The 113,072-nt window shown below is 67.9% G+C and carries 109 protein-coding genes and 4 tRNA genes (2 of these 113 only partly in view); 63 read left to right on the top strand and 50 right to left on the bottom strand.

Annotation, left to right across the window (positions count from 1 at the left end; genetic code table 11):
- The 8 genes from EAH86_RS09980 to EAH86_RS10015 form a co-directional block, all read left to right on the top strand.
- Window positions 1-199 carry the 3' portion of a DUF6049 family protein gene (locus tag EAH86_RS09980; RefSeq protein ID WP_140739931.1) on the top strand. It extends 1,859 nt beyond the left edge of the window, so only the last 199 of its 2,058 coding nucleotides appear in the window; its start codon lies beyond the left edge, outside the window; the stop codon is at window positions 197-199.
- The gene (gene murJ / locus EAH86_RS09985) at window positions 196-1,833 is read left to right on the top strand and encodes a murein biosynthesis integral membrane protein MurJ (RefSeq protein WP_140739934.1); all 1,638 of its coding nucleotides are present in this window, start codon (window positions 196-198) and stop codon (window positions 1,831-1,833) included. Before EAH86_RS09980 ends, murJ begins: the two co-directional genes overlap by 4 nt.
- 76 nt (window positions 1,834-1,909) lie before the next feature.
- Window positions 1,910-4,027: a hypothetical protein gene (locus EAH86_RS09990; protein WP_140739937.1), complete on the top strand. Its 2,118-nt coding sequence runs from the start codon at window positions 1,910-1,912 to the stop codon at window positions 4,025-4,027.
- A gap of 29 nt (window positions 4,028-4,056) precedes the next feature.
- Window positions 4,057-4,605 (top strand): RNA polymerase sigma factor SigM, encoded by a 549-nt coding sequence (gene sigM, locus EAH86_RS09995; RefSeq protein ID WP_140739940.1) that lies wholly within the window; start codon window positions 4,057-4,059, stop codon window positions 4,603-4,605.
- Between the two features lie 85 nt (window positions 4,606-4,690).
- On the top strand, window positions 4,691-5,473 hold the full coding sequence (locus tag EAH86_RS10000; protein WP_140739944.1) for a hypothetical protein: 783 nt from the start codon (window positions 4,691-4,693) through the stop codon (window positions 5,471-5,473).
- Window positions 5,474-5,643: 170 nt separating this feature from the next.
- A complete protein-coding gene (gene trxB, locus EAH86_RS10005; protein WP_140739947.1) occupies window positions 5,644-6,663 on the top strand; it encodes a thioredoxin-disulfide reductase in 1,020 nt (339 codons plus the stop codon).
- Window positions 6,664-6,760: 97 nt separating this feature from the next.
- Window positions 6,761-7,087: a thioredoxin gene (gene trxA, locus EAH86_RS10010; RefSeq protein ID WP_140739950.1), complete on the top strand. Its 327-nt coding sequence runs from the start codon at window positions 6,761-6,763 to the stop codon at window positions 7,085-7,087.
- A 281-nt stretch (window positions 7,088-7,368) separates the two neighbouring features.
- Window positions 7,369-8,577 (top strand): N-acetylmuramoyl-L-alanine amidase, encoded by a 1,209-nt coding sequence (locus tag EAH86_RS10015; protein ID WP_241668308.1) that lies wholly within the window; start codon window positions 7,369-7,371, stop codon window positions 8,575-8,577.
- A gap of 152 nt (window positions 8,578-8,729) precedes the next feature.
- On the opposite strand, the gene EAH86_RS10020 is transcribed toward EAH86_RS10015, so the two are convergent.
- The 8 genes from EAH86_RS10020 to rpmH all read right to left on the bottom strand — a co-directional run bounded on the left by EAH86_RS10020 (window position 8,730) and on the right by rpmH (window position 14,874).
- Window positions 8,730-9,905: a ParB/RepB/Spo0J family partition protein gene (locus EAH86_RS10020; RefSeq protein WP_140739953.1), complete on the bottom strand. Its 1,176-nt coding sequence runs from the start codon at window positions 9,903-9,905 to the stop codon at window positions 8,730-8,732.
- A gap of 11 nt (window positions 9,906-9,916) precedes the next feature.
- The gene (locus tag EAH86_RS10025) at window positions 9,917-11,197 is read right to left on the bottom strand and encodes a ParA family protein (protein ID WP_277752329.1); all 1,281 of its coding nucleotides are present in this window, start codon (window positions 11,195-11,197) and stop codon (window positions 9,917-9,919) included.
- A 197-nt stretch (window positions 11,198-11,394) separates the two neighbouring features.
- Entirely contained in the window at window positions 11,395-12,171 is a 777-nt protein-coding gene (gene rsmG, locus EAH86_RS10030; RefSeq protein WP_140739956.1) for a 16S rRNA (guanine(527)-N(7))-methyltransferase RsmG, read from the bottom strand.
- A gap of 40 nt (window positions 12,172-12,211) precedes the next feature.
- A complete protein-coding gene (locus EAH86_RS10035) occupies window positions 12,212-12,916 on the bottom strand; it encodes a protein jag (protein ID WP_170212791.1) in 705 nt (234 codons plus the stop codon).
- A gap of 11 nt (window positions 12,917-12,927) precedes the next feature.
- Complete coding sequence (gene yidC, locus EAH86_RS10040) at window positions 12,928-13,950, bottom strand: membrane protein insertase YidC (RefSeq protein WP_140739959.1); 1,023 nt, start codon at window positions 13,948-13,950, stop codon at window positions 12,928-12,930.
- 102 nt (window positions 13,951-14,052) lie between these two features.
- On the bottom strand, window positions 14,053-14,361 hold the full coding sequence (yidD, locus tag EAH86_RS10045) for a membrane protein insertion efficiency factor YidD (protein WP_140739962.1): 309 nt from the start codon (window positions 14,359-14,361) through the stop codon (window positions 14,053-14,055).
- On the bottom strand, window positions 14,358-14,798 hold the full coding sequence (gene rnpA / locus EAH86_RS10050; protein ID WP_338325241.1) for a ribonuclease P protein component: 441 nt from the start codon (window positions 14,796-14,798) through the stop codon (window positions 14,358-14,360). The genes yidD and rnpA overlap by 4 nt, the downstream gene beginning before the upstream one ends.
- Entirely contained in the window at window positions 14,737-14,874 is a 138-nt protein-coding gene (gene rpmH, locus EAH86_RS10055; RefSeq protein WP_140739978.1) for a 50S ribosomal protein L34, read from the bottom strand. The genes rnpA and rpmH overlap by 62 nt, the downstream gene beginning before the upstream one ends.
- Window positions 14,875-15,362: 488 nt before the next feature.
- On the opposite strand from rpmH, the gene dnaA reads away from it, so the two are divergent.
- The 7 genes from dnaA to EAH86_RS10090 all read left to right on the top strand — a co-directional run bounded on the left by dnaA (window position 15,363) and on the right by EAH86_RS10090 (window position 23,245).
- Window positions 15,363-16,835: a chromosomal replication initiator protein DnaA gene (dnaA, locus tag EAH86_RS10060; protein ID WP_140739981.1), complete on the top strand. Its 1,473-nt coding sequence runs from the start codon at window positions 15,363-15,365 to the stop codon at window positions 16,833-16,835.
- 659 nt (window positions 16,836-17,494) lie between these two features.
- On the top strand, window positions 17,495-18,628 hold the full coding sequence (gene dnaN / locus EAH86_RS10065; protein ID WP_140739984.1) for a DNA polymerase III subunit beta: 1,134 nt from the start codon (window positions 17,495-17,497) through the stop codon (window positions 18,626-18,628).
- 97 nt (window positions 18,629-18,725) lie between these two features.
- A complete protein-coding gene (gene gnd, locus EAH86_RS10070) occupies window positions 18,726-19,808 on the top strand; it encodes a phosphogluconate dehydrogenase (NAD(+)-dependent, decarboxylating) (RefSeq protein WP_140739987.1) in 1,083 nt (360 codons plus the stop codon).
- A 6-nt stretch (window positions 19,809-19,814) separates the two neighbouring features.
- Window positions 19,815-21,017 (top strand): DNA replication/repair protein RecF, encoded by a 1,203-nt coding sequence (gene recF, locus EAH86_RS10075; RefSeq protein WP_140739991.1) that lies wholly within the window; start codon window positions 19,815-19,817, stop codon window positions 21,015-21,017.
- Entirely contained in the window at window positions 21,010-21,624 is a 615-nt protein-coding gene (locus EAH86_RS10080; RefSeq protein ID WP_241668309.1) for a DUF721 domain-containing protein, read from the top strand. Before recF ends, EAH86_RS10080 begins: the two co-directional genes overlap by 8 nt.
- 33 nt (window positions 21,625-21,657) lie before the next feature.
- Window positions 21,658-22,110 carry an acyl-CoA thioesterase gene (locus EAH86_RS10085; RefSeq protein WP_140739994.1) on the top strand — a complete coding sequence of 151 codons (453 nt, stop codon included), beginning with the start codon at window positions 21,658-21,660 and terminating at the stop codon, window positions 22,108-22,110.
- Window positions 22,111-22,123: 13 nt separating this feature from the next.
- Entirely contained in the window at window positions 22,124-23,245 is a 1,122-nt protein-coding gene (locus tag EAH86_RS10090; protein WP_140739997.1) for a zinc-binding dehydrogenase, read from the top strand.
- Between the two features lie 29 nt (window positions 23,246-23,274).
- Here the strand turns inward: EAH86_RS10090 and EAH86_RS10095 are convergent, their stop codons facing one another.
- Window positions 23,275-23,931, bottom strand: coding sequence for a Crp/Fnr family transcriptional regulator (locus tag EAH86_RS10095; RefSeq protein WP_140740000.1), 657 nt, complete (start codon window positions 23,929-23,931; stop codon window positions 23,275-23,277).
- 162 nt (window positions 23,932-24,093) lie between these two features.
- Here EAH86_RS10095 and EAH86_RS10100 point away from each other — a divergent pair, with 162 nt between their 5' ends.
- A complete protein-coding gene (locus tag EAH86_RS10100; protein WP_140740003.1) occupies window positions 24,094-24,294 on the top strand; it encodes a hypothetical protein in 201 nt (66 codons plus the stop codon).
- Window positions 24,295-24,321: 27 nt separating this feature from the next.
- Here EAH86_RS10100 and EAH86_RS10105 read toward each other — a convergent pair whose 3' ends face one another.
- The 4 genes from EAH86_RS10105 to EAH86_RS10120 are packed head-to-tail and all read right to left on the bottom strand — an operon-like array spanning window position 24,322 to window position 29,529.
- Entirely contained in the window at window positions 24,322-25,884 is a 1,563-nt protein-coding gene (locus EAH86_RS10105; RefSeq protein WP_140740006.1) for a peptide ligase PGM1-related protein, read from the bottom strand.
- A complete protein-coding gene (locus tag EAH86_RS10110) occupies window positions 25,884-27,014 on the bottom strand; it encodes a response regulator (protein WP_140740009.1) in 1,131 nt (376 codons plus the stop codon). The genes EAH86_RS10105 and EAH86_RS10110 overlap by 1 nt, the downstream gene beginning before the upstream one ends.
- Window positions 27,011-27,394 (bottom strand): response regulator, encoded by a 384-nt coding sequence (locus tag EAH86_RS10115; RefSeq protein WP_140740012.1) that lies wholly within the window; start codon window positions 27,392-27,394, stop codon window positions 27,011-27,013. Before EAH86_RS10115 ends, EAH86_RS10110 begins: the two co-directional genes overlap by 4 nt.
- Window positions 27,391-29,529 carry a response regulator gene (locus EAH86_RS10120; RefSeq protein ID WP_140740015.1) on the bottom strand — a complete coding sequence of 713 codons (2,139 nt, stop codon included), beginning with the start codon at window positions 29,527-29,529 and terminating at the stop codon, window positions 27,391-27,393. The genes EAH86_RS10115 and EAH86_RS10120 overlap by 4 nt, the downstream gene beginning before the upstream one ends.
- Before the next feature lie 186 nt (window positions 29,530-29,715).
- Between EAH86_RS10120 and EAH86_RS10125 the strand changes: the two genes are divergently transcribed.
- From EAH86_RS10125 to EAH86_RS10150, 7 genes are all read left to right on the top strand, one after another.
- Window positions 29,716-31,206 (top strand): protealysin inhibitor emfourin, encoded by a 1,491-nt coding sequence (locus EAH86_RS10125; protein WP_140740018.1) that lies wholly within the window; start codon window positions 29,716-29,718, stop codon window positions 31,204-31,206.
- A gap of 281 nt (window positions 31,207-31,487) precedes the next feature.
- Window positions 31,488-33,656, top strand: coding sequence for a DNA topoisomerase (ATP-hydrolyzing) subunit B (gene gyrB, locus EAH86_RS10130; protein WP_140740021.1), 2,169 nt, complete (start codon window positions 31,488-31,490; stop codon window positions 33,654-33,656).
- Between the two features lie 122 nt (window positions 33,657-33,778).
- Window positions 33,779-36,430 (top strand): DNA gyrase subunit A, encoded by a 2,652-nt coding sequence (gene gyrA, locus EAH86_RS10135; RefSeq protein ID WP_140740024.1) that lies wholly within the window; start codon window positions 33,779-33,781, stop codon window positions 36,428-36,430.
- A complete protein-coding gene (locus EAH86_RS10140) occupies window positions 36,427-36,942 on the top strand; it encodes a DUF3566 domain-containing protein (RefSeq protein WP_241668310.1) in 516 nt (171 codons plus the stop codon). Before gyrA ends, EAH86_RS10140 begins: the two co-directional genes overlap by 4 nt.
- A gap of 152 nt (window positions 36,943-37,094) precedes the next feature.
- A tRNA-Ile gene (locus EAH86_RS10145) sits at window positions 37,095-37,171 on the top strand.
- A 43-nt stretch (window positions 37,172-37,214) separates the two neighbouring features.
- Window positions 37,215-37,334 carry a DLW-39 family protein gene (locus EAH86_RS20810; protein ID WP_241668311.1) on the top strand — a complete coding sequence of 40 codons (120 nt, stop codon included), beginning with the start codon at window positions 37,215-37,217 and terminating at the stop codon, window positions 37,332-37,334.
- A 49-nt stretch (window positions 37,335-37,383) separates the two neighbouring features.
- Window positions 37,384-37,459 (top strand) — tRNA-Ala (locus EAH86_RS10150).
- Between the two features lie 139 nt (window positions 37,460-37,598).
- Here the strand turns inward: EAH86_RS10150 and EAH86_RS10155 are convergent.
- Window positions 37,599-37,895 carry a nitroreductase family deazaflavin-dependent oxidoreductase gene (locus EAH86_RS10155; RefSeq protein WP_140740027.1) on the bottom strand — a complete coding sequence of 99 codons (297 nt, stop codon included), beginning with the start codon at window positions 37,893-37,895 and terminating at the stop codon, window positions 37,599-37,601.
- A 257-nt stretch (window positions 37,896-38,152) separates the two neighbouring features.
- Here EAH86_RS10155 and EAH86_RS10160 point away from each other — a divergent pair, with 257 nt between their 5' ends.
- Window positions 38,153-38,572 carry a hypothetical protein gene (locus EAH86_RS10160; RefSeq protein ID WP_140740030.1) on the top strand — a complete coding sequence of 140 codons (420 nt, stop codon included), beginning with the start codon at window positions 38,153-38,155 and terminating at the stop codon, window positions 38,570-38,572.
- A gap of 18 nt (window positions 38,573-38,590) precedes the next feature.
- On the opposite strand, the gene EAH86_RS10165 is transcribed toward EAH86_RS10160, so the two are convergent.
- Window positions 38,591-39,127 carry a TetR/AcrR family transcriptional regulator gene (locus EAH86_RS10165; protein WP_140740032.1) on the bottom strand — a complete coding sequence of 179 codons (537 nt, stop codon included), beginning with the start codon at window positions 39,125-39,127 and terminating at the stop codon, window positions 38,591-38,593.
- Window positions 39,128-39,322: 195 nt separating this feature from the next.
- On the opposite strand from EAH86_RS10165, the gene EAH86_RS10175 reads away from it, so the two are divergent.
- Window positions 39,323-39,772, top strand: coding sequence for a 4-oxalocrotonate tautomerase (locus EAH86_RS10175; protein WP_140740035.1), 450 nt, complete (start codon window positions 39,323-39,325; stop codon window positions 39,770-39,772).
- On the opposite strand, the gene EAH86_RS10180 is transcribed toward EAH86_RS10175, so the two are convergent.
- The 5 genes from EAH86_RS10180 to selD all read right to left on the bottom strand — a co-directional run bounded on the left by EAH86_RS10180 (window position 39,769) and on the right by selD (window position 42,575).
- Window positions 39,769-40,314 carry a hypothetical protein gene (locus EAH86_RS10180; RefSeq protein ID WP_140740037.1) on the bottom strand — a complete coding sequence of 182 codons (546 nt, stop codon included), beginning with the start codon at window positions 40,312-40,314 and terminating at the stop codon, window positions 39,769-39,771. The two genes, EAH86_RS10175 and EAH86_RS10180, sit on opposite strands and share 4 nt — an antisense overlap.
- Window positions 40,315-40,417: 103 nt before the next feature.
- Window positions 40,418-40,600, bottom strand: a complete 183-nt coding sequence (locus EAH86_RS10185) for a YegP family protein (protein ID WP_140740040.1) — start codon at window positions 40,598-40,600, stop codon at window positions 40,418-40,420.
- A 90-nt stretch (window positions 40,601-40,690) separates the two neighbouring features.
- Window positions 40,691-41,125, bottom strand: coding sequence for an SRPBCC family protein (locus EAH86_RS10190; protein WP_277752330.1), 435 nt, complete (start codon window positions 41,123-41,125; stop codon window positions 40,691-40,693).
- A 74-nt stretch (window positions 41,126-41,199) separates the two neighbouring features.
- Window positions 41,200-41,520, bottom strand: a complete 321-nt coding sequence (locus EAH86_RS10195; protein WP_140740046.1) for a hypothetical protein — start codon at window positions 41,518-41,520, stop codon at window positions 41,200-41,202.
- Window positions 41,521-41,576: 56 nt separating this feature from the next.
- Window positions 41,577-42,575, bottom strand: a complete 999-nt coding sequence (selD, locus tag EAH86_RS10200; protein ID WP_140740049.1) for a selenide, water dikinase SelD — start codon at window positions 42,573-42,575, stop codon at window positions 41,577-41,579.
- Window positions 42,576-42,599: 24 nt separating this feature from the next.
- Here selD and EAH86_RS10205 point away from each other — a divergent pair.
- The 3 genes from EAH86_RS10205 (at window position 42,600) to EAH86_RS10215 (ending at window position 45,556) form a co-directional block, all read left to right on the top strand.
- Window positions 42,600-42,695 (top strand) — tRNA-Sec (locus tag EAH86_RS10205).
- A gap of 15 nt (window positions 42,696-42,710) precedes the next feature.
- Window positions 42,711-44,006: an L-seryl-tRNA(Sec) selenium transferase gene (selA, locus tag EAH86_RS10210; protein ID WP_140740052.1), complete on the top strand. Its 1,296-nt coding sequence runs from the start codon at window positions 42,711-42,713 to the stop codon at window positions 44,004-44,006.
- A 14-nt stretch (window positions 44,007-44,020) separates the two neighbouring features.
- On the top strand, window positions 44,021-45,556 hold the full coding sequence (locus tag EAH86_RS10215; protein WP_140740055.1) for a selenocysteine-specific translation elongation factor: 1,536 nt from the start codon (window positions 44,021-44,023) through the stop codon (window positions 45,554-45,556).
- Here EAH86_RS10215 and EAH86_RS10220 read toward each other — a convergent pair.
- The 6 genes from EAH86_RS10220 to EAH86_RS10245 all read right to left on the bottom strand — a co-directional run bounded on the left by EAH86_RS10220 (window position 45,546) and on the right by EAH86_RS10245 (window position 50,719).
- Window positions 45,546-47,099, bottom strand: a complete 1,554-nt coding sequence (locus EAH86_RS10220; protein ID WP_140740057.1) for an LGFP repeat-containing protein — start codon at window positions 47,097-47,099, stop codon at window positions 45,546-45,548. The two genes, EAH86_RS10215 and EAH86_RS10220, sit on opposite strands and share 11 nt — an antisense overlap.
- On the bottom strand, window positions 47,096-47,635 hold the full coding sequence (locus tag EAH86_RS10225; RefSeq protein ID WP_140740060.1) for a hypothetical protein: 540 nt from the start codon (window positions 47,633-47,635) through the stop codon (window positions 47,096-47,098). Before EAH86_RS10225 ends, EAH86_RS10220 begins: the two co-directional genes overlap by 4 nt.
- Before the next feature lie 5 nt (window positions 47,636-47,640).
- Entirely contained in the window at window positions 47,641-48,237 is a 597-nt protein-coding gene (locus tag EAH86_RS10230; RefSeq protein ID WP_140740063.1) for a sulfite exporter TauE/SafE family protein, read from the bottom strand.
- A 91-nt stretch (window positions 48,238-48,328) separates the two neighbouring features.
- A complete protein-coding gene (locus tag EAH86_RS10235) occupies window positions 48,329-49,189 on the bottom strand; it encodes a hypothetical protein (protein ID WP_140740066.1) in 861 nt (286 codons plus the stop codon).
- Window positions 49,190-49,193: 4 nt separating this feature from the next.
- Complete coding sequence (locus EAH86_RS10240) at window positions 49,194-49,748, bottom strand: MauE/DoxX family redox-associated membrane protein (RefSeq protein ID WP_140740069.1); 555 nt, start codon at window positions 49,746-49,748, stop codon at window positions 49,194-49,196.
- Window positions 49,749-49,897: 149 nt separating this feature from the next.
- Entirely contained in the window at window positions 49,898-50,719 is an 822-nt protein-coding gene (locus tag EAH86_RS10245) for a hypothetical protein (protein WP_140740072.1), read from the bottom strand.
- 186 nt (window positions 50,720-50,905) lie between these two features.
- Here EAH86_RS10245 and EAH86_RS10250 point away from each other — a divergent pair, with 186 nt between their 5' ends.
- Both EAH86_RS10250 and EAH86_RS10255 read left to right on the top strand, forming a co-directional pair.
- Window positions 50,906-51,424, top strand: coding sequence for a peptidylprolyl isomerase (locus tag EAH86_RS10250; protein ID WP_140740075.1), 519 nt, complete (start codon window positions 50,906-50,908; stop codon window positions 51,422-51,424).
- A gap of 39 nt (window positions 51,425-51,463) precedes the next feature.
- The gene (locus EAH86_RS10255; RefSeq protein ID WP_140740078.1) at window positions 51,464-52,351 is read left to right on the top strand and encodes a rhomboid family intramembrane serine protease; all 888 of its coding nucleotides are present in this window, start codon (window positions 51,464-51,466) and stop codon (window positions 52,349-52,351) included.
- A gap of 104 nt (window positions 52,352-52,455) precedes the next feature.
- On the opposite strand, the gene EAH86_RS10260 is transcribed toward EAH86_RS10255, so the two are convergent.
- Entirely contained in the window at window positions 52,456-52,704 is a 249-nt protein-coding gene (locus tag EAH86_RS10260) for a cell division protein CrgA (protein WP_140740081.1), read from the bottom strand.
- Between the two features lie 64 nt (window positions 52,705-52,768).
- Here EAH86_RS10260 and EAH86_RS10265 point away from each other — a divergent pair, with 64 nt between their 5' ends.
- Genes EAH86_RS10265 through EAH86_RS10280 form a run of 4 tightly spaced genes read left to right on the top strand, consistent with a single transcriptional unit; the run spans window position 52,769 to window position 55,084 of the window.
- Complete coding sequence (locus EAH86_RS10265) at window positions 52,769-53,521, top strand: DUF881 domain-containing protein (RefSeq protein ID WP_140740084.1); 753 nt, start codon at window positions 52,769-52,771, stop codon at window positions 53,519-53,521.
- Window positions 53,518-54,207: a class E sortase gene (locus tag EAH86_RS10270; RefSeq protein WP_140740087.1), complete on the top strand. Its 690-nt coding sequence runs from the start codon at window positions 53,518-53,520 to the stop codon at window positions 54,205-54,207. The genes EAH86_RS10265 and EAH86_RS10270 overlap by 4 nt, the downstream gene beginning before the upstream one ends.
- Window positions 54,208-54,210: 3 nt before the next feature.
- Complete coding sequence (locus EAH86_RS10275; protein WP_338325242.1) at window positions 54,211-54,414, top strand: hypothetical protein; 204 nt, start codon at window positions 54,211-54,213, stop codon at window positions 54,412-54,414.
- 13 nt (window positions 54,415-54,427) lie between these two features.
- Window positions 54,428-55,084 carry an aminodeoxychorismate/anthranilate synthase component II gene (locus EAH86_RS10280; protein WP_140740091.1) on the top strand — a complete coding sequence of 219 codons (657 nt, stop codon included), beginning with the start codon at window positions 54,428-54,430 and terminating at the stop codon, window positions 55,082-55,084.
- A 26-nt stretch (window positions 55,085-55,110) separates the two neighbouring features.
- On the opposite strand, the gene pknB is transcribed toward EAH86_RS10280, so the two are convergent.
- From pknB to EAH86_RS20220, 7 genes are read right to left on the bottom strand one after another with little or no spacing between them, the layout of a single operon-like run.
- Window positions 55,111-56,955: a Stk1 family PASTA domain-containing Ser/Thr kinase gene (pknB, locus tag EAH86_RS10285; protein ID WP_140740094.1), complete on the bottom strand. Its 1,845-nt coding sequence runs from the start codon at window positions 56,953-56,955 to the stop codon at window positions 55,111-55,113.
- On the bottom strand, window positions 56,952-58,217 hold the full coding sequence (locus EAH86_RS10290) for a serine/threonine-protein kinase (RefSeq protein ID WP_241668312.1): 1,266 nt from the start codon (window positions 58,215-58,217) through the stop codon (window positions 56,952-56,954). Before EAH86_RS10290 ends, pknB begins: the two co-directional genes overlap by 4 nt.
- Complete coding sequence (locus EAH86_RS10295; RefSeq protein ID WP_140740097.1) at window positions 58,214-59,671, bottom strand: peptidoglycan D,D-transpeptidase FtsI family protein; 1,458 nt, start codon at window positions 59,669-59,671, stop codon at window positions 58,214-58,216. The genes EAH86_RS10290 and EAH86_RS10295 overlap by 4 nt, the downstream gene beginning before the upstream one ends.
- Window positions 59,668-61,044, bottom strand: coding sequence for an FtsW/RodA/SpoVE family cell cycle protein (locus EAH86_RS10300; RefSeq protein ID WP_140740100.1), 1,377 nt, complete (start codon window positions 61,042-61,044; stop codon window positions 59,668-59,670). Before EAH86_RS10300 ends, EAH86_RS10295 begins: the two co-directional genes overlap by 4 nt.
- Window positions 61,041-62,387 (bottom strand): PP2C family protein-serine/threonine phosphatase, encoded by a 1,347-nt coding sequence (locus EAH86_RS10305; RefSeq protein ID WP_140740103.1) that lies wholly within the window; start codon window positions 62,385-62,387, stop codon window positions 61,041-61,043. The genes EAH86_RS10300 and EAH86_RS10305 overlap by 4 nt, the downstream gene beginning before the upstream one ends.
- Before the next feature lie 12 nt (window positions 62,388-62,399).
- On the bottom strand, window positions 62,400-62,903 hold the full coding sequence (locus EAH86_RS10310) for an FHA domain-containing protein FhaB/FipA (protein WP_140740106.1): 504 nt from the start codon (window positions 62,901-62,903) through the stop codon (window positions 62,400-62,402).
- Between the two features lie 9 nt (window positions 62,904-62,912).
- A complete protein-coding gene (locus tag EAH86_RS20220) occupies window positions 62,913-63,818 on the bottom strand; it encodes an FhaA domain-containing protein (RefSeq protein ID WP_161988624.1) in 906 nt (301 codons plus the stop codon).
- Between the two features lie 219 nt (window positions 63,819-64,037).
- Here EAH86_RS20220 and EAH86_RS10325 point away from each other — a divergent pair.
- A tRNA-Leu gene (locus tag EAH86_RS10325) sits at window positions 64,038-64,120 on the top strand.
- 208 nt (window positions 64,121-64,328) lie between these two features.
- Window positions 64,329-64,568: a helix-turn-helix domain-containing protein gene (locus EAH86_RS10330; protein ID WP_241668330.1), complete on the top strand. Its 240-nt coding sequence runs from the start codon at window positions 64,329-64,331 to the stop codon at window positions 64,566-64,568.
- Between the two features lie 248 nt (window positions 64,569-64,816).
- Here EAH86_RS10330 and EAH86_RS10335 read toward each other — a convergent pair whose 3' ends face one another.
- Window positions 64,817-65,104 carry a hypothetical protein gene (locus EAH86_RS10335; RefSeq protein WP_140740111.1) on the bottom strand — a complete coding sequence of 96 codons (288 nt, stop codon included), beginning with the start codon at window positions 65,102-65,104 and terminating at the stop codon, window positions 64,817-64,819.
- Between the two features lie 263 nt (window positions 65,105-65,367).
- A complete protein-coding gene (locus tag EAH86_RS10340; RefSeq protein ID WP_140740114.1) occupies window positions 65,368-65,997 on the bottom strand; it encodes a DUF7002 family protein in 630 nt (209 codons plus the stop codon).
- Between the two features lie 59 nt (window positions 65,998-66,056).
- Here EAH86_RS10340 and EAH86_RS10345 point away from each other — a divergent pair, with 59 nt between their 5' ends.
- The gene (locus tag EAH86_RS10345; protein WP_206665795.1) at window positions 66,057-66,662 is read left to right on the top strand and encodes a hypothetical protein; all 606 of its coding nucleotides are present in this window, start codon (window positions 66,057-66,059) and stop codon (window positions 66,660-66,662) included.
- A 20-nt stretch (window positions 66,663-66,682) separates the two neighbouring features.
- On the opposite strand, the gene EAH86_RS10350 is transcribed toward EAH86_RS10345, so the two are convergent.
- Together EAH86_RS10350 and EAH86_RS10355 are read right to left on the bottom strand one after the other, a co-directional pair.
- Window positions 66,683-68,305 (bottom strand): adenylosuccinate synthetase, encoded by a 1,623-nt coding sequence (locus EAH86_RS10350; protein ID WP_140740117.1) that lies wholly within the window; start codon window positions 68,303-68,305, stop codon window positions 66,683-66,685.
- A gap of 152 nt (window positions 68,306-68,457) precedes the next feature.
- Complete coding sequence (locus EAH86_RS10355; protein WP_140740120.1) at window positions 68,458-68,883, bottom strand: hypothetical protein; 426 nt, start codon at window positions 68,881-68,883, stop codon at window positions 68,458-68,460.
- A gap of 81 nt (window positions 68,884-68,964) precedes the next feature.
- Between EAH86_RS10355 and EAH86_RS10360 the strand changes: the two genes are divergently transcribed.
- The gene (locus EAH86_RS10360; RefSeq protein ID WP_140740123.1) at window positions 68,965-69,408 is read left to right on the top strand and encodes a hypothetical protein; all 444 of its coding nucleotides are present in this window, start codon (window positions 68,965-68,967) and stop codon (window positions 69,406-69,408) included.
- Between the two features lie 6 nt (window positions 69,409-69,414).
- Here EAH86_RS10360 and EAH86_RS10365 read toward each other — a convergent pair whose 3' ends face one another.
- Window positions 69,415-69,906: a hypothetical protein gene (locus EAH86_RS10365; protein WP_140740125.1), complete on the bottom strand. Its 492-nt coding sequence runs from the start codon at window positions 69,904-69,906 to the stop codon at window positions 69,415-69,417.
- 26 nt (window positions 69,907-69,932) lie between these two features.
- On the opposite strand from EAH86_RS10365, the gene EAH86_RS10370 reads away from it, so the two are divergent.
- From EAH86_RS10370 to EAH86_RS10420, 11 genes are all read left to right on the top strand, one after another.
- Complete coding sequence (locus EAH86_RS10370; protein WP_161988625.1) at window positions 69,933-71,024, top strand: serine/threonine-protein kinase; 1,092 nt, start codon at window positions 69,933-69,935, stop codon at window positions 71,022-71,024.
- Window positions 71,025-71,227: 203 nt separating this feature from the next.
- Window positions 71,228-71,704 carry a hypothetical protein gene (locus EAH86_RS10375; RefSeq protein WP_140740131.1) on the top strand — a complete coding sequence of 159 codons (477 nt, stop codon included), beginning with the start codon at window positions 71,228-71,230 and terminating at the stop codon, window positions 71,702-71,704.
- 311 nt (window positions 71,705-72,015) lie between these two features.
- Window positions 72,016-72,783, top strand: coding sequence for a hypothetical protein (locus tag EAH86_RS10380; protein WP_140740134.1), 768 nt, complete (start codon window positions 72,016-72,018; stop codon window positions 72,781-72,783).
- 729 nt (window positions 72,784-73,512) lie between these two features.
- On the top strand, window positions 73,513-75,024 hold the full coding sequence (locus EAH86_RS10385; RefSeq protein WP_241668331.1) for a lipase family alpha/beta hydrolase: 1,512 nt from the start codon (window positions 73,513-73,515) through the stop codon (window positions 75,022-75,024).
- A 28-nt stretch (window positions 75,025-75,052) separates the two neighbouring features.
- Window positions 75,053-76,618: a hypothetical protein gene (locus tag EAH86_RS10390; RefSeq protein WP_140740141.1), complete on the top strand. Its 1,566-nt coding sequence runs from the start codon at window positions 75,053-75,055 to the stop codon at window positions 76,616-76,618.
- 2 nt (window positions 76,619-76,620) lie between these two features.
- The gene (locus tag EAH86_RS10395; protein WP_140740144.1) at window positions 76,621-77,322 is read left to right on the top strand and encodes a class I SAM-dependent methyltransferase; all 702 of its coding nucleotides are present in this window, start codon (window positions 76,621-76,623) and stop codon (window positions 77,320-77,322) included.
- A 12-nt stretch (window positions 77,323-77,334) separates the two neighbouring features.
- Window positions 77,335-77,811 (top strand): NUDIX hydrolase, encoded by a 477-nt coding sequence (locus tag EAH86_RS10400; RefSeq protein ID WP_140740148.1) that lies wholly within the window; start codon window positions 77,335-77,337, stop codon window positions 77,809-77,811.
- A gap of 507 nt (window positions 77,812-78,318) precedes the next feature.
- Window positions 78,319-81,159 carry a hypothetical protein gene (locus tag EAH86_RS10405; protein ID WP_140740151.1) on the top strand — a complete coding sequence of 947 codons (2,841 nt, stop codon included), beginning with the start codon at window positions 78,319-78,321 and terminating at the stop codon, window positions 81,157-81,159.
- Window positions 81,159-82,247 (top strand): hypothetical protein, encoded by a 1,089-nt coding sequence (locus EAH86_RS10410; protein WP_140740153.1) that lies wholly within the window; start codon window positions 81,159-81,161, stop codon window positions 82,245-82,247. Before EAH86_RS10405 ends, EAH86_RS10410 begins: the two co-directional genes overlap by 1 nt.
- Window positions 82,237-87,807 (top strand): DEAD/DEAH box helicase, encoded by a 5,571-nt coding sequence (locus EAH86_RS10415; protein ID WP_140740156.1) that lies wholly within the window; start codon window positions 82,237-82,239, stop codon window positions 87,805-87,807. The genes EAH86_RS10410 and EAH86_RS10415 overlap by 11 nt, the downstream gene beginning before the upstream one ends.
- Window positions 87,795-89,024 carry a PD-(D/E)XK nuclease family protein gene (locus EAH86_RS10420; RefSeq protein ID WP_161988626.1) on the top strand — a complete coding sequence of 410 codons (1,230 nt, stop codon included), beginning with the start codon at window positions 87,795-87,797 and terminating at the stop codon, window positions 89,022-89,024. The genes EAH86_RS10415 and EAH86_RS10420 overlap by 13 nt, the downstream gene beginning before the upstream one ends.
- A gap of 4 nt (window positions 89,025-89,028) precedes the next feature.
- Here the strand turns inward: EAH86_RS10420 and EAH86_RS10425 are convergent, their stop codons facing one another.
- The 3 genes from EAH86_RS10425 to EAH86_RS10435 form a co-directional block, all read right to left on the bottom strand.
- A complete protein-coding gene (locus EAH86_RS10425; RefSeq protein WP_140740162.1) occupies window positions 89,029-91,011 on the bottom strand; it encodes a Druantia anti-phage system protein DruA in 1,983 nt (660 codons plus the stop codon).
- Window positions 91,008-92,459 (bottom strand): ATP-binding protein, encoded by a 1,452-nt coding sequence (locus EAH86_RS10430; RefSeq protein ID WP_140740165.1) that lies wholly within the window; start codon window positions 92,457-92,459, stop codon window positions 91,008-91,010. Before EAH86_RS10430 ends, EAH86_RS10425 begins: the two co-directional genes overlap by 4 nt.
- Window positions 92,460-92,551: 92 nt before the next feature.
- A complete protein-coding gene (locus tag EAH86_RS10435; protein ID WP_140740168.1) occupies window positions 92,552-92,932 on the bottom strand; it encodes a hypothetical protein in 381 nt (126 codons plus the stop codon).
- A gap of 461 nt (window positions 92,933-93,393) precedes the next feature.
- Here EAH86_RS10435 and EAH86_RS10440 point away from each other — a divergent pair, with 461 nt between their 5' ends.
- Window positions 93,394-93,807, top strand: a complete 414-nt coding sequence (locus EAH86_RS10440) for a hypothetical protein (protein WP_140740170.1) — start codon at window positions 93,394-93,396, stop codon at window positions 93,805-93,807.
- Between the two features lie 48 nt (window positions 93,808-93,855).
- Window positions 93,856-94,419 carry a hypothetical protein gene (locus EAH86_RS10445; protein ID WP_140740173.1) on the top strand — a complete coding sequence of 188 codons (564 nt, stop codon included), beginning with the start codon at window positions 93,856-93,858 and terminating at the stop codon, window positions 94,417-94,419.
- Window positions 94,420-94,630: 211 nt separating this feature from the next.
- On the opposite strand, the gene EAH86_RS10450 is transcribed toward EAH86_RS10445, so the two are convergent.
- A complete protein-coding gene (locus tag EAH86_RS10450; protein WP_140740177.1) occupies window positions 94,631-95,050 on the bottom strand; it encodes a hypothetical protein in 420 nt (139 codons plus the stop codon).
- A gap of 62 nt (window positions 95,051-95,112) precedes the next feature.
- A complete protein-coding gene (locus EAH86_RS10455; protein WP_140740180.1) occupies window positions 95,113-95,661 on the bottom strand; it encodes a hypothetical protein in 549 nt (182 codons plus the stop codon).
- 516 nt (window positions 95,662-96,177) lie between these two features.
- Here EAH86_RS10455 and EAH86_RS10460 point away from each other — a divergent pair.
- From EAH86_RS10460 to EAH86_RS10470, 3 genes are all read left to right on the top strand, one after another.
- Entirely contained in the window at window positions 96,178-97,317 is a 1,140-nt protein-coding gene (locus EAH86_RS10460) for a hypothetical protein (RefSeq protein WP_140740183.1), read from the top strand.
- 10 nt (window positions 97,318-97,327) lie between these two features.
- Window positions 97,328-99,100 (top strand): hypothetical protein, encoded by a 1,773-nt coding sequence (locus EAH86_RS10465; RefSeq protein ID WP_140740185.1) that lies wholly within the window; start codon window positions 97,328-97,330, stop codon window positions 99,098-99,100.
- Window positions 99,101-99,597: 497 nt separating this feature from the next.
- On the top strand, window positions 99,598-100,401 hold the full coding sequence (locus tag EAH86_RS10470) for a hypothetical protein (protein ID WP_140740188.1): 804 nt from the start codon (window positions 99,598-99,600) through the stop codon (window positions 100,399-100,401).
- A gap of 114 nt (window positions 100,402-100,515) precedes the next feature.
- Here the strand turns inward: EAH86_RS10470 and EAH86_RS10475 are convergent, their stop codons facing one another.
- Window positions 100,516-101,064, bottom strand: a complete 549-nt coding sequence (locus tag EAH86_RS10475) for a dihydrofolate reductase family protein (RefSeq protein ID WP_140740191.1) — start codon at window positions 101,062-101,064, stop codon at window positions 100,516-100,518.
- 100 nt (window positions 101,065-101,164) lie between these two features.
- Between EAH86_RS10475 and EAH86_RS10480 the strand changes: the two genes are divergently transcribed.
- From EAH86_RS10480 to EAH86_RS10490, 3 genes are all read left to right on the top strand, one after another.
- Window positions 101,165-102,100, top strand: coding sequence for an alpha/beta hydrolase (locus EAH86_RS10480; protein ID WP_140740194.1), 936 nt, complete (start codon window positions 101,165-101,167; stop codon window positions 102,098-102,100).
- 207 nt (window positions 102,101-102,307) lie between these two features.
- Window positions 102,308-102,721 (top strand): YciI family protein, encoded by a 414-nt coding sequence (locus tag EAH86_RS10485; RefSeq protein WP_140740197.1) that lies wholly within the window; start codon window positions 102,308-102,310, stop codon window positions 102,719-102,721.
- 59 nt (window positions 102,722-102,780) lie between these two features.
- Window positions 102,781-103,929 carry an RNA polymerase sigma factor gene (locus EAH86_RS10490; protein WP_140740785.1) on the top strand — a complete coding sequence of 383 codons (1,149 nt, stop codon included), beginning with the start codon at window positions 102,781-102,783 and terminating at the stop codon, window positions 103,927-103,929.
- 37 nt (window positions 103,930-103,966) lie between these two features.
- On the opposite strand, the gene EAH86_RS10495 is transcribed toward EAH86_RS10490, so the two are convergent.
- A complete protein-coding gene (locus tag EAH86_RS10495; RefSeq protein ID WP_140740200.1) occupies window positions 103,967-104,440 on the bottom strand; it encodes a hypothetical protein in 474 nt (157 codons plus the stop codon).
- 130 nt (window positions 104,441-104,570) lie between these two features.
- Window positions 104,571-105,251 (bottom strand): DUF6928 family protein, encoded by a 681-nt coding sequence (locus tag EAH86_RS10500; RefSeq protein WP_140740203.1) that lies wholly within the window; start codon window positions 105,249-105,251, stop codon window positions 104,571-104,573.
- 114 nt (window positions 105,252-105,365) lie between these two features.
- On the opposite strand from EAH86_RS10500, the gene EAH86_RS10505 reads away from it, so the two are divergent.
- Both EAH86_RS10505 and EAH86_RS10510 read left to right on the top strand, forming a co-directional pair.
- A complete protein-coding gene (locus EAH86_RS10505; protein WP_140740206.1) occupies window positions 105,366-107,486 on the top strand; it encodes an NAD(+) synthase in 2,121 nt (706 codons plus the stop codon).
- A 73-nt stretch (window positions 107,487-107,559) separates the two neighbouring features.
- Window positions 107,560-107,919 carry an MmcQ/YjbR family DNA-binding protein gene (locus EAH86_RS10510; protein WP_140740209.1) on the top strand — a complete coding sequence of 120 codons (360 nt, stop codon included), beginning with the start codon at window positions 107,560-107,562 and terminating at the stop codon, window positions 107,917-107,919.
- Window positions 107,920-107,923: 4 nt separating this feature from the next.
- Here the strand turns inward: EAH86_RS10510 and EAH86_RS10515 are convergent, their stop codons facing one another.
- A complete protein-coding gene (locus EAH86_RS10515) occupies window positions 107,924-108,430 on the bottom strand; it encodes a hypothetical protein (protein ID WP_140740212.1) in 507 nt (168 codons plus the stop codon).
- Window positions 108,431-108,725: 295 nt separating this feature from the next.
- Here EAH86_RS10515 and EAH86_RS10520 point away from each other — a divergent pair, with 295 nt between their 5' ends.
- On the top strand, window positions 108,726-109,400 hold the full coding sequence (locus tag EAH86_RS10520) for a hypothetical protein (protein ID WP_140740215.1): 675 nt from the start codon (window positions 108,726-108,728) through the stop codon (window positions 109,398-109,400).
- A gap of 29 nt (window positions 109,401-109,429) precedes the next feature.
- Here EAH86_RS10520 and EAH86_RS10525 read toward each other — a convergent pair whose 3' ends face one another.
- Window positions 109,430-110,152, bottom strand: coding sequence for an endonuclease/exonuclease/phosphatase family protein (locus EAH86_RS10525; protein ID WP_140740218.1), 723 nt, complete (start codon window positions 110,150-110,152; stop codon window positions 109,430-109,432).
- Window positions 110,153-110,170: 18 nt separating this feature from the next.
- Window positions 110,171-110,638 (bottom strand): redox-sensitive transcriptional activator SoxR, encoded by a 468-nt coding sequence (gene soxR / locus EAH86_RS10530; protein WP_140740221.1) that lies wholly within the window; start codon window positions 110,636-110,638, stop codon window positions 110,171-110,173.
- 94 nt (window positions 110,639-110,732) lie between these two features.
- Here soxR and EAH86_RS10535 point away from each other — a divergent pair, with 94 nt between their 5' ends.
- The 3 genes in view from EAH86_RS10535 to EAH86_RS10545 are tightly spaced (at most 49 nt apart) and all read left to right on the top strand, a layout consistent with a single transcriptional unit that may run on beyond the window.
- On the top strand, window positions 110,733-111,452 hold the full coding sequence (locus EAH86_RS10535; protein ID WP_140740224.1) for an SDR family NAD(P)-dependent oxidoreductase: 720 nt from the start codon (window positions 110,733-110,735) through the stop codon (window positions 111,450-111,452).
- Window positions 111,449-112,552 (top strand): S-adenosylmethionine:tRNA ribosyltransferase-isomerase, encoded by a 1,104-nt coding sequence (locus EAH86_RS10540; protein ID WP_140740227.1) that lies wholly within the window; start codon window positions 111,449-111,451, stop codon window positions 112,550-112,552. Before EAH86_RS10535 ends, EAH86_RS10540 begins: the two co-directional genes overlap by 4 nt.
- A 49-nt stretch (window positions 112,553-112,601) precedes the next feature.
- A protein-coding gene (locus EAH86_RS10545) for a mycothiol transferase (RefSeq protein ID WP_140740230.1) crosses the window boundary here: on the top strand, window positions 112,602-113,072 show its 5' portion. 36 nt of this gene lie beyond the right edge of the window; 471 of the gene's 507 nt are visible here — the first part of the coding sequence; the start codon lies at window positions 112,602-112,604; its stop codon lies beyond the right edge, outside the window.

Genomic DNA, 113,072 nt, shown 5'->3' on the forward strand with positions numbered 1-113,072 from the left:
GACCACCCTGACCACACCGGACGGGACCGTCATCGGACAGGGTGCCGACGTCCAGGTCCGGGTGACCCCCACCGGCAACTGGGTCTACTGGGGGCTGGCCGCGCTGGGTGGCCTCATCCTCCTGCTGGGTATCGTGCGCACCGTCCGCCGTCGTCCCGGCAGCGGCACCGCGCTCCCCCGAGAGGCCCCTCCCGCATGACCGACGCACCCTCCGGCGAGCGCAGCCTCGCCCGGTCCAGCGCCGTCATGGCGGGTGGCACCACGGCGTCCCGCCTGCTCGGTTTCGTCAGGGCCACCATGCTGGCCGGTGTCATCGGGACGACTGGCCTGGCAGCCGACGCCTTCGACGTGGCCAACACCCTGCCCAACCAGTTCTACCTGCTGCTCGCCGGCGGCGTCCTCAACGCCGTGCTGGTCCCCCAGATCACCAAGGCGGCCAGCCATGACGACGGCGGCGACGAGTTCGTCAACCGGTTGCTCACCCTGTCGTTGGCCATCGTCGCGGGCGCCACGGTCCTGGTCACCGCCTTGGCACCGTGGCTGGTTCGGTTGTTCTCCGACGCCCACAACCATGACGCCCTCGTGCTGGCGACCGGCTTCGCGTTCATCTGCCTCCCCCAGATGTTCTTCTACGGCCTGTACACCCTGTTCGGCCAGGTGCTCAACGCGCGCGGCATGTTCGCGGCATACATGTGGGCGCCGGCGCTGGCCAACCTCGTCGCCATCGCCGGTCTGGTCGTCCTGCGGATCGGCTACCCCCACCAGCCTGCCGTCACAGCCTGGACCCACCCCATGGTGTGGGTCCTCGGCGGGACTGCCACGCTCGGGGTGATCGCCCAAGCGGTCGTTCTACTGATCCCCCTGCACCGCAGCGGTTTCCGGTACCGCCCGGTCTGGGGTGTCCGGGGCAGCGGCCTCGGCAGCGCGTCGAGGGTAGCCCTGTGGACCTTCGCGGCCCTAGCCATCAGCCAGCTCGGGTTCATCGTCACCTCGCGCGTCCTCACCCGCGCCACGGGGCTCCTCGAGCGGACCCACGAGACCGGGGCGGGCAAGGCCGCCTACACGAACGCCTTCCTGTTGTTCATGCTGCCGCACTCGCTGATCACGCTGTCGGTCGTCACGGCCCTGTTCACGCGGATGTCGAGCGCTGCGCACGCCGGGCGCCCGGACGAGGTCGTCTCGGACTTCCGACGCGGTCTGCGGATGCCCGCTGTGCTGCTCGTGCCCATCACCGTCGCCGCCCTGATGTTCGGGCCGACCGCGGTGCACCTGGTGTTCGCGGCCAACAGCGAGGCCCAGACGCAGGCCGTCGCCCACGTGATGATGGCGATGATGGTCGGTCTGTTGCCGTTCGGGTGGCTCTACCTGGTGCAGCGCGTGTACTACGCCTACGAGGACGCCCGGACCCCGTTCTACCTGCAGCTCGTCGTCACGGCGGTTGCGACGGCAGTGAACCTCGTGGCGTTCACGGTCGAGCCCGGACGGGCCGGCGTGGTTGTCGGGATCGGCCAGACCGTCAGCAACTTGGTTGCCGCCCTCGTCGGCTTCGCCCTGCTCCGGCGCCGCTTCGGCCTGCTGCGGCTGCGACGGGTTGCGCAGCTCTACGCCCGGCTGGGGGTCGCCTCGGTCCTCGCGGCAGCCATCAGCTGGCCGTTGGTGCACTGGCTGGAGGGAACACTGCCGGGCGGCCGGGCCGGTGCTGCATTCGAGCTCGTTGTCGGAGGTGGCGTCTACGTGCTTGCCGCCCTCGGCCTCGCTCACGTGATGCACGTCGACGAGGTCCGCCAGCTGCTGGACCCCCTGGTGCGCCGCCTGCGGCGCCGCCCGTCCTGAGCCGGCACACCCTAGGATGAGCCCGCATCGTGGTGGTGCACAGGGCGGCGCGTCCATCGAGACCTGAGGAGGCAGCGTGCACGGGGTAGGCCCTTCGACGGTGCTGGGCGGTCGGTATGCCGTGCAGCGTCGGCTCGAGCAGCTGCCGAAGGCCGAACGCTGGTCAGCCCACGACACCACCCTCGAGCGCGACGTGGTCATCGTCTGCTTCTCGGAGCACGAGTCGCACGCGGACACCACCCTCGACGCCGCCCGCCGAGTCGCCGGCCTCGACAACCACCGCCTCGTGCGCGTGCTGGACGTCGGCCGCTCCGAGGGGGTCGCGTTCTTCGTCGAGGAGGCCATCCACGACGCCCACTCCCTCGCCCAGATCCTCGAACAGGGCGGGCTGCCGGCCGAGGAGGTCCGCCGGATCGTCGGCGAGACGGCCACCGGCCTCGAGGCCGCGCGCGGCCGCGGCCTGCACCACCTCCGCCTCACCCCGCACTCGGTGCTGCGCGCCCACGACGGAACCATCAAGGTGCGCGGCGTGGCCACCACCGCCGCCATGGCCACCGAGGAGGACCTCGACGCGACGCAGGCGGCCCGCCTCGACGCCGTCGGCGTCGTCGCGCTCACGTATGCCGCGTTGACCAGCCGGTGGCCGATGGCCACCTCGGTGCCGGGCCTGGAGTCCGCGCCGCACGTCGTCGGGGGTGTCCCCGCACCGTCCGAGATCGCCGCCGGCGTGCCCGGTGACCTCGACGCCTTGTGCCGGCTCACCCTCAACGAGGACGAGGGACCGCTCACGCCGGGCGACTTCGCCACCCAGATCGCGCCGTGGGCCATGTCGCAGGTCAGTGGACTGGGCGGAACCACCCCGGTCGACGACGGCAGCACCAAGACGATCGCGCTGTCGATGGACCAGCTGCGCGCCGACCTCGCGGGCCTGCCGGCGCCGCTGCCCGTCGCAACGCCTCCCACGCCCGCGACTCCGCAGGCGGACCGGGCCCATGGGGGCGACGATGCCGGGCAGGCCGCGCCGTACGAGGCTGCCGACGGCACCACGGATGACTCGGACAACTCAGCCGATGACATCGAGACGAGGGTGCTTCCGGTCGTGGGCAGCCCTGACAGTCCCGGCCCCAGCACTGGAGCCGACGCCGCCCACCCACCCACGAGCCAGACCACCACCGGTGCCACCGGTGCGACCGGGGCGACCGGTGCGACCGTCCAGCGGTTCGACCCGCCCAGCTCGCCCACCATCGGCGCGCCAGCGGACGACCAGCCCGGCACCGGGGCGGCTGCGGCCGCGCAGGCAGCGGCGGCTGCGAGCGCGGTCGGGTCCGCCCTCGGCACCGCAGGCCACGCTGCCGGGCAGGCTGCCGGCGCCGCCGCGCAGCGGGTCGGCAGCTTCGCCCGCGCTACTGCCGACAAGGCCGCCCAGCGGCGCGAGCTGCGTCACGCGGTCGAGGAGCGCGACGAGCAGCGCCGGATCTCCCTCGACCAGGCCCTGGTCGAGGGACAGGAGCCGCTCGGTCCGCCGTTGCCGATGCTGCCGGCCGACACCGGCCTGGCACCCACCCGCGACCAGTCCAAGATCGTCCTGGCGATCGTGGCGGTGTTCCTCATCGTGGCCATCTTCTTCGGCTACCTGGGCATGTCCAAGATCGGCTCCAACACCAACCTCGGCCTGGGCGACGCCCCCGCGCCCAAGGGCACCGTCAAGGTCACCGCTCCGGCCGTCACCGTCACCCCGACGCAGCCGGACGACTCCGGAGGCAGCACCTTCGCTGTCCTGGGCGCCACCGGTTTCGACCCGGCCGGTGACGGTGCCGAACGCAACGGTGAGGCCCCCCGGGTCTTCGACGGCAAGGACAACACCTTCTGGAGCTCCGAGGGCTACGCCAGCGCAAACCTCGGCGGCCTCAAGAAGGGCGTCGGCGTGCGACTCGACCTCGGCCAGGACCGGAACGTCTCCACGGTCAAGCTGGTGCTGCCCAACGCCTCCGACGTGACGGTCTACGTCGGCGACGACCGCACCAGCCTCGACAACGCGAAGCAGGTCGGGTCCTCGAAGGGCAAGTCCGGCGACATCACGCTCAAGGCTCCCGCCCCGGTCAAGGGTCAGTACGTCTTCGTCTGGTTCACCAGCGTGACCCAGGTCAGCGACGGCCGGTTCCGCGCCACGTTGGCCGAAGTCACGGTCAGCTGAGCCGGGCGCGGCGACAGGGCGGCATACGCATGAGCACTCTCCCGCTGCGCGAGCGCGACGACCGGGACCTGCTGCGCGCCCACGTCGCCGGCGACCCGGATGCCTTCGGGGAGCTGTTCCGCCGGCACCGCGACCGGATGTGGGCGGTGGCGCTGCGGACGACGCGCAACCGCGAGCTGGCCTCGGACTGCGTGCAGGACGCCTTCATCTCGGCCTTCCGGCGCGCCGAGTCCTACCGTGGGGACGCGGCGGTCACCACGTGGCTGCACCGCATCGTCGTCAACGCCTGCCTCGACCGGTTGCGCCGCGACAAGCCGACCAGCGAGCTCCCCGAGTACGAGCTGTCCGACAAGCGTGACGCCGAGGGCTCGGTCGACACCCGCCTCGACGTCCGCGAGGCCCTCGACCGGTTGCCCGAGGGGCAGCGGATGGCCCTGATCCTGGTCGACATGCACGGCTTGTCCGTGGCCGAGGCGGCCGCCGTTCTCGAGGTGGCAGAGGGCACCGTGAAGTCGCGGTGCAGCCGCGGTCGTGACGCCATGGCAGAGCTGCTCAGGGAACCATCGGGGCAGCCATGACGTCGTACACATGTCGCCCCTGTCGTGTCCGCACCGACATTCGCGCGTCCCGAAATCTGGTCCCCGACGTCTGGAGGTTCTCGTGGTGAGCACCCCACCCGTGCCCCCTGCGGACAAGGGCGCCCCCGAGCACGACCCCACCGGCATCCGCGACCTGCTCGCCTCCCTCCCGGACCCCGGACCCATGCCGGCCGACCTCGTCGCCCGGATCAACGCCTCGATCGCCGCCGAGCAGTCGGCGCGCGAGGACGCCGTCGTCGTCCCCCTGCGTCCTCGGCGCTGGGGCTGGCAGCACGTCGGGGTGGCCGCCGCTGCGGCGGCCGTCCTCGGCATCGGCCTCCCCGCCCTGCTCACCGGCACCGGTCCGGGCGACCTCCTGGCTTCCTTCGGTGGCAGCCAGTCGGCGGACAGCGCCAGTGGTGCGAGTGTCGAGAGCCGCACCGACACCAGTTCCGTCCCTGGCGCGGCTGCAGGGGAGGCACCACGCACCCCCACGACCACCGCTGGCGGCCAGCGGGTCAGGAGCTCCCCGGGTGCGGTGGCGCTGGAAGCCAGCGGCACGGCATACACGGCCGCTGCGCTCGCCACCCAGGCCGGCAGCAAGCTCACCACCGCCCAGGACGGCGCGGTGGCGGCTCCGAAGGCACGGCGAGGTGCCGCCGAGACCCCCAACGGGCTCCGTGCGTGCCTCAGCGCCATCGGCGTGGAGGCCTGGATGCCAGTCCGGGGCGACCTCGCGACCCTCGACGGGGCGCCCGCCGTGATCGCCCTCGTGAGCAGCGACACAGGGCAGACGGTGTATGCCGTGGCGCCCACCTGCGACGCCGTCCACCCGGGCGTGCTCGCGGGTCCGGTCCGCGTTCGCTGAGGCAGGGGTCGGGCCCGGCCGAACAGGCGGGCGTCCGGTCCGGGAGCTCACCCCGCGCGTCGCGGCACACCGTGCGTGGCGGGGAACATCGAGGCCCTACGATCAGTTGAAGACTCCGGCACCGTATGTAGCGGTGCACCGCCTTCTCGACCACAAGGGGCTGTAACCGCGTGACCACCACCGCACCCGCCGACATCCGCAGTCTGATCATCATCGGCTCCGGCCCGGCGGGGTACACCGCCGCCGTCTACGCGGCCCGCGCCAACCTCCAGCCGCTGCTGTTCGAAGGGGCCGTCACCGCTGGTGGCGCCCTGATGAACACCACCGAGGTGGAGAACTTCCCTGGCTTCCGCGAGGGCATCATGGGCCCGGACCTGATGGAGAACATGCGCGCCCAGGCCGAGCGGTTCGGCGCCGAGATCATCACCGACGACGTCGAGTCCGTCTCGCTCGACGGTGCGGTCAAGACGGTCGTCGACGCCGAGGGCAACAGCTACCGCGCGCACGCCGTGATCCTCGCGATGGGCTCGGCCTACCGCGAGCTCGGGCTGCCCGACGAGAAGCGGCTGTCCGGCCACGGCGTCTCGTGGTGTGCGACCTGTGACGGGTTCTTCTTCCGCGACCAGGACATCGCCGTCGTCGGTGGTGGCGACTCCGCCGTCGAGGAGGCGACCTTCCTGACCAAGTTCGCCCGCTCGGTGACGATCGTGCACCGCCGCGGCGAGCTGCGGGCCTCCAAGATCATGGCGGAGCGCGCCTTGTCCAACGACAAGATCAAGTTCGCCTGGAACTCCGCCGTCGAGGCCATCCACGGCGACGCCAAGCTGACCGGGATCACCTTGCGTGACACCGAGACCGGCCAGACCCGCGAGCTGCCTGTCACCGGCCTGTTCGTCGCGATCGGCCACGACCCGCGCAACGAGCTGGTCAAGGGCGTCGTCGACCTCGACGACGAGGGCTACGTCCTGGTCCAGGGCCGGACCACCCTGACCAACCTGCCCGGCGTCTTCGCCTCCGGTGACCTGGTCGACCACACCTACCGCCAGGCCATCACCGCGGCCGGCTCCGGCTGCGCCGCGGCCCTGGACGCCGAGCGCTACCTCGCCGACCGTGAGCACGCCGGCCAGCCGGCACCTGACACCGCCCTCACCGAGCCCGCGCACACCGCAGAACGCGCCCTCGCCCACTGACCCCCTGTCGGACCCTGCTGGGATCGTGGCATCCACACCCGGCGCACGGCAGACGCAGTTCCCCAACCACCGCAGCACCACCGAAAGGAGCCCCCGAGTGGGAGCCATCAAGGACACCACGGACGCCACCTTTGAGGTCGACGTCCTCCAGAACGACAAGCCCGTCCTGGTGGACTTCTGGGCGCCCTGGTGCGGCCCGTGCCGCGCCGTCGCCCCGATCCTCGAGGAGCTCGCTGTCGCGCACGCCGGCAAGATCGAGATCGTCAAGCTCAACACCGACGAGAACCTCGCCGTGAGCAGCCGCTACGGGATCACCGGCATTCCAACCCTCAACGTCTACGTCGGCGGCGAGGTCGTGAAGACCCTCGTGGGTGCGATGCCCAAGCCCAAGCTGGTGCGCGAGCTCGCCGACTACCTCGGCTGAGCAACGTCGTGACCGGATGCCGGCCGTGCCCGACCATGGGCACGGCCGGCATCGGTGTTTACCGGACGGGCGTCGCTGTCGGCCACGCTGTGCAGTCCGGTTGGTCTGCGGCCGGGTTCTGACTTAGGCTCAGGCGGCGGCAGCGATGCTCCCTGACCCCGTGACAAGCCGCTGACCTGCACAAACGCCAGATTTCGCCGGTTCTCAGAGCCGACCAACAGTCCCCCGAACGACCCGTCCACAACCCGTCCACACCCCGTCGAAGCAGCTGAGGAGGCCGAGTGTCCGACAGCAAGAGCGGCCTGCTGGGCCTCGGCAGCCACGGCCCGGAGGTGGCGGACGTGCGCGCGAGACTGGCGGCACTCCCCCTCGACCAGCTCCCGGAGCCTCCCCACCTGGGCGCCCCGAACGGCGACGACGACGGCGCCGTCCCGGACGGTTTCGACCCGGCGCGCTTCGACGCCTCCCTGGAGCGGGCGGTGCGGGCGTTCCAGCAGCACAAGGGCCTGATCGTCGACGGTGTCGTCGGCGTCGAGACGTTCACCGCGATCGACGGGGCTCGCTGGGCCCTGGGCGACCGGATCCTGATGCACACACCTGGCCACCTGCTGCGTGGCGAGGACGTCGTTACCCTCCAGGAGCGGCTCAACACCCTCGGCTTTGCCGCCGGCCGGGTCGACGGACGGTTCGGTCCCGAGACCGAGCGGGCGGTGCGCAGCTTCCAGCGCGCCTACGGCCTGTCCGGCGACGGGTCGGTCGGTCCCGACACGCTGCGGGCCTTCAAGGACCTGCGTCGATCGGTGTCTGGCGGGTCGGCCAACGTGCTGCGCGAGCGTGAACTGGTCCGTCGCTCGGGGCACAGCCTCACCGGGCGCACCGTCGTGCTCGACCCGGGCCACGGGGGCAGCAACACCGGCGCCGTGGCGCACGGGTTGGTCGAGTCCGAGCTGGTCATGGACCTCGCCCGACGGATCGAGGGCCGGCTGACCGTCATCGGCGTCTCGGTCGTCTTCACGCGCACCGAGCACACCTGCCCCAGCGAGGACGAGCGGGCTGCCCTGGCCAACGACGCCGGCGCCGACCTCGTCCTCTCGTTGCACTGCGACTCCCACGACGCCGCCGAGGCAAGCGGAGTCGCCACCTTCTTCTTCGGGCGCGACCGCAAGACCTCGTGGTCAGCCGTCGGCGAACACCTCGCCGACCTCGTGCTGCGTGAGGTCGTCGCGCGCACCGGTCTGGAGAACTGCCGCTCGCACGGTCGCTCCTGGGCCCTCCTGCAGCAGACCCGGATGCCGGCCGTACGCATCGAGGCGGGCTACCTGTCGCACCCCACCGACGCGGCCCGACTGGCCGACCCGGCGTTCCGCGACACCCTCGCCGAGGCCGTGCTGGTCAGCCTCCAGCGGCTCTACCTGGGCGACGACGACACGGCCACGACCGGTGTCCTGCGGCTCGGCGACCTGCGCGCCTACCTCGCCGCGCACAGCTGACCGGCCGACGCGAATCCTCCACTGTCACAAGGGAATTCGCCCCGGTCACCCGTGTCTCCTTCACCTAACCTTTGCTAGCAGACGTTGGGTGAAGACGGACAGGGTGCAACCTGTCCTCAGTCAAGCAACCTGTGCGGAGTCGCCTGTTGAACTCAGGTGCGGCGGTCGAGGCCGAGCATGTCGACGATCCGGTTGAGGTCCTCGACCGAGGCGAACTCGACCGTGAGCTTGCCCTTGCGCTGACCCAGCGCGATGTTGACCCGGGTGTCGAACCGGTCCGACAACCGTGCGGCCAGGTCGTCGAGCTGGGGGTGCCGGTTGCCGGCGCGCGGACGGCGGGGCTTGGCGACGTCGTCCGGACCGCCAACCGCGACGATCTCCTCGACGTTGCGGACGCTGAGACCCTCGGCCACGATCCGCTGGGCGACCCGCTCCATGGCAGCACCGTCCGGCAGGGACAGGAGGGCGCGCGCGTGACCGGCCGAGAGCACCCCGGCGGCCACCCGCCGCGCGACGAGCGGCGGCAGCTTCAGCAGCCGCAGCGTGTTGGAGATCTGCGGCCGCGAGCGGCCGATCCGGGCCGCGAGCTCGTCGTGGGTGCAGCCGAAGTCCTCGAGCAGCTGCTGGTATGCCGCGGCCTCCTCGAGCGCGTTCAGCTCGCTGCGGTGCAGGTTCTCCAGGAGGGCGTCGCGCAGGAGGTCGTCGTCGTCGGTCTCCTTGACGATGGCCGGGACGGTGGCCTTCCCGGCCTCCTGGGAGGCGCGCCACCGGCGCTCCCCCATGATCAGCTCGTAGAGCACGCCTTCGGGGGCGTTGCCGAGCTGGTCAGGGCCCTGACCTGCAGGAATGGGGCGAATGACGATCGGCTGGAGCACGCCGATCTCGCTGATGGAGTGCACCAGCTCGGCCATGTCGTCCTCGTCGAACACCGAACGGGGCTGGCGGGGGTTGGGTCGGATCTGCTCGACGGGGATCTCGCCGTAGGAGACCCCGGGCACCGGCGCCAGGCCGTGCGGGTTGTCCGTCGACGTCGAGGCCGCTGAGCTGTTCTGGCCACTCTGGGCGTCGCCTGCTCTCCCGGCTTCGCCCTCCGTGCTGGTCGCCGAGACGTCCTCGCGACGGTCGGTCTCCTCGATCGTGGCCGTCGCGGTGCCGCCACCGGCGTCTCCGGCGTTGTCGCGCTCGGCCGGCGACGCACCGGCATACGCGGTCGCACCGGGGCGCTGGTCCGGGAAGAAGACGTCCACGGGGCGGCCGTTGGGGGAGGTCGGGGCGTTGGGGATCAGGGCTCCCAGTCCTCGGCCGAGGGCGCGACGCTTCTCGCTCATGGTGTCTTCTCTCAGTTCTGCGTGGACGCGGTCGGGTGGACGGCGGTGGCGGCGCCACGGTCGGCAAGCTCGGCTGCGGCCCCGAGGTAGGAGAGGGCGCCGCTGGAGTTGGGGTCGTAGGTCATCACGGTCTGGCCGTGGCTGGGCGCCTCGGAGATCCGGACCGAGCGCGGGACGGTGTTGCGCAGCACCTGCTCCGGGAAGTGGTTGCGCACCTCGTCGGCGACCTGGGCGGACAACCGGGTCCGACCGTCATACATGGTCAGCAGGATGGTCGACACGTGCAACGTCGGGTTCAGGTGGTTGCGGATCAGCTCGATGTTCTTGAGCAGCTGCGACAGGCCCTCCAGCGCGTAGTACTCGCACTGGATGGGGATGAAGACCTCCTGCGCCGCGACAAAGGCATTCACCGTCAGCAGGCCCAGGCTCGGCGGGCAGTCGATCAGGATGTAGTCGGGCACCGGCTGGTCGCTGGTGGGTGCCTGCTCGAGGTAGGCCGCGATGGCCTTCTGGAGGCGGGTCTCGCGGGCGACCAGTGAGACCAGCTCGATCTCGGCGCCGGCCAGGTCGATGGTGGCGGGGGCACACCACAGTCCGGGGATGTCCGGGCACTCCGCGACGACATCCGCCATGGGGGTGCTTTCGACGAGCACGTCGTAGATGCTCAGCACCTCGGCGTGGTGGTCGATGCCGAGGGCGGTGCTGGCGTTGCCCTGGGGGTCGATGTCGATGACCAGCACGGTCAGCCCAGCCTGGGCGAGGGCGGCCGCCACGTTGACGGTGGTCGTGGTCTTGCCGACGCCGCCCTTCTGGTTGGCCACCGTGAGGACGCGGGTCGCGAGCGGCTTCGGGAAGACCCGGCCAGTGAGGGCGATCCGCTTGCGTGCGTCGGCCGCGACCGCTTGAGCCAGGGGGGTGTCCCGGTCGGCGATCGGTAACGAGGAGGCCAGCTCGGCCCGCTCGTCGGTTTCACGTGAAACAACAGCTGCCAGCGCATCCTCCGCCGCGGCAGCCGTCCCCAGCTGGGTGTCGCTCGCGGCGGCCTCGGACGGGGCTTCCATGGGTGTGATCTCAGCCTCCGACGACTGGGTTGTTTCACGTGAAACGGTGGTGGCGGATTCGGTCACGACGATGTGGCTGCCGTCCGGCACGACGACGTCATCATCGGCCCGGTCGGTGACCACTGCCGCGTCGGTGACCACAGTCGCGTCATTGACCTCGACGGCCTCGGGGACCGGCTTCTCTTCGGTGACGGGCCTCGTCGCGGGCTCTGTTTCACGTGAAACAGACACGTCCTGCGCTGCCCCGTCAGGCCCGGGCCACCCGAGCGCGCTGCTGGCACGTCCCTGGCGTTCTGGCCATCCGAGTCCTCTGGTCACTTGCAGCGTTGCTGAGCTCACGCAGTCACCTCGTTGGCCATGGACATCATCCAACCCTACGTCGCGCCGGTGTCACAACGCGGGAGGCGGCGCCCCGTCACGACGGGTCGTCAGGACCGGTTCTTGGCCCGTCGCTTCGCCGCTCGAGACAGCGGACGGGCTCCCACCGTGAGCTGCAGCGTCGTGGTAGCCACGGGGAGCAGCTCGGCACCGTACGTCACGACGCGCGAGGCGGTCATGCCGAGCTTGCGTAGCACCTTCTCCTCGGCCGCCAGCTCCTCAGCCGCGGAACCGCCCTTGAGCGCCACGAGCGTGCCGCCGTCCGCAAGGAGAGGGAAGGTCCAGCGAGCGAGCTTGTCGATCCGGGCCACCGCACGGGCCGTGGCAAAGGGCGCAGACAGCACCCCGTCGAACTCTTCCGCTCGCCCGCGGTGGACGGTGCAGTTGTCCAGACCCAGCTCGTCGATGGTGGCCGAGAGCCAGGTGGTCCGTCGGAGCATGGGCTCGACGAGGTGCAGCTGCAGATCGGGTCGAGCGATCGCCATGGCGAGCCCGGGCAGCCCGGCACCGGAGCCCACGTCCACCACCGTTGCCCCGGCGGGGAAGGCCTCGTGCGCGACAGCGCAGTTGAGGATGTGCCGGTCCCAGAGGATCGGCACCTCGCGGGGACCGATCAACCCGTGCGACACCCCCGTGTCAGCCAGGATCGCGGCGAACCGCTCGGCCAGCTCGAGGCGGGGGCCGAAGACCGCCGCCGCTGTCGACGGGGCCACGGGCGCGACGGCCGGACCGTCCGTGCCGTCGGCTGACCCCCCGGACGCCACGACGGGCGCGGTTCCGGTCTCCCCGGTCCCGCGCCCGTCGTCGCTGGGCTCAATGCCCGTCATGCGCGTTGTTTCACGTGAAACAGCGCCATCATGAACTCGATCATGCGGGCAGGACGACGACGAACCGCTTGGGCTCGACACCGTCTGACTCGGACGAGAGACCGGCAGCCAGCACCTCGTCGTGGACGACCTTGCGCTCGAACGCCGTCATCGGGTCGAGCGCGGCCTTCTCGCCCGTTGCCTTGACCTGCTCGATCACGAGGTGGGCCACCTCGACCAGCGTCGACCGACGCTCGGCCCGGTGGCCAGCCACGTCGAGCATCAGGCGGCTGCGCTCACCGGTCGCCGACTGCACGGCGAGCCTGGTCAGCTCCTGCAGGGCCTCGAGCACCTTGCCGTCCTGGCCGACCAGGCGGCGCGGGACCCGGCCCTCGTCGGAGTCGACGATGGAGACCGCCGCACGGTCACCGTCCACATCGACGTCGATGTCGCCATCGAGGTCGGCGATGTCGAGCAGTGTCTCGAGGAAGTCCGCGGCCACCTCACCTTCGCGCTCGAGGTCGGCCACCTTGGCCGCCGGGCGGCGGCGGGGCGCGCCGGCAGCGTCGGTGCCCTCGGCGTCGTCATCCGCGTCATCCGCGTCGTCGACGGAGCCCCCGGCGTCCAGGGCGACGTCAGCCTCAGCGTGCGGAGCCTCGTCAGCGGCGACGGCTGTATCAGTCGTGGCTGCGTCGCTGGACTCGTCAGTGGAACCGTCAGCGGCCTCGGTGATGTCGTCCACGACAGTGTTGTTCTGCTCGGTCATGGTGGTCACTCTCAGTTGTCGGTCTGGGGCTTGGGTTCTTGGGGGGAGCCGGACGCCGGCTTCTTGGCCGGTGTGCCGGCCGGGCCCTTCTTCTTTTTGTTCCGCGACGGCTGCACGCGCTGGCCGCTCGGCTTGGGAGCCTCGGCGTCGTCTGCCTTGTCCAGGCCCTTGACCGTGAACTCCTCCACGGCCTTGCCCTTCTTGCGACGGCGCTCCTGCATGGCCTTCTCGGCCAGCGACCCCGGCGCAGGCATGTTGCGGATCACGTAGAACTGTTGGCACATCGACCACACGTTGGTCGTCAGCCAGTAGAGGAGCACACCGATCGGGAAGTTCACACCGGAGATGGCGAAGAAGATCGGCATCAGGTAGAGCAGCATCTTCTGCTGCTTGGCGAACGGGTTGTCCAGCGCGGAGGCCGGCATGTTCTTCATCATCAGCTGGCGCTGGGTGGTGAACGTGCTGGCTGACATGAGCACGATCAGCAGGACCGTGACGATCTGGACGGTCACACTGTTGGCACCGATGAACTTGTCGGACAGCTGCGCACCGAAGAAGGTGGACGACTCAGCCTCACCGGCCAGCTTTGCCGAGATCGGGCCGATCGGGTCGGTCGTGCCGTCAGCGATCTTCTTGAGGCCGTTGAGCACCCGGAACAGTCCGAAGAAGAACGGGGACTGCAGCAGGATCGGCAGGCACGAGCTGAACGGGTTGGTCCCGGTCCGCTTGTAGAGGTCCATCGTCTCCTGCGTCATGGCCTGACGGGAGTCGGGGTCCTTCTTGTCCTTGTACTTGGCTTGGATCTTCTGCATCTCGGGCTGGATGAGCTGCATCCGCCGCGAGGCGTGGATCTGCCTGACGAACAGTGGGATCATCGCGGCCCGCATCACCACCACGAGTCCGACGATGGACAGCGTCCACGCCACCCCGGAGTCGGAGGGGATGCCAAGGACGTTGGTGAACACCCAGTGCCAGCTGTACAGGATCCACGAGACGATCCACTCGAACGGGTAGACCAGGTTACTGAAACTCATGTCGTCCTCAATCTGGTGGTGATCGGTCGCGGTGACCGTTCACCGGTGGTTCCGGCCGCGCAGTGGGTATGCCGCGTGGCCGGCAGGTCTGGTGCCCTGCCGCTAGGCGGCGTGGGTGGGTGGTGCGGGGGTCTGGCTCGCCGGGTCCGCGGAGGCGTGCTCTGCGGTGACCGGGTCCTTGGCTGGAACGTGGTCGACCCCGCCGGCGGCCCAGGGGTGGCACCTAGCCAACCGCTTGAGCGCCAGCCAGGTTCCCTTGACCGGCCCGAACCGCCGGATGGCGACCAGGGCATAGGTCGAGCAGGAGGGGTAGTAACGGCAGGTCGGGGGCGTCAGCGGCGAGATGAAGCGCTGGTAGAACAGCAGCAGCCCGATGAGGGGCGCCGCCACGACCCGTTTCACCAGCCTCATGCCCGCACCGCTGTCAGCCGTGCGGTCACCTTGGACAACAAGGTGTCCAGCTCGACGCTAAGAAGAGTCGAATTCGCTTGTGCTGCAAAGGGATTGGCGCGGATCACCACGTCAGTGCCACTCGGCAACACGCCAACTCGAGCGGCCATCAACGCCCGGAGGCGTCGCTTGGTCCGGTTGCGGACGACGGCCCCGCCCACGGCTTTGGAGACAACAAAACCGACCCGCGGCGGTTGTCCCGCACGCGCGTCGGCCTGGTTGGCGTGGACCACGATCAGCGTGGAGCCAGCTCGGGCTCCTCCGGGCCCCCGAAAGGTGGCCGCGAAGTCCGAACTCGCACGGAGCCGGTGCCCCGCGGGCAGCACGGGGTCCGCCTCAGGCGGAGAGCTCGGTGCGGCCCTTGGCGCGGCGTGCCGACAAGATGGCGCGACCCGCACGAGTCCGCATGCGCAGACGGAAGCCGTGGGTCTTGGCCCGACGACGGTTGTTCGGCTGGAAAGTACGCTTGCTCACGAGGATCTCCGTTACTGATCAGGCCCGGGTGGCCTGCTGAGTGCATGGGCGGCTGGGGGTCGGCCGCAATCGGAGACCCGCGACGTGGTCCTTGATGGATCCTCGGTAGCTGGCACCGACGATCCAGGGCGTCACGGGCATGCGAAAACGGCCGACAGGCCGGTTCCAAAGGTACGCGAGCGCGGACAGCAGGGTCAAACCAGCGCCGGCCACGCGGCATACTGAGGCATGGTGAGGTGCCAATATCACCCACTCAGGAGCATTTCTCCCCAGACACGCCGGGTGCTGGGCCCTGATTTCCCCGGCACGGGCCATATTTCTGCCGTTTCGGTTGCTCGGCTGCTCCGAGGTTGTTAACGTCCCTCCTCGTCCCATCCCTTGCCCACAGGTTGTGGATAACTATGTGGATAAGGCACAGTGTTGGACTAGGCACTTGACCCTTGCGACAGGGAAGATCCGCCAAGACCGTCGAAAGGGATGTGGGACCGGTGAGTGACACAGATCTGGACTTCACACAGATCTGGCAGAACACCATCGCCACCCTCGACGCCGACGGCCTCCCCGCTCGGGAGCGCGCGTTCCTCACGCTGGCCCGCCTTGCCGGCCTGCTCGACGGAACCGCCCTGGTCAAGGTGCCCAACGAGTACACCAAGGACGTCGTCGAGCAGCGGGTCCGCGACGCGGTGACCCAGGCGCTGTCCTCCCAGCTCGGCGAGCAGGTGCAGCTCGCCGTCACCGTGGACACCTCGCTCGACGAGTCGCACCACACCGAGGACACCACCGGCTACCTGGACGAGCAGCCCTCCATCCAGCTCCAGGGACGGGGTCCCGACCAGCCGCAGCGGGTCGACAACGTCTACGCCCTGACACGGGCTGCCGAGCCGCAGCGCCGTCCGCGCGACGAGGTCCTCAGCGTCACGGACGAGTCGGCGACCCGGCTCAACCCGAAGTACACCTTCGACACCTTCGTGATCGGCGCGAGCAACCGGTTCGCCCATGCAGCTGCCGTCGCGGTGGCCGAGGCGCCGGCCAAGGCCTACAACCCGCTGTTCGTCTACGGCGAGTCCGGCCTGGGCAAGACCCACCTGCTGCACGCGATCGGGCACTACGCACGCAACCTCTACCCGCACGTCAAGGTGCGCTACGTGAACTCCGAGGAGTTCACCAACGACTTCATCAACAGCATCCGCGACGACAAGGCCAGCAACTTCCAGCGGCGCTACCGCGACGTCGACGTGCTCCTGATCGACGACATCCAGTTCCTGCAGGGCAAGGTGCAGACGCAGGAGGAGTTCTTCCACACCTTCAACACCCTGCACAACGCCAACAAGCAGGTCGTCATCACCAGCGACCTGCCGCCCAAGCTGCTCTCCGGGTTCGAGGAACGCATGCGCAGCCGTTTCGAGTGGGGCCTGCTGACCGACGTCCAGCCCCCCGACCTCGAGACCCGCATCGCGATCCTGCGCAAGAAGGCCATCCAGGAACGCATGAGCGCCCCCGACGACGTGCTCGAGTTCATCGCGAGCCGGATCTCGACCAACATCCGCGAGCTCGAGGGCGCCCTGATCCGCGTCACCGCCTTTGCCAGCCTCAACCGGCAGAGCGTCGACATGGGATTGGCCGAGATCGTGCTCAAGGACCTGATCCCGAACGAGCAGGGCTCGCAGATCACCAGCGCGACGATCATGGCCCAGACGGCGGCCTACTTCGGGCTGACCATCGAGGACCTGTGCGGGACGTCCCGCTCGCGCGTCCTGGTGACCGCCCGCCAGATCGCGATGTACCTGTGCCGCGAGCTCACCGACCTCTCGCTGCCCAAGATCGGGCAGCAGTTCGGCGGCCGCGACCACACCACCGTCATGCACGCCGACAAGAAGATCCGCCAGCTGATGGCCGAGCGTCGCGCGATCTACAACCAGGTCACCGAGCTGACCAACCGGATCAAGCAGCAGTCCCGCTGAGGGTCCGCTTCCCACGATCCGAGTTCTCCACAGGGTTGTGCACAGGTGTGCGGGCCTGTTCACCTGCTCGACATGTTCCTCGGGTCCGTGCTCAGCTGAGCACGCGCCGTCGCGTGCAACCGACACAATCCGGGAACCAGCCCCGTGGTCCACACCTGTGGACAACTCTGTGGGTATGTGTTCGGCCCCTACGGCTATCCACCGAACGGATGATTTCCGTCCACCTCCCGTCTGCTCGCCTATCCACCCCTGTGGACAACCGGTGGACAACCCGTGCACGGCCGGCACGCAGCTGGGGACAACCGGGGTATGCCGTGTGGAGACCGTGTGGGCGGCGTCGGCGCCTCCACAGGTCGACCCAGCTTGTCCGCCTGGTTGTCCACGCTGCATCCACACCGGACGCGCCGCGCTGACCTGCACCGATGCCCGTCGTCCACAGGATCCACACCCCCTATGACAACGACTACCCATCTACCCTCAGCATCCAGCCCCGAGTACCAATCCTGCCCCGGCCCACCAGAAATCACAGGAAGAACAGCCAACGAGACGGATTGCCTGATCCGGGTTGGCCGAGTGCACCGTGAGCACTAGGGTCAGTGCGCAATCACATTCTTGAAGTTTTCGGCGGCGGGGCCGCATGCGAAGGGCAGGTAGTCACCGTGAAGTTTCGGGTCGAACGTGAGGTCCTCGCCGACGCCGTGACCTGGGTGGCCCGTGGCCTCCCGGCTCGTCCGCCGGTGCCGGTCCTCGCCGGGGTGCTCATCGAGGCGAACGACGAGGGGACCATCACCCTCTCGGCGTTCGACTACGAGGTCTCCGCCAAGATCACCGTCGCGGCCGAGGTCGCCGAGGGTGGCACGGTCCTCGTCCTCGGCCGGCTGCTGGCCGACATCTCCCGCAACCTGCCCGGCAAGCCCGTCGACATCGCCACCGAGGGCAACAAGGTCTCGGTGGTCTGTGGTTCCTCGCGGTTCAGCCTGATGCAGATGCCGGCCGACGACTACCCGACCCTGCCCACCTCCCCGACCGCGAGCGGCACCATCGCGGGCGACGTCTTCACCCAGGCCGTGGCGCAGGTCGCCATCGCGGCTGACCGCGGCGACACCCTGCCGATCCTCACCGGCGTCCGGGTCGAGATCGACGGCGCGAAGATGACGTTGCTGGCCACCGACCGCTACCGGCTGGCCATGCGCGAGCTCACCTGGAACCCCGAGGCCACTGACGCCAGCCACCTGGCCCTGGTCCCCGCCCGCACCCTGTCCGAGACGGCCAAGGCGCTCGGCGCCTCCGGCTCCATCGAGGTCGCCCTCGGGTCGTCCGCGGGTGGCGACGGTCTGGTCGGCTTCGAGGCCGGCCAGCGTCGGACCACGACCCGCCTGCTCGACGGTGAGTACCCCAAGGTCACCTCGATCTTCCCCACCAGCGTCGACACCGAGGCAGTCCTCAAGACCTCCGACCTCATCGAGGCCGTCAAGCGCGTCGCCCTAGTGGCCGAGCGCAACACCCCCGTGCGGCTGAAGTTCAGCGACGGCCAGGTGACCATCGAGGCCGGCACCGGCGACGACGCCCAGGCGTCCGAGGCCGTTGAGTCCACCCTCACCGGACCCGAGATCGAGATCGCGTTCAACCCCCAGTTCCTGCTCGACGGACTCGGCGCCGTCGGCACCGACTACTCGCGCTTCTCCTTCACCCAGCCGTCGCGCCCCGCGGTGCTGTCCGGCCAGGACGAGCTAGACGGCGAGGCGGACAGCTCCTACCGCTACGTCCTCATGCCTGTTCGCTTCGCGAGCTGAGCACCCCCGGGCGTAGCCTGAGCACGCGCACCACGAGGTATGCCGCGAAGCTGGCTTCGCGGCATACCGCACCACCCACACGAAAGGGCGTCGTCACATGCAGCTCGGTCTGATCGGTCTCGGCAAGATGGGCGGCAACATGCGCGAGCGGATCCGCCGCGCAGGGCACGAAGTAGTGGGTTTCGACCGCGATCCCAAGGTGTCGGACGTCAAGACCCTGGCCGGGCTGGTCAAGGCGCTCCACGCACCGCGCACCGTGTGGGTGATGGTGCCGTCAGGTGCCCCGACCGCCGACACGGTCGCCCAGCTGGCCAAGCTGCTCGACAAGGGCGACACGGTCATCGACGGTGGCAACAGCCGCTTCACCGATGACTTCGAGAACGAGAAGCTCCTCAAGACCAAGGGCATCGGCTACCTCGACTGCGGTGTGAGCGGCGGCATCTGGGGGCTCGAGAACGGCTACGGCCTGATGGTCGGCGGCTCGGCGGCCAACGTCCGCAAGGCAATGCCGATCTTCGACGCGCTGCGCCCCGAGGGCCCGCGTGACGAAGGCTTCGTCCACGCCGGCAAGGTCGGCGCGGGCCACTACGCCAAGATGGTGCACAACGGCATCGAGTACGGCCTGATGGCTGCCTATGCCGAGGGCTACGAGCTGCTCGAGGCCAAGGACATCGTCACCGACGTCCCAGGTGCCTTCAAGGCGTGGACCCGTGGCACCGTCGTGCGCTCCTGGCTGCTCGACCTGCTGGTCGACGCGCTCGAGAAGAACCCGCACCTCGAGGACGTCTCGGGCTACACCGTCGACTCGGGTGAGGGCCGCTGGACCGTCGAGGAGGCGATCGCCAACTCGGTGCCGATGCCGGTCATCTCGGCCTCGCTGTTCTCCCGGTTCGCCTCGCGCCAGCAGGAGTCGCCCACGATGCAGGCCGTTGCCGCGCTGCGTGGTGGCTTCGGTGGGCACCAGGTCATGTCGGTCGCCGAGGGTGAGAAGTTGCGCGCCGAGGGTGCCCCGAAGCACGAGAAGGCCGTGGCGGCGAAGGCGGCCACCAAGGAGAAGCCGACCAAGAGCGCCGCGAAGGCTGCTGCCAAGGGTCGCAAGGCTGCGACGGCGGGTCCGTCCTCCGGCACCGGGTCCACGGGATCAGGGTCGACGCGCAAGCGCGCAGTCAAGAAGGCCTAGGAGCCCGTGTACGTCCGGCACCTCACGGTCGCCGACTTCCGCAGCTATGCCAGCGCCGAGCTCCCGCTCGAACCGGGCGTCACCACGCTGGTCGGCCTGAACGGCCAGGGCAAGACCAACCTTGTCGAGGCCATCGGCTACCTGGCGACCCTGTCCAGCCACCGGGTGTCCACCGACCAGCCGCTGGTGCGGTTCGGTGCCGAGCAGGCGGTGATCCGCGGGGCGGTGATGCGCAACGGGCGCGAGACGATGCTCGAGCTGGAGCTCAACCCCGGCCGGGCCAACCGGGCGAGGCTGGGTCGCTCGCCGGTGTCGCGACCGCGAGACGTGCTGGGCACCCTGCGCACAGTGCTCTTCGCCCCCGAGGACCTCGCCCTCGTCAAGGGCGACCCGTCGGAGCGGCGCCGGTTCCTCGACGACCTGCTCGTCGCCCGCCAGCCCCGCTGGGCCGGGGTGCGCGGCGACTACGACAAGATCCTCAAGCAGCGCAACGCCCTGCTCAAGTCGGCGCAACCGTTGCTGCGCAAGGGATCTCGACGCCGGCCACCCTCGCGCCCCCCCGACGAACCGGTGGACGACGCTCGTGCCACGGCCCTGCACACGCTGGACATCTGGAACGACCATCTCGCCACTGTCGGGTCCCAGCTGCTCTACGCCAGGTTGCGGCTGCTGCGCGACCTGGGTCCCTACCTGTCCAAGGCCTACGACGAGGTGAGCGCCGGTCAGTCCGACGCGCGGGTCTCCTACAAGAGCTCGCTGCGCGAGGCAGCGGCCGCGTCCCTGGCTGCCGGTGAGGTCCCGGAGATCGACGCGCTTCGTGCCGAACTCCTTGCCACGCTTGAGGATTCACGCGAAAAGGAGATCGAGCGCGGCATCTCGCTCGCCGGTCCGCACCGCGACGACCTGGTGCTGTCGCTCGGTGAGCTGCCGGCCAAGGGCTATGCCAGCCACGGTGAGAGCTGGTCGTTCGCGCTGGGGCTCAAGCTCGCGGCCTACCAGCTGCTGCGGCACGACCTGGGCGAGGACCCGGTCCTCATCCTCGACGACGTCTTCGCCGAGCTGGACACCGGCCGCCGCGAGCGGTTGGCGGCCATGGTCGCCGACTGCGAGCAGGTGCTCATTACCGCCGCGGTGGATGCTGATGTGCCGAAAAGCCTTGTGGGACAGACATTTTCAGTCAGCCTTGGGGAGGTGACCTTGCGTGCCTGATGACGGGACACCCGACGGAGGCGATCCCAGCCTCGACCCCAGCCTGGACCTGGGCGCCGAACCCCAGCTGGAGCCGGGCAGCGAACCGGCACCTGGTGTCGAACCCGACCCCTCGGACCTGGTCGACGACGCAGCCGAGGCCGCCCTGTCACGGGCGAGGGCGGCCGCCCGGGAGAAGGGGTTGCGGCCAGGCCTGAAACCCATGCGCCGCAGGCAGATCGGCGTCCAGTCGTCCGGGTCGAAACCCGACCGCCGTGACCCGTTGCTGCTCGGCGACCAGATGGACCGGCTGATGGCAGATCGGGGCTGGAAGGTCGACGTCGCAGTCGGGTCGGTGATGGGACGGTGGCCACAGATCGTCGGGCAGGAGGTCGCCCAGCACTGCATCCCGGTGACCTTCGAGTACGGCGTCCTCACGGTGCGCGCCGACTCGACGGCCTGGGCCACCCAGCTCAAGCTCCTGGAGTCCTCGATCATGGAGAGGCTGGAGGGCGAGGTCGGCAAGGGCACCGTGACCGCGCTCAAGATCGTCGGCCCGAGCGCGCCGTCGTGGTCCAAGGGTTTCCGTCGGTCCAGCGGTCCCGGCCCGCGCGACACCTACGGCTGAGCCCTGCCGGCGACCCATCTCTAGGATCGGGCCATGACGGCCGACGCGGTTGACCCGTGCACCCTGACCCCCGCGCACTTCGACCACGTCGTGCGGGTGACGACCCGCTGGTCGGACAACGACATGTACGGGCACCTCAACAACGCCGTCTACTACGAGCTGTTCGACTCGGCGATCAACGGCTGGCTGATCACCGGTGCCGAGGTCGACGTGATGGCGCTGCCCGAGCTCGGCGTGGTCGCGGAGTCCGGCTGTCGCTTCTTCCGCGAGCTGGAGTACCCACACTCGCTGGACGTCGCGGTCCGGGTGGAGCGCCTGGGCCGCAGCAGCATCACCTATGCGCTGGGCCTGTTCGACGGACGGTCCGATGAGCTCGCCGCCCTGGGCCATTGGGTGCACGTCTACATCGACCGCGACTCGCGGGTCAGCGTGCCGATCCCGTCTTCGGTGCGAGAGCTGCTCGAGTCCGCCGTGGCCGCTCGGTGACGGCTGCACGCTGATGCAGATCAGCGGAGTCGTCCTCGAGGAGGTCGGTCGCGCCTCCCCCTTCGCGCAGAGCCGACCGCTCACCCTCAGCACCCTGGAGCTTGCCCCTCCTGCTGCGGGCGAGGTGCTCGTGCGGATGGAGGCCGCGGGGGTCTGTCACTCCGACCTGTCGGTCGTCGACGGCAACCGCGCGCGTCCGGTCCCGATGTTGCTCGGGCACGAGGCGTCCGGTCGCGTCGAGCTGCTCGGCCCCGGGGTCACCGACCTCGTCGTGGGCCAGCGTGTCGTGATGACATTTCTGCCCCGGTGCGGCGAGTGCGCCGGCTGCGCCACGGGCGGCCGTATGCCGTGTGGTCCCGGTTCGGTGAGCAACGCCGCCGGCGAGCTGCTCGGCGGCGGACGCCGGCTGTCGCGCGACGGCATACCGGTGCACCACCACCTGGGGGTGTCCGCGTTCGCGACGCATGCGGTGGTGGACACCCGGTCCGTGGTGGCTGTCGACGACGACGTGCCTCCAGCCGTGGCAGCGGTGCTCGGGTGTGCGGTGCTCACCGGCGGTGGTGCACTGCTCAACGCGGCGCCGCCGGAGTCCGGGCAGTCGGTCATGGTGGTCGGGCTGGGTGGGGTCGGTATGGCTGCCCTGTTGACCGCCGTCGCCCTCGGAGTCGGTGACGTGGTGGCGGTCGACGGGCTGGAGAGCAAGCGACACCAGGCCCTCGAGCTCGGTGCGACGCGCGCGCTCAAACCCGACGAGCTGGCCGACGCGCTGTCGCGAGGAGACCAGGGTGCTCGCGCCGACGTGGTTGTCGAGGCGGCCGGCAACGCCCGGGCGTTCGAGGCAGCCGTGGCTGCCACTGCTCCCGGAGGTAGGACCGTCACCGTCGGGCTGCCACACCCCGATGCCCGCGCTGCCATCTCACCGCTCTCGCTGGTGGCGGAAGCCCGGACCGTCATCGGCAGCTACCTGGGGTCGGCCGTGCCCGCTCGCGACATCCCCGTGTTCGCCCAGTGGTGGCGTGCGGGCCGACTCCCCGTCGAGGCGCTCGTGTCGTCGACGATCGGGCTCGACGACCTCAACCCTGCGATGGACGAGCTCGCGGCCGGCCGTGCCGTCCGTCAGGTAGTCGAGTTCTGACGTCTCGAGCGCCTTTCGACTGGTCCTGGTCACCGGTCCTTGCGGGTGAGGCCGGCACGATCCACGACCTCGACCTGTCCGCGGCGCAGCTGGACCAGTCCCTCGGTCTCCAGGGCCCGCAGCACCCGGTTGGTCGAGGGACGGGTTGCGCCGGCGAGCTCGGCGATGTCCGTCTGGGTTAGTGGGATGACCACGCGACGGTCGGGCCCGGTCTCGTACTGCTCGCACAGGTCGAGGATCCTGCGCACCACTCGCCGGTCGGTGGGCAGGAAGAGGGCCTCGAGCAGGTGGTCGGACAAGCGCTTCACCCGCGCGGCGAGCAGGGTTGCCAGCAGGGTCTGGATCCCGGGATGCGCCTCACAGAGCTGGGCGAACTCGGCGAAGGTCAGGCTGAGGGTCGTCGTGGGCTCCAGGGCACTCACGGTCGAGCTGCGGCGTCGGGCCGAGGAGACCAGCGCGACGTCGCCGAGCGCGCGCCCGGGGCCGATCACCCGGAAGGCCACCGAGTCACCCATCGGTGAGGTACGCCGGGCCATCACCCGTCCCTCCGCGATGAAGTGCACCGTGTCTGCGGGATCGCCCTCGTGGAAAAGGATCTCGCCGCGCTTGAACTGGCGGCGCCGTGCAGTTGCCAGGACCTGCCGGCGCTCTGCGTCACTCAGGTCGCGAAGCAGCTGCCACTCCATGACTCAGTGCACCACATGCGGCGGGGCGCGCCACCGGTGTTCTCCGTGTGTCACCACGAGCACACCCGCTCCGTTCGCCGGTGCACAGACTGGCGGGCTCCCCGCCGCGACGGTGGAGTGACCACCCGGCACCGCCGGGAAGGACGGACGAAGGAGGCGGTCATGAACACCACGGTCACCAGCAGAAACCGTCGGCACCACCCCGACCTCGCCCACCACCACCCGGTCATCCAGAAGGTGCGAGGCCGGTGGATGTGGTCCTGTGACTGCGGCAGCTCGTCCTGCCGCACCGACCTGACCCAGCTGAACTGGCACCAGGTCGTCGTCGAGGCACTGCGGCACGCCACCACGATCGCTGCCTGAGCTCATGACGCGCTCAGGGCCACCTCCTCAGGGGAGAGATCTGGGGGTGGCGGCGGAGCGGGCCTCGGAGAGGAGGATCCGCTCCGCCCGGTCGTAGCATTCCTGAGCCTTGGCTGCGGTGTCGCCCACGGCGGTCATCCCCACCCGACCGGCCTCGGTGACGGAGCTGATCATGTGGAACACGACGCCCGTCTGGCTGGCGGGGTCGAAGTGCAGTCCTGTGCGGGCCACGACGTCGAACAGGTCGTTGACGCGAAGTCCTCGCAGGCTCGGGTCCTCGAGGTGGTCGGTGGCCACGAGGTGCTTCTCGCGGCCGGCCGGAGTGGTGAACAGCGCGGTCTGGCTGTCGTACCGACCATTGGTCAGGAACTGCAGGGTCAGGAAGGGATGCGTCGTCCCGCCCTTGCGCAGGTTGACCTCGATGGCGAACGACTCCCACCGGGCGCCCTTGCGTACCACCACGAAGTCGATCGCGAACCGTCCGAGCACCCCGAGCTCCGCCAGCCGCGCACCCACGGCCCGTGCCTGCTCCGTGATGGTGCCGGCATACGCCGGATCGGCGGGGAACGTGCAGCCGAGGTAGGACTGGCCTGTCGGGCCCCCCAGCACCTGGTCGTGGGTGGACAGGACCTCGACCTCGCCGAGCGGGGTGACCCGGAGCTGGACGCTCGGACTGAGCACCTCGTCGCCGGTGATCCGCTCCTCGACGATGCCGGCCCGCTCCGCGAACTTGGCGAAGTACAGGTCATGCGTGACGGCCTTGCCCTCGAGCTCCATGATCCGCACCCGGCCCTCGAGCTCAGAGCGCTCGGCCGCAGACCCCGTAGCCGGGAGCCCGGCCAGGTCGACGAGGGCGTTGCCCGCACCCGCCACGCCTTCGTTGAGCTTCACCATGGCCTGCTCGACCCCGGGTCTGCGAGCGCGTAGCTCCGCGAGGGAGTCCACGATCTCGTCGATCGAACGGAGGTCCTCGAAGCCAGCGGGGTAGTCCACCCCCGCCTCGTCGAACAGGCGTCGGCACCCGGTCTTCGTCCCCAGGGCGAAGTGTCTCGGGTCCGCCCCGTACATGGGGATGCCCAGCTCGAGTGCGAGGTCCCGCTCGATGGTGGTGGTCGTGTAGGGAACCAGGTGCGAGCGACCTCGGTCCGGGATGAGGTCTGCGATGTCGGCGAGCAGCCGGGGCCGCTCCAACAACTTCTCGGTGAGGGGGCGCGGCGTGAGGTCGCCCACCGACACCAGCGACAGCCTGGCGCGGGCATGGCTGGGAATGACCCCCGGCAGGAGGGCGAGGTAGTACTCCACGATCGCCGGGTCGATCGGCCCCGAGGTCACATAGACCATGCGCAGGCGAGGTTGCCGCAGGAGGAGCAGCAGGAAGAGGTAGCGCTCCTCCATCGCCTGGTTGATGGCGCCCGCCTTGGCCGTGACGCGGTCCAGGGACACCGAGGGCACCACCACGACCGACTCACCGGGCTCGTTGAGGCGCATCGACCGCCAGACCGTGGGGAGCCGGCCCTGCAGCCTGTCGTATGCCGCGTTGCGCTCCTCCTCGTTCAGCTCGGCCAGCGGGCGTGAGACGTCGGTGGCCATCACGGTGCCGTCCGCGCGGCGTCGAGTCCGAGCACGTCGAAGACCTCGACCGGGCGGGTGATCCCGCGCAGCTCCATGGGTCCGAGTGACCTGGTCACGGCCACCTCGGATGCTCCGGTCACCACGCGTTGGGTCACCAGGATCTGACCCGCGGCGGCCATGCCCGACAGCCGGGCGCTGAGGTTGGTCACCGTGCCGATGGCGGCGTAGTCGTACCTCCCCTCGAAGCCGACCCGGCCCAGGGTGGCGTACCCCTGGGCGATGCCGACGCCGAAGCCGAGCTCGTGACCGCGGCGCTTCCAACCGTCGGCGAGCTCGGCCACCCGGCCGCGCATGGCCACCGCCATCCGCACCGCGCGCTCGGGAGCGTCCGGACACGGGATCGGGTCGTTGAAGAAGACGAGGAGACCGTCGCCGGCGAAGTGCTCGAGCGTTCCCTCGAACCGGAAGACGAGGTCGCCCAGCGCCTCGTGGTACTCGCGCAGGACCGACATGACCTCCTCGGGCTCGGCGGTCTCCGCGAAGCTGGTGAAGCCACGCAGGTCGCAGTAGACGGCCGTGATCTCGCTGCGGTGGCTCTCGAGGAAGGTGTCGTCCCCGCTCTCCACGACCAGCCCCGCCACTTGCGGAGAGAGGAAGCGGCGGAGGCGGCCGACCCGCTCGAGCTCGGTGACCTGCGCCGCCACCTTGGCCTCGAGCTCCCTGTTCCAGTCGGCGAGCTCAGCGGCCTGCCGCTCGATGGTGTCGTGGTACCGCTTCACCCGGACGAGTGAGCGGACCCTCGCCAACAGCTCGGCCTGCTCGAACGGCTTGGTGACGAAGTCGTCCGCGCCCGCCTCGATGGCGCGCAGCTTCTGCTCCTGGCCACTGGCGGTCACCATCACCACGGGCAGGTAGGAGGTGGCCTCGTTGGCGCGGATCTGCCGGCAGGTCTCGTAGCCGTCGATCCCGGGCATCAGGATGTCGAGCAGCACGAGGTCGGGGACCCGGGTCGACAGCCACGTGAGCGCCTCCTCGCCCGAGGTGGCGGTGTGGACGACGAAGCCGCGCGGGCTGAGGACTGCGTCCATCAGCTTGACGTTCTGGGGCAGGTCGTCCACGACCAGGATCACCGCGTCGTCGGTCCTCATCGGGGGCCCTCCGTTCTGAGGTGCTCGCGCACCTGGTGGGGAAAACGTCGCACGTCGATCGGCTTCTCCAGGTACCCGTCGAACCCGGCCGCCATCGCGCGGGCCCGGTCCTTCGCCATCGCGAACGCGGTGAGCGCCACAACCGGGATTTCGGAGGTCCGCGCATCGTCGCGGAGGAGCGACAGGGCCGCATGCCCGTCGATCCCGGGCAGCTGGAGGTCCATCAGGATGAGGTCGGGCGAAGCCACCCGAGCCTTGGCCACCGCCTCCTCACCCGTCATCGCGACGAGAACGGTGAAGCCGGCATACTCCAGCACGTCCCTGGCCAGCTTGAGGTTCCGCTCGTTGTCCTCGACGAGGAGGACCACGGAGTTCGTCATCCCGCCTCCTTGCCGCGGGCCCTGACCGGCGCCGACGTGATCTGGGCCAGCCGCTCGGCCAACAGGCCGAGGTCGACGGTGCTCTTGGACATGACGAAGTCGATGCGACCGTCGAGGAGCGCACGGTCACGGGGGGTGAGGGTTTTGGCCGTGAGCACCACCACGGGCAGCGAGGCCGTTTGCGGGTCGCTGCGGAGGATGTCGACCACCTCGAAGCCGTCGGTCTCCGGCATGAGCAGGTCGACCAGGACCACTGACGGATCGTGGGTCCGGATCAGGGTCATGGCGACCGCCGCGGTGGTGCAGGTGTGCACGATCCAACCGGCCGGCTCCAGGGCGAGGCGCACCAGCTCGAGGGCGAGCGGGTCGTCGTCGACGAAGACGGCCACCTTGCGTGTGGCCCGGTCGACGGGCAGGTCGACGAGGCGGCGCAGCGCCGCGAGCAGGTCGTCCCGCGCTACCGGCTTGACGAGGTAGTCGGAGGCACCGAGCGCGAAGCCGCGGCCGCGCTCGTGGATGACCGAGACGACCACCACGGGGGTGGCCGCCGTGTGCGGGTCGCCCTTGATCGCGCCCAGGACGTCCCAGCCGTCCATCCCGGGCAGCCGGATGTCGAGGATCACCGCGGCCGGGGACAGGTCACGGACCGCCGTCAGGCCGTCGGCTCCGTTGGGGACGGTCACGGGGCGCAGCCCAGCAGCCTCGAGGTGCAGCGACATCAGCTCCGCCGAGCTGCGGTCGTCCTCGACGACAACCACCACCGGACGGTCGTCGGTCTGGGCGGCCCGGCCCGGCAGGCCCACCGCGGCGCCGGCGCTTCGGTCGAGGGGGATCGAGAAGCCGAAGGTGCTCCCATGCCCGACCTCACTGTTGAGCCACAGCCGACCACCGTGGAGCTCGACGATCCGCTTGGTCAGGGTGAGCCCGAGGCCGGTGCCCTCGACCTGGCGCGCCGCCCGGCCACCTTGCTGGAAGGAGTCGAAGATCCGCTGCTGGTCCGCGGGGTCGACGCCCATGCCGGTGTCCGACACGGTGATCTCCAGGTCGACGGCTCCCCCTCGGGCGCGCACCTCGACCCTGCCGCCGTCGGGCGTGAACTTCACCGCGTTGCTGAGCAGGTTGAGCAGAACCTGCTTGATCCGGAGCTCGTCGGCTCGCACCACGTCCACCCCGGCCCCCACGTCTCGGCTCAGGATGATGCCGTGGGCCACCGCCCGCTCCCGAACCATCGACAGGGCGTAGTCGACCGTCTCGGCGACGGCGAACTCGGTGGGGTCGAGCTCCATGTGGCCGGCCTCGACCTTGCTCAGGTCGAGGACGTCGTTGAGCAGGGCGAGCAGGTGCCGGCCCGAGCTGAGGATGTCGCGCAAGTAGTCCTCCTGCCGCTCGTTGAGGTCGCCGAACATCCGCTCGAGCAGGACCTCCGAGAAGCCGATGACCGCGTTCAGCGGGGTGCGGAGCTCGTGCGACATGCTCGCCAGGAACTCCGACTTGTGCTGGCTGGCCTCGGCCAGCTCGGCCCGGCCTGCCTGCAGCTCCTGCACCAGTCGGACCGAGTTGATGGCCAGGGCCGCCTGTGCGGCGAAGGCCGTCACGATGGTCATCTCGCTCTCCGCGAACGGGCTGACCTGGTTGCGCCACAGCACCATCGCCCCGACGACCTCGTCGTCGACGATCAGGGGAGCGCCCATGGTCGTCCGGAACCCCGCAACCCGCTGGAGGTCGAGGCGGCCGTACTCAGGGTCGGCCACGACGTCCTCGATCTGCTGGGGTCTGCGGTCCAGCCCCACCCTCCCCATCAGGGTGTCCCGGTCCATGGGCAACGGGTGCTCCGCGATGTAGGTGATCGCTTCCTCACTGATGCCCACCGCCTTGATCAGCTGGAAGACCCGGTGGTCGTCGAGGAGGCACAGCTGGGCGGCATCCGAGCGACACAGTCTCCGGGCGCTGTCGACGATCGTGGTGAGGACCATGTCGGGGTCCCCCGCGGAGCGTCCGACCGCCGAGAGCACCTCGTTGACCGCCGCGAGCTGGTTGCGGGCCTCCTGCAGCTCAGCCGCGAGGTCCGGCGTTCTGGCCGGCGCCCCCGTCTCGGCCGGCCCGGCCCCGGGCGTCGCCCCTGCTGATGTAGTCATTCGCAGCCTCCCTGGACGAGCAGCAGCCAAGCGCTCGCGTCCCCTGCAACGACTTCCTCTTGGCAGTGTCCACCCTCGTCGCAGGCCTGACCACCGGAAATCGACAGCCTCCCGAAGGGAGCTGGCCGCTGAACCCCCACGCTTCCCCGGGAGGCGGGTGTCGGCGCCCCGGCGCACTATGGATCCATGACCGGACGACCCAGCCGAGGCGTGTGCTCGATCGTCCCGCCCTACCTGCTGGACGCCCTCACCGGTCACCCCGACGAGGCGGTCGCGGAGCGCGCCCGACACTCGCTCGAGCGCGACCACTCGCTGCGCAGCCACCGCTCCGCGCGGGCCCCCCGCACCTCCTCGACCACGGACCATCCGGTCCAGCACCAAGGCGGGCTCGCTGCCCCGCACGCCGACGACGGCACCGGCCCGCAGCGCACCATCGCCGACGCCCAGGGGCGTGAGACCACCCCGGCCACGACCGTGCGCACGGAGGGCCAGCCGGCCACCGGCGATGCCGCCACCGACGAGGCGTACGACGGGTTCGGTCAGACCTGGAGCCTGTACGACGAGGTCTACCGTCGTGACTCCCTCGACGGGCAGGGCCTGCCCCTGCTCGGCACCGTCCACTACGGCAGTGGCTACGACAACGCCTTCTGGGACGGCACCCAGATGGTCTTCGGCGACGGCGACGGCAAGGTCTTCAACCGGTTCACCATCGCGGTCGACGTCATCGGGCACGAGCTCACCCACGGCGTCACCGAGCACACCGCCGCGCTGGAGTACCAAGGCCAGTCCGGTGCCCTCAACGAGAGCCTCTCCGACGTCTTCGGGTCGCTGGTCAAGCAACGCGCGCTCGGCCAGACCGCGGCCGAGGCCGACTGGCTGATCGGTGCGGGCCTGTTCACGGCCCAGGTCAAGGGGGTCGCGCTGCGGTCGATGAAGGCGCCCGGCACGGCCTACGACGACCCCACCCTCGGCAAGGACCCGCAGCCCGCGACGATGGCCGGCTACGTCGAGACCACCGACGACAACGGCGGCGTGCACCTCAACTCGGGCATCCCCAACCACGCCTTCTACCTCGCCGCGACGACGATCGGCGGCAACGCGTGGGAGGGCGCCGGACAGGTCTGGTTCGACGTGCTCACGGGTGGCCAGCTCGCGGCCACGGCCGACTTCGCGGCCTTCGCGCGGCTCACGGTCGCTGCTGCCGAGGGCAGGTATGCCGCGGGCTCACCCCAGGTGAGCGCCGTCCAGACAGCCTGGGAGCAGGTCGGCGTGCTCGACACCGCTGGCTCTGGGGGCGAGAGCCGGGCTTCGAGCACCGGCTCGGGTGGCGACCGCTTCGCTGACCTCGACGACCCTGACGAGCCCGGAAGCGCTGGCGGCGGTGCGCCGCGGGCTGGGACCCAGGTCCAGGTCCGCCGGACGGGTGGTCTGGCAGGGCTGCGCAGGGCCCGGACCGTCGCCCTGGACGACCTGCCGGACGAGGACGCGCAGGGCTGGCGCCAGCTGCTGGCCGGCCACGGCCTGCAGCAGCTGGCGGCCACACCCTCGTCGCGCCCCATCCCCGACGCGTTCACCTACCACGTGGCCTGCCCGCCCGAAGGTGAGGAGGTCACGCTGCCCGAACACGGCATACCCGAACCGGTGCGTGACCTGCTCCAGCGCACCCTCGGCGACTGAGCGGGAGCCCGTCGCCCGGGCAGCTGTCCCGGCCGGTCGGAAACGCGAGAATCGGGCGCTCAGGGGGTGGGCGACGTATCCCCACCCGTGAGCGGGCACTTTTTTGTCTCAAATCCACGTTCCCGGGCCTCCTGACGCGAGATCTGACACCGGTGACAGGTAGACTCATGGGTGAATTCGCGACCAGCTGGTCAACCAGTCCTGGTCGCGTGCCATGAGCGGGTTCAGCGACCACCAGGGGACACCTCCCTCGTTCGCTGTGCCACCGGAGAAGGAGCACCGTGTCCGAGGCTGACCACACGCCAGACCAGAACGCCCCCGCAGACAGCACCACGGCAGACAGCACCACCCCCGAGACAGGCAGCGACTCCGCAGCCAGCGCCCCCGACCAGTCGACCACCGAGCACCTCACAGCGGCGCAGGCCGAGGCTGCTCGCGAGGTCGTCGAGGCCGATCTCGCCGGTGCCGCTCCCGGGTCTGACTACGACGCCAGCCAGATCACCGTCCTCGAGGGCCTCGAGGCCGTTCGCAAGCGCCCCGGCATGTACATCGGGTCCACCGGCGAGCGCGGGCTGCACCACCTCGTCTGGGAGATCGTCGACAACTCGGTCGACGAGGCGCTCGCCGGGTTCGCCGACACCATCGACGTCACGCTGATGGCCGACGGTGCGGTGCGGGTCGCCGACAACGGCCGCGGCATCCCCACCGACATCCACCCGGCCGAGGGCAAGTCCGCGGTCGAGCTGGTGCTCACCCAGTTGCACGCCGGTGGCAAGTTCGGCGGCGGCGGCTACAAGGTGTCCGGTGGCCTGCACGGCGTCGGCTCCTCCGTGGTCAACGCGCTGTCGACCCGGCTCGACGTCGAGGTCTTCCAGAAGGGGCACGTCTTCCGGGTCACCTTCGACCACGGTGAGGCGGTCGCCCCCCTGGAGAAGATGGAGGCGTCCGACCGCACCGGCACGACCATCACCTACTGGGCCGACGGTGGCATCTTCGAGACGACCACCTACGACTTCGAGACGATCCGGGCGCGGATGCAGCAGATGGCCTTCCTCAACAAGGGCCTGCGGATCAACCTCACCGACGAGCGCGAGCCCGAGCGGGCTGCTGACGACGCCGAGACGGTCGACGCCTCGGAGCGCAAGGCCCGCAAGGTCTCCTACAAGTACGACAACGGTCTGGTCGACTACGTCAACCACCTGGTGGCCTCGAAGAAGTCCGAGCCGGTGCACGCCGAGATCATCTCGATCGAGTCCGAGGACACCGAGCGCCAGCTGAGCCTCGAGCTCGCGATGCAGTGGACCACCTCCTACTCCGAGTCGGTGCACACCTACGCCAACACGATCAACACACACGAGGGCGGCACCCACGAGGAGGGCTTCCGCGCGGCGATGACCAAGCTCATCAACGACTTCGCGCGCAAGCAGAACCTCCTCAAGGACAAGGACGACAACCTCACCGGCGACGACATCCGGGAGGGCCTGACCGCGGTCGTGTCGGTCAAGCTGGGTGAGCCGCAGTTCGAGGGCCAGACCAAGACCAAGCTGGGCAACTCCGAGGTCAAGGGCTTCGTGCAGCGCGCCATGACCGACGAGTTCGGGCACTGGCTCGAGGCACACCCGGTCGAGGGCAAGGACATCGTCCGCAAGTCGGTCCAGGCCGCGGCTGCTCGGATGGCCGCCCGCAAGGCGCGTGAGGCGACCCGTCGCAAGGGCCTGCTCGAGTCCGGCGGCCTGCCCGGCAAGCTGCGCGACTGTCAGAGCAAGGACCCGGCCATCTCCGAGGTCTTCATCGTCGAGGGCGACTCGGCCGGCGGTTCGGCCGTGCGCGGTCGCAACCCGCACAACCAGGCGATCCTGCCGATCCGCGGCAAGATCCTCAACGTCGAGAAGGCCCGCATCGACAAGGTGCTCGCCAACAACGAGGTCCAAGCGCTGATCTCGGCGTTCGGCACCGGCATCGGCGAGGACTTCGACAAGACCAAGGCGCGCTACCACAAGATCGTGCTGATGGCCGATGCCGACGTCGACGGCCTGCACATCCGGACCCTGCTGCTGACGCTGCTCTTCCGGTTCATGCGCCCGCTGATCGAGGAGGGCTACGTCTACCTCGCGCAGCCGCCGCTCTACCGCCTCAAGTGGAGCAACCACCCCCACGAGTTCGCCTACTCCGACCGGGAGCGCGACGCCATGGTCCAGGCCGGGCTCGGCCAGGGCTGGCGGCTGCCGAAGGACGCCGGGATCCAGCGCTACAAGGGTCTGGGCGAGATGGACTACCAGGAGCTGTGGGAGACCACGATGGACCCCGACCACCGGGTGCTCCTCCAGGTCACCCTCGACGACGCGGCTGCCGCCGACGAGATCTTCGCGATCCTGATGGGCGAGGACGTCGAGTCCCGGCGCGGCTTCATCCAGCGCAACGCCCGCGACGTCCGGTTCTTGGACATCTAGGGCCCGTATGCCGGGTGGCCAGGTTCCACGTGAAACCAGCCACCCGGCATACCCACTGCATGTGAAATGGCACGGCTGTTGACTGGCAGGCTGTTGAATAGCTTTGACGGACAAGGGAATTCATGACTGAGATACCGCCGATCGAGTACGACCGCACCGAAGCGGTCGACCTCAACACCGAGATGCAGCGCAGCTACATCGACTACGCGATGACGGTGATCGTGAGCCGGGCGCTGCCCGACGTGCGCGACGGCCTCAAGCCGGTGCACCGTCGCGTGGTCTACGCGATGTTCGACGGTGGCTACCGCCCCGACCGCGGCTACAACAAGTGCAGTCGCGTCGTCGGTGAGGTGATGGGTCAGTACCACCCGCACGGTGACTCCTCGATCTACGACGCCCTCGTCCGCCTCGTGCAGGACTGGTCGCTGCGCTACCCGCTGGTCGACGGCCAGGGCAACTTCGGCAGCCCGGGCGACGACCCGGCCGCCGCGCCCCGGTACACCGAGTGCCGGATGGCCCCGCTGGCCATGGAGATGGTGCGCGACATCGACCAGGACACGGTCGACTTCCGCGACAACTACGACGGCAAGACGCAGGAGCCCGTCGTCCTGCCGAGCCGGTTCCCCAACCTGCTCGTCAACGGCAGCTCCGGCATCGCGGTCGGCATGGCCACCAACATCCCGCCGCACAACCTGCGCGAGGTGGCCGACGCCGCCCAGTGGCTGCTGGCCCACCCGGACGCCACCCGCGACGAGACCTTCGACGCGGTGTTCGCCCGGATCACCGGCCCCGACTTCCCCACCGGTGCACTGATCCTGGGTCGCAAGGGCATCGAGGACGCCTACCGCACCGGCCGTGGCTCGGTCATCATGCGCGCGGTCGTCGAGGTCGAGGAGATCCAGGGCCGGCAGTGCCTCGTGGTCACCGAGCTGCCCTACCAGGTCAACCCCGACACCCTGGCGCAGAAGATCGCCGAGCTGATCAAGGACGGCCGCCTGTCGGGCATCGCCGACATCCGCGACGAGACGTCCGGTCGCACCGGCCAGCGCCTCGTCATCGTGCTCAAGCGCGACGCGGTGGCCAAGGTAGTGCTCAACAACCTCTACAAGCACACCCAGCTGCAGAACAACTTCGGCGCCAACATGTTGGCCCTCGTCGACGGGGTGCCGCGAACGCTGCCGATCGACGCCTTCATCCGGCACTGGGTCGAGCACCAGATCGAGGTCATCCAGCGGCGCACCAAGTTCCGGCTGCGCAAGGCCGAGGCCCAGATCCACGTGCTGCGTGGTCTGCTCAAGGCGCTCGACGCCCTCGACGAGGTCATCGCCCTCATCCGGCGCTCGCCCACCGTCGAGTCGGCCCGCGAGGGCCTGATCGAGCTGCTCGGCATCGACGAGCTCCAGGCGCGCGCGATCCTCGAGATGCAGCTGCGTCGCCTGGCCGCCCTCGAGCGCCAGAAGATCATCGACGAGCACAACGAGCTCGAGGCGATGATCCTGGACTTCGAGGACATCCTCGCCAAGCCGGAACGCCAGCGGACGATCGTGTCCAGCGAGCTGAGCGACATCGTCGACAAGTTCGGCGACGACCGCCGCACCCGGATCGAGTTCTTCGACGGCGACATGTCGATGGAGGACCTCATCCCCGAGGAGGACGTGGTCGTCACCATCACCCGTGGTGGCTACGCCAAGCGCACCCGGGTCGACGCCTACCGGTCCCAGGGTCGGGGCGGCAAGGGCGTGCGTGGCGCCTCGCTGCGCGGCGACGACATGGTCGACCACTTCTTCACGACGACGTCGCACCACTGGCTGCTCTTCTTCACCAACCTCGGCCGGGTCTACCGCGCCAAGGCCTACGAGCTGCCCGACTCCGGGCGGGACGCCAAGGGTCAGCACGTCGCCAACCTGCTCGCGTTCCAGCCGGACGAGAAGATCGCCCAGGTCCTCGACGTGCGCGACTACGCCCAGCAGCCCTACCTCGTGCTCGCCACGAAGAACGGCCTGGTCAAGAAGACCCGGCTCGGCGACTACGACTCCCCCCGCAGCGGCGGCCTCATCGCCGTCAACCTCAAGGAGGGCGACGAGCTCGTGGCCGCGGACCTCGCGTCCCCGACCGACGACCTGCTGCTGGTGTCGCGCAAGGCACAGTCGGTGCGCTTCCACGCGACGGACGCCCAGCTGCGGCCGATGGGTCGGGCGACGAGCGGCGTCACCGGGATGCGGTTCCGCGGCGACGACTCGCTGCTGTCGCTGAGCGTCATCCACGAGGGCGAGGACCCCGACGTGTTCGTGGTCTTCGAGAACGGCATGGCCAAGCGCTCGCCGGCCTCGGACTGGAACGCCAAGGGCCGCGGTGGCCTCGGTGTCGCCGTCGCCAAGATCACTGAGCGCAACGGCGACCTGGTCGGTGCCCTCACGGTGAGCGAGGACGACGAGGTCCTGGTCATCATGGGCAAGGGCAACATCGTGCGTATGCCGGTCAGCCCGGTCACGCGGCGCGGCCGCAACACCCAGGGCATGAAGTTCGCCAACCCGGGCAACGGCGACTCGGTCGTCGCCCTGGCCCGCAACCCCGAGCGGGCGGTGGACGAGGTCGAGGCTGGTGAGGTCGACGCGGAGGACGCAGTTGGGGCAGTTGGTGCGTCCGACGCGGCCACTGAAAGCGGCTCACCGGCCGTGGATGCCGTACCGTCGTCAGGTAACGAGCAGGAAGCCGGGGATATCGACCAGGCGTCCGACGCCCCTGAGAGCGACGCCAGCGGAGGTAGCGAGTGAGCACGGCAGGCCAGACCAGCAGGTCGGCCCTCCCCCAGGGAGGGGCCGCCCCCAGCGTGAGCCCGGGTCAGGCGGGCTCTGCCCAGAGCGCACGCCCGGCCGGTGCCGCCCGGCCGACAGGCGCCCAGTCCGCCGCTGCGGCCGCCCGCGCTCGTCGCGTCAAGCTGACGGTCTCGCGGGTCGACCCCTGGTCGGCGATGAAGATGTCGTTCCTCATCTCGGTCGCCCTCGGCATCGCCGGCGTCGTCATGGTGGCGGTGCTGTGGATGATCCTGTCCGGCATGGGCGTCTTCAGTGAGGTCAACCGGCTGGTCGGCACGATCATCAGCGACTCGGAGAACCCGTTCGACATCATGGACTTCCTCGGCTTCGGTCGGGTGCTGTCCCTCTCGATCGTCCTCGGGGTCATCGACGTCATCCTGATGACCGCCCTGGCGACGCTCGGAGCGTTCCTCTACAACATCTGCTCGGCCCTGGTTGGCGGCCTCCAGCTCACCCTCACGGACGACTGAACCGACCCCGAAACCCGGCCCCACGGCATGCCGGAAACCGCCCGCTGACCTGCACAGGTCGGCGGGCGGTAACCGTTTTGGATGTGCGTGAGTGCGTGCTGTAACCTCGTGCCTCGCGCCACCTCCCGTGGCGCAGCGGAGATTGGGCTCACGGGCCTATAGCTCAGACGGTTAGAGCGCTTCCCTGATAAGGAAGAGGCCACAGGTTCAAGTCCTGTTAGGCCCACCAATCCCGATCCCCGCGGTTGTTCTGCGAGGGAAGGCGACGGCCCATGAAGAAGCTCCTGCTCCTCATCGTGACGGCCATCGGCGCCACGGCAATCCAGCGGAAGCTCAAGGCCCAACAGGCCGAGAAGGACCTCTGGGCCGAGGCGACGGACTCCCCGAAGTAGGCAACCAACCAGGTGAACGGGCCGGCCTCGATCCGGACCGTGATCCGACGGGGCCATGGCGCAATTGGTAGCGCACCTGCTTTGCAAGCAGGGGGTTAGGGGTTCGAGTCCCCTTGGCTCCACCAGCTTCCCCACGACCACAGCAAGGCCCCGCCGGTATGCCGCGCGGGGCCTTTGCCGTCTCTTCGACTTCTGGCCATCCACACCGGGTCAGCCCCTGATGTCAGGGCAGCGCCCGGCACGGGTGGCCAGAAGAACCCGGACTCAGCGGTCGAGCTGGATGAAGGCCGGGAAGCGGCCGCTGCCCACGACTTTCTTGATGGGTCCTGCCTTCGCCAAGGTCACGGCGACAGCTGGACCGACGATCCGCGCATTCGTCGTCCGCCAGTCGCGGCCCTTCCACGTCACGACGGCCCCACCTGCAGCGAGCACGTTCTTGGCCCAGTTCGTGCCCTCCCCCCAGGGCAGGCCGACGAGAAAGGTGTCCGAACCGCGCGTCGGGACGATGGCGACGGGAATGGCGTAATCCGTGCCGCTCTTGCGTCCGACGTGATGCATCACTGCCCAGAGCGGGAACCATGCGTGGCCTGCGAGGCGTCGTGCGAGCGGAGTGGTGACTCTGACCAGCCGGGACGGCGGGGCGGCTCGGCTCCGTTTCGTATGCTGGTCCATGACTCCAGCATGTGCCAATTCATCGCGCAATGAAAGAGCGCGGAGATCTTGATGGGCCGGGTCGAACACGACATTGCGGCCGCATCGGTGGACCCGCGAACTCGCCGTGGACTGGGAGGCTTCCGGGGAGACGTACAGTTAGCACTATGAGTGATGACTGTAGGCACGGAATGAACCCAGCTTGGTGCTCTTCCTGCCTCGGTGACGACGATCGCGCATTCCCCGGCCTGAACGGCAGCGGTACCCGCACCGGAGTCTCCGAGCAGGAGCAGGTCGACCGCCTCTGCCGGCAGCTCGGCGTTCCGACGCAGACCGTCGGGGAGGGAGCCAGCCTCCCCCTGGACGTCTTCGAAGCCGCCGCGGTGCGCTGCGGCGTCAAGGTGGGGACCATGCCGGCGATGGGCCGGGCTCTCGCCAAGCAGGCCGGCCTTCCGTGGGGCGCCGCGTGCCACAGCCGCGCCACCGTGAGCAGCGGCGGCCCGACCGTCACTCGCGAAGGCCTCGACGTCATCAACCGGGCCGTCACCCAGATCCTGGGCAGCGCCAACGCCAAGGCCAACGCCTAGGCCCCTAGGCCACTCGGGTCATCCCACTCGGCGCTTGGCGTCCTCGCGCAGCTGGGTCGCGACCAGGTCGAACGGCTCCATGTCGCGCCGGGCGCGGGCCAGCACGACCGCCCCTTCACTGGCGGCCATCACCATCGTCGCGAACGACGTTGCCTCCTCGTGCCGAATTCCCCCGCGCTGCAACAGCTCGGCCAATCGCGCGCCCCACGACCGGAACACCTCTGCCGCCGCATCGAGGAGCTCCTCGGAGCCGCTCGAGACCGTGACTGCCAGCACCGAGCAGCCGGCCCCGAAGTCTGATCGCGCCAGCACCGTCCGCCAGAGCAGCATGAAACCGTCGACGACCTCCGGCGCCGGCAGACCGTCGAGGCTGTCGAGGACCGCGACCGCCCGCGCACCCGCGAGCTCCACGGCGGCGGCGATGAGCTGGTCCTTCCCGTCCGGGAAGTGGTGGTAGATCGAGCCGCGCGGCGCCTGCGAGGCTTCCAGCACCGACGAGAACGACGTCGCCTGGTAGCCGCCCCGGGCCAACAGCAGGATGGCGCTGTCGACCATCCGCTGGCGTGCTGACCGCTCCGATGCCGACCGCTCCGATGCCGACCGCTCCGATGCCGACCGCTCCGATGCCGACGGCTCCGAGTTCCCCGACCCTGCCACCTGCGTCACTCACCTCGACTCTTGACTATGACGATCATCATAGTGGACCATCACGAGGAACCCTTCGGTCCCACCTCATGTCAGGAGTCCACCATGCCCATGATCGATGTGTATGCCCCCGCCGGCACCTTTGCCGACACGCAGCAGCTCGCGGTGGACCTCGCCACAGCCGTGATGACGATCGAGGAAGTGCCCAACATCCCGATGTTCCGGCAGAACACTGCCGCGTTCGTGCACGACCTGCCCGCGGACTCGCTAGCGAATGTCGACGGCGACAGCAGCTACGTGCGGGTCCAGGTCCTCACCAACGCGGGGGCCCTCGACCGTGACAAGCAGCTTGGTGTCGTGCGACAGCTCACCGACATCGTGGCGACGGCGGCCGGCGACCCGACCCTCACCGACCGGACCTGGGTCATGCTGACAGAGGCTGTCGAGGGAGGTTGGGGTCTGCGCGGCCATGCCAACACCAACGCCGAGCTCGTCACCGCAGCGCGGGCCCAGATCGCCGAGCTGCAAGGGGGTCGCCCAGCCGACGAGAGCTAGGGCGCCAGCAGGACCAACGGGACGCGGCAGTTCAGGCCGACGTTGTTGAGCCGGTCGACCAGGCCCTTGCCGTCGATCGTCGGCAGCACCATGGGTTTCGGCTTGCCCGCTGCGAGCGACCGCGCATAGGCGTCCCGCGCCGAGACCAGGCGCTGCCAGTCCTCGAGCCACTGGTCCGCAGGCTGGTCGGCCTGGAGGCGGTCCGGGCCGAGCTGGTTCATCGTGGCGATGAGCTCGGTGACCGCGTCGTTCTGGGCGTTGATGGCGCCGACCCGTTGCGGGATGGGTGCGGTCGAAGCCACTGCCGAGGCCGCTGCGGAGTCACGCATCGCCGCGCAGGCGCTCGACGCTGCTCGCGCGATGGAGCCCTGCTCGATCAGGTCAGGGTCGTCGGCGTTGGCGTAGGTCCACAACCGTGAGAGCGCGACGGAGACCACCACCGCTGCCACGACCACGGCGATCCGGGCCGACCATGCCCTCCACTGCTCCCCGGTCATCGCGCCCGGCCTGGCGGGATCGGTGCCGTCCGCAACTCCATCCACGTCCCGAGCCCCGACGCCAGATCCACGGTGCCGACACACGACGAGGCCCCGCGCGGCATAACGGGATGGTTGCCGAGCGAGGCCTGGTCGATGCTGTGGTGAGCTATCCGTCGACCTCGACGACGGGCGCCCCCGGCGCGTTCTTCTGCACGGAATCGATGCCGCTCTGTGCCGCCGCCTTCGACTCGTAGGCCTCGCCCACGGCGATCACCTGGCCGTTGCTGGACTTGAGCCGGAAGCGGTACTTGCCGGCCTTGTCCTGGTAGAGCTCGAACTTCCCCGCCATCGCTACACCTCCGTGAGAGTGGTCCAACACACGCGAACGTTGGCAGCCTAGGGCTGTGGGTATGTCGCGTACACCCCTTCGGACGCACCGTCAGGCGGACTCCGCCATCGCCTTGAGCTTGGTCATCGCGTCCATCGTCTGCTTGGGCAGGTCGCGCCGAATCAGCGGCGTGAAGATTTTGCCGAGGCCCTTGGTGGCGATGTCGATCGAGTGCGTCAGCGTGGTGCCCACCCCGTCGGAGGCAGCGACGAAGTCGACCGTCACGTCCATCATCTTGTCGGTGAACTTCATCGCGAAGTGCCGGTCCGGCTCCCGCGCGATGATCTGACCGTCCATCGTCCCGGAGCGGCGACCGTCGTTGTAGTGGTACTTCAACCGCGTCCCCACGTCGTTGCCGCCCTCGTCCAGCTTGTCGATGCCGGTGCATCGCGACAGCCACTGGGGGGTCTTGGTGAAGTCGTCGACGATGGTGAAGATGGCGGCGGGCGGCGCGCTCACGGACAGGGTGTGGTCAAAGTGCGGCACGGCAGGGCCTCCGGGGGGAGAAGTGAAGTGGGCACACGCTACTGCGTGCGCACCGGTCCGGAGGAGTGCCTGCCTCAGATGTCCGGGAATGCCGGGAGCTCGGCTTCCGCCCGCAGGCTCGGCGGGTTGGGCAGCGGGCGCCGCGGTTCGCGCACGCCGGCCGTCCCGGTGTCCGGTCCGTCCGGAGAGAAGGCGCCCACCAACCGCCGGCCACGGACCCGGCGGTGCCGGTACACGGCATACAGGTCGGCGTGGGTGTGGTCCCGCTCGACGACGCGGCGCAGCGTCGGGCCACCGACCATCACCGCCTCGCCCGGACTGTCCGCGGTGACGAAGACCGGGCGGCCGTGCGGCTGCCCGGCCCGGTTGTGGGCGATGAGCTCGTACCTGGCCATGACCCCAGCGTGCGCCGAACCCCGCTCAGTCACAAGGCCTCTTGGACAGCAGCGGTTCAGCGAATCTCGATCCGGGCCGGTCCGGCGACCGTGTGGCCGATGACTGGCGCACCCGGTATCTCACCGACGACCAGCAGCCCACCGCTGGTCTGGGCGTCCGCCAGCATGAGCAGCACATCCTCGGACGCACCACCGTCCAGGTGTGGTTGGACCCACTCGAGGTTACGGCGGGTGCCCCCGGACACGTAGCCATCGCGCAGCGCCTCCCACGCACCGTCGAGGACCGGCACGGCAGCCGAGTCCAACGTCGCGCCGACCCCGGACGCGCGGAGCAGCTTGAAGAGGTGACCGAGCAGCCCGAACCCGGTCACGTCGGTCGCTGCCGCGGCCCCCGCCTCGAGGGCCGCTGCACTGGCGATGTCGTTGAGCTCGACCATCGACGCGATGGCGTGCGGGAACACCTCACCCGTGGCCTTGTGCCGGTTGTTGAGCAGGCCGACACCGATCGGCTTGGTCAGCGAGATCGGCAACCCTTCCTGCGCGGAGTCGTTGCGCAGCAACCGATCCGGGTCGGCGACGCCGGTCACGGCCATGCCGTACTTGGGTTCCGGGTCGTCGATGCTGTGACCGCCAGCCACCGGGCAGCCAGCCTGCGAGGCCACGTCGAGCCCACCGCGGAGCACCTCGCGCAACAGCTCCATCGGCAGCACCGACCGCGGCCAGCCGACCAGGTTGATCGCCAGCACCGGCCGGCCGCCCATCGCGTAGACGTCCGACAGCGCGTTGGCCGCGACGATCCGTCCGAAGTCGTAGGCGTCGTCGACCACCGGCGTGAAGAAGTCGGCGGTGCTGATCACCGCCACGTCACCGCTGACCCGCACCACGGCGCCGTCGTCACCGTCGTCGAGCCCGACAAGTAGGTCGTGCCCGAGCCCGCCCGACTGGCCACCCAGACCGCGCACCACCTCCTCGAGCTCACCGGGTGGGATCTTGCAGGCGCAGCCGCCGCCCGCGGCATACTGCGTCAGTCGCACGGGAACGCCCTGAATGGTCACGCTGCCTACGCTAGCCTCGCCAACGGAGGCGTGCAGGCGCCTGGTGGCCCTCCCGGTCTTCAAAACCGGTGCAGCCAAGCACCTCGGCTGGGCGGGTTCGATTCCCGTCCGCCTCCGCCAACGACAGGAGGGCGTATGCCGCACCCCGCGGACGCGCGCCGCCTCGTGCCGCGCACCGATTTCGTCCTCGCGGAACCCGCTGTGGCACAAGCTGTTTCGCGCCTCGGCCACGAGTCCGTGAAGGCTGCCGTGCAAGCCGCCCAGGCGCTGGCGAGAGCAGGAGAAATCAGCCCGGACGACGTCGTGGCATCGACGCTCGCGGCCCTGCCAGAGCGGTCGACCACCCTGACTCCGGTCCTGAACGCGACCGGGGTCGTCATCCACACCAACCTGGGCAGGGCGCCCCTGTCCGACGCCGCGGTCGAGGCGATGCGCGCGGCCGCCGGCACTGTCGACGTCGAGCTCGACCTGGCCACCGGTCGGCGGAGCACCCGGGGCCGGGGCACCCTCGCCGCCCTCCTCGAGCTGCTGCCCGAGGCAGAGGCCGCGCTCGTGGTGAACAACGGGGCGGCGGCCCTGGTGCTGGCCACCACCGCGCTCGCAGCCGGCCGAGAGGTGGTCGTCAGCCGTGGCGAGATGGTCGAGATCGGGGACGGGTTCCGGCTGCCCGACCTCATCGCGAGCGCCGGTGCGCGGCTGCGCGAGGTGGGCACGACCAACCGCACGACCCTGGCCGACTACGAGGCTGCCATTGGTCCCGAGACCGGCTGCGTCCTCAAGGTGCATCCGAGCAACTTCCGGGTCGAGGGGTTCACCTCGGCAGTCCCGGTGGCGGCCCTCGCGGCGCTGGGTCCACCGGTGGTGCACGACATCGGCAGTGGCTTGCTGCGACCGCACCGGTTGCTGCCCGACGAACCCGACGCGGCGCGCTCGCTCGCCGACGGTGCGGCGGTGGTCACCTGCAGCGGCGACAAGCTGCTGGGCGGACCACAGGCGGGACTCGTCCTCGGTCGGACCGACACCGTGACCCGGCTGCGCCGGCATCCCCTGGCCCGGGCGGTCCGTGCCGACAAGACGACGCTGGCCGCGCTCGAGGCCACCCTGCGCGGTCCCCGCGCCCCGGTGTGGGACGCGCTCGAAGCCGACCCGGACCGACTGCGCGCGCGTTGTGATGCTCTCGTCGCTGCCCTCCCCGAGGGACTCGGCACCACCGTCCCGGCCGACGGTGTGGTCGGCGGCGGTGGGGCGCCGGGCCACACCCTCCCGGGGTGGGCGGTCGCCCTCCCAGAGTCGTATGCCGCGGGGCTGCGTCTGCAGCCCCGCCCCGTCCTTGCCAGGGTCGAGCGGGCTCACTGCCTGGTCGACCTGCGCTGCATCCCGGAAGCTGCGGATCCCTTGGTGGCACAGGCGATCCGCACCGTCGTCGGTTAGCGGGTGAGGCCCTGATGGCCGTCGTCGCGACAGCAGGTCACGTCGACCACGGCAAGTCGACCCTGGTCCGCCTGCTCACCGGTCGGGAGCCGGACCGCTGGGCCGAGGAACGTCGTCGCGGCCTCACGATCGACCTGGGCTACTCGTGGACCGACATCGACGGCAGCCGGGTCAGCCTGGTCGACGTGCCCGGGCACGAGCACTTCACCGGCAACATGCTCGCGGGACTCGGACCGGTGCGAGCCGTGATGTTCGTCTTCGCCGCGGACGACGGGTGGTGTCGACAGTCGCAGGAGCACGCCCGTGCCATCGCCGCGCTCGGGATCGAGCACGTCCTGCTCGTCGTGACCCGGTGCGACCGCACACCTGGCGAGAGTGCCGCGCAGGAAGCGAGGGAGCGCTGTACCGCTCTCGGGATCCGGGTGGCGGAGACGGTGTTGGTCTCCGGGGCAACGGGAGCCGGCCTGCCCGACCTCCGCGCAGCGCTGGGGCGCCTGGCGCAAGCGGTTGCGCTTCGCCCGATCGCTGACAGGGAGGACGAGCCCCCCGTCCGGCTGTGGGTGGACCGGTCGTTCACCATCCGGGGAGCGGGCGCGGTGGTCACCGGGACCCTGGAGTCGGGGACGCTCCGGGTGGATGACGCTCTCCTGCTGCGAGGGCGTCGGATCACGGTGCGTGGCCTGCAGTCCTGCGACGAGCAGGTCGAGGTCCTGAGCGGCCCGGCCCGGGTGGCGGTGAACCTGCGCGGACTGGCCGCCGTGGAGGTGTACCGGGGCGATGCGCTGCTGACCGAGTCCTGGCCGCCAGCAGCAGCCATTGTCCAAGTCACCGGTCCCGAGGTCGGAGCGCGGCTCCCGAGAGAAGTGACGCTGCACGTGGGCACTGCGGCCCTGACCGTCCGCACCCAGCGGCTCCCTTGCGGAATGGTCCGCCTCCGGCTGCCGCGACCCGTCCCCCTCGTACCGGGCGACCGTGCCGTGCTGCGTGACCCCGGTCTGCGCGAGGTGCTCGCCGGGGTCGAGGTCGCGGTGGTGGATCCACCCACGCGTCGCGACCGCCGTCGAGGCGAGGCACAAGCCGCCCCACCCGCCCCACCCGCCCCACCCTCTCAGCCTGCGCCAGAGGCACCAGACGGCATACAGGCGCTCGTTGGTTGGCTCAGCGCGCATCCGCTGCTGGCGCCGTCGCGTGACCAGCTCGATGTCTGGGCGTTCACCCCCCAGGACCTGGCCCGCGCGGCGGAGCGCGGTCAGGTCCTGCGGCTGGCCGGGGTGGTCCTGGCCGGTGACGCCCTGCAACGCGCGGCCGCGGCGATCGGTCGGCTGGCGCAGCCGTTCACCGTGGGGGAGGCCGCGCGGGCGATGGGCACCTCACGCCGGGTGGCGGTGCCCTTGCTGGAACGCCTCGACAGCACCCTGGTGACCCGGCGCCTGCCCGACGGCAGCCGGGAGCTGCGCGAAGCGGCGCACGATTCCGACGGCGACCACGAACCCGACCGCGGAGATGAGCTCGAGCTCGACGACGATCAGGCGCGCGGGATCACGTCGTGATCGTGCCGCCCTCGAAGGTGCAGGTGAGCCCGTCGCCCGAGGCGGTCGTGTCGGTGACGGGGTAGCCGTACCTGCCGGTCGCCCCTCCGGCCGCCTTCCACTGCGTCAGCACCGCGCCGTAGACGCGTCGGGCGGGACCGGAGTCGAGCGCCCACAGCTCACCACCCTGGAAGGTCTGGTGCGACCCCCGCGTGTCGTCCGCCTGTGCTGCCGTCGGGAACCTGAGCACACCCTTGTCGAGTCGGTTGGCCACCCAGGTGGCGTAGATCGCGCCCGAGACGGCCTGCGTCGAGGTGGCGGTGGAGTCGGTGATCGCGCCGGTCTGGAACTGTTGGATCCAGGCGCCGTTCCCGAGGTCCTCCCGGGCGGCGACGGGGAAGCCCAGCGGACCGGTCTCGCGACCTGTCTGCTCCCAGACCGTCCAGCGCACACCCCACACGGCTTGGCTCGTGGTCGCCGTGCTGTCGACGATGGCGCCCTGCTGGAACCGTTGGATCCAGGCGCCGGGCAGGCTCTGCGTCGCCGAGATGGGATAACCGAGGTGGCCGGCCTCCCGGCCCTCCCGCTGCCAGACCGGCCACCGGACACCCCAGACGAGCTGGGTGGAGGTGGATGCGCTGTCCGTGATGGCGCCGTTCTCGAAGGTCTGGATCCAGCCACCGTCCGGTCGCCCGGTGACCTTGTCGGCGGTCGGGTAGCCCAGGGCGCCGGTGGGACCACCGTTCGCCGTGAAGACCGAGTCGGTGAAGGCGGTCAGCGAGCGCGCGCCGGTCTTGGAGCTCCACAAGATACGGCCACCCTGGAAGCTGACGTACTGCCCACGGCCATCGCCGACGGCGCGCTGCGGACCGGTCGAGGCCTTGAGGAACGACCGCTGCTCGCCCAGCGCGCGGTACTTCGACGTGATCGCGCTCCAGACGGGGAGGCTGGGGGCGCTGTGCTCGCTCGTGCGGTTGTCGACCAGCGACGTCGTCGTGCAGCTGGTCCACTGGTAGGGCGCCACGCAGCTCACGACGCGGCAGTGGACGCCACCGCTGCACTTGATCTGGGTGTTGCACTGGCCGTAGCGGAAGGCGTTGCAGCAGATCCGGCGCTGGTCGCAGGTCGCCGTCGACCCGGTGCCGCACGAGCAGCTCCAGCACTTGGCGTCGCACATGTTGTCGCTGCACCCGGTCGTGCACTTCGAGCAGCTGGCGTTGCAGTCGACGATGTAGCGGTAGCCGCCGCCGCACCACGAGGAGTCGGCAGCCTTCCACCAGCCGGCTGCGAAGCTGCCGGGCGGGCAGGTGTTTACACCCTTGTTCACCGTCGCGCAGAACACCGTCCAGCCGCTCGACGCCGTGTTTCCGGGTCCGCAGATGGTGGCGTATGCCGCGACAGGAGTGAGTGCGTACTCCCTGGGCTTGGTGGCCAGGGCCGTGGCGGCCACCGTGGCACCGACGAGCACGTCCCGGCGCGAGACCGGCCGAAACCGTCGGGACAGGGCGCTCACGAACCCGGCCATCCCGCCAGGTCCGGCGTTGAGGTCCTCGAGGGTGCTCACGGTCGTCCTCCCTGTCGGGCGAGGGTGGCCCGATCGGTGATCCGGATCGAGGCGACCAACGCGGCCGCCCGGGGCACCGAGGCCATCCGGCGGGCATGGCTGCCCACGACGGTGAACAGGCAGAACGCCCGGCCGCCGGAGCTGAAGAAGTGCTGCGAAGCGCTCATCCCGGGCAGCGGTCGCTGCAGCCGGTTGGGCCCGAACTGCGACGGCGCCAGCCGTGGCATCCCCTGGTTCTCGAACAGCCCCTGGTCGGCGACCTCGGTGCCGTAGTCGACCAGCGCCACGAAGATGTCGTCCGGACCCAGCAGGTCCACCACGTTGCTGCCGAAGTCGCCACGGTCGGCCGGCATCGGGCGCGTGCAGGCATGCAGCACCGCGCGGGTCACGTCGGCCTGCGGCCCCTCGGCTGCGTGGGGGGCGGCGCCGCGGATGACGACCCCCGTGGGCGCAGCGGGCTCGGCACCAGGCCTACGGGTCACGGACACCTGCCAGCCCTGCGGCGCGGCGGCCCTGAGCCCGTAGTTGTCAGCCACTGCTCTCAACTCCCGATTGCGGCGGCCAGCAGGATCGCGGCCGCTCCTCCCAGAGCCACCTTAGCGATGACTGCTGCCGGATTTGTCCATTGCTCGACACGGATGAAGACGCGGTGCAGGCTGTCGCGGTCATCGACGCGCGCCAGCAGCAGCGAGGGCAGCGCCCGAACCACCCCGAACGTCGCGCCCACCGCCAGCCCGGCGGCGAGGTGACCGGTGAGGGCGGCGAGCAGCACGACGGCATACGTGGTCGCGCTGGTGATGATCGTGACCAGGCCGAACCCGAGCTGGACGCCGAAGCCGCCGCCGTAGACCCAGCCCCGGTAGCGCGTCAGCCAGTCCACATCCACCTGGCGCCGCCAGGAGGGCAGCGACTGGGGGCCGCGCAGGTCGAAGGCCAGCCCGACCAGCAGCAGGCCTGCGACGACGACCAGGGTCCACCGCGAGGTCCGCACGGAGTCCGGCAGGGAGGAGCCGAGCAGGGCGGCCAGGCCGCCCATGGCGAGTCCACCGGCCAACGACCCGAGGAGGTATGCCGTGGCGGTCAGCCACCAGCGGGAGTTGCGGGCCCGCTCGCCGAGCGGGCTGATGCTCGAGAGCATCGACTCGCCTCAAGGGGACCAGGTCGCCCGGACCGCGGCGACCGCGGCCATGGGGAGACCCAGCGCGAGGGCGAGCACGGTCACCGACACGTCAGTGCTCGTGGCGGTGCTCGGGGTGGTCGTGACCGGAGTGACCGTGCGCGTGGTCGTGCTCGTCGGCTGGCTCGGCGTCGGGGGCGCGGTAGAGGCTGGCGTCGCCGGGACCCACCCCAGCGGCCAGCAGCTCGGCGTCCATCCGCGGCAGGCTGTCGAGCTCGCCGCGGCCGAGGTCGGCGCCGACGAGCAGCCCGGGACCGGTGCGGCCGGCGGCCGCCCGCGCCTCGTCGTTGTCGGCGACGCCCTGGGCCATCAGGTCGCGGACCTGCGCCCACGTGGTGGCCGAGCCCTCCCCGGTGACCACCCCGCCCTCGACGTAGACGAAGTACGGCGACCCGGGGATGTCGTAGTCCACCCAGGCGCCGGAGGACTGCACGACGTCGCGGTCCCTGGCCAGGGTGCGCAGGCTCGAGACCGACTCCTCGGCGGACCCCTTCGCGATGATCTGCAGGTCGCCGTTGCCGGGGACGTCCACCGGTCCCTGGAACTCGTCCCAGAACGTCTGGCAGACGCTGCACCCGCTGGTGAGGAAGGCCAGCAGCGTGCGGCAGCCGGGGGTCGTGACGGTGACTCGCTGCTCGGCCCGGTCCAGGTCGGTGCCGACGATGTCACGGGCGGTGGCCGAGTCCTTGCGGGTCGCCTGCACGACGCCCGTCTCGAGCTCGACAGGCACCGGTCCGGGCTTGCCGCCGGTGGTCGCCGTGGTGACTCCGGTACCCGCTTCCTTCTCCAGCTCCAGCCCGGCGCCGAGCTCGTGCAGGGCCTTGAGGATGAGCGCGTGGCTGCGCAGCAGCCCGAGGACGAGCACCCCGAGCAGCACGATGGCCACGCCTTCGGCGATCACGACGGTGAGCATCAGGTCAGTCCTTCGTGGTGGAGCTCGGGCGCGTCGGCGCGACGCTGCTGCGGATGGCGACGGGGGACGTGGTCGGCAGGACGGCCATTACCTGCCAGGCGAGGAACCCGATGACCACGGCCAGTCCCGCGGTGGTCAGGCCAGCGGTGTCGACGTCCGACCACACACCGACCGGGGCGTCGACTGCCACGGCGAGCGCGGTCAGTGCAGCGACGGCGGTCAGGGCCAGGTGACTGCGGGTCGCGGGGGTGTCGGGCTTCCCGAAACAACCGCACGAGCCGAGCACCCCACCTCGCCCGTGCACCCGCGCCACGAACGCCGTGAAGACGAGGTAGGCCGCGGCCACCAGGGCGGCGCTCAGCCGTCCGGGCGCGGTCAGCGCCCAGCCGCCCACCCCGACCTCGGCGACGGCGAAGGCACGGACGAGAAGGCGGCCGGCCGGCATACCCGCCGCGCGCAACGCCCGCACCAGCGGCAGCGGATCGACGATCTTCGGGACCCCGGCGACCACGAGCAGCCCCGCCGCGGCGAGGAACGGTCCGGCAGCCAAGTCCCACATGCGGTCCCACGCTACCTTCCGGCTCGCTCACTCACCCTCCGTGCAGCACCCTTTGCCAGCAAAGGAAAGTGAAAGGTGGACAGGTCGCAACCTGTCCACCTTCCGCCAAACCTTGCTAGCAAAGGGTGCTGCACACCCTGGGGAACGGGTCAGTCGACCTTGTTCTTGGCATCATCGGCGGCGTCGGAGACCTCGTCAGCGGCATCCTGCACACCGTCGGCGGCGTCGGTCGCGACGTGCCGACCCTTGCTGGTCACCTTGTCCTTGGCGTCGGATGCGGCCTCGGTGGCCTTGTCCTTGGCGTCAACGGCCTTGTCCTTGACGGTCTCGGCGGCGCTGCTGGCCTTGTCCTTGGCGGCGTCGGCGAGGTTGGCGACCTTGCTGGTGCTGGAGTCGCGACCGGTCGTCGGCGCGGTGTAGGGGTCGTCGAGCGGCGTGGCCCACGGGTCCTCGCGCGGCGCCGACTTCTTGAACGCGGCGAGCGCGGCTGCAGCGGCGGCCGCGAGGCCGAGGAACAGCAAGATCTTGCCCTTGCGCTTGCGCGGCTTGGCGACCGCGTCGCCCTTGAGCACCGAGTAGGCGTCCGAGGAACGGTCGGCAGTGTCGCTCGCGGCGGTCTTGGCGGCGGCAGAGGCAGCAGCCACCGCAGCGATCGCCTCGGCGACCCTGGGGAGCAACGAGTCGACGATCGTGTCGCGCGCGGTGTCGACCCTGGGGGCCAGCCCCTCGACGGCACCCTGCAGCTTGGGAGCGGCGACCTCGATGCCGTGGTCGACGTGCGGCTTGGCCCACTCGCGCGCGGCATCGACGTGCGGCTTGCTCCAGTCCTTGGCCTGGGTCGCGCGCTCCTTTGCGACCTCGGCGGCCGGTGCGACGCGCTCCTTGAGGGCGACGGCGTAGTCGGCTGCGCTCTGCGCGGAGCTGCTGACGGCCTCGGTGGCCTGCTCAGTCTTGGTCTTGGTGCGGAACACCGTGGCCTCCTGTGACTTGGTGTGCGATGGACTCCGGACGGTCGCGAACCAGTGCCGATCAAGGCCCCGGTTGCCGACCGGACGGACGACTTCTCCCGACCCATCCTGCCTTGTTTCCGCTGGTGAGCAAGCCCGCGGGGGTACTGAGAGCCATCTGACCGGACGTCGCATGGAAGGATGAGCGACATGGACGTCACCCTCAAGACCAACCACGGCGACATCAACGTCACGCTGTTCCCCGACCACGCCCCGAAGACCGTCAAGAACTTCGTGGGACTGGCCAAGGGCGAGCAGGAGTACCGCGACGACGCCGGCCGATCCAACCCCACGCCGTTCTTCGACGGCCTGGTGTTCCACCGCATCATCCCCGGGTTCATGATCCAGGGCGGGTGCCCGCTCGGGCAGGGCTTCGGCGGCCCGGGCTACACCTTCGATGACGAGATCAGCCCCGACAAGGACTTCACCAAGCCCTACATGCTCGCCATGGCCAACGCCGGCAAGCGGATGGGCAAGGGGACCAACGGGTCGCAGTTCTTCATCACCGTCGGAAACACCACCTGGCTGCAGGGCAAGCACACCATCTTCGGTGAGGTGTCCGACGGCCCGAGCCGTGAGGTCGTGGACAAGATCGCGGCCGTCCCCACCGGTGCGAACGACAAGCCCGTCGAGGACGTTGTCCTGGAGTCGGTCGTCGTCCACGACTGACGGCGACCCAGCAGCACCCCTCCAAGGCAAGGTCCACGCATGAGTGAACCCGCGGCATACCCGCAGCAGCAGACGACACCAGTCTGTCCGCGGCACCCCGACCGGGTCTCCTATGTGCGCTGCCAACGCTGCGGCCGGCCGGTCTGTCCCGAGTGCCAGCGCCCGGCCGCGGTGGGCGTCCAGTGCGTCGACTGCGTCAAGGAGCAGGCGAAGACGGTCCGCACCACGCGGACCGTCTTCGGCGGCAACGTCACCGACACGCCGGGGGTGTCCTACGCGATCATCGCGATCTGCGTCGCCGTGTTCGTGCTCCAGACGGCGCGCCCCTCGGTGACCGAGCAGATCCTGTTCGACCCCGGCGCGGCGCGGGACCAGCCGTGGCGCTTCCTCACCGCCGCGTTCGCGCACGCGACCATCACCCACATCCTGTTCAACATGCTGGCCCTGTGGATGGTGGGTGCACAGTACCTCGAGCGACTGCTCGGTGGCGTGCGGTATGCCGCGGTCTACCTCGTCAGCGCGCTCGGCGGCTCGGTCATCTACATGCTTTTCACGTCGCCCCGGACGGTTCCGTACGCCCCGCCGTACGAGAGCTTCTGGGGTCCCGGGACGGTCGGTGCGTCGGGTGCGGTGTTCGGCCTGTTCGGTGCGCTGCTGGTGCTCAACCGGCACCTCGGCCGGTCCTCGGCCGGCATGTACGCGACGATCGGCATCAACGCCGTGATCGGGTTCGTGGTGCCAGGCATCGCCTGGCAGGCCCACCTCGGCGGCCTGCTCACCGGAGCCGCAGTGGCTGGGGTGATCGCCGCGACCTCGTCGCGCGAACGGCGTCGCTGGCAGTGGCCAGGCGTGGCGCTCGTGCTGGTCGTGCTGGTCGCCATCGCGGTCGCGAAGTATGCCGCGTCGCCGGCTCCGCTCTTCGGCTGAGCCCCGTCTACGGTCAATGCCGTATTACACGGCTGTTATTTGTCCCCAGCTGTGGACAACCCTGTGGACAACCGACGCGCCACGGGTGCGCAGTCGTGCGGTCGTCAGCGCCAGCGGGTCGTCATCGCGAAACCGGACAGCATCAGGGCGAAGCCGATACCGAGGTTCCAGCGGCCGAGCGACTCGACGGGGAAGCGCTGGCTGGTGATGTAGAAGACCACGACCCACAGGAGGCCGACGACCATGAGCGTCAGCATCACCGGCACGAACCAGGGCGGGTTGCCGACCTTGGCCTTCGCGGGCTTGCTCGGCGGGGTGTACGCGCGCTTGGCGCGACCCTTGGACTCAGGCACGAAACACTCCTCGGAACTCGGACGGCAGCGTCAACCGTCACGACGTGTGGCATAGCGTAGTGCCATGGCGGACCAGCGGCTGACGTGGCTGACGCGCCGCCCCACCCTCTGGTCGGCCGTGGTTCCGCTGGTGGCGCTGGCTGCCGGGCTGCTGTTCGCCCTGAGCGCGGCCACCGCGCGCGGCACCGATCTGCGGTCGTCGGGTGGTGACCTGCCGGGCCTGATCCGCGATCACACCCGCCAGAACACCGTCCTCGCCGACCGGGTCGCCCAGCTGCGGGCCGAGGTCGACCGGCTCTCGGCCGAGCAGGCCCCCGGCGACCTCCGGGTCACCCAGCTGACCAGGCAGGCCGACACGCTGATGCTGGCCGCCGGCACCCAGGCCGTGTCCGGTCCCACAGTGCGGGTCTCGCTCACCGACGCCAAGAACGTCCCGTCAAGGCTGCCCGACGGCATCTCCGTCGACGACTACGTGGTCCACCAGCAGGACGTCCAGGCCGTCGTTAACGCACTCTGGGAAGGCGGGGCCGAGGCGATGATGCTGATGGACCAGCGGATCATCTCGACCAGCGCCGTCCGCTGCGTCGGCAACACCCTCATCCTCCAGGGCCGGGTCTACTCACCGCCCTACGTCATCTCTGCCATCGGCAACCAGAACAACCTCAAGGACGCCCTCGAGCGCAGCCCGACGGTCTCGATCTACCGGCAGTGGGTCGGCGCGGTCGGCGTCGGCTACGACGTGACGACGCGCTCCAAGCAGACCTTCCCCGCGTACGCCGGCTCGATCAACCTCGAGCGCGCGCGGGCCACCCGATGAAGGCGGCCCGCTGGACCCTGGGGATCGTCGGCGACCTGTTGGTCACGGCCGGGCTGCTGCTCCTGCTCTTCGTGGGCTGGCAGCTGTGGTGGACCGATGTCACGGCCAACCGCACCCAGGACGCGACCGTGTCGACGTTGACGCGGGACTTCGCCGAGACACCGGCCCCGACCGGTCCGACGAGCGAGCAGCCCAAGGCCGTCCCGTTCGGGAAGGCGTTCGCCATCGTGCGGATCCCCCGCCTCGGCGCCGACTACGCCCGCCCGCTCCTCCAGGGCACCAGCCGGGACGTCCTCGAGGACGGCATCGGCCACTATGACGGCACGGCAGGCCCGGGGGCGATCGGCAACTTCGCTGTCGCCGGGCACCGCACGACCTACGGGCGGCCGTTCCACGACATCGACAAGCTGCGCACCGGTGACGTGGTCGTGGTCGAGACCAAGACGGCATACAGCGTGTATGCCGTGAAGCGGCACGAGATCGTGGCGCCCACCGACGTGCAGGTGATCGCGCCCGTGCCCGACAAACCCGGAGCAAAACCCACCGAGCGCTGGATGACGATGACCGCGTGCCACCCGAAGTACAGCGCGGCGCAGCGCTACGTCGTCTTCGCCGAGCTGGTGAAGACCTACCCGCGTGCCGACGGCCTGCCCGCCGGCACCCTCGCGGTCCCGAAGGGAGCCTGACCGATGCTGTATGCCGCGATCTGGCGGGCGCTGCCCGGTCCCCTCGCAGTGCGGATCCTGCTGGCGGCCGTGCTGGTGCTGGCCGTCGTGGCCGTCTGCTTCCTGTGGCTCTTTCCCCGGATCGCCCCGCTGATGCCGTTCAACGACAACACGGTCGACCCCTCGGCCGCCCGTGCCGCCAGCTACGTCCACCAGGACCACCGATGACCCGGGAGCAGCCATGACGCGGATCCTCGTCGTCGACAACTACGACAGCTTCGTCTTCACCATCGTCGGCTACCTGCAGCAGCTCGGCGCCGAGTGCGAGGTCGTGCGCAACGACGCCGTGCTCCCCGCTGACGGTGCGGAGTTCGACGGGGTGCTGATCTCGCCCGGCCCCGGGACACCGGAGGGGGCCGGGGTCTCGATGGCGATGATCGAGGCCTGTGCCGAGCGGGTCCAGCCGATGCTCGGGGTGTGCCTCGGTCACCAGGCCCTCGGGGTCGTGGTCGGTGCCACCGTCGGCCGGGCGCCTGAGCTGTTGCACGGCAAGACGTCCCGGGTCGTGCACGACGACACCGGCGTCCTGCACGGGCTGCCGTCGCCGTTCACCGCGACCCGCTACCACTCGCTGACCATCGACCCCGCGACCGTGCCGGAGACCCTCGTCCCCAACGGGCACACCGAGTCCGGGATCATCATGGCCGCCCGGCACCGCGACCTGCCCCTGCACGGGGTGCAGTTCCACCCCGAGAGCGTGCTGACCGAGGGTGGGCACCGGATCCTGGCCAACTGGCTGGTCCACTGCGGCCTGGACGACGCGGTCGCCCGCTCGGTCGGGCTCAGCCCGCTGGTCCGCGACGCCGAGGGCGTGGCCAGGGCGGTCGCCGCCAGCTAGGCCGACCGTCGCGCGGACCCCTCTGGTCAGGGGACCGTGATCGTGGCCGTGCCGGTGGGTGGCGGGGTGGTTGCCGTGGTCGTGGGCGTCGTCGGTGGGGTCGTGGGCGTCTGTGTCGGCGGGGGCGGCTGCGCGATGGTCAACGTGATGGTGGTGCCGTCGTCGACCTTGGTCTTGGCCTTGATGCTCTGCTTGAGAACGGTGTTCTCCGGCTCGGTGCTGTCGACGTAGGTCGTCTTCACGCTCAGCCCGAGCTCGCCGAGCATGTCGGCCGCCTCGTTGCGGGTCTTGCCCACGACATTGGGGACGGTCACCTTGCCGGACGCCACGTTCAGACCGACGGCAGAGTCCACCGGGACGGACTCACCCGCGGCCGGCGTGGTCGTGAAGACCTTGCCCTTGTCGAGCCCGGTGTCGTCGACCTGCTTGATCGTGCCCACCTTCAGGTTGAGGTCGGCCAGGGCGGCGGCCGCCTCGTCCTGGGTGAAGCCCTTGAGGTCGGGCAGCTCGACGGTCTTGGGTCCGGCCGAAACGCTGAGCGTGACCTTCGACCCCCGGGCGACCATCTCGTCGGCCCCCGGGCTCTGGTCGACGACGAGGCCGACCTCCTTGGCGCTCGGGACGTCCGTGGCTTCGGGGACCAACCCCGCAGCGCGGATCTTGGCGGTGGCCGTGTCGACCGGCAGGTCCACGACGGAGGGCACCGAGATCTTCGGCTGGTCGGTCGGCGGCCGGTCGAGCAGCGCCTTCCCGGCCACGCCGATCAGGGCCAGCGCACCGAGCACCGCGAGGACGAGCAGGAAGTAGGCCAGTCCGCGTCGCTTGCGCGGCTCGTCGTCCGGGTCGTGTCCGATCGCCGGTAGCGACGCCGTGTTGGACCCGACCGGTGCCGGCGCGGCATACGTCCCCCGGCTGGGCAGCATCGTGGTGGCTGCGGCGACGCTGGCCGGTGCGAGGGCAACCGTCTGCTCGGCCACGCTACCGGCGGCGGTACCGCGGGCTGCGTCGCTGATCGGGCGCCCCAGCCGGGCTGCCTGCAGGTCGGCGCGGAACGCGGTGGCGTCCTGGTAGCGCGCCTCACGGTCCTTGGCCAACGAGTGCAGGACCACCGCGTCGAGCGCGTGGTCGATGCCGGGGCTCAAGGTCGACGGACGGGGCGGGGGCTGGCCCACGTGCTGGTAGGCGATCGCCACCGGGGAGTCGGCCTGGAAGGGCGGCCGCCCGGTGAGCAGCTCGAAGAGCAGGCAGCCGGTGGAGTAGAGGTCGGACCGGGCGTCGACGTGGTGCCCCTGCGCCTGCTCCGGGGAGAGGTACTGGGCGGTGCCGATGACGGCCTGCGTCTGGGTCATGGTCGCGTTGGCGTCGGCGACGGCGCGGGCGATGCCGAAGTCCATCACCTTGATCTGGCCCTGCGGCCCGATCATGACGTTGGCGGGCTTGATGTCGCGGTGCACGATCCCCATGCGGTGGCTGTAGGCGAGTGCATCGAGGACGCCCTCGGTGATCCGCGCTGCCTCAGCCGGCGCGAGCGGTGAGCTGTCGTTGAGCAGCTCGCGCAGGGTCTGTCCCTCGACGAACTCCATCACGATGAACGGGACGGGGACGCTGGCACCGCCGGTCTCGACGGCGTAGTCCTCGCCGGAGTCGAAGACCGCGACGATCGACGCGTGGTTCAGCCCCGCGGCGGACTGGGCCTCGCGGCGGAACCGGGCGAGGAACGAGGAGTCGCGCGCCAGGTCGGAGCGCAGCATCTTGATGGCAACCGGTCGCGACAGACGGGTGTCGTACCCGAGGTGTACCTCGGCCATGCCGCCACGGCCGAGGAGCTCCCCGACCTCGTAACGTCCCCCGAGCAGGCGTGGTGCGGTCACTTCTTCTTTCCCCCTTTGCCATTGCCGTTGCCCTTGCCCTGGTGGGCAGGAGCCTTCGGCGTGGCAATGCTGGCGGGCGCAGTCGTCCGGCTCGCCGTCGTCTGAGTGGTCGTCGCGGTCGTCGGGGTGGTCGCCGGCTGGGTTGTGGTGGCGGTGTCCCCGCTGCCACCCGGCCCCGCAGTGGCCCCGCGGCTGCCGAACGCGATTGCTGCCACGATGATGACCAGGACCACGAGGGCCGCGGCTGCCGGGATCAGCCAGGGCGGCCGGCGGGTGTCGTGCAGCACCGAGTCGGTGCCTTCTGCCGTGGTGATGGCGGCGCCGAAGGGTGCTGGCGTGGGTATGACGGAGGTGGGCAGGGTTCCCTCCGGCCCCAGGTCGGTCGGGACGCCGACGATGAAGGGTGCGACGGCCGCGGCGGCGCCGGCGACCAGGTGCTCCGGCACTTCCCCGGCGGGGAGCCGGAGGGCCGCGGCGAATGCAGCTGCGCTCTGGGGCCGCAGGGTCGGGTCCTTGGCCAGCGATGCCATCACCGTGGTGCGCAACGGCTCCGCGACATCGTCGGACAGCGGCGGGGCGGGTTGGCTGATGTGCGCGAGGGCGGTGGTGACCATGGTCTCGCCGGAGAACGGCCGCTGTCCGGTGATCATCTCGTAGCCGACGACGGCCAGGGCGTAGACGTCGCTCAGCGGCCCCGCCTGTTCGCCCTTGGCCTGCTCGGGCGCCAGGTAGTGCGGCGTGCCCAGCACCTCGCCGGTCTGGGTCAGCGGTGCCTCGTTGAGGGCGCGCGCGATACCGAAGTCGGTCAGCTTGGCGTACCCGTTGGCGTCGACGACGATGTTGGCCGGCTTGACGTCACGGTGGACCACGTCCGCCTCGTGAGCGGCCTGCAACGCCAACGCCGCCTGGTAGAGGATGTCCGTGACCTCGTCCTGGGGCATCGGTGCCCGCTCGCGGATCAGGGTCGACAGCGGTTCGCCCTGCAGGAGCTCCATGACGAGGAACGCATTGCCGTCTTCTTCGCCGAAGTCGTGGACGGTGCCGATGTTGGGATGGGTCAGCCCTCCACTGTGCCGTGCCTCGGCGCGGAACCGCTCCAGGAAGCCCTCGTCGTTCGCGCTGCCGGGCAGGAGCATCTTGACGGCCACCTCGCGATCGAGCGTCTCGTCGTGGGCGCGCCACACCTCACCCATGCCGCCGAGCGCGATGCGTTCGACGAGCCGGTAGCGGTTGGCCAGCATCTGGCCGGTCTCGTGCGTCACTTGCCCAGCACCGCTTCCATGACGGCCTTGGCGATCGGGGCGGCTACTCGTCCACCGGCTGCCTCGTTGCCGGCGTTGCCGCCGTCCTCGACGACGACCGCGACGGCGACCTTGGGGTCGCTCGAGGGGGCGAAGCCGGTGAACCAGGCGTGCGGCGCGGAACCGGCGGCATGCTGCGCGGTGCCGGTCTTGCCCGCCACGTCGATCCCGCTGATCTGGGCCGCCCGGCCGGTGCCGCTCTTGACGACGGCCTCCATCATCCGGGTCAGCGCGGCGGCCGTGTCGGCCGAGACGGCCTGGGAGAGCTGTTCGGGCTGTGTCTCGTCGATCACCTCGAGGTCGGAGGAGGTGACCTTCTTGACGAGGTGCGGACGCATCACGATGCCGTTGTTGGCGATCGCGGCCGAGATCATCGCGATCTGCAGCGGTGTGACCCGCACGTCGTACTGGCCGATGGCCGACTGGGCGAGCTGCGGCATGTTGAGCTCTGCCGGCACCGAGCTCGGGGTGACCGTCATCGGCACCGACAGGCGGTCACCCATCCCGAACTTTGCCGCCTGGGCCCGGAAGGCGTCGGCGCCGACCTGCATGCCGAGCCACCCGAAGGCGGTGTTGCAAGAGATCTCGAGGGCGTGGGTCAGGCTGGTCTTGTTGTTCGGCCCGCAGTTGCCCTGGAAGTCGTTGGGCAGGTCGGCAGTGGTCTGGGGCAGGTCGAGTACGGCCGGGCCGGGGATCTGACTCTCCTCGGTGAACTTGCCCGACTCCAGGGCCGCGGCGGCGGTGACGATCTTGAAGGTCGAGCCCGGCGGGTAGAGGTTCCCGGCGATGGCGCGGTCGACCATCGGCTGGGTCGATGCGGCGTTGAGCTGCTTCCAGGCCGCGACCACCTTGTCGGTGTCGTGGCTGCTCAGCACCGAGGGGTCGTATGCCGGGTGGCTGACCAGGGCGAGGATCTCACCGGTGGTCGGGTCGAGGGCGACGACGGCGCCGCGCTGGTTGCCCAGCGCCTTGTCCGCGGCGGCCTGGGCCTTAGCGTTGATGGTGAGCTCGAGGCTCGCGCCGGTCTGCTCCTTGCCGGTGAGGATGTCGGAGACCCTGCGGTAGAAGAGCTTGTCGGACGAGCCGGCCAGTAGGGCGTTCTCGGCACCCTCCACGCCGCCACCGGCGCCGTAGGTGAACGAGTAGTAGCCGGTGATGTGCGAGTAGAGGTCGCCCTGCGGGTAGGTGCGCAGCCACTTGAGCTCGTCCTTGGTGGCGGTGGACTTCGCGATGGGTTTGCCACCGACGAGGATCTGGCCGCGCTCGCGGGCGTAGTTGGCCAGCAGGGTGCGGCGGTTCTCCGGGCGGTCCTGCAGGGACTTGGCCTGGACGAACGAGATGTAGGTCGAGGAGAGCAGCAGCGCCGTGAACAGCAGCGCGACCACGGTCGACAGTCGGCGGATGGGGGCGTTCACCGGATCGCCACCACTTCGGTCTTGGCCTCGCCGGACGGGGTCGGGCCGGCCTGGACCTCCTCGACGGGTCGGCGGGCGACGTCGCTGATGCGCAGCAGCAGGGCGACGAGGGACCAGTTGGCGAGCAGGGAGGAGCCTCCGTAGGACAGGAACGGCATGGTCAGCCCGGTGAGGGGGATGACGCGGGTGACGCCGCCGACGACGACGAAGCACTGGAGGGCGACCGAGAACGCCAGCCCGGCGGCGAGCAGCTTGCCGAACCCGTCACGCACTCCCAGTGCGGTGCGCAGGCCGCGCTCGACGAGGAGCACGTAGAGCACGAGCAGCGCGAACAGCCCGATCAGGCCGAGCTCCTCGCCGAAGCTCGGGATGATGAAGTCGGACTCGGCGAAGTAGGTCAGGTCGGGTCGACCGCGGCCCAGCCCGGTGCCGAGCAGCCCCCCGGCGGCCATGCCCATCAGCCCCTTGGCGACCTGGTCGGACTGGCCGGGCGCGAACGGGTCGAGCCACAGGTGCACGCGTTGCTGGACGTGCCCGAACACCAGGTAGGCGAGGTAGGCGCCACCGCAGAACAACGTCATGCCGATGGCGATCCACGAGGTCCGCTCGGTGGCGACGTAGAGCATCGACACGAACAGCCCGAACAGCAGCAAGGACGACCCGAGGTCCTTCTCGAAGACCAGGACCATGAGGCTCAGCACCCACGCGACGATGATGGGGCCGAGGTCGCGGCCGCGCGGGAAGGTGAACCCGAGGACCTTGCGACCGGCGAGGGACAGCGCGTCGCGAGTCTGCACGAGGTAGCCGGCGAAGAACACGGCCAGCACGATCTTGGCGACCTCACCGGGCTGGAAGGTGAACGGCCCCAACCCGATCCAGATCCGCGAACCGTTGACGGTGCGGCCGATCCCGGGGACCAAGGGCAGGATCAGCAGCCCGAATCCCACGACCGCCGCGGTGAAGGTGTAGCGCCGCAGCATCCGGTGGTCGCGCAGGAACCACAGCACGACGGCGGCGATTGCCACGGCCAGTGCACTCCAGGTGAGCTGTTTGAGCGCCAGGCCCGAGCCGACGTCACGTCCGTTGGCGATGTCGAGGCGGTGGATCATGACCAGCCCCAGCCCGTTGAGCAGGGTGACGATCGGTAGCAGGAGCGGGTCGGCGTACGCAGCCTTCCACCGCAGCAACAGGTGGAAGGCGAGGGAGATGACCAGCAGGCCGGCGGTGTGGGTGACCAGGCCGGGAGGGAAGGCGCCGGAGACGGACAGGCCCACGTTGACGTAGGCCAGCACGACGATCCCCACGGCCAGCAGGAGCAGCACCAGCTCGACGTTGCGGCGGGTGCGGGGGGCGAAGCTCGAGACCGTGGTCATCTCGTGGTCGTCGTCGACGGGGTGGTCGGCGCCGTGGTGGTGGTCGTGGACGGGGTGGTGGAGGGTGTCGTGGTGCTGGAGTCGTCACAGGCACCGCCCGTCGCGCGGCTGGCGGCACACCGCAGCGCATCGGTCCGCAGCCGGTTGAGCAGCGCCTGCGCGTCGGTCAACGAGTCCTTGACGATGGTTTCCTGCACCTGCTGACGCTCGAAGTCGGGCAGGTCGTCGATGAGGACGTCGGACTCGGACTCGACGTGGGACAGCTTGATGGGCCCGAGGTCCTGCGAAACCCCTTGGTAGATGGCGACATTGCCCTGATGATCGGCGACGAAGTACTGGCGCTGGGACCAGGCGTACGCTGCATACGCGCCGCCGCCGAGGACGATGAGCACCAGGCCGAGCACGGCCACCCGACGCAACCACTTCGCCGGCCCGGAAGCCGGACCCTCCTCGGCGAGAGTGACGTCTCCGTCGTCGTCCTCGCTCTGGCCCGCGGCTTCGCGGGACAGGGCAGCGGCCTTGGCGGCGGGAGTGACGGGGATCGGCCGGGTGCCGCCCTTGGTCCGGGTGGCGGCCGCCCCGACGATCTGGGGCTGGGTCGGGGGCGCGGTCACCTTGGTGATGTCGACGACGTCGCCGATGACGATCGTGACGTTGTCGGGCGCTCCGGCCTTGAGGGCGAGGGCGACCAGGCGGTCGGCCGTGGCGGCCGGGGTCTCACCGGCGAGAACCAGCTCGGCGATGGTGTCGCCGGCCACGTAGTCGGTGAGTCCGTCCGACGCGATGAGGTAGCGGTCGCCGATGCGGGCCTCGCGCACGGTCACGTCGGGCTCGTCGTCATCCTGACCGGTCAGGACCCGGGTCACCAGCGAGCGCTGGGGGTGACCCATCGCCTCCTCCTCGGTGATCCGTCCCTCGTCGACGAGGTTCTGGACGAACGAGTGGTCCTTGGTGATCTGGGTGAGCTTGCCGTCGCGGGCGAGGAAGGCACGGGAGTCGCCGATGTGAGCGAGGACGAGCTTGTTGTGCGAGCGCAGGATCGCGATGAGGGTGGTGCCCATGCCGTGCAGGGCCGGCTCTGCCTTGGCGATCTCAGCGAGCTGGTCGTTGGCGGCCGTGATCCGTTGCAGGAGAGCCGAACTGGCCTCACTGCTCCCCAGCGCCTCCCCGTCGAGGTCGACGAGGGCACCGATCACGGTCGAGGACGCGATGTCGCCGCCGGCGTGGCCGCCCATGCCGTCGGCCATGGCGAGGAGCCGGGGCCCGGCATACCCGGAGTCCTGGTTCTCCGAACGGACCATGCCGACGTCGGAGCGCGCGGCGTAGTGGAAGGCGAAGGGCATCGTCGTGGCTACCTATCGCCGAAGCTCGATGACGGTCTTGCCGATCCGCAGGGTGCTACCGGCCTCGACCCGGACCGGGCCGGTGAGGCGCTCGGTGCCGACGAAGGTGCCGTTGGTCGAACCGAGGTCCTCCACGAACCAGGCGCCGTCGCGGTGGAAGATCCGGGCGTGCCGGCCGCTGGCGAAGTCGTCGTCGAGGATTAGCGCGCACTCGGGGTTGCGACCGATGATGGTGCCGGCCTCGCGCAACGGGAGGCTGGTGCCGGTCAGCACCCCCTGGGTGACCACGAGGGATTGCGGCACCGTCGAGTGCGGCTGGCGCTTCTGCCGCTTCTGCGGGGCCGGCGTGTCCGGCCGTTCGGCGGGCTTCCGTGCGGGTGCAGGCTTGCGCGGTGTGCGGCTGACCACACGCGTGCCGTAGATGTCACCGCGCAGCACACCGACGACGCTGAAGATGAAGATCCACAAGAGGACGAGCAGCCCAAGACGGATGATCGTGAGGGTGAGTTCACTCATGCGTGGCGTTCACCGCCGCCCGGCGCGGTAGATGACGGAGGTGCGCCCCACCGTGATCCGGTCCCCGTCGGACAGGCGCTGACTGGTGATGCGTTCGCTGTTCACGAACGTGCCGTTGGTCGACCCCATGTCGCGGATGCTCGCGACGAGGTGCGGGCCGTCGTTGGTCACGCGAATCTCGCTGTGCCGCCTGGAGATTCCCGGGTCGTCGAGGATGATGTCGGCGCTGTCGTCGCGGCCGAGCACGGTCATCGCGCCCATCAGCGGGTAGCGCTCGCCGTCGACGTCCAGCCACGGCCGGTCGGCCGGGTTGACCCGGCGCGGCTGGGCCGGCGGTGCGATCGGAGCCTGCCGCTGGGTGGCTTCGAGCCCGTCCTCGTCGGTATGCCGTGGGCGTGCGGCCGGCGCGGCCGCGGGCGGGACTGCCGGGGCAGGTGCGGCGGGGCTGGGAGCCGGCGTCGCGGCATACCCCTCCTCGCCTCGCTTGGGAGCAGCACCGGGACGCCGGGCTGTGGAGGTGCGCAGCCGGAAGACGCCGGTCTCGAGGTCGTTGGCGCTCGCGAAGGTGACCTGGAGCGGGCCACCGGGCTGGTAGCGCTGCGACTCGGCGTGCTCCTGGGCTGCGGCGATCAGCTCGTTCTCGAGCTCCTCGTCGTAGCCGCCGAGCCGGTCGTAGTCGGTGTCGGACAGCTCGACGGTGAACAGGTTGGGCACGATGGTGCGGCCCTGGCCGAGGACGGCGGCGCGGTCGTCCATGGCGCGGCGGATCGCGGAGGCGATCTCCACCGGCTGGACCTCGGACTTGAAGGCGCGGGCGAAGGCGCCGTTGACGGCACGCTCGAGGCGTTGCTCGACCCGGTCGAACAGACCCACTGCTCGCACCTCCTCACCTGTTGTCTTGCGATGGCTGGTCACGTCTGGTCCCCGATCGTAACGGGCTGCTCTGGGCAGACCGGTCACGCGCGCCGCGGGAGAAACGTCGGCGGGCTCCTGACTGCGCAGACCTGGGGACGTCTGAGCAGTGAGCCGGTGTCTGCGAACCGACCGGAAGTCTGCGCAGTCGGCGACAAAGGGGCCGGACAGGGGCCGGTTTGGCGAACGCAGGGGGCGTACGCCACAATTGGCCGTTCCCACGCGCGAGTGGCGGAACGGCAGACGCGCTGCGTTCAGGTCGCAGTGTCCGAAAGGGCGTGGGGGTTCAAATCCCCCCTCGCGCACACAGGGTGGTTCAGAGAAATCTGATCCACCGGTTCAGGTAATTCCGTAGGCCCCTGGCCTGCGGAATTACCTGTTTCCGGGGTCAACAACGTCGGTGTCGGACGAAACGGAGGATCAGGTGATTTCGCACCTCAAATCTGCGTTCTGCCCGCCGCCCCATCCGAACGTGCTGTCGGTCCTTCCCTGCACAGTGGGGGCGTGACCCTGATGCCGACGAACCCAGAGCTGGAGCAGGCGCGCCAAGATGCCCTGGTCGCCCTGGGCCATCGGGTCCGCGAACTGCGGATGGCGAGGTCCATGACTCAGCAGCAGTTGGCCGACGCCACCGGCCTGCACCGCGTCAGCATCAACAGGTTGGAGCACGGTCAACTGGACGTCGGCGTGAGTAATGTGAAGGCTCTTGCCGCCGCGCTGGGCGCTCAACCTCAGGATCTCTTCACGATCTGACGGTCGGCACGGGACAGAAGTGAACGAAGCGGAACCGCACGGCTGCAGCGGTCGCAGGGAGCGCGCGAGAAACCAATCTGGGCGGTTGGACTTCGGCGCGGACTCACGGGGCGAAGTCGGGCAGGCAGTCTCCTGGGGGTGAACGCTCCTCACCTTTGGGACGCTTGGTTGGTCCGAGCGGTGGCAGGCCCTAAGCCCTACCTCACCCTAAGCCCTACCTCACGGGCACCTCGTCATGGGACGGCAACTCAGATCAGGCGAGGATCGCCGTCCTCGTCGAGGACGATGTGCCTCATCCCGCTCGCTAGTTGGTCGAGCGTTAAGCGGATGTCGTCAACGGCACCGTCGGAGATTGCGCGGGGTCCTACCACCAGGAGGTGGTTCACTGAGTCGTCGTTCTTGTCGATCGCCGCGGCGGTGACGCCGACGTACTCGGGGTTTGGTGCGGTGATGAAGCGAAGGTCCCAGCCGATCTGCCAGCCGACCTGTTGTGCGCGTTCGTCGAGGGCGACGATGAGTTCGGGGTCGAGAGCCACGCCTACAGCCTTGCTTACGGATGCTGGCCTCGCCACCGGCTTGTCCGCGCTGGCGACCAACAACGCTCGGGGCAAGCGCAAGAGTCCTACACGGCACAGGGAGCTGCAGTGGTCCGATAGGGGCCACGGCCTAGCCCGCCGTAAGGGGGCCACCGAGTTGTTTCGATGGCTCCAGTCAAGATGAGGCTGTGCATGCCTACGGACGCGTGCTCGGTCCGTGGGGCGTGCGTCTCGCTTACCCTGCGGCCGAGCCCTCATGGTCGCTAGACGTCGAAGTCGTCAGGAAACAGTCGCACCTGCGAAATGTGATCCAAGATGTCTGGGATCGGCCCCGGCACGGTCACCTCGACCACCGGGTCTGCCGAGCGCCCCCGAAACCTCGCCCAGTAGTCGTAGTCGTAGTCAGCGATGAGTTGGAACGTGCTTCGGCCCCGTCTTGGGAGGCCAGGAACGTGAACGTCGCCAGAGTTGTACGGCGACAGTTCGATGATGTCACCGTAGGCAGACACCAACGACGCAGTGTCGACGCTCAGCACGACTTGGGGCGTATTGCGGTAGTTCCTTCCCTTCACGATTCTCATAAGCCTGTCCTCGGTCGCCCAGAAAAAGCAGCGTCCATCGAGGATGTCTAGGAAGTCCTGCTCCGTGGTGTCCTCGTGGAGGACCTGGTTGAGGAACTTGAGGGGTTGTTGGTCGCGGATAACGACCGTGTGATCGGAACCGGGGACGGTGTACACCGTGCTTCGCCGCCGTGCGCCCGTGAAGTCGGCCCCCACCAGATCGCGCAGCATCGCGGTTGGCAGGAGTCCGTGCGTCTGGATGGAGTCCCAGGCCCGCGCGTCTGCTGTATGGAACACCTGGGGATGACGATCGATGAGGGTTTCGGCAAGCACAGGGCGAATCGTACGGCCGGTCCCGCCGCCATCTTGCCCGGAGGTGGCAGTATGGCGGCGTGCTGCTCGGACAGGTGACCCTCGATCTGAGTGGCATCATGGACGACCTCCCCGCGTCGAGTAGCGACCTGTCGGCGCCTCCGTGCACTCGCGCGCCGGACCTGTTCCTGGAGCAGCCGTTGCCCCTAGACGTTGAGGCTCCGTCGAACAGCTGGCAGTCCACGCTGAGTCCCGCCCCGCATCCTGGGCGGACGGCTCAGCACGTGTACGCCTTCCATCGTGCGTTCGATCTTCCCCGGCGCGCGGCCCCTGTGTCGCCGAGCCTGGGCGAGGTTGAGGACAGCCTGCTGCGGTTGCGCGAGCGGCTACTGGAGGAAGAGACCACCGAGTACATGGTGGCCTCGCACCGGCGGGACCTAATCGGCATGGCTGACGCGCTGGCGGACATCGTCTACGTGGCGTATGGGACGGCGATCAGTCTCGGGCTCGACTTGGACCTCTTGCTGGACGAGGTCCACCGCTCGAACATGAGCAAACTCGATGAGCATGGGGAACCTGTCCTGCGTGACGACGGCAAGGTGATGAAGTCGCCCCGTTACGAGAAGCCGCGCATCGCTGCGACCCTGAATGCACAGAGGGTTCTGCCGTTCGCTGAGGACCTCTAGACGGGCGCCCGTCACCCGCCCTACGTCAGTACGTGCCCGCGCCAGTCACGGCGGTCGATCACCGCGCGGGTTGAGAACTTCGTGGAGATCAGTGACACAGGTGCACCGGCTACCCGTTCGACCTCCTCAAGAAACTGAATCGTCTCGCTGGTGAGTTGGTCGAACCGGTACGCGTTCTGGTTCTCCTTGTCGAGATAGTCAACGAAGGTGATCGCGATGTCGGTTGCGCCGTTTACATCGGCCGCCCATCTCAGCAGGGTCCAGTCGAACTCCGCCACGCGCCGCTGATTGTTGGACACGGACCCGCGCTCGACGATGACGTCACGGGGCAGCCCGGACCGGCTGGCGATGTCCTCCCAGGTCAGCTCCTTGCCACCCATGGGCCCAGAAGGCCCGCCGACGCGGATCGGGTAGGTGCGGAAGGCGACGATCGTGCGCCGAACGCGGCGCGAACTGATGCCTGCTTCGCTGAGGACCCCCGCAGCGGTGGTGTCGCGGCTCGTCACGTGGGGATACTGGCCATGGAACAGGCTGAGTCCCGTTCCTTGGGTTCCTTCGAGCAACACTCGTTGACCTGCGGCGAACGTCTCAGCCAGCACCTGACGAGCAGACCCGAGGAAGGGTTTGAGGTCCTCGCATCCCTCCGCCAAGATGCTGCGGTCGCCGTCGCGACCAAGGATGCGTCGAGCCGCTGCCTGTCCAACGCCCTGCCCGGTGCTGCCGATTGCGGCTTTGAGTCTCTTCTCGGCTGCCACGTCCTCCGGCGTGATGACCATCGCTTGAGGATCGATGATCAGACGCCGGGGGTCGACACCCGTCTCCGCGAACTCTTCGAACAGCACGCGGGGGCTGATGACGGCGCCGGGACCGATGAGAAGGCGAGCACGCTGATTTGCGCTAGCCCCGGACGGAATGGAGCGATGAGTGTTCGTTTCGGGGGTGGGCACTTGATGTCCGGCGTTGGGGCCACCGACCCGCATGAGCAGGTCATACTCGGGAGCAAGGTAGAACGCCAAGTTCCCCTTGCCCTCAGAGCCGTACTCGCCGCCCACGAGGATGTCGACGAGGGCGGCGTCTAGGTCGGCGAGAAGTCCCAGTCTTGCTGCGCAGCGAACGAGTATGTCCGCCTGGGTGTTTCGGTGCGTGTCTAGAACTAGGTCGGCGTGCTGTGCCAACGACGGCACCTCAGACTCGGTCCGATTTTCTTGGACGGCCCGGTAGGACCCGAGTTCGTGCAATTCGCTTTCGGTTCGCCTCCTGTCGTATCGGTCGGCCAGTTCGCCGACGTCGGAGGAGAACAGGTGGACGTGCCAGACGCGACGTCCGAATCGCTCGCGCAGTGCCTCGATCTGGCCGAGCACGCGCACTGAGTCAATGACCACCAGCGGTTCGTCGCCTTGCGCAACCGTCGTGACGTCCTCCGCTAGCCAGGCGCCGCCGTCCTGACCGTCTAGGTGCTCACCAAACTCTTGGAGGGCCCGCCGTTCGTTTAGGTCACCTGCCTGGTGCAACGCGGCGAAGCGTTCTTGGAGCAGGAGTCGCGTCCTGACGACGCGGGCGGAGTACTCCACCTTCAGCCCCGCAGCTAGCGAACTCTTGCCCGCGGCCACAGGCCCGGACAGCACCACAATATTTCGCGCCATCGTGCCCCTCCACGCGCAGGTCGCTCACCGCCCACGGCGGGTGCTGCATGCAAGCATGGGCGAGGGGCACAGGCAAGACGCCACACGGGTGCGCTGACCAACTTGCTGGGCTTGCCGGACGAGCGTGCGTTCTTCCGCGCTGTGCGGGGCGCCTAGGCTGCGGAGTGGTGGCCCTTGAGCCGCCGGGGCGCGTGGTGCCCAGCCGGAAGGCTCGTGATGGTGTCGCAGCCGACGATTGGCTCCGGGTATCCATCAACGATCGCTGCGTGCACGGCCACGGCGCCCATGGATCGAGCCCTGAGTGCTGTTTCGGATATGCCTACAGGTCCGGCTACCGCGCCCGACACGAGTAGGACCACGATCCCGTCCATCCGCGACCAAGGGTCTACAACCTGGGCATCACCCTTGGCCAGGGCGGCCCCGATTATGCGTTCGCCGTAAGCGTCGACGCTCCTCAGGACCGCACCGAGTTCGAGGGCAGTCCTACTTACTTGCGTGGCGATCCTGGAAAGGGCCGAACCGGACAGCCCGCGATTGGCCTGCACGGCCTGACCGTAACGCTCGTCCATCTGTGCCATGTAAGTAAGTGTGCCTCTGAGGTGTGACAAAACTAAGTAAGACGCTTGCGTGTCTGTCGGAACATGCAGCACCATCCTTGAATGACCTCGGAGGAGGCGCTGACTATTGCCGAGGCAGCGCAAGGACTTGATCTGAGCACGGCGCGCATCCATCAGTTGCTGTCCGAAGGTAGGCTGCGAGGCCCCGCGGTTGAGGGCCATCGCGCCCGCGCTGGTGCTCCCCGCGTATGGGTGTCGTCTCTTCGAGCCGAGATCGAGCGTCGCTCAGGTGGACCGGTTCGAGCGGCCCGATCTCACCACGATGCGCATGCCGCGCATGCCCTCAAGGTGGCGTTGGATGCCTCCAGGGATGCGCTGCGGGCCCAGCGCAAGCAGACGGCGATCGTTACGGATCTCTTGGCTCAGGCAGTGGCTGCTTTGCAGTCCCAAGAGCGCCTGACCGCGCAGGCGGATGATCTGACCGAGGGGTACAGCGAGGCCCTGACTCAACTGCTCAGTCCCTCAGATCCGAGCGCCTTGGCGTAGGTGGGCCTAGGACCAGCGGTCGTGAACCAACCCGGACAGTGCGGCCGCTGCTGCCTCGACCAGTGACTGCTTTCCCACCAGCGCGAGTGCCTCAGCGTCCACATCCTCTTTGCGGGTGCCGTGAGCTGCACCGCACTCGCGGCCTGTGCGAACGACCGTGTGGGGTACAAGGAGCCGCGCAGTCGCAGCAACGGCCCCCGTGGCCATGAGCCGCCACCGCGGACCGTCCGCGTTGGATGGCCGCTGCGGCATGTCCGCGCGCCGCACCACCACTATCTGTGGATCCAGCGACTGGATGCGGCCGGTGACGGCCTGGCTCAGCTCCGCGACTTGGCTGGCGATGTCGCCGGGCATGGTCGGGACCTCGAACGAGTCGACGACGGTGATGTCGGCGGCGGCGGGGGTCAGGGAGACGGGAAGAGCGTCCTCCAGCAAGACCGCCCGCAGGGCGGGTCGACCCTTCTGCGGCATGTCTACGGTGAGTCCCAATGCTCGCATTGCCCCATCATGCCAACCTTTGCCCCATGTCTTCACCTCCTTCGCTGACCGCCCTCAACGCTGGCTTCATCATCGACCAGCGGTACGAGGTGGTTCGCAAACTGGGTCAGGGCGCCAATGGCGTCGTCTACGAGGTGCAGGACCACCGCATGGGGCAGCGCAGCGCCCTGAAGTTCTTGCTCAACTTCGATCCTTCCGCTCCTTGGGAGGAGGCAGCAGTTCTGACGGGGCTGGAGGGCGAGTTCGTTCTGCCCGTCCGTAACGCCCACCACGAATCGGGTATCCCGTTCATCGTCACCGAGATTGCTACTCACGGGACTGTCAAGGACAAGATCAAGCCGGGCGTAGGCATGCCGGTGGATCAGGCTGCTCAGTGGACGCAGCAGGCGAGCCGCGGCACAGCACGGGTCCACGATCGACAGCTGCTGCACTTGGACATCAAGCCGGACAACCTCTTCTTGGACGCCCACGGCAACGCAATCCTTGGAGATTTGGGGCTGGCCAGCCTCCGTGACACCAGCGGCCACGGCCGGTTCGGGGGAACCCCTGCCACAATGGCGCCTGAGGTGGCGCAGGCTGCCGCTTCGACCCCGGAGGAGAACTGGCCAAGCCTGCGACCGACATCTGCACGGTCCGATGTCTACAGCCTGGGAGCCACACTGCACTGGATGCTCACCGGGAGGCCGCCCATCGAGCCGACCGGCGCCGATTGGCCGCAAATCTTTCACGAGGTCGCAACCGTCGAACCTCGGGACCTACTGGAGGTCGCGCCCCACGTACCCCGGGGGGTCCGCGACGTCGTCCGAACCGCCATGGACCGAGACCCTGCCATGCGGTACCCGACGCCTTCAGCGCTTGATGCGGCGTTGGGTCGACGGGCCCGGCCCCTGCGCAATTGGACCAGGCTCGTCCCACACCCCGGCCATCACCAATGCTTCACCGGCACGGGTGGTTCCAAGCGAGACCTTGCAGTCTGCGTGGTTCCCACCGGGGCTAGGACGCAGCATTCGATCAGGGCGTTCTACCTTCAGAGCGGCCAGCGCGCCTGCGCGGAGTCGGTCGTATCCCTTAGCCAGGTCCCGGCGGCGCTGCGCTCCCTCTTCCGGCGGCTGCAATAACCATCACCACAGCAGACCTCTTTCCTGCCTAGACCGCGTCTGACGAACGGTAGGTATCAGCGGGCGGCAGGTGTGCCGATGGGTAGGACATGACCCTCAACCTGTCCCACGACCCATCCGAGACCGACTCCCCCTGGATCTGGCCCGCCACCGCATCCGTGCTTCCGCATGGGCTGCCGCTCGGCGTTATGACCCTTGTCCGTGTGCGCACCAAGTGGACCGAGTCAGGCCTGCTGACGCTGGCCGACCTGTTCAAGTCCGTTGTGGACGGAGGGATGGGTGGTGGTCTCATCATGGGGAACTGTCACGTGTTCGGTCCGGGTTCCGGTCCGACGGCCGTCAACGTGTGTACGGTCCTCGACTCGCTCGCCCGGAGTGTCCGGCTCACGCGAGTCTTTGAGACCGAGGACTGCCTGGAGCCGAAGGTGCTTAGCGCAACAGTCGCGGCCGAGGTGGCGGGTTTGGCGAGCACCTACAGTCGAGCAGCCACGGTGGGCTTCTGGTGGGAGTACGAGGACGAGGACGACGAGGCCACCCACGCCCTGGACGCGCTGATCAAGGTCGCTCATGTCGTGATCGAGGTGGTCGGCTTTGACGAACACGGCCCTCTCCTGACGGTCTCCAGCCGCACCAGCCTGGATGACGACCTCCCATTCCAGCGGCTGATCCCTGGGTCCTAAGGGGCAACCGACCCGGGAAGGCGGAATGGAAAGCATCGATTGGTCGCACCCTCCGTCGTCCTCACGTCCCGGCGTCGCGTCCTATCGGTGCTTCCCTGCACGCGAGGGTGTGACACCGATGCTGACGAACCCAGAGCTGGAGCAGGCGCGCCATGACCTACTGACCGTGGTCGATGGCCGTCCGGCGGGCACTCATGGCAGGAACGCAATCGCGTCCCATAACTTCCGATAAGTCGGGCGCCGCGGAGCCCGTTCCGAGCATCCGGTCGAACTTGGTCCGGACGGGGCGGGGCCCCGCCGATGTATTGGACATGATGACAAACCCGACCTGCCCCATCCACTCCAACACGAACGCGCCGTCCTGGTCCTGGACGGCCGCCGAGAGCGTCCTGCCCAACGGACTCCCCGCCGGAGCCCTGACGGTCATCCGGATCCGCACGAACAACGACCCCGGCCGCGAGTGGCACAAGACCGTCGCCGACCTTGTAAAGACGACCCTCGTCCACAACAGGCACGTTGCTTACGTGCCGGTCGACAGCGACAACCCCCAGCAACCGATCAACAAGGTGGCCGCGCTCCGCGGCGAAGGCGGCAGGCTCGGCATCCTCCTCGACGAGGATCACCTGGTGCACGTGCGCGACGACCGCGGTCGCCCAAGGACCTACGGGTGCGGAGTTCCGACCATGGACCGCGTCCGGGAACTGGCCGGAGGCTGGCAGGACGACTACGGCCCCTCCCTCGTCGTCCTGGATGGCCTGGAAAAGGCACGGCCGTACGCGGCCACGGCACAGGATCTGGTCACGTTCCCGAACGGGATCACGATCACCCGCCGCGCCCTCAACGAGTGGCGGGCACTCGAAATGAGCGGCTACGCCAACACCCGCCCGGACGCCCCCACGGTCGTCGTGTGGAACGACGACGGCTCACCTGCTCACTCGGAGGCCATCGAACTGCTCTGCGACGTGGCGATGGTGATCGTTGAGGCCTTCTCCTCCCCTGACGGTGACGTGCTGACCGTCAGCCAGCGCGACCACATCGACCAGCGCTTCCCGTATCAGCAGGCCGTGCACCTCGACTAGGGACAGGTCCTGCTGGCGAGCCCAGGTGAGTTCGCCAGCAGGAGCGCTGCCCCCGGAAGCACGACGGCAGTCGGGGGCACCTCAGCCGGACGCGTCGTCGAAGTCGAACGTCTGCCGTGCGCCTCGGCTAACAATCACCGGCTTGCTGCGAACCCGAGGGCCGATTCCCAGTAATGTGGTGGACCCGGTCCGACCGATTCATCGATTCGAGGTCACACCGCCTTCGGGTACTCGGCGCGGCCCTGTTGCCGACAAACTAGGGCGGGAGGAGGCCCGGGGCCCTGAACCGGTTCGACGGAGGGGCGGTATGGAAGGCGCCCGGGTCCGCCGATGAGTAAGGCATGACCATCAGACCTGCCCCAAGTCGCGTCCGCGATTAACCCCACGACGGATTCCGATGCGCTGAGGTAGGTGACCCGAGCCGCGCTGGCGTTGGAGTGAATCCGTGATCGGCTAACGGGCCGAGCGCGGCGTCAGACACCCCACCTGTGCGGACGCTGGCAACCGCATGCGGCCACAGCGGACGCCCGGCCCACGAGCCGCGAAGGTGGCGACCCCTCATCGTAACGCCCAAAGCCCCGTCTGCTCAGCGGGCTGTTCGGAGACGGACGCTCAAAACCTTGAGACGCGGGGGCTGCGGGTAAGTTGTTGTCGCGAATTGATGCGTCGAGATAATGACTCGGCTACTCTGCACCGTGAAAGAGGGAGGGGACAGTGCCTGTGGCGACCATGGTCTTGGTACATGGCCTATTCTCTTCAGCCTCCACTTGGGACCACTTAGTCGGGCTGTTCGAGGAAGATCCCCTCGTAGCCGATATTGACATCCGGACCTTTGAGTACCCATCTCCCTACCTCCAATTCAATAGATTGCGGGCCATTCCCAATATCGACGTCTTGGCTGATAGCTTAGCGACGTACCTAGAGAACCTTAAACGTGATGGCGCTGGACCTCTTGTTCTGATCGGCCACAGTCAGGGCGGATTAGTGATCCAGCGCTTTCTACACCGGACTCTCAGTCGGGGACATAGTCACGAACTAGAAGACGTCCGCGGAATCGTCCTTCTCGCCTGCCCAAACGGGGGCTCTGACCTATTGGTTGGCCTGCGGCGAGTACTCTTTGGAAGACGGCATGCCCAACTCGCCGGACTCGCTCCCCTGACTGAAGCTGTGGCCGAGGCACATCAGACCGTGGTGGAGCGCGTGATTTTCGCTCGGGAGAATACTGGGTCCGCCCGCAAGATCCCCCTCAAGGCCTTTGCCGGGCAACAGGATGCCGTCGTGACGATCGCCTCCGCAAGAGGTGCCTTCCCGGACGTTGGGGTGCTCCCTGGAGACCACTTCTCGATCCTCAAGCCCTCAGACAGATCGGATTTGAGGTACTGCGCGGTTCAGCGTGAAATTTTGGCAGCCCTCCACGTTGACGACGAGGGCAATCGAAGAATCACCGCTCGGGGCCACGGCCATGAGGGTCTTGAAGTCCCAGCTCCCCAAGAGATCGAAATCATTGCCGAGATCCTCGACACGCAATTCGCACCAACAGATAGCACCACACCTGGTTCGCTCGCCGCACGCTTCCAAGCTCAGCAAGAGCAGGCGCAAGCGACTGAAGATTCCGCAATAGCCGAGCTTCTGTCAGCACCGTCGAGCGTCGGGCTGCACCGTGTCCTCGTCAACATGACAAAGGAACGAGTTATCTCGCGGCAAGGAATCCGAGTTCACCTGGTTGACCAAAGGGCGCCCATTTACGCACGCCTAGTACCACGTGACGTTTCGGTGGAGATTCTGATCGAGCGCAGAGACGGGTCCCTGATAGCGCAGGAGGAATGGCGTCGGAGCGAAGACTATTTCCACTTCATGGAAGTGCTGGCCGCATTGCTGCGCACGAATTCGCTGATGAGTCCCAGCTTCGACGCGACTTTCTGGCTGAAGGAACTTGTCACCGCCCTCTTTCGACTGCGCACCGAGAGACGCCGCTTCGCATTGATCGAGTCTCTGGACGATGCTCTTGAATACTGTTCTCCTCAGTGGGCCATCTACGAGTGGGGTATAGGCGGATGGTACGAGCATCGTCTAGATCCCTACATAATCACCGCATCCCGCTTGGGTGAGACGGATTGGGGGTCGCACATGGAGGAAAAGACGTGGGTCGACGCTCGCTCATTTCAATATGCCTTGGAGACCTCGCGCCTACTTAGACTGGCTGGGCGGTTAGACGGCACTGATCCGAGCACTGGCCCCTGATCCCCTAGATTTGGACAACGGAGGATTAATGAGCGACGCAGAAGATTCTGGTCGTGTCCTCCGTTCTCGGCGCCCCGAGGATGAGTCGACATCGGTCCAAATCGGGCTTGATAGGGATCGTCAGGTCGACATTTTGTCCAGATCAACCGGCGTCGTCGTCGTAGGCATAGCGAATGCGTGGCTGGCCGATGTTGTCGAAGGGGCGCTCGCAGCCAAGCGACAGGCCGAGCAGAATCAGCGGGCTTTCTGGGAACATCTTCAGGTAGTCTTTCTCGCCGAACATCTCCTAGAACATGTTCAGGATCAACACGGCTGGGAATCACCCAACGCCGACGAGGTGGTGGAACAGCGAGTCCGTCAAGCCAGCCATATCAAGCGTCGTCTCATGTCCTTCCTAATTCGGCATGGGACGATTGGGCAATGGGCCCTTTATAGCTCCCCCCATCTCCTTCCCTTTGTCGGCTCAATCTTCGAAATTCCTGACGAAGGGAAGCTCGTTCAGCTGATGATTCCGTCGGGCCCGAGCGGCGATGCCAGCGCGCGGATCCTCGAAATTCGTGGGGACCAGGGCCAGATCTTTCAGTCGACGTTCCAACAAATCGTTCAAGCCAGTCGGGAGGAGCACGAAGTCATCGTGGTGGGAAGCCCTACTGTCAACGGAGACTTCGTATGCCGGGGTGCGCGATTCAGGCGTGCGCTGCTGCGCGAGGGAAGCAATGCGTCCGACTGGATCCCCGCCATGGTGGCGGTAACTTGGCGACGAGGGGCGCAAGGGGCCGAACCGCTCCTCCAAGTCAACACGCCTCAGAATTCTACCCGGGAGATGGGTAAGGCCTCCCATGTAAGTGGCTACATCAATGTTGTCGACCAGGCTCTCTTCGAGGGAATCGAATCGGCGACCCCTCTCCAAGAGGAGTCACCGTCGCTGCTTCTTCGTGGGGCCGTCCGATCCGCAATCAAGCGAGAACTTAGATCTGATTTTGGCATAGTCGAAACCCCCACAATCGAGGAGTATATCGACACGATACCGTTCTATTACGCGGATAAAGAGAACCTGTTCTTTTACCTGATGAGTCAGGAAATTTCGCGAGATCAGGTGTTCCCGCCTTCGTGTCAGATGTTCGCATGGAAGTTGCCTGAGCTCGAATCGGCCCGGCGTCGACAGGTAGCCCTCAATGCGCTCGCCGCCCTCCGAGCCGCCCTGCGCCCCGCCGAGCGAAGACGAATAGGCGAAGTGCTTGCCTTGAACTTTCGGGTACACGGGCTCCCAGAGCTTGCATTCACTGTGCTCGAGGCCCTCGATTCGGGCGTTCCATCAGACGGTATTGTGACTCGTCTTGAGGAATTGGCCGAGGCTAACCTCATATACAAACATGCAGGGGGACGAGTCTTCGGCGTTGATGGTCTGGCTGGTCTGCAGTACAGGATATTTCATAGCCACCTCCTCCCGACATACGCCCGCCTCGGGGTTCAAGGTGCTGTTGCTGCCATGCAGTCCATCGAGGATCAATACGATCGCAAGATGGCCGCCACCTCGTTAGCCGGGCTCTATTCCGACGAAGACTTCGTGTGCTCTTTACCGATGGAGGTGTAGGCATGACTGAAATAGAAGACTTCTTTGATCGCGCGTATCGACAACACCCTCGGTATTGGTGGCGGAACGAAGGTCGATATTCCATCTCCCCAGACGACCATCCAACATCTCTCCTCACGCAACATGCGCTCAGGTGGGCGACCGACCGCGAGCCTGGGCGCGTCCTTGACGTGGGCGCCGGGGAGGGAGCAGATGCGATCCGGATGGCCCTTCTTGGCTGGGAGGTGGTTGCCGTCGAATTGTCCCAACAAGCAGTTGAAAAGATCGATAAATTGGCCCGTGAGGCAGGTGCGGAGGTTACTGTCACCAAGGGGGACCTCAATACTCTTCAGGTCCGGGGCCAATTCGATCTGGTTATCTGCAACGGCGTTCTGCACTACGTTGAAGACAAGCGAGCGGCCTGCCGCACTCTTCAAAGCATGACCGCGCCCGGGGGCGCCAATCTCGTGTCGTTGTGGAGTTCACACACTCCGGTACCCGAATGTCACCAGATTATTCCTACCTTCCCAGATGCTGAGGAGGGTGATGTGCGTGACTCGTATCGGACATGGCGCAAGTCGCTGATGTATCTAGAACGCGGACGCTTGGAGCAGAGCCATGACGACATGTCACCACATGTGCACAGCTTCATCAAGATGTTCGCACACAATGAACCGGTAAAGCCAATTGCTGGAGGTCGTAATGACAGTGCGATTGAATGGTGAAAGGGAAGGCTCATGCGTGACATCGTAAATGAAGACGACGAGGTGCTGGGCAGAGCGGACAAGTCGGAGTTTGGCGCTGGCGGACATATTTGTCGGGTCGCCTTCATCATGCTTGCCAACGCGAAGGGGGAATTGCTTCTGCATCAACGGTCAGCTAATAAGAGGTCGTATCCTCTGTACTGGTCTGGCGCCGCTGCTGGCCACTTAGACGCAGGCGAATCCTACGAGGAAGCTGCCATCCGCGAAATGCGGGAGGAAATCGGGGTTTCGGCGGACCTTGAGTTCGTTGGAAAGTTTTACTCCGAGGCCGATCGTGAGATGGTGGGCGTTTTTCTCGGCCACTATGACGGGCCGATCGAAGTGGAACCTAACGAAGTGGCCCAAGTGGTTTATTTCACGCCCAGGCAACTCGAGCAGCGTCCGACGGAAATGCGAATCACTTCATATGTGGAGCGCTCGCTGCCCCTGGTCCTTGAGCGACTTTCTTAGCGGCACTTTCGCCGAAGGTTGCCCTGGGCCACCACTGCGCGATGTGCGGCCAAGGTACCCAATTGAGACCCTGCATGGGTCTGAGGCACCAGCGGGTGGGCGTCGGCTCGGGCTCGAGGTGCGGCGTCTGGCCAACCAGTTCGCTCATCCGCGTGGCCACCCCCGGGCGTCTTCCGGCTTAAGGGGGGTGCGGCTGGGTCCCATAGTGCGAGAGCAAAGGGGCGGTGAAGGGTCCGCGTTAGGGGCCCTTCAAACCCAGGCCCCTGCCCGTCTTGGTTGTCGCGGCACCCGGGGTTGGTTGCGCTAAGTGGCTCGTGGCCTCAGGACGACAGCGACCGTCGGGGTGATGTCAGATCGAGTGATTCTGCGACATCTCTAACCCGGTCAGCCCACGAGGGTCGCTTTGTACCGGATAGCCGCAACGGTCGTAAAACGCCCACAAGCGTCAGACCCCTCCAGCACACTGTTGCCTGGCAGCCGGGTCGAGTAGCAGGGGAGGCAACGGCGATGGCAGATGTGGCTCAAAGCAGCACAATCGAGTTGCTGCAGTACCTCCATGATGCCCTCGCCTCCCACTTCCACATGCTGCATGCTAAGCGGGCCAGCTTGGAGCCAAGTTCGCCTGTATTCGCGCTTGAACACGACCTGTCGCCTGAGGACGTTGACCTCCTCAAGACAAGTGTCCGCGCAGCGGTGCAGACCGGTCTGGGAGCGCGTCACCGACAATGTTGGCTGCCATTTGTCGTGTATGCGGCGGAGTCGGGCTACGACTACGTCGGTGACGAGTACTGGCGGAGCTTCGAGCGGTCCACGCCGGGATGGCGGGACGACCACCGATCTTGGATCAAGATGTGGTTTCAGAGGTTCGCCACCGAGTATGGCGGTGCTGTTCCGACGGGCGCCTTCGCCTCGACCTTCACGATCATCGCTTGGCCCATCACACACGGCGTCCTGCCGAGGTACCTTCAGCGTCAGCTTGCCCAACTGCTGTTCGAGTTCAGTGGCGCGCTCACGTCGGACCTGCTTGACGATCCGGCGGCGCTAGGGCTTCGCCTGGCGCGTCGAGCATCGACTTACACGGAGAGGTTCCGCATCTTCTGCGAGAACACGACCCTCGTGGGACAGGTGGCCACTGCACTGCTGTCCGGGAAGGACGAGCCGACCCCCTACCTACTGCCGTCGACATTGGATCGGATTCTCGCTGATCTGTTCAAGGAACACCAAGCGCGCCACTGGCTGAAGTCCGCGCAGCAATCCGCCACCCGTGCCCGTGGCTTCCGCTCGGTCAATTCAATAGGCCAGCCCAGTAGCAAGGACAGGGCACTATCACGGGCCTCCGATCCTCGGCTCATCCTGAAGTTCGAAACCGAATGGAACGGTTACGCCGAGTTGCCGGACCTGACACCGCTCGGAGTGGGGCTTCCTGATGTCTTTAGCCAACTCCGAACCTCGCGTGGGCTTGTAAACGGGGGCGCGCGACATGTGCCGCCAAGTGGGCTTCTCTATCCAGGGCAGGAGGTGCGCTTCGCAAATTGGCCGCGCCCTGATGCTCCGTTCTTACAACTCGACCGGGCTGAGGAGGGCGTTAACCGAGTCTTGGCCGACCAGTGCGCTATCAGCCAGGGGCCTTGGTGGCTCTTTCGGCGCCAAGGGTCCGGCCTGGCCCTAGAGGTCAAGGGAAAGTTCGTCCGACCAGGCCACCGCTATGTCCTGGTCGGAGCGGGCTCGGTCGAAGCCCCGCAGGTGTCGTGGGGCAGGGAAGTTGCCCTCGCGGCCGAGGGTGCCCGCGCCTACGAACTCGTCGTTCCCGAGCAGATCAATGAGTCGGATGAGGCCGTGCTCACGGCCAGCGGCATCGGGGTGGTCTCGCACGTCTCGATCCGTCCGGTCGGCGTCGTCGCGAGCGCCTGGGATGGGGAAGGCGATGTCGAATGGCTGGCCGGAGAGCCAGGCATTCTCGGTATTCGGTCAGACCTACTGCCCAAGCACTGCCGCCTAACGATTGATGGTGCCGTGTACCTTCTCGACTGGTCACCGGAGCACGTCGAGCTCCTGCTTTCGCTTGAGGGTCTACCCGTTGGCAGCCACTCCGCGACGGTCTCTCTGCTTGGAGATAGTGAGCGACAGGTGGCCACGGGTTCACTCATCATCACTATCCGCGACCCGCGAATCCGCCCTGAGGGCGCATGGGTCGGAGAGGGCATCAGGATGCTGGCGGCGCCCGCCCGCCCGACCCTCAGCGAGTTGTGGGACGAGCGGGTAGGCCTCACCATCGACGGGCCGACGGGTTCTGAGGCTGAGCTTGTCGTGACTCTGCGCGACGCAAACGACGTGCCCCTTGTAGACGTAAAGCGCTCGATCAAGCTGCCGGTCGACGAGGACCAGTGGAGGGCGACCGCTAGGGCGCTCCGCAAGGACCAGCGCTTCAGCGATGCATACGACGAAGCGGAGTCGTGTGTCGTGACCGTGTCTAGAGAAGGCATCGGATTCGCGTCGCTGACGTGTGAGCGTGGGTTCCAGCCGCTGCGCTGGCGCTTCGCTCGAACGCACGATGGCGCGGTCATCGCGCACCTTATAGACCGCACGGATGGAGGGAACACCACGATCCAGTTCTTCGACGTCGAGACTCCTCTGGTGCCTGTGCCGAAATGCGCCGATGCCCCGATCCCCGTTCCCCCCCGTGGTGGCCTCGCAATCGCACGCTCCGGCGAATCGGCAGCAGCCGTCATTCTGCCGACCGATCCGAACACGGTCTTCCGGCTGCCCCGCGCCATACCCTCGGTTTCGGCAAGGACCCGCACCTCCAACGAGATCCGCCGTCTGGCAGCAGGTCACGCTGAGTGGCTGGCGGCGGACCTCCCGGCCGACGCGTTCGCGACCTACGAGCAGCAGTTGGTCGGCGACGCGATTGCACGGGCAATTGGGACACTCATCGGGGGCGGCCACTGGGCCCAACTAGAACGGCAACTGGCCACGGCTTCTGACCCCGCCGATCACCTCGAAGCCATGCAGGCCGCGGTTGGTGCATCGGCGTCCCAGAAGGAACTGGCTTCAACCATCGCCTTCAGCCTCTATAGGTGGCTCACGCCGGACGCCCTACTGCTGGGATTCGACAAGGTCATTGCGCCCCACCTCGCGGCCTGTGGCGTCATTCGTAAGCCAGGTGCAGCTCGGTTCCTGCTGATGCTCGCCGGTCGGCCGGGATACATCGGTGAGTGGGAGGCCAGTGAAGCGGACTTCCTTATCAACCGTGTGCTGCTGTCGCCCATGCTGTACCGGGCTGCGAGGTTCGCCGTCATAGGGACGCGGGCACTCAATGATGCCGATGGCGTGGATAGGAGCTTCTGATGGGGGTCACCAGGCTAACGGCAGACGACGCATCCGTTCTGGCGGTGGAGACGTTAGGACTCGACTCCGGCTCGATCGAGCTGATATCAATCGAGGGCATCGCTGCATCGCTCCGAAGGGCCGCGTCGTTCATGTGCCCTACGAGCCCTAGCCGCCTGGTTGACGCCGTCTTGGGCGCCCTCCGTCCCCTTGCTGCAACGGAGGTCGAACGCACCGACGTCGCTGATGTACTGGAACTGCTGGTCGCATCGGGTGACCTTCTGGAGCTCCGTCAGGAGAGTGGCCGGTCCATTCGTTTGCTTTACCTTGCTCCACCCTCGTACATCGAGCGGCGGCCGGGGAGCTTCTTGCTCATGGGGATTCGGCCATTCGGTATCTCGATACTTGAGGGCGAACTTCGGAAAGCGATCGAGTACGAGGGCCACACCCGGGTGCTAGAGCTGGACCCGGATACCGGGGCGGAGCAGTTGCGGCAATTGGAACTCCGGCCCGTCAGGAAGGACCGCTGGGTGTCGACTCCGGCTCTCGAAGCACCACCCGGTCTCATCGAGCGTTATCGAGCACGTTTGGACGTGTCGGGAGATGCGGGGCGGCTCGATGGCCTTGTGATTCTCGACGCGGAATCATCAGTCCGCTACTACCGAGGACGTTGGCGGGCACCGACATCACGCGACAACGGCGACATGGTTGCGCGCCGACCGCAGGCCTATGGGGCTGACCTATGGTGTCTAATCCGGTTCGAGTCCGGTGTGCCCGGGCGGCTTATGGAATTTCCAGCGGATGACCCCGTCCTGCCGGGCCGTGATGAGGCGTGGCGCTATCAAGCCGCGGTGGATGCGCTGCGCGGCGCGCCGCAGCGATTCCGTGTTCGTCGTGGGTCGACGCCCGAAGACGACACGACTTTCGACTTTTTCGGGCCGTTGCCAGGTTTTGCGGCCAGATATCTGCAGATCGCAGGACTCGCGCTCGGAAAGACCCAGGGCGCGCTGTTTTCGTTCCGCGTCCCGCTCGCGGCAACTCAAGACGTGAGCGCGTTCTTGACTGACATGCTTTGGATGGACCAAGAGGAGGCAGCACGTGGCGTCTGAAGCCCCGACGATCGCCGAGACGATCGACGAGATACAAGCGGCCCTGCGGGACTACATCGAGGCGACTTACCACGTCGGCAACCCCACCGTGATTGAGCAGCGGCGGCAATTGCTCAAGACGGAGGGCGTGCTCTTTAAGGCGCCATACATCGAGAGCACACCCCGCTACCAAACCAATCGTCGGTTCGGCGATCTCGAGCTCAACGCCGCCGTCCACCAGTTGTTCGGCATGCTTACCCAGAAGGTTGGTGACCTCGACCGTCTCCTCTATGACCCGCCGTACACACACCAGGCCGAGGCGTTGGAGTGGACCTCCCGAGACGGTAAGAGTTTGGCGATCACCACCGGAACTGGCTCTGGAAAGACCGAGTCCTTCCTCCTGCCCATGCTGGCTAAGTTGGCAACGGAGGCAGCACAGCGACCCGCATCGTTCCAAGCGCCCGCAGTCCGGGCTCTGATCCTCTACCCCATGAACGCGTTGGTGAATGACCAACTCGGCCGACTCCGTCTGCTCCTCGGCGATGCTCGCGTCACGACGCAGTTCCAGGCGTGGGCAGGTCGACCGCCGAGGTTCGCTCGCTACACGAGCCGCACGCTGTATCCGGGAGTGCGGACAGTTAAGAAGGACCAGCAGCGCTTGGGCTCCATCGAGGACTTCTACATCCTCCTTATCAACCAGGCAGCCGACCCAACGTCCCCCTGGCACCAAGAGGCTAAGGCGCTCAAGGACAAGCTGGAGAAGCGCGGCAAGTGGCCTGCCAAGCCGGATCTCAAGGCATGGTTCGGCCAAAAGGGATCTCGCTGGCAGGACAAGGACGGCAACTTCGTCCGTGCTGTCATGCAGCCGGATGATCCGGAACTCCTGACTCGTCATGAGGTCTTGGCTGCACCCCCGGACGTCCTCATCACGAACTACTCAATGTTGGAGTACATGCTGATGCGGCCGCTGGAGCGCCCGGTTTTTGACCACACGCGCCAGTGGCTTGCCGACAACCCCGAGGAGAAGTTTCTACTCGTAGTCGACGAGGCACACCTCTACCGGGGCGCAGCAGGTGCCGAAGTGGCGCTCCTCCTCCGTCGCCTTCGCGCCCGCCTTGGGATCTCGTCCGAGCGACTTCAGATCATCACCACAAGCGCCAGCTTTACGACCGCCGAGTACGCGCGATCATTTGCCGCCCAGCTGACAGGAAAGGATCCCGACGACTTTCGGACGGTAACGAGCAAGTGGGCGCTCCGCGATGGGGCATCCACTGGTTCGGCTACGGACGCTGCCATGCTGGCTGAGTTCGCCCTGGACGACTTCTACGCGGCAGAGACCGATGCCGAGCGCGCGGCGGTCGCATCAAGGGTCTTAAGTGAGCGTGGCGTAGGGGATCTGGACCGCGGCATCGGGTCATTGTTGGATGAGGCCCTCGGTTCATACGGGCCGATGAGCCTGCTCGTCAACGAGACTATGCAGAAGGCGCAGCCGCTCAGCGAACTTGGCAATGTCATCTTCCCGGGCGTCGACGCCCCAGTAGCGGACAAGGCCGTGACAACTCTCGTGGCGCTCGGTAGCGCGGCAAGGCGGAGGCCCGATGAGGCTGGTCTGCTGCCCTGCCGCGTGCACGCCTTCTTTCGTGGCCTCCCTGGACTTTGGGCCTGCCTCGACCCCGAATGCGATGCCGTAGATCGACACACCCTGCCACCTGCCCTCGGACCCATCGGCAAGTTGTTTGCCCAGCCTCAGGCAACGTGCGATTGCGGCGCTCGTGTATTCGAGTTCTACACGTGTCGCCACTGCGGGTCGGCCTACGCGCGGGCCTATACCGACAGTCTTCAGGACCCGTCCTTCCTATGGCACGAGCACGGAGGTGCATTCCAGAGCACTGCTGGTGCGATCCCGGAACTGTTCGCATTGGACCTCCTACTCGAAGAGCCGTCCGCCGGACAGGTAGAGGTTGTTGAGATCGACCTCGTGACCGGCCGCCTCAATCCGCCGAAACCACCAGCCCGAAGCCGAGTCGTGTTCATCCCCAAGCTTCGCAGCGGCGAAACGGTCACCGGCGACGACGAGGATGACGACGCCGATGACCGGGCCGAGGCCACCGGAGAATTCAAGCCTTGCGGCGTGTGTGGTCAACTGGCTGGTTTCGGACGTTCATCGGTCCAGGACCACCAGACAAAGGGCGACCAGCCGTTTCAAGCGCTGGTCACTCGCCAAATCGAGGTACAGCCGCCGAGCGCCCCGTACTCGGACTTTGCCCCCTTGCGGGGTCGCAAGGTGTTGGCATTCTCCGACTCGCGTCAGGTCGCCGCCCGGCTCGCCCCGAACTTGCAGGCCTATTCGATGCGCGACGTGATTCGGCCCCTGATCCTGAAGGGGTGGACCGACCTAGCCGCCCAACCGGGCATCGGCGAGCAACTCAGCCTTGAGCGGCTGCATCTGGCTGTGATGGTGGGAGCGAAACAGCTCAGGGTGCGATTGAGACCCGAGTTGCGTCAGGCAGAGTCGCTTCACGTCTTGGGCGATGTTGGCCGAGCCATCGACAAGGGCGCACTAACCGGCAACATCGCCGCCACGATGGAACTACTGATGCTCACAGCTCAGCCGCCTCAAGCACTCCTTCGCGCGATGTACCTGACACTCACCGACAAGTACTACGGACTGACGTCTCTGGGACTCGCGTCCCTGCGCGAAAAGGCCAGCATGACTGATGAACTGTTGGCCCAGTTGCCCGCCATAGATGGGGTCGCGTCCAGCAACGATGAACGGCTCGCACTGCTCCGCCTGTGGCTTGCCCAGTGGTCGACCCCGGCACGCGGCATCTGGTTTCCTTCGATGACGGAGGAGTGGTGGCGGCAGAAGGGCGGCGTCAAGCCACACTCGGGCAGGTTCCAGATCATTGAGCGCTGGCTCGCCACTCCGGCGGCCAAGAAGGTCTTCAAGGAGTCGTGGCTTCCCACCCTCCTCACCAAGTTCTGCGAGCAGACGGGTTCGAAGTACCGGATGTTGGCGGGCAACGTCGGTCTCGACCTCGGCGGCATGTGGGGCTACTGCGAGCGCTGTCGCTTCACGCAGCGTCCGTTCCCTGGATCGTCCAAATGTGTGAGCTGCGGTGCTGACCGCGTCCGGACCCTCGACCCGGAGACGGACGAGGTTTTCCAAGCACGGAAAGGCTATTACCGGGGCAGCGCAGAACGTGCGCTGCGGACGCCCGAGAAGCAGATCATGAGCATCATCGCGGCCGAACATACCGCCCAACTCAACGCAGCCCAGTCCGACGCCGTCTTCTCGCGCGCAGAAGAGTACGAACTGCTGTTCCAAGACGTCAACGTGGGCTTGCCTCGCCCGGGAGAGCATGAACGGGCAGCGATCGACGTGCTGTCTTGCACGACCACGATGGAGGTCGGCATCGACATCGGCAGCTTGTCAGGTGTCGCTCTACGCAACATGCCGCCGTCGCGAGCCAACTACCAGCAGCGAGCTGGTCGGGCGGGCCGCCGAGGCAATGCGATCGCGACCGTCGTGGCGTTTGGAAGCGCCGACACTCACGACGACCACTACTTCCGCAACCCCGACCTCATGATTCGCGGTCAGGTCGACGACCCGATCTTGACGCTGGACAACGACGAGATTGCTCGACGGCACCTCATCGCATATCTGCTCCAGCGCTACAACGAAGACCGGCTACCTCAGATCGAACCCGAGGATCAGCCACAATTGTTTGCGGTGCTGGGAACAGTTCGCGGCTTTGTCGGCACGACCTCACCGCTGAATCGCACCGACTTCGAGGAGTGGTTGAAGGAGCACGAGGCGACCCTTCAAAGCGATGTCGATTCGTGGCTGCCCGCGGAACTGACGATTGAGGATCGAAGAGGGCTCCTTGGCGGGCTGGTATTCCGCACACTCGACGAGATCGATAAGGCACTCGACATAGAACCGAACGGCAAACTGCCCGAGCCCGAGCGAGGCGACGTGACGCCGGAAGCTGAGGAGGTCGACGAGGGCGAGTCAGGTGAGGATGGTGCTGAACTCCCCAGCGAGCATCGAAGCCAGACGAACCTTCTTGACCGCCTTCTGTACAAGGGAGTGCTGCCTCGATACGCCTTTCCAACGGACGTTGTCGCCTTCCACGTCTTCGATCGGGACAAGTCGGAGCCGTTTCGCACTGAGTTCCGCTACGCACCGAGCCAAGGCCTGCCGGTCGCGCTAAGCCAGTACGCTCCGGGCAAGGTGGTGTGGATCGACAACAAGGAGTGGACCTCCGGCGCGATCTACGCCCCAGTTCACAAAGAGCGGTTTCAGGCATGGCGCGACAAATGGCTCTACTTCGAGTGCCAGGTCTGCCACTACGCCAAGCACTTTCCGTATGACCAAGCCGAACGCGGCGAGGAGCGTGATTGTCCGGCGTGCGGCGCGGTGGGCAAGTTTGGTAAGGCGATGAACTGGATGCGCCCGCCCGGCTTTGCCCACCGCGCGAATGACGAACCTGGTACCAGCCCAGACGATGCCCCGGCGAATAGCTATGCAACGCGGGCCAAACTGGTTGCGGAAGGCCCGGAGGAAGACGAAGCCTGGGACCACGTTGCGGATCGTGTGGAGCAGACTTATCGCAGGGACAAGCTCCTGGTCACCAACACGGGCCCCCGCGGCGAGGGCTACAGCTACTGCACACGATGCGGCCTGATCGAGCCCACCAAGGGTGCAACCGGAATCGTCGCGGGGACCCACCCGAAGCCGTATCCCGACGAGCGGGAGCCGGATTGCCAGGGCTCGGCGGCAACGCGGGGCCTGGTGTTGGGAACGGACTTCATCTCGGACGTCCTGCTCGTGCGCTTGACGGTCGAGGAGCCGATCACCCTGCGACCTGAACTGCTCTCGACCCAGGTGGCCCTTCGAACCATCGCAGAAGCGCTCACCATTGCGGCCACCGGAGAACTCGATATCGATGCCAGCGAACTTCAAGCCGAGTACCGTCCGGCGCTTACCCCTGGCGGGAACCACGGTCTGGAGGCGGAGATCTACCTGTACGACACCTTGGCCGGTGGCGCGGGCTTCACTCGCCGGGTGCATGGCTACGGCATCTCGATATTCCAGAAGGCGCTGGAGCGGCTGGAGGCTTGCCCGGCCAATTGTGACGCCTCGTGCTACCGGTGCCTGAGGAGCTTCCGCAACCGGTTTGAGCACGGGCTCCTAGACCGCAAGGTCGGTGCCGCGCTCCTTAGGTACGTCCTTGACGGCACCATTCCGACGCTCGACGCCGTGCGTGTGAATCAATCGATTGACAGGCTCCTGGCTGATCTACAGAGCCGCGGTATCGAGGGCGTGGAGTTCTTGAAGAACCAAGCAGTCGAGATCGATGGCCTGGGCACCGTCACGGCTCCCATTCTGGTTCGCGACAAGGGTCGTGAGCGCATCTTCTACATTCATAGCCCGCTCACGCGCGACAGGCCGCCCTCCCGGGACCTATGGGACGCCAAGGAGTTGGGTGGTGTACCGGTGTACCCGATCGACGATCTGGTGGTCATGCGGAACCTACCCGTCGCCAGCCAGCAGGTACTGCGATGGCTGACCTGATAGAGCCGAAGAGCTTCGATACTGGAGTCCTCTTCGGACGTGCGCTACTGCCCGAAGGTCCCGCGATGTGGAGTTACTCGTCTCTCAAGGAGATCGAAACCTGCCCGCGCCGCTATGCCTTGTCCCGTGCCGACTACCCAGAGCTGTGGGGGCAGAACGGTTATCCGCGCGTGCCCGTTCCGGCTGCTATCAAGGGGGACGTGGTGCACGGCGCGCTCGAAGCAATCGTAAGAGCGCTGGTCAGGGCGGGATGCTCGTCCACGCGATCGGCCGATGCGGTTGCGGTCCTGCGGGAACTCGGAGGATACACAGAGGTCGCTAAACGGGTGCTCGCGGCACAACTCGCTCGACTTGACGGGAACCCGCGCCTCAGCAGCGAGCGGCGAGAACAACTTACTCGCGCCCTTAACGACTGGTTACCCGAAGCACGCGAGCAGATCCAGACCTACCTCACTCGGATGGAACTTCATCCCGGCGCAGACGCTCCCGTTAAGGCGGCCACAACGCCAGGTGGATCCGCGACTCGTCATGCCGCGCGGCGGGGTGATCACCCCGAGCGAGAACTCGTGGCGACTGATCTGCGCCTCAAAGGTCGAGTGGATCTCTTAAGCGTTGACGCGAACGGCGCCTGGATCACGGACTTCAAGACCGGCGCGGAGGACCCGACGCATCACGACCAGCTCAGGCTGTACGCACTACTTTGGGTGACCGACACCATTGCCAACCCGGACGGATTAGATGTATCCGCCCTAGTTGCTGCCTACCCGACTCATGAGGTTGAAGTGCCGGTTCCAAATGCCAGTGAGCTTTCGGGACTCGAACGCGAAATCATCGCCAGGATCGAAGCAGCAGAGGCGGTCGCCACGTCTGATGTGCCCACTGCCGTGGTTGGTGAGCACTGCGGGGTGTGCAATGTCCGAGGACTTTGTGACAGGTACTGGACGACGAGCGCGCCAAACACGGCAGAAGTGGCCGACGGGGATTGGTACGACCTCCAGGGAACCGTCGTGCGGGAACACGGCGTCAAGAGTTGGGTGCTACGCGAAACGAAATCGGGTCATGAAGTCTTGGTGCGGACACCCACTCCGTCGTTTGCGCTGCCGATCGGCCTTGAGGTTCGTGTTCTTGGTGCGCGACGGACCGTTGATCCCGACGACGAGGACTCTCTGATCGCTGTGCTCACCGGCTTCTCGGAGGTACTTCGGCTTGCGGGCTAGCCCGTCACGCCTCGTGCCGAGCGCGGCTTGGCATCGGCAGGTCTCCATTATCGGTCGGTAAGGGGACGCGGGCCCCATGCTGGATCGGCCGGACCAGTCGGTGCTCACGCATCGTCTCCCGGACTTGATCTTGGGCTGCGCGGTTGCGCGCCCACCGATCGAACCACCAACTGGCCACTGCCTCTCCGGCGTCGTGCGGTTCCGGGTCGAGCAGATACTGGGGCTCTGGGTCGATACCGAGCGAGTAGTCGCGCAAGTTCTCGACGAGCGGCACGCCGTACAGGATGCGTTCACGCCCATGCTTGAGCAGGTCGTTGGCCGACCAGCCGAGCGAGGCTAAGCCAAGCCGTACTTTGCGCAGGCGTGGACTAACGCCCTCGCCGAACAGACTGTTAACCCGGACAAGCCCACCGGTGTGCTCTGACAGCCGCACCAAGGCTTCAACGGTCTCATCAGAGAAGTGTGAAGTCCCGAACGAGCGCGAGCGACCAAGCTTGTGGAAGCCAATTCGGGACTGCTCGGAACCACCGACGGCGGAGGCGGGCCAGAACAATCGGTTGTACTGACTCGATCCAGTCCCATACAGCGAAGTGGTTCCCACGAAGGCCAGTCGAGCCTCCCGGGTGATCGGACGACCGGCCATTGCCGAAGCTATCTCGCTCGGGCGCGAGTACTTGGCCCGGTAGGCCCCCAACATCTGCGGTGATGCAGCCAAGGCCCCAACCAGCTTGCCTGCTGCCAAGGAGTTGTATGGCGCAACGGCGCCGCACACGGTGAGATCCGCGATGACAGTGCCGACGCGCTCACCTCGGGCCCGCCGCGATATCCGCCCGATCTGCGCTTTCGCCCTCGGGTCAGCCAGGGCCTTGCGGAGACCGGCAGCGGTGGGCCTATCGCCTAAGTAACTGCCCAACAGTCTTTGAATATCGAGAGTCTCCGCGAGGACTGATGATCGCTTTGAACGAAAGAGATGCGATTCGGCTCGCTCGACCCAGGCATCGGTCTGGATGTTGCGAACTTCGCGGATCGTCCCCCCACGATGGTGTTTCGCCCGATGGCGCTCTGCGTCGGCCTTGAGCCGAGCGACGACATCCTGCGTCGGGGCCTTCAGGTCGTTCGGTTGCAGCACACCGTCGCGAAGCAGGTCCTCGACATAGAGTTCGCGCTTCTGCGTCTTGATGCGTCGCCCCAGCCAACGAGCCACTTCATCCGTCGGTTCACGTTCCAGGGCCGCAACGAACTGCTTGGTGTCCCAGCCCATCCAGGTGTCACGTTCAGCAATTTGGACGACGGGACTGGAGATCGCAGCCAGGCCGATCACGGCGTGATACTGCGTAGCAGCGTCACGGATCAGGATGGGCATGGAGCGCCCGGGCACGGTCGAGTAGGCATTCGACCAGGTGTGACGGAAGTAGCGCCAGACGTCATGCAACCTGAAGCCGGTTAGTTCGCAGATCGCGGAACCATCCACGATCTGGATGTACGGCTGGATTGTGTTCCGATCGTCAAGGTTTGCCTCAAGCGAATCGGCAAGTTCGCGCCCATCACGCATCAGGTTAAAGATTGACACCAGTCTGTCGTTGTACTGATGGGGCCGTTCCATGCCTTCCACGAACCTGCGCACGCTTGGCTGCCGAAGCTGGGCGTCACGGCGAAGGTGTTCCTGTCGCCGGATGCGCGCTTTCTCGGTGGCGCGCTCGGCCTGCGTTTCGGGAGGGCTAAGGAGGGGCCCATGCCTGTCCACCTGGGCTGTCCAGCCTTGATCGACCAAGTCGATAACCGTGTGTGCGGCTGCGGCCAGCCGTGGTTGGTTGTAGATGTCACCGAGTTCCGCGGCGGCAATCCAGAAGGCGTGATCGAGTCCCGCGTCGGCGTCGAAACCCGCACGCGCGAGCAGAGTGCACAGCCGGGTGAAACCGCGTCGCTCTTTCGCTGTTGCTCCCGGTGGAAGTGCCAGCGGGATGTACTTCGAGTCGTCTTCTCTCATGACTTCTGCAGCATCCGTCCGTAGGTGCTACCCCAAGCGTGGAGAAGATCATCCAGGCGGTGGCCCGCCCGTTCCATCTGGACCGCAGTTCGCGCGAACGACAGCAGGAGCAATTCAATAGAGGTCCGGAGCTCCGCTGCCGCCTCGCTGTCGATGGACTGCAGCGGCTGATACAGAGCTGAGAAGGCTGGATGGTCGGTGTTGAGGGTTAGCGAGAGCGTCCGCTGCGCAAGCGTCGAGCGAAACATCACCTCCATCGGGAGCACATCGGACGAAATTCGGTACTGGATGGCGCCCCCTCTCGCGCGTGAGGGGATAATCGGTAGGTCCGGGTCGACCGCGGTCGCGATGCGACACGACGCCTCGGCAGCGGACTGAAACTTCAGATCCTCGAATGCCTGGCGCACCTTCGCGTTCAGGAGGCGGGCGATCGATTCTAGTTCGGGCTCTATGGCATGGCGGAGTGCCCTCGAAGGGCGGATGCCCTGCTTGTTGATCGTGATGCCAAAGTGCTCGTCAAGGATGGGGTCAAACTCGATCTCGCAGCGCCACCAGTCGTCATAGTTCTCCTTGCGCTTGGAACCCATGAGGTGCCAACCGCTCGCGATTTCACGACCCGCGCGCAGGATCGAGACACCCCCGCCGCCGACGATCCCTACCCGCCGCTTCGTCACGTTATCGAGGTGCTGCCAGCGCTGCACTGGGAGCATGGCGAAGCGCACCGTCACGACGGAGGAGTCGCCCCCGCTCGTCTCCAACTCGTACTCAAGCTGATCGAATGCCAGGCTGGCGGCAGCACCCTCAAGCTTGGTCGTGAGCAACATGGGATCGACCGCCTCCACCGGTGACCCATTGATGGTCATGTTGAAGCCCGCTGTGAGGAAGCGCCGGTACATACGTCCGAGGTCGCGATGCAGAGACCGCTCCAGCCACGCCAGTCGGCGATACTCGATGCGGTCACATTCCATCCAGCGCACTCGACAACCGGAGTCGCTGGTGCTGAAAGCCCCGCGGTGAGCTCCGATCGCGGGATCACTTCCGGCCACGATCGCATCGACGTCGAGGGTGACGGACTGCTCGGACTTGTGGTTCTGCCACGCGGTCACCTCCACGCGTCGAGCCTGGCTGAGGCTCGCTGCGGGGAGACCCATGCCGAAGCGACCGAAGGACTTCCGCGCGTCGAAGCGGGTGGAGCCCCCGAATCGCAGGCACAGTTCGAGTTCGACCTTGGACATGCCGACGCCGTTGTCTTCCACCACGATCTGGGGAAGAGCGTCCGATGTGATGCGGCTGATCGTGATGGCGACCGCGGTGGCGCACGCCTGCAGGGAGTTATCGACTAGTTCAGCCAGGGCCGTTGAGATGCTCAGGTACCCAGACTCACGAACCGCCCGAATGAAGTTCGCGGAGACCAGGAGATCGTCAACTCGTTCCGGTCGTCGGCTCATGACTCTCCGTATGTCGTGGCGAAACTGTCTGGGGTCAGAGTAGCTGCCCGTCTGGCTGGTGCGCACCTTGTGCGCGAGTCCGAAGCGTCACGTCACCCGCGCACACGAATGGTCACCGCTATGCGCTTGGTGCGCCCCGGCTCGGTTAGGTCGAGGCCCTGCCCATTGGCGAGGATGAGGCGCACCGTCGGCCTCGAAGCGCCACCCGTCACAGCGTATGGCTGGGCGCTGCTCAGCCAGAGAACCTTGCCGGTGCGCTGAAGGTCGAACTCGACCTGATGACTGTCCGTGGTCACTGTAAAGCGTCGATCGTCGACCTTCGTGCACTCGATCGTCTCGCCCGTAAGGGCGCCCGGCATGGGCGACAGCGACTTCAGTGAGTTGATCCCGAGCACCTCCAATGAGGCGCACTTCTCGCCTTCGAGACGCGCCACGAGGGTGCTGATTTCGTCGGGTGTCTGGATGGCCGCCATGGCGACATCCTCCCCCAAGTTGGCTAGGACTTCTGCGGCTAGGTGCGGGTTGACCAACGACACAGGCATTCGCTTGAAAGGATGTCTGAGTGGCAACTCTTCAGGAACCTACTCGTGAGCTTCGCCGACTAGCGAGTCGCATCGATGTGGGCATGGGCAGGTACCTTGCCCAGCGGGGAACCTGGGCGCTCACCACAGAGTGGGAAGCGCTGCGCTATGGGTGGTCTCTGAGCAACCTGGCACTCCGGCACGCAGAAGCCACCATCACGCTTGCTAGGACAGACATGGCCCTGGCTCCGTCGGCATGGGTGACTGCACGGGCAGCAACCGAGGCGGCCGCCCGCTGTCTGTGGCTTCTGCAGCCAGAGGACGAGTGGCAACGCGAGGCCCGATGGCTGGCCCTTCTACACGAAGGTGCGCGTCTCGGAACGCGCAGCGAGACAAGAGACTCGCATCGGATCGTGGCCCAGTCGGAGCAGATCGGCGCCTTTGCAACGGCCGTAGGTGCCAAGCTTCCCCGAGGTACCGCTGTCCCCGGCATGGCATCGATCCAGAGCATTTTGGCGGAAGAGGGCTCGGGACTCGCCGAGTTCTACGTGTTGGCGTCGCAGTACACCCACGCAGCGGAACTAGCAACGAGGTCTTCGCGCGCCGACCTAGGCACCGACGCGGCATACGGAGACTTCGCAGGGCCGTCGGATTGGCTGCAGCCGGTATGGATGGCGTGGCTCTCCTTCCGGGTGACTGCAGTTCGCCTCATCAATCTCAGTGGCAGTGGCACGCCGGAGGCCCTGGCGCTGGTCGACCATCAGGTGACTAAGACGCGAGACGCCCTTGTAACGGCTCTGCAAACGCAAGGAGAACCGCTGCGGTAGTCGGCCTACAGTTCTCGGTCCACACTCGAAACCAAAAGGCAGGGCGGCATGCTGCGCGATCTACTCATGCGGTTCGAACCGCGCGACCGCGCGACCCGTCTGAAGGGTCGCGGCGCAGAACTCAGGGGTCTGGCAACCTGGGAGGTCTCCCTCTCCGAGGCCGACACTCAGTTCCTGGCACAGGCGTTCTCGGAGAGCCACGCCGTCGATGAGTGCTTCGAGAAGGTTCCTGGCAGCGTCAGTTTTCCTGACGGATCGCGCTTCCATGCCTGCCGGGTCAATGTTGTTTGGGACCCAAACGATTGGTCCAGGATCTGGATCGACTACATCGCCGTTGGCGAAGATCCGGACGCTCCCAAGCGAGACGTGGAAGTTGCTGACCTCGACGACGACCTCACCGCACGACTGGGGGCGGTGTGGCATCTCTGGCAGGGAGGTGTCACGAAGCCCGAGCACGTCGTGCTGGCGATTGCGGCGGGCTTCGAGCCGGGCGAGGTCAAGGACTTGTCCGCGGGTGACCCCGAGGCGTTCGAGGACACAGCCCGCATGATGGCCGGGCTTCGAGGCGAGGACGTGATGAGTGTCGAGGATGGGTGGATAAGGCTCTATTGAGGTATGTGGCGGCAGGCGGCGGTTCGTCGTCGCGTCGGGGACCGCGCGCTGGGTTCGCCGAAAGATAGGGATTTTCCAATTTCTGCTTATCTCTTGCTATGGCATGGGGTCGCCCCGTCGACCGCGGGGGTATACAGATTTCTGTATACCCCCGTACTTTTCGCTACAGGGCGTCGGAGGCGAAGCGCAACGGAGACCTGCCCAGCCGTGGCTACACGCCTTGGGGGTCGGTGGTGGTAGCCCAGAAGGGCTGACCAGGGTGGTGCAGCGCGACCACCGCGTCGGCTCGTGTTCGTAGTCGCTTGCTGACCAACCCTGGGGTCAATGTCAGCACGGTGACTCCCGTCTCAACCGGAAGACGAGCGAACGCTCCGTCGTTGCTGGCAACGACGAGTATCGAGACGCCCCTGCGAGCCAGGATGTGGCCGTAATGCAACAGTTGTCGATCCGCCCCTTGCGAGCGCAGGCCACCACTGATCACCGTGATGCCGATGGCCGCGAGCATCAGGCGATGCTGACGGTAGGTCCCTCGATGTCCCGCGGCGTAGAGCAGGTTCGAGCCGCCGCAGTGCTCGATGATTTGCTTTCCCAGCGCGTGGTCGGCATCCACTCCCGCCGTGACGTTGTCCAAGTCCCATAGCAAAGCCGTGTGACTGCTAGGCCCATGAGCCTTGCCTCGGAGTCTCTCCGGCATCACCGCGGGCGAACCTCGTCAGGCGGTTGGCCGACCTCAACACCCGACGAGGCCGAATTGGCCGCCCCATAACCGTGATCGAGGTTGGCTGGTTGGTCGACGACGCGCTCCCACGCGCGGAACGCCCGCAGTGTCATCGCCGCATCGCGGCGCTGCCCGTCGATCTGCGCTTTGTGATAGCCGCCGGGCCCTGTGCCGACCCCCTCCATGCGGGCCAAATTGTCATGAGAGCGCAGGACGGCCCCAGCGAGCATGGCCAGCACAAGGCGGTGGTCCAGTGTGGCCCGCAGCGTCCCCTCCAGGGCCCCAGACAGGGTCAGCCCGTTGCTGTCGTCTTCGACCCCTGTGCTCGCGCGGGCTGCGGCGATGATCGCAGTGATCGAGGCCTCCTCGATGTCGGTCATGTCCGCGAGCACCCGCGACAACACGAGGTGTGCCGTCCTTGCTGTGTCGTGGGCTTCACTGTCAGCCGGGTTCAGCGCGATGAGCAGCCTGAGGGTGTCCAGGCGCTCCGGATCGAGGAGCGCGCTCCATGGGGTCCGGGTCATCGTGCAGCACCCAGCCTCACGGTGCTTGAGCGTCGCCGGTGTCCACTCGGATGAGCGGCCTTCGCGACCCGGCCCATTGGCCAGTCGCCGGTCTCGACGGCAGCGACCGTGGCGCACCACCGTGCCTGTCTTGAGACGGGGTCGAAGAACGTGCGAAAGACGCCTGTCACGTCGGTCGTGACCCGCCTCGGATTCATGCGTTCACGAATTCTCGTGGCGACCTGACGTGCGCTATCCGGCGGCGTGGCGTCGGTAGCCAGGTCGCGGGTGTGCCCGTCCACGCCAAGTCCGCCGATGAAGTGTTCGGACAGGACGGGGCAGGTTCGGACAGGTCAGGAAAGGAGGTGAACGCGAGACCTGGACCGGGCGGAATTCCACGCCTGAAGTTTGAAGTGAAGCCTTGAGGAGCCACAGCTCTTCCCCTTAACTGGGATGTAGTTGATCGACTACATAACAGCATGCGGCTCCAGCTCCTGTCCAGACGCATCCGCACACGCATCAGCACAGGAGAAGACCTTGACCCGCACGACTGGACGACCCGCACGCAGGACACTGAGCGTCAGCCCCTCCCAGGTCCGCGCGCTGATGGACCGTCAGATCGGACACTACGAGGAGCCCGACGAGGACTCGGCCCCCTCAGCGCCTCAGCCCGCACCTAGCACGGACTCGCTGATCGACGGAGATCGTTCCCAGCCAACTGACAACCCGTCCACGATTGCCCTGCGAACTGGCGCCGCTCGCAAGGACCCCCTGCGCGCCGAAGCGCTCAAGATGTTCCAGCCGAAGATTCCCCTCGCCACGGCGCGAGAGATTCGAGAGGCGGTCGTAGGGCAGATCATGCTCGTGCCGTTCGAGTCGGTGCGCTCCGACCGGACCATGTGCTCAGTCCTCTATCGCTTCGCGGACTACGTCTACTCGCGCACCGCGACGTTTGACCCCGACAAGCACCTGACGGAATCGATGATCGGGCACTACCTCAAGGACCGCGAACGGGAACTGAAGATCTCATCCCAGCGGACTCACCGCAGCACCCTCCTGCGCATCCGCGAAGGACACCCGGACAAGCCGCGCCCCCAGCGCATCCCGCGTCAGGCCCCGGCGCTCCCGTACACCCAAGAGGAGTGGAACAACCTGCGCCGGAAGGTCCGGGAACTCCTAGACCCGGACCTCAAGGGCCAGTTGACCATGCTGCTCGACCTCACCGGAGAGGCCGGTCTGCGCTCGCAGGAGGCGATCCGAGCGACCGGCCAGTGGATCGTCTTGGTCGACGGCGTGACGGTCATCCGGATTCCCGACAAGAACGGTGAGTTCCGGGACGTACCGATCTTCGGGCTTGTTGGTGATCGGCTCTACCGGTTCCGTGGCTCCAAGGACTACTTGCTGGCCCCGCACCTCAACGCACGAGCCAACGTGATGACAAAACTGCGACTCCGTGCAGAGCCCCATGCAGGTCTGGCCGACATCAACCCGATCCGCGCTCGGAACACATGGCTCGTCCATCTGCTCACCCAGCGAGTCCCCTCCAACGTGATCTGGGCGGTCGCCGGTGTGCAGCCCGGCGCGGGAGGCCACACCATCAGCGACCTCATGACCCATGCCCCAACGCCCGACTCGCGCACGATCGTGCGCGACCTCAACTACGCCCGCACTCGATAAGGACTCCACCGTGATCAACAGCCTGGGAAACCGCGTACGACCGACAGACACCGCGGCGGTGCTGAAACTCACCGCCCGCATCATCGACGAGTCCGGAATCGTCCAGACCCTCGAATCTGCAGCCAAGACCAAGGGCCCCGCGGGAGCTCCTCCGCGATACGGCCAGTACACCGCTCGGGGCGTGCTCATCGCCATGTTCCACGCGGTTTTCGCTGGCCGTCCCGCATCACTCGCTGAGGTATGCGCACTCATCTGGACCGACTACACCGACGATCAACTGAAGTTCATCGGCATGCCCGACATTCGAACCACAGAGCGCCTCGCTGTCCTCACTGCGGACGCGGCGGCCTGGCGCAACGAGCACCAGAGGCTCTGGCAGTTCGTGCGGCGGATGCTCGACCCCATGGACGACACGCCACGGGCAGCCAACGCACGCACCGGCCGAACCGCGAGCAAGGCGGCCCAGCAGAAAGCCGCGATCACCATGGCACCCCAGACAGAACTGCGTCGCAAGGTGCTCAATGACCTCATCACCGCCACCATCGACCGCTCGCTTCTCGATGACTGGAAGGGCGACTTGGCTATCGACGAACACGTCGTCCATGTCTCGAAGGCCTTCACCAACTACTACGACGACAAAGGCATGAAGGCCTCCGCAACGCCCATGGCCAACTTCTACAAAAAGCAGAACCGCGTTGGGGCGGGCTGGTCCGTCGGACTCACCCGGGCGGTCGCCACTTCCCGGCCCTATGGCAGGCGAGTGCCGACTGTCTGCGTGGCACTGGACATCAACGGCTCTTCACCTGGAAGCGCTGAGGCGGCCAAGCGCTGCCTCGACCAGTTCAAGTCCAGCCCGATTCGACCGACGAAGGGACGCAACGACCGAACCCATCTGGTCACCGACCAAGCCTATTCGCGCACGACCCTCTTCAACGCTGATGTCCTAGAACGCGGCTACACGCTGCTCATGCATTACCCAAACGACGCGCGAATCCGGCTCCTCCACGACCTCGGACGGGTCATCGACCCGGAAGAAACCGAACCCGGACCCTTCATGTACCGCGGAACGATCCTCTGTCCTGCCGCAGCACACCTTCTCCGACAGGCTGGTCCCGAGGCGCCCACCCCTGGCGACACACCCCAGCACGCGGCGCGATTCAACGAGCACCAAGAGGCCCTGCGTCATTGCGAGATGCCGCTCAATGGACTCCCGCAAGTCACCATCAATCGCGCCCCTGGCCGTCCAAGCAAAACCACGACGGCCGAACCGGAGCGGGTGATCAAACTACGAGTTCAGTGCCCCGCGGCCAAGGGAAAAGTCCGCTGCGCGATCCGATCTGCGATCCAGGGCGACGGGTCATTCGAGGACCCGGCGACGCAACGCCTCCCCGATCTCAGTGGCAGCGCACCGATTGAGCAGTGGCCATTGGTCTGCGAGAACGCCAACACGACCATCGTGCTCACCCCACGGCAGTTCACCCAGTACCAGCCCGTGATGGAAGGCTCGTGGGAGCACCAGGACTGGATGTCGTGTAACCGTTCGCGCGACGAGGGGTTCAACAGCGTCCTGACTTCCACCGAGGGCGGCAACCTTCAGGACCGGAGTGTCTACGGGCGACGCAACCCGATGGTCAGCCTGACTATCGCGTTCTCGGTGGCACGGGCGAACATCAAGATTCAGGAGCGGTGGCGCGAAGCCGTTCGCAACAACGGAGGCGTCGCACCGAACGAGCCACGAGTTGGCCAGGAGGGCAATCACGACGGGCGTGTCGCGGCAGCCTGACCGGTCGAAACGCAGGAGGGGCAGGACCCAGAAGGGGTCCTGCCCCTCCTGCGCGCTCTAACCATGTGATCGGGATTTGAACCTGAAATCGCGCCGTCCCACGTCGAGCTGTGTCACGTCGACCGTCCAACGCCCAGTCCGGACACGCAGGCATCCGAGCTCCGCGGACCGTCCGTCATAGCGCGCTGTAGGCCCTCCCGTTGGACGGTCTGAGCTCCCCGGAAACCCTGTGAACCATCCCCGCATAACCCTGTGATCCGCCCCGACAAGTGTGGAGCGCCACCTGCAACTTTGAACCACCCACACAACGAAGCAGGACCCCCGACGCTTTGTCGGGGGTCCTGCTTCGTGTGGCGACCCGGTGGATCGCGAAGCCAGAACCCGGTCGGGTGCCGGCAAAGCCGCAGGTCAGGGCGCTGCGCCGGACTGCGGAGTGGGCTGATCCGACATAGCCTGACGTCAGCGGACCCATCCGCCGCACCGTCAAGGAGGACGCCATGAGCACGACCCCTGAACCGGCCAACCCGGAGCCGACCCCACGATCTGACGTGGCCGCCGAGACCACTGACACGGCGAAGCCGCCCGTCGACGAGACCGAGACCGAAGCCGCCGAGTCGCCCGAGACATCCCAGGTCGACGAGGCAAGCACGAGTCGGGACGAGGCGGACGACAGCCCCACGGAAGCTCAGGACCGTTCCGAGTCCGACCCTGACTCGGACACTGACTCCGAGACCGAGTCGGCCGCCGCGGACGACTCAAAGTCCGCGTCCGACGCCGAGGCCGACTCGAAGGACGAGGGCGACTCCGACGAGGATCGGCAGCGGGCCGCCGAGGAGTTTGCGGCCGAGCACGACCCGGCCAACCACGACATCGCCGCCGGCGAGGAGTTCCGGCAACCCGGGGACTGGACCGCCGAGGACGGCGGACCGCAGGTCTGGGACTCCGAGGGCAACCTCAGCTCCGAGGACGACAAGGACGAGGGCAAGGATAACGCCAAGGACAACGACAGCGAGAGCGAGAGCGACGCTGCTGACGCCCAGGACCAGCCAAGTGCCGACTCGTCGGGCAACGGTGGACGACGCGTCTCCGAGCTCGAGGAGGTCAGGGACGGCGGCTACAGCGTGGGGTCGGCCGCGACGATCCACGACGGCGCGATGCCCTTTGGCCACCCGGTGAAGGCGTGGGAGGACACCAAGACGTTCGTGACGGAGGACCACGACCACTACGAGGAGGCGGAGCCCCACGTGTGGTTCGCGGACGCCGAAGCGGCGCAACGGGCTGGCTTCCAGCCGGCCGACTGACACGCTGCCGGAGCTGACAGGCACCGGGACTGACAAGCGGCCGGGGTCACCACAAACGTGGCGGCCCCGGCCGATGTCGGTCAGGTCCTCGACGCAGGCGGGCGTCCCCTGCGGTCAGTCCTGGTGCAGGGCGTAGGTCAGCACGGCGTTGCCGGCCGGCGTGACCTGGCTGCGGACCAGGTCGAGCCGGGTGACCGGGACGGACTCGTCGAACAGCCGTCGCCCGACCCCAGCCACGGGGTGCGTCGTCAAGGTCAACTCGTCGATCGCGCCGGCGAGGAACAGCGACCGGGTGGTGTCGATGCCGCCCACGACGGAGATGTCACCACCGTCGGTCTCCTTCAGCGCGCGGACGTAGTCCGCTGGGTCGCCCTCGATGACGGTGCTGTTCCAGCCGAGGTCGCCGGAGCGCGTCAAGGACACGACGTGCTTGCGCACCGGGTTGATGAACTGGCCGAACGGGTCGTCGGCACCCGCGGACTGCCAGTACTCCGACCACTCGTCCCACAGCTTGCGGCCGATCACCACGTCGGTGACCCCGCCGATCGCCGCGCCCATCATCTCCATCTCCTCCGGCCCGAACCGGTCGAACTGCCACTCGTTGGGCGACTCCACGACGCCGTTGATGGAGTTGAACAGGTGGGCGGAAACTTTTCTGGCCATGGTCAAAGCCTTTCGCACGAGGGTGCCGCTGTCGAGAGCCGCTTGTGACGGTTGAGACCAGGACCCCGCGCGGAACTCATCGCCGCACTATCGTCATCCCATGCAGCCGAGCACCTTCACCCTGGCCACGGCCGACGGCACGCAGCTGCACGTCAACCGGTGGCTGCCCGACGGCCCGCCGAAGGCAGTGGTGCAGATCGCGCACGGCATGGCCGAGCACTCGGACCGCTACGCCCGGTTCGGCGAGCGGCTGACCGAGGCCGGGTATGCCGTGTACGCCAGCGACCACCGCGGCCACGGCGGCACTGCCCGGACGCCGCACGAGGCCGGTTACCTCGCCGACGACCACGGCTGGGACACCGTCGTGGACGACATGCACCTCGTGACCGAGCACGCACGGGAGGAGAACCCGGGGCTGCCGTTCTTCCTCTTCGGCCACAGCATGGGGTCCTTCCTCAGCAGGTCCTACGTGATGCGGTTCGCGGGAGACCTCGACGGTGTGGTCCTGTCCGGCACGGCGGGCGACCCGGGGGCGCTCGGCAAGGTGGGTCTGGCCCTCGCGACCTCTCAGGCCAGGCTCCGCGGCCGTCGCCACCCGAGCGGCCTGATGGACCAGCTGACCTTCGGCCAGTACGGCGCGGCGTTCAAGCCGAACCGCACCAAGTTCGACTGGCTGTCCCGCGACGAGGCCGAGGTCGACAAGTACGTCGCCGACGAGCGCTGCGGCAACGTCTTCACGGCCGGCTTCTTCGTCGACCTGCTCGGTGGGCTCGGCACCATCAACTCGGACTCCGCGGTCATGCGGGTCCCCAAGAACCTGCCGATCCACCTCGTCTCCGGCTCGCTCGACCCGGTCGGCGCCAAGGGCAAGGGCGTCCAGCAGGTCGCCGACCAGTACCGCCGGCTCGGGGTGCAGGACGTGAGTGTGAAGCTCTGGCCCGAGGCCCGCCACGAGGTCCTGAACGAGACCAACCGCGACGAGGTCATGGACGAGGTCGTCGACTGGCTCGACGCGCACCTCCCCACAGCTGGCTGACCAGTCGACAGTGCATGACGCGCTGATCACCCGACCTACCCGTCAGCGTGTCGTGCCCACTCGACTGCGGGTGGCGGCGACGCGGCATACCGCAGCGGTTGGAAACTCGTCGAAAGAACGGCCCGCGACGATGTCGAGAACCCGGCGCCGGCTCCGTCCTGGGGGTGATGGCGGCCAGAATGGCAGCCACGGACGAAGGAGACCACGATGGCGAAGTACCTGTTGCTGAAGCACTACCGGGGCGGTCCCGAGCGCAGCCCCCAGGGCTGCATCCCCATGGACCAGTGGACGCCTCAGGAGATCTCGGACCACATCGGGTTCATGCACCACGTCGCGGACACCCTGCGCGAGCGGGGCGAGTTCGTCGAGGGCGAAGGGCTGTCGCCCGACGGGGCGTTCGTTCGTTATGACGGCGAAGGCAAGCCGCCGGTGACGGACGGGCCGTTCGCGGAGACCAAGGACCTCATCGCCGGCTGGATGGTGATCGACGTCGACTCGGTCGACCGTGCCCACGAGGCGGCGGCCTTCCTGTCTTCGGCCCCCGGGCCGGGCGGTGTCCCGCTCAACGAGTGGATCGAGGTCCGGGCGTTCATGGCCGAGCCGCCCGTCATCACCGAGTGACTGGCCAGGAAGACACGGCCGCCTCGGCCGACTCGGCCGCCTCGGGCGACGGCGCGCCGGTGCACGACCTCGCCGAGCTGCTCAAGCAGCTCGGACCCCAGGTGCTCGGCATCCTCGTCCGCCGCGGAGCAGACTTCGCGGCGGCCGAGGACGCCGTGCAGGAGGCCCTCGTCGAGGCGTTCCGGCGCTGGCCCAATGACCAGCCCGACGAACCCAAGGCGTGGCTGGTGACGGTCGCGTCCCGCAAGTACGTCGACGCCGTGCGCTCGGAGGTGGCCCGTCGCCGGCGCGAGGAGCGGTTCCACGAGGAGCCGGATCAGGGCGCGACCGAACAGGCCGACGACACCCTGCTCCTGCTCTTCCTGTCCTGCCACCCGGCGCTCCCCCCGGCGTCGGCGGTGGCGCTCACCCTGCGTGCCGTGGGGGGTCTGACCACGCGCCAGATTGCGCAGGCCTACCTCGTTCCCGAGGCGACCATGGCCCAGCGGATCAGCCGGGCCAAGCGCACCATCTCGGGGGAGCGGCTGACCCAGCCCGGCGACCTCGGCGTGGTGCTGCGGGTGCTCTACCTCGTCTTCAACGAGGGCTACACCGGGGAGGTCGACCTCGCGGCGGAGGCGATCCGGCTGACCCGGCAGCTGGCCAGGACCTCCGACGAGCCGGAGGTGGCGGGCCTGCTGGCGCTGATGTTGCTGCACCACGCCCGTCGCGCGTCCCGGCGCAACCCCGACGGCCAGCTCGTGACGCTGGCCGACCAGGACCGGTCGTTGTGGGACACCGCCACGATCGCCGACGGCGTCCGGATCCTGCAGACCGCGTTGGCCAAGGACCGGCTTGGCGAGTTCCAGGTCCAGGCTGCGATCGCGGCCCTGCACGCCGACGCCCGGTCGACGGCGGAGACCGACTGGACGCAGGTCCTCGAGTGGTACGACGAGCTGGCTCGCCTCACGGACAGTCCCGTCGTCGCCCTCAACCGCGTGGTCGCGCTCGGCGAGGTGGACGGTCCCCTCGCCGGCCTCAAGGCCCTCGCGAGCGTGGACCCTGGCGTACCCCGCCACGCCGCGGTCGCGGCCTACCTCCACGAGAAGGCGGGCGACCTCGCCCAGGCACGAGACCTGTATGCCGTGGCGGCCCGGGCGGCGACCAGCACGGCGGAGCGCGACCACCTCACCCGACAGGCAGCGCGGCTTCACACCGACGGGACGTGACAGCCGCGGAGTCCTTCGCCGGGGGGTCTCAGCCGGCTCAGCCGCCGCGCCGCCTGAAGACGGCCTGGCTGCCGCCGATCACCTCTTGGGAGTGGTGCGTGAACCGGTAGACCTGGTGGTCGTCGATCGAGTCCCACCCACGGTCACGGGGAGGCACCTCGTCCTCGGCCCCGTCCGCCGGTGGTTCCCACGCGGCATACGCGGCCTCGTCCCACGTCATGGCTGCGACCACGGTGGCATGGACCCGCACCTGCAGGGACGTGGGCAGTGACTCGAGCACCTGACCCGATCGCCGGCGTTCAGCGGCGACGACCAGGCGAGCCAGCGCGGGGATGTCGTCCGGCGTCAGGCGGATGCCGGCCATCGTGTGGTCCTGGACGGCCGCGACCACGGCCGCGCGGTCGGTGGCGCTCAGCACGCCGAAGGCCCACTCGTGCGCCGCGCGTAACGCCGCACCCTCCGCGGTCCCGACGAGGAAGGCGTAGCGACGCGCGTCCCGCTGCGGTGCCATGACCGGAGGCTAGGACCAGACCACAGTCTGTGGTGCGGTCGTGACCGACTCGTTGCGGACGCGTGACCGGGCGGCGATCGGAGCCCGGTCACGCGACCACCCTGCCGACCCGTGCGTCAGGCCTCGTCGTTCAGCCCCGGCGGCGGAAGAGGCCCTTGCGCCGAGCCTCGCCGGTCCCCACGCGGAAGCCGTGCATGGGGACGTCGAACGGGTCGAGGAGCTCGCCGATCTCGCGCTGCACGGCATCGTCCGGGGCGCCCTCGCCGGAGCTGCCGAACATCCAAGCCATCGCGGCCTCCCCGAGCTCCAACGGGTGGAACAGGTGCGGGTAGTCGTCGAGCTCGTCGTGTTCCCCGGCCCAGTAGTGAACCTCGAACGGCAGGGGTTCTCCGACTGCGTCCGTGGCCACGGTCGCAGGGTCCTTGTCCGAGTAGACGTCCAGCGCCCGCACGATCCGGCCGGTCTCGTCGTGGACCTCGAACTGGCACAGGTCGACCACGCTGTGGATGTTGAGCTCCCACGACATCAGGCCGGCCTGCGCGGCGGCGGCCGAGAGCCGGTCGCGATGTTCGCCCAGCACCGGCCCGCCACCGAAGACGGTGGTCGGTCCGAAAGTCGCGACGTAGAGCTGCGCCTCGCCGGGATACCCACCCTCGAACAGGTCGGCGGTCCCCAACGACTCAGCGACCACGCCGGGATACCACCGCTGGGCAGCCTCTGCGGCGGCCTCCGGGCCACCCTCGGCGTGCGCGACCAGGTCCAGCCTTGGCACACCCGGCCCCACGGCATACAACGACGTCTTGAAACCCACGACCCCTCCATGTCTGTGCCGGCTGCACCGTCTCGTCGGGCGCCCCCACCGGCCTGGACGGACACGGTAGCGATCCGTGCCGGCCCTCGGGCGGTCTCTGACAGACTCGGAACCATGGACCACGGGGCATCATCGTCGGACTTCGCGTCTGCCTACCGCCACGGCTTCGCGCGGGTCGCAGCCTGCACGCTGCCCGTGGCCGCGGGTGACCCGGCCCGCAACGCCGCGGCGATCGTCGAGCAGGTGCGACTTCAGCACGCAGACGGCGTCGCGGTGGCTCTGTTCCCCGAGCTGAGCCTGTCCGGCTACGCCATCGATGACCTCCTGCTCCAGGACGTCCTGCTCGACGAGGTCGACCGCGCGGTCGTCACCGTGGCGGCCGCGACCAAGACGCTGCTTCCCGTGGTCGTGGTGGGCGCCCCACTGCGGCACGGCAACCGCCTGTTCAACTGCGCCGTCGTCATCCACCGCGGCGAGGTCCTCGGTGTCGTGCCGAAGTCCAACCTGCCCAACTACCGCGAGTTCTACGAGAAGCGGCACTTCGCGGCCGGCGATGACACCCGCAGCGACTGGTTCCACGCGCCGCACTGGCCCGGTGCCGACGAGGAGGGCGACCTGCCCTTCGGCCCTGACCTCATCTTCGAGGCCGACGACCTCCCCGGCCTGGCCGTCCACGTCGAGATCTGCGAGGACATGTGGGTGCCGGTCCCGCCGAGCGCCAAGGCCGCGCTCGCCGGAGCCACCGTGCTGCTCAACCTCTCGGCCTCCCCCATCACGGTCGGGCGCGCGGAGGACCGCCACCTGCTCGCCCGTTCCGCGAGCTCGCGGTGCAACGCGGCCTACCTGTATGCCGCCGCGTCGGCCGGGGAGTCCACCACCGACCTGTCGTGGGACGGCATGACGATGGTCTACGAGATGGGCGACCTGCTCGGCGAGAGCGAACGCTTCCCTGACGGCGCGCGGGCGACGGTCGTCGACGTCGACCTGGACCGGTTGCGGCAGGAGCGGATCCGACAGGGGTCGTTCGACGACAACCGTCGTGCCGAGCGGGTGGACGCGGCCGACGGTTCGGACTTCCGAACGCTCGGGTTCGCGCTGAAACCACCGTCGGGTGACATCGGGCTGCGCCGCAAGGTGGACCGGTTCCCCTTCGTGCCTGATGACGAGGACCGCCTCGCGCTCGACTGCTACGAGGCCTACAACATCCAGGTGTCCGGGCTCGAGCAGCGGCTGCGCGCCATCGCCACCGACACCTGGCAGCCGAAGATCGTCATCGGTGTCAGCGGCGGCCTCGACTCGACGCACGCGCTGATCGTCGCCGCCAAGGCGATGGACCGACTGGGCAGGCCGCGCACCGACATCGTCGGCTTCACGATGCCGGGCTTCGCCACGAGCGCGGGCACCAAGAGCAACGCCATCCACCTGATGGAGTCCCTCGGCATCACGTGGGAGGAGCTGGACATCAAGCCGGCCGCCACCCAGATGCTCAAGGACCTCGGCCACCCGTTCGGTCGTGGCGAGGAGGTCTACGACGTCACCTTCGAGAACGTCCAGGCCGGCCTGCGCACCGACTACCTCTTCCGCGCCGCCAACCAGCGCGGTGGCATCGTCCTCGGCACCGGCGACCTGTCCGAGCTCGCGCTCGGCTGGTGCACCTACGGCGTCGGCGACCAGATGTCGCACTACGGCGTGAACAGCGGCGTCCCGAAGACGTTGATGCAGCACCTGATTCGCTGGGTCGTCAGCAGTGGCCAGTTCGACGACACCAACAGCGGCGGCGACGTCAACGGCACGCTGACCGAGATCCTCGACCAGGAGATCAGCCCCGAGCTCGTCCCGGCCAAGGCGGGCGAGAAGATCCAGTCCACCGAGGACTCGGTCGGGCCCTACGCGCTGCAGGACTTCACGCTCTACCACGTGCTCCGGCGCGGCTACCGCCCCAGCAAGATCGCCTTCCTGGCCCGGCACGCCTGGTCCGACGCCGAGACCGGCGAGTGGCCGGCGGGCTACCCCGAGAGCCGCCGCACGGCATACGACCTGGCCACGATCCGGCACTGGATGGAAGTCTTCGTGCAGCGCTTCTTCAGCAACCAGTTCAAGCGCTCCGCCCTGCCGAACGGTCCGAAGGTCGTTGCGGGAGGCTCGCTTTCGCCTCGCGGCGACTGGCGTATGCCGTCCGACGTCACCTCACGCGCGTGGCTCGAGGAGCTGCGCGCGAACGTGCCCGAGCGCTAGACGCGGGCCCGCGACCCCGGCCGTACTGCCGCTGCCGGACTGCGCTGTCACCCGCGGATGCGAGAGTAGTGACGTGGCCATCACGGTCGACGACGTGCGTCGCATCGCGGCGCCGCTTCCGCGCGCCTACGAGGTGCTGGTCCGCGACCGGGTGAAGTTCCGGGTCGGGAGCATCGTGTGGCTGGCTTTCTCGCGCGACGAGACCCAGATGGGCTTCGCCTTCCCTCGCGAGGAGCGGACAGCCCTGGTCCAGTCGGAGCCCGAGATCTTCTTCATGCCGGGACAGGTCGACCTGCGGTACCAGTGGGTCGAGGCGTGGACCGCGGCCCTCGAGGTCGACCGCCTGACCGAGCTGGTGCTGGATGCCTGGGCGATGGTGGTGCCCAAGTCGGTGTCGGCTCCCTACTTCGCGAGCCTGGGAGCGGACCGCTGACGGATCAGAGCAGCCCGGTGACGATCCACTCGCAGGCCCGGTGGAAGGCCTCCCACGGGTCGGTGCCCAAGGTGGTCGTGAACGTGTCGCGGTGCCGGCCCTGCGGGTCGTAGAGCACGGCGTACCACTCCTCACCCCGGCCGCCGACCGACAGCGACGCCCGACGCACCAGGGTGCACGACGCCACCTCGACGACCATGGCGCTCTGGGGGTGCATCTCGCGCCGCACGCTGAACGCGTGACCGGCGACGATGTCAGTGCACCGGGCGGCCTCGGCAGCTCGTGACCTGGCCCGGTCGTACCCCGCCTGGGTGGCGTTGTGCAGCGACAGGGCCAGCGCGGACCGCGCAGGTGACACTCCCGAGACGCTGCAGGCGCGAGAGGCGTCGCTCATCGCGGCCTCCCGCTCCATCCAGGCCCGGGTCACATCGGCGGCGAGCTGGTCGCGCGCCGTGGGTGAGGCGTTGGCGACGTACCACGCGTTGTCGTAGAGACGCTCGATGACCGTCATTGACGGACCCCCTGCACAAGAGCCAACCGGTGGAAGAAACATGATGGCCGGCTCGCACTTTCGGACGACTTTCCGGCAATCACCATCGTCGGGCCAGCAGTACTACGACACATCCGGCAGTGGAGGGCACCTGTTCTCCATCACGAGGACGAGACAACCCTTGCGAATGCTGCCGTTTGGCTCCGAGAACCCACGCGCGCCCCCGACGGGCGATGGGGTGGCGCCAGGCGCGTCGTCGGCGCATAGTGGAACCGGCGGTGTGGCAGGTGACCACGACCGCGCGCTGGGAGATGCGATGAGCCGCGAGACGACCGTTCCCGACCTGGTCCCCGTGCTGTCCGCCGGGCGACACCGCAACCCGCGCAAAGGCGCCTGCTTCATGGAGATGGCCTCGTTCCTCGCGGGTGAGCGCTGGAGCGACCACCCGTCGTGCACCCACCCGCTGCTGGCCTCGCTCGCCCGACTGGTCAACGACTCGCTCGGCGATGCCGACCGGCCCAGGCTGGTCACCCTCATCCCCGACGTGGTCGGGCTCACCGGGACCAACCTCGACCTCGACGTGGTGATCGCAACACGCGCAGCGGCGGCAGCGCTTCCGGTGGCTCCGTCCACCCGCCAGAACGTGCTCGCGGTCGGGCTGCTCACCACCCAGCGGTTGGCTGCGAACCGGCCCACGGTGCGCTCCGAGGTGGACGCGTTGTGCCGCGCTGCCTTCGCCTCAGCACCCGATGCCCACGCCTGGGCCGAACGCTATGCCCGCGACGTCGTCGTCAGCGAGCGGACCTACCGCCGTCAGACAGCACCGCACACGGTGGCCTACGCGGTCGAGGGCATCGCGGTGGCCTGCGTCGACGACGTCGCCGACCGGCTGGTCAGCCTCCTCGAGCAGACCGTGGCCGACGTCGCCACCCGGGTCGAACGCATCGGCGCACCGGCACCGACGGCGCGCGCGAGGGCCCTCACCCGCTGAGTCGGACCCGCCACGGACCGGGCTGCGGCTCAGCCGGGCAGGGCGACCTCCACAAGCAGGGCGTGGTGGTCGGATGCAGCGGATCGGATCACCTGCGCCGACACTGCCCGCACTCCCCCGCCCACCCACACGTAGTCGATGCGGCGTGGCGGCGGCTGCACGTCGAAGGTGTACCCGGCGCCTTCCCCGAGGACGGTCCAGGCATCCGTGAGCCGCCCCGCCAGGCAGGTGTATGTGGTGGAGCCGGGGGTCGTGTTGAGGTCACCGAGGAGCACGGTCGGCCGCTCGTCGAGGGTGGCCACGATCGCCTCGGCCTGCGTGGTGCGTTCGGTCTCGGTGTCCCACTGCAGGTGGGTTCCGAGCACGCGCAGGGCGGTGCCGTCCACGTCGAGGCTGGCCTCGAGCAGGCCGCGCTGCTCGCTGCCGGGGAAGCACGGGAGCAGGGTGTTGGCCACGCCGTCCAGGGGTTTGCGGCTCAGCAGGGCGGTGCCATACTGCGCCCGCGGCGCTCCTGGGTGAGCCGGCGCGTCGTCCAGGTTCGCGGCATACGCGAGGTGGCAGCCGAGCCGCTCGGCGAGGACGCCCGGCTGGTCCTCGAACCGGCTCAGGGCGCGACGGTGGCGATCCACCTCCTGCAGCGCCACGAGGTCGGCACCGCTGGCCGCGATGACGTCGGCGATCCGGTCAAGGTCGAGGACGCCGTCGAGCCCGACGCCGCTGTGGATGTTGTAGCTGAGGACGGTGAGCGTCATGGAGCGCTGGACCAGACTTCAGCGGGGTTGGCGCCGGAGCAGCGGGGGCAGGTAGGCAGCGCCCGGAGCGTCTGGGGTGGACGCGGCGCGATCGGAGGGGTTGGAGATGCCGCACTGCTTGAGGGACAGGCAGCCGCACCCGATGCAGGAGTCGAGCTTGTCCCGCAGCGCCTCCAGCGCGGCGACCTGCTCGTCGAGCCGGGTCCGCCAGTGCGCCGAGATCCGGTGCCAGTCGGACTTGGTGGGCGTGCGGTTGGCGGGCAGGTTCGACAGCTCCCGACGGATCTCGTCCAGGGTGAGCCCGACGTTGCCTGCGGCCCGGATGAAGGCCAGTCGGCGCAGCACGCTGCGGGCGTAGCGCCGTTGCCCCCCCGACGTCCTGGATGCCTCGATCAGGCCTTCCCGCTCGTAGTAGCGCAGCGCCGAGGCCGCGAAACCGCTGCGGTCGGCCACCTCGGACACGGTGAGCACGTCGGTCGTGTCCACGGTTCTCCCGTCTGTGGTCGATGATCGCTTGACTTCAAGTTGACTTTAACTTTGATGATGTCTCCATCAGACGAACATCGCAACTGGAGGCACCATGCACACCGCCCTGATCACGGGTGGCTCGGCCGGGCTCGGCCTGGCCCTCGCCCGCGACCTCGCCGCCAACGGCTGGCACGTCGTCGTCGACGGCCGGGACGCCGCCCAGCTGAAGCAGGCCGTCGGGACCCTCGACGGCGCGGTCACCCGGGTCGCCGGAGACGTGACCGACCCTGCCCACCGTCAGGCGCTGGCCGCCGCGGTGACCTCGACGGGACGGCTGGACCTGTTGGTGCACAACGCCAGCACCCTCGGCCCGACTCCCCTCCCGCCCCTTGCCGAGGTCAGCCCCGACGACCTCGACGACGTCTGGCTCACCAACGTCGCGGCACCCGTCGCTCTGACCCAGCTGCTGATCCCGGCGCTGCGCGCCTCGGGCGGTGTCCTCGTCGGGATCTCCTCGGACGCCGCCGTGGAGCACTACGAGGGCTGGGGTGCGTATGCCGCGTCGAAGGCGGCGCTCGACCAGGTCACCCTGACGATCGGGGCGGAGAACCCGCAGATCTCGGCGTACGCCATCGACCCCGGGGACATGCGAACCGCCATGCACCAGGCGGCCTTTCCCGGCGAGGACATCAGCGACCGCCCGCTTCCCGAGACGGTCGTGCCGGCGATCCGCACGCTGCTGCACCAGCGGCCGGTCAACGGCCGCTACCGTGCCGCGGACTTCGCGCCAGCAGCCCCGACGAGTGCGGCCCACCAGGAGGTGTCGGCGTGACCCGGCTCTCCGTCGCGCCGCTCACCCACTTCGCCAGCCCGGACGACACCACGGCACCGGCTCCGCCGGAGGAGCGCGGCGTCGCCAGGGACGAGGTGCGGATGATGGTGGCCACGGATGAGGGAGTCGCACACGCGCGCTTCCGGGACCTGCCGGCATACCTCGCTCCCGGTGACCTGGTTGTCGTCAACAACTCCGCGACGCTCGCAGCGGAGTTCGACGCCGTGCTTCGTGGTCGCGGACCGGTCCTCGTGCACGCCGCGACCCGGCTCGACGACGGCACCTGGGTGGTCGAGCTCCGCACTGCGCCGGACGCGTCGCGCGGCATTCTGGACGCGCAGGCCGGTGAAGAGCTGGAGCTGCCGGCCAGTGGCCGGATCACGCTGCTGGCGCCCTACCCGCGTGCCGACTCCTCCCCCACGGGCAACGGCAACCGGCTCTGGCGCGCGGCCGTCCGCGGTCCGCGCACGCTCGGGCAGCACCTGGTGCGCTACGGCCGACCGATCGCGTACGGCTACCTCGACCGGAGCTACCCGCTGGCGGCCTATCAAACCGTCTTCGCCACTCGGCCGGGCAGTGCCGAGATGCCCAGTGCCGCAAGACCTTTCAGCCAGGAGCTGGTCACTCGACTGGTCGCCACGGGGATCGGCATCTCGGCAGTCACCCTGCACACGGGAGTCTCCTCCCAGGAGGCCGGTGAGGCGCCGCAATCAGAGTGGTTCGAGGTGTCGGCGACGGTGGCCCGGCTGGTCAACGCCACCCGCGCGGAGGGTGGCCGCGTCGTGGCCGTCGGCACGACCGTGACCCGGGCCCTCGAGTCGGCGGTCGACGGCGGCGACGGTCACGGCGCCGCGCAGCTCACCGCGAGGTCGGGGTGGACGTCCCGCGTCGTGTCGCGCGATGACCCGCCCCGGGTGGTGACCGGGCTGGTCACCGGATGGCACAACCCGGGGGCATCGCACCTGCTCCTCGTCGAGGCCGTGGCCGGCCAGGGACTGACCCAGCGGGCCTACGACGAGGCTGCCCGGGGCGGCTACCTCTGGCACGAGTTCGGCGACTCCGCCCTCCTGCTGCCCACTGGACCCGGCCGGACTGGGTGAATCCGGCCTGCCGGAGGCGGACCGGAGCGGATCTGCCTAGGATCCGGACATGACCCTGGGTGAGCTTCTCGTCGACGCCTTCAACCGGATCCGCGAGGGCGCAGTGAACGCCGTGAGCGGCCTGTCGCCGGAGCAGCTGGCCGAACGACCCACGTCGCACGCCAACTCGATCGGCTGGCTGGTCTGGCACCTGACCCGGGTGCAGGACGACCACATCGCGGCGGTGGCTGACCGCGAGCAGGTCTGGACGAGCGATGGCTGGAACGAGCGGTTCGCGCTGCCGTTCGACGCCGAGGACACGGGATACGGCCACTCCAGCGAGCAGGTCGCCGAGGTCCGCGGCTTGGACGCGGAGCAGCTGGTCGGCTACCTCGAGGCCGTGCACGCCGCGACCGTGGAGTACGTCCGGCCGCTCACCCCCGACGACCTCGGTCAGGTCGTCGACGAGCGTTGGGACCCGCCGGTCACCCTCGGGGTGCGCCTGGTCAGCGTCGTCAACGACGACCAGCAGCACGTCGGC

Source organism: Pedococcus bigeumensis (assembly GCF_006438965.1).
Taxonomy (GTDB): Bacteria; Actinomycetota; Actinomycetes; order Actinomycetales; family Dermatophilaceae; genus Pedococcus; species Pedococcus bigeumensis_A.

Bases quoted from the DNA above. Each gene is read 5' to 3' on its own strand.
- sigM (WP_140739940.1), top strand. From the start codon at position 4,057: ATGAGCACTCTCCCGCTGCGCGAGCGCGACGACCGGGACCTGCTGCGC.
- EAH86_RS10380 (WP_140740134.1), top strand. From the start codon at position 72,016: ATGATGACAAACCCGACCTGCCCCATCCACTCCAACACGAACGCGCCG.
- gyrA (WP_140740024.1), top strand. From the start codon at position 33,779: ATGACTGAGATACCGCCGATCGAGTACGACCGCACCGAAGCGGTCGAC.
- EAH86_RS10230 (WP_140740063.1), bottom strand. From the start codon at position 48,237: ATGCTCTCGAGCATCAGCCCGCTCGGCGAGCGGGCCCGCAACTCCCGC.
- EAH86_RS10455 (WP_140740180.1), bottom strand. From the start codon at position 95,661: ATGACCCGGACCCCATGGAGCGCGCTCCTCGATCCGGAGCGCCTGGAC.
- EAH86_RS10100 (WP_140740003.1), top strand. From the start codon at position 24,094: ATGAACACCACGGTCACCAGCAGAAACCGTCGGCACCACCCCGACCTC.
- EAH86_RS10525 (WP_140740218.1), bottom strand. From the start codon at position 110,152: ATGACGCTCACCGTCCTCAGCTACAACATCCACAGCGGCGTCGGGCTC.
- EAH86_RS10360 (WP_140740123.1), top strand. From the start codon at position 68,965: ATGACCTCGGAGGAGGCGCTGACTATTGCCGAGGCAGCGCAAGGACTT.
- EAH86_RS10430 (WP_140740165.1), bottom strand. From the start codon at position 92,459: ATGAGCCGACGACCGGAACGAGTTGACGATCTCCTGGTCTCCGCGAAC.
- EAH86_RS20810 (WP_241668311.1), top strand. From the start codon at position 37,215: ATGAAGAAGCTCCTGCTCCTCATCGTGACGGCCATCGGCGCCACGGCA.
- selA (WP_140740052.1), top strand. From the start codon at position 42,711: ATGCCGCACCCCGCGGACGCGCGCCGCCTCGTGCCGCGCACCGATTTC.
- EAH86_RS10395 (WP_140740144.1), top strand. From the start codon at position 76,621: ATGACTGAAATAGAAGACTTCTTTGATCGCGCGTATCGACAACACCCT.
- gnd (WP_140739987.1), top strand. From the start codon at position 18,726: ATGCAGCTCGGTCTGATCGGTCTCGGCAAGATGGGCGGCAACATGCGC.
- yidC (WP_140739959.1), bottom strand. From the start codon at position 13,950: ATGAGTTTCAGTAACCTGGTCTACCCGTTCGAGTGGATCGTCTCGTGG.
- EAH86_RS10515 (WP_140740212.1), bottom strand. From the start codon at position 108,430: ATGACGGTCATCGAGCGTCTCTACGACAACGCGTGGTACGTCGCCAAC.
- EAH86_RS10165 (WP_140740032.1), bottom strand. From the start codon at position 39,127: ATGGTCGACAGCGCCATCCTGCTGTTGGCCCGGGGCGGCTACCAGGCG.
- EAH86_RS10480 (WP_140740194.1), top strand. From the start codon at position 101,165: ATGCAGCCGAGCACCTTCACCCTGGCCACGGCCGACGGCACGCAGCTG.
- EAH86_RS10475 (WP_140740191.1), bottom strand. From the start codon at position 101,064: ATGGCCAGAAAAGTTTCCGCCCACCTGTTCAACTCCATCAACGGCGTC.
- EAH86_RS10035 (WP_170212791.1), bottom strand. From the start codon at position 12,916: ATGACCGAGCAGAACAACACTGTCGTGGACGACATCACCGAGGCCGCT.
- EAH86_RS10160 (WP_140740030.1), top strand. From the start codon at position 38,153: ATGAGTGATGACTGTAGGCACGGAATGAACCCAGCTTGGTGCTCTTCC.
- EAH86_RS10095 (WP_140740000.1), bottom strand. From the start codon at position 23,931: ATGGAGTGGCAGCTGCTTCGCGACCTGAGTGACGCAGAGCGCCGGCAG.
- EAH86_RS10270 (WP_140740087.1), top strand. From the start codon at position 53,518: ATGAAGGCGGCCCGCTGGACCCTGGGGATCGTCGGCGACCTGTTGGTC.
- EAH86_RS10115 (WP_140740012.1), bottom strand. From the start codon at position 27,394: ATGACGAACTCCGTGGTCCTCCTCGTCGAGGACAACGAGCGGAACCTC.
- EAH86_RS10495 (WP_140740200.1), bottom strand. From the start codon at position 104,440: ATGGCACCGCAGCGGGACGCGCGTCGCTACGCCTTCCTCGTCGGGACC.
- EAH86_RS10105 (WP_140740006.1), bottom strand. From the start codon at position 25,884: ATGGCCACCGACGTCTCACGCCCGCTGGCCGAGCTGAACGAGGAGGAG.
- EAH86_RS10520 (WP_140740215.1), top strand. From the start codon at position 108,726: ATGAGCCGCGAGACGACCGTTCCCGACCTGGTCCCCGTGCTGTCCGCC.
- EAH86_RS10365 (WP_140740125.1), bottom strand. From the start codon at position 69,906: ATGCGAGCATTGGGACTCACCGTAGACATGCCGCAGAAGGGTCGACCC.
- EAH86_RS10215 (WP_140740055.1), top strand. From the start codon at position 44,021: ATGGCCGTCGTCGCGACAGCAGGTCACGTCGACCACGGCAAGTCGACC.
- EAH86_RS10435 (WP_140740168.1), bottom strand. From the start codon at position 92,932: ATGGCGGCCATCCAGACACCCGACGAAATCAGCACCCTCGTGGCGCGT.
- EAH86_RS10425 (WP_140740162.1), bottom strand. From the start codon at position 91,011: ATGAGAGAAGACGACTCGAAGTACATCCCGCTGGCACTTCCACCGGGA.
- EAH86_RS10175 (WP_140740035.1), top strand. From the start codon at position 39,323: ATGCCCATGATCGATGTGTATGCCCCCGCCGGCACCTTTGCCGACACG.
- EAH86_RS10020 (WP_140739953.1), bottom strand. From the start codon at position 9,905: ATGAGCGAGAAGCGTCGCGCCCTCGGCCGAGGACTGGGAGCCCTGATC.
- EAH86_RS10385 (WP_241668331.1), top strand. From the start codon at position 73,513: ATGGTCTTGGTACATGGCCTATTCTCTTCAGCCTCCACTTGGGACCAC.
- EAH86_RS10280 (WP_140740091.1), top strand. From the start codon at position 54,428: ATGACGCGGATCCTCGTCGTCGACAACTACGACAGCTTCGTCTTCACC.
- rsmG (WP_140739956.1), bottom strand. From the start codon at position 12,171: ATGACGGGCATTGAGCCCAGCGACGACGGGCGCGGGACCGGGGAGACC.
- EAH86_RS10235 (WP_140740066.1), bottom strand. From the start codon at position 49,189: ATGCTCACCGTCGTGATCGCCGAAGGCGTGGCCATCGTGCTGCTCGGG.
- EAH86_RS10505 (WP_140740206.1), top strand. From the start codon at position 105,366: ATGGACCACGGGGCATCATCGTCGGACTTCGCGTCTGCCTACCGCCAC.
- EAH86_RS10195 (WP_140740046.1), bottom strand. From the start codon at position 41,520: ATGGCCAGGTACGAGCTCATCGCCCACAACCGGGCCGGGCAGCCGCAC.
- EAH86_RS10305 (WP_140740103.1), bottom strand. From the start codon at position 62,387: ATGCCCTTCGCCTTCCACTACGCCGCGCGCTCCGACGTCGGCATGGTC.
- EAH86_RS10370 (WP_161988625.1), top strand. From the start codon at position 69,933: ATGTCTTCACCTCCTTCGCTGACCGCCCTCAACGCTGGCTTCATCATC.
- EAH86_RS10350 (WP_140740117.1), bottom strand. From the start codon at position 68,305: ATGGCGCGAAATATTGTGGTGCTGTCCGGGCCTGTGGCCGCGGGCAAG.
- EAH86_RS10310 (WP_140740106.1), bottom strand. From the start codon at position 62,903: ATGAGTGAACTCACCCTCACGATCATCCGTCTTGGGCTGCTCGTCCTC.
- EAH86_RS10470 (WP_140740188.1), top strand. From the start codon at position 99,598: ATGAGCACGACCCCTGAACCGGCCAACCCGGAGCCGACCCCACGATCT.
- EAH86_RS10405 (WP_140740151.1), top strand. From the start codon at position 78,319: ATGGCAGATGTGGCTCAAAGCAGCACAATCGAGTTGCTGCAGTACCTC.
- EAH86_RS10110 (WP_140740009.1), bottom strand. From the start codon at position 27,014: ATGAGGACCGACGACGCGGTGATCCTGGTCGTGGACGACCTGCCCCAG.
- yidD (WP_140739962.1), bottom strand. From the start codon at position 14,361: ATGAGGCTGGTGAAACGGGTCGTGGCGGCGCCCCTCATCGGGCTGCTG.
- EAH86_RS10125 (WP_140740018.1), top strand. From the start codon at position 29,716: ATGACCGGACGACCCAGCCGAGGCGTGTGCTCGATCGTCCCGCCCTAC.
- EAH86_RS10240 (WP_140740069.1), bottom strand. From the start codon at position 49,748: ATGTGGGACTTGGCTGCCGGACCGTTCCTCGCCGCGGCGGGGCTGCTC.
- EAH86_RS10390 (WP_140740141.1), top strand. From the start codon at position 75,053: ATGAGCGACGCAGAAGATTCTGGTCGTGTCCTCCGTTCTCGGCGCCCC.
- EAH86_RS10420 (WP_161988626.1), top strand. From the start codon at position 87,795: ATGGCTGACCTGATAGAGCCGAAGAGCTTCGATACTGGAGTCCTCTTC.
- EAH86_RS10255 (WP_140740078.1), top strand. From the start codon at position 51,464: ATGAGTGAACCCGCGGCATACCCGCAGCAGCAGACGACACCAGTCTGT.
- EAH86_RS10090 (WP_140739997.1), top strand. From the start codon at position 22,124: ATGCAGATCAGCGGAGTCGTCCTCGAGGAGGTCGGTCGCGCCTCCCCC.
- EAH86_RS10355 (WP_140740120.1), bottom strand. From the start codon at position 68,883: ATGGCACAGATGGACGAGCGTTACGGTCAGGCCGTGCAGGCCAATCGC.
- EAH86_RS10185 (WP_140740040.1), bottom strand. From the start codon at position 40,600: ATGGCGGGGAAGTTCGAGCTCTACCAGGACAAGGCCGGCAAGTACCGC.
- EAH86_RS10120 (WP_140740015.1), bottom strand. From the start codon at position 29,529: ATGACTACATCAGCAGGGGCGACGCCCGGGGCCGGGCCGGCCGAGACG.
- EAH86_RS10265 (WP_140740084.1), top strand. From the start codon at position 52,769: ATGGCGGACCAGCGGCTGACGTGGCTGACGCGCCGCCCCACCCTCTGG.
- murJ (WP_140739934.1), top strand. From the start codon at position 196: ATGACCGACGCACCCTCCGGCGAGCGCAGCCTCGCCCGGTCCAGCGCC.
- EAH86_RS10085 (WP_140739994.1), top strand. From the start codon at position 21,658: ATGACGGCCGACGCGGTTGACCCGTGCACCCTGACCCCCGCGCACTTC.
- EAH86_RS10410 (WP_140740153.1), top strand. From the start codon at position 81,159: ATGGGGGTCACCAGGCTAACGGCAGACGACGCATCCGTTCTGGCGGTG.
- EAH86_RS10485 (WP_140740197.1), top strand. From the start codon at position 102,308: ATGGCGAAGTACCTGTTGCTGAAGCACTACCGGGGCGGTCCCGAGCGC.
- EAH86_RS10300 (WP_140740100.1), bottom strand. From the start codon at position 61,044: ATGACCACGGTCTCGAGCTTCGCCCCCCGCACCCGCCGCAACGTCGAG.
- EAH86_RS10445 (WP_140740173.1), top strand. From the start codon at position 93,856: ATGCTGCGCGATCTACTCATGCGGTTCGAACCGCGCGACCGCGCGACC.
- EAH86_RS10275 (WP_338325242.1), top strand. From the start codon at position 54,211: ATGCTGTATGCCGCGATCTGGCGGGCGCTGCCCGGTCCCCTCGCAGTG.
- EAH86_RS10400 (WP_140740148.1), top strand. From the start codon at position 77,335: ATGCGTGACATCGTAAATGAAGACGACGAGGTGCTGGGCAGAGCGGAC.
- EAH86_RS10535 (WP_140740224.1), top strand. From the start codon at position 110,733: ATGCACACCGCCCTGATCACGGGTGGCTCGGCCGGGCTCGGCCTGGCC.
- EAH86_RS10250 (WP_140740075.1), top strand. From the start codon at position 50,906: ATGGACGTCACCCTCAAGACCAACCACGGCGACATCAACGTCACGCTG.
- EAH86_RS10330 (WP_241668330.1), top strand. From the start codon at position 64,329: ATGCCGACGAACCCAGAGCTGGAGCAGGCGCGCCAAGATGCCCTGGTC.